This window comes from Pseudomonas sp. Y39-6 (assembly GCF_023651955.1).
GTDB lineage: Bacteria > Pseudomonadota > Gammaproteobacteria > Pseudomonadales > Pseudomonadaceae > Aquipseudomonas > Aquipseudomonas veronii.
Window position 1 is genome coordinate 2,613,918 of the sequence record NZ_CP069594.1, and the last position, 115,343, is coordinate 2,729,260.

Consider the following 115,343-nt stretch of genomic DNA (forward strand, 5'->3'; position numbering starts at 1 on the left):
GACCGTTCGGCAAGCCCGAATCACCGGCAATGACTACACGCTAGGCGACACGGATGGGCTTGCGCTCAACGTGACGGCCCGCGGCGGGAAAATCTGGCGTTTCAATACTGCTGGGCGGGCGTACAGAAGCGTATGTCTCTCGGTAGTTATCCGCAAATCAGCCTCAAAGAAGCCCGTGCGCGACGTGATGAGGCGCGCCTTGGTCGCCCAAGGCATCAATCCCTATGAGCACCGTAAACAGCAGCGTCGTGCTGTTCGTTTTGCGGCAGAGCAGGCCTTCGAGGCCGTGTTCAATCAATGGGTGGAGTTCCGCAGGCTAAGCCTGAAGGAAGGGCGCCAGAGCACGCTCTCGCAAATCTTGAGAATCTTCAACAAAGACGTGCTGCCCACACTGGGCGGGCGGTCTATCTACGATATCAATCGTCACGATCTGCTGGATTTGCTGAGCAGGATCGAACAGCGCAAGGCCTTAACGACAGCTGAAAAGTGTCGGGCCTGGTTAAATCAATTGTTCCGCTATGCGTTGGTAAAAATCGAGCATAGGCTGGAGATGTCTACGATGCTGGGGGCAGTCCAATGAGCTTGCAAAGTGTCTAGAGAGTCCGTGGCGATTCACATCGGTCAAACTTTGAAGTGACTGACAAGTTGCTGTAACTGTACCCCCAGGCGCGCGAGTTCGATACTGGAGGCCGCTGTCTCCTCACTAGCTGAGGCGGTCTGCTCAGACACGTCGCGTACACTCAAAATGCTGCGGCTTATTTCCTCCGCCACCGAACTTTGTTGTACTGCGGCGGCAGCAATCTGTTGGTTCATGGCTTGAATCCCGGAAACCGTCTGAGTGATGCTAGCTAAAGATGCGCCTGCTTTACCTGCCAACGCCACAGTGCTATCGGTTAGTTCGCGGCTGCTCTGCATAATACTGGACACCTGACGTGTTCCACCTTGCAAGCCTGCCACCAAGCTTTCTATTTCCTCAGTGGACTGCTGAGTACGCTGAGCCAGTCCTCGTACTTCGTCTGCGACCACTGCAAAACCGCGCCCTGCCTCACCTGCGCGAGCGGCCTCAATGGCCGCGTTAAGGGCCAATAAATTAGTTTGCTCAGCCACCGCCTTGATCACGTCCATGATCTTGACGATGCGCCCACTTTCTTGTTCAAGCTTATTCATAGCTTCCGCTGAACGCCCGACTTCGCTGGACAAACGCTCAATCTGGGCGATGGCTTCCGCGACTACTTTGTCACCAGCGCGCGCCTGAGCATCGGCCTCTGATGCGGCAACGGAAGCTTGTTCCGCATTCCGCGCAACTTCATGCACAGTGGCCGACATTTCGTGCATCGCAGTAGCCACTTGGTCGGTCTCGGTTTTCTGGCTATTGACCCCAGCGCTGGTCTGCTCAGTGACAGCTGAAAGCTCTTCCGCTGCACTGGCGATCTGGGTGACTCCATCGCGGATACCACCGATCAGATCGCGCAAGGTACGACCCATGCGCTGAATACCTTGTTGCAGCACACCCAGTTCGTCTCTACGGGTCACGACCATGTTTTGCGTGAGATCGCCCGCTGCAATGCAATCGACCACAGCCAGAGTCTCCTGCAATGGGCGGGTAATCTGGCGGGTGATTATCAGAGCTGCAAGAAGCCCCAATAACATTGCCAAAGCAGTGCAACTCAACTGCAGCGTGCGGGCCTGAGCACTATCTGTTTCAAGGGCGGCCAGCTGTCTGGCATACATTTCATCAGTCAGACGGGTGATGGCCTCTCCGAAATTGACAGTGTCCTGCACGGAGTGGTCGATAGCCCCATTACTGGCTGTAAAATCCTGCACTGAGCGGCGGTAAGCCATCAGAGCGGTTTCCAGTTGCCTGATAGGATCGGCATAGGCGGCACCAAAGGTGTTGTTGAGGGTTTCAATGCCCTTGAGCGCACTATCAAGCTGGCGGGCGGCGGCTTGTTCCGTAGTGCTGTTGGGATTGCCGGTGTAGCCACGAACTTCATAACGCACCAGCGCGACATCCTCTTTGGCCTTGAGGATGACTTTGTATAACTCATAACGGCGCTGATCAGAGACTGGCATTGCTTCTACGTCATTGATGAGCTTGGCAATCAGCGCGGCGCCTTTGACCGCATTGGTGGCCATTTCCTTACGGGTGGCCGCACTATTGCGATAGGCCTCGCGCATCGTATTAATTGCCATTTGATACTGAGTGGTGGCTTGGTTGATCAGCGCAAGACTTTGCAAGTTTTCAGGTAGCTGCAGTTCTTTTGCGAGGCTTTTTTGCTTGGCGACAAACAGTTCCAGCGCATCCTGGATCAATGCACCTTGTTGCTCGTCACCCTTGTCCACCTGATACTGAAAACGGGCCCTCCGTAGATGATCAAGACGGTTGCCGAGTTCGGTGATGCCGGCCATTCGATTACTACGGTCAATCATTTTTCCCAAGCTGAACCAGCTGGTCGCGGCAAGGATGGCGGTTAGAAGGAGTACAACAGCAAAGCCCAAGGCCAGCTTGAGCATGACGCTGATATTCGCGAGCCAAGAGTTCATAGCGTTCCTTTGGTAATCAGCCGTGACCGATGAAAACTGGCGCGGTCATCTGAGAAGGGGGGGTAGGTATAATCAATATTGATATGGATGATTGGATGAATATAGCACAGTGATGGCGCGGTGCCATCACGAGCTTTTAATGATTTCGACGATACGTGTCAGAATGGCGACAGCTAGAAAAATGAATCGCCCAGGATTCTCTAGACACCTTGCAAAAAGTTATACAAGGTGCTCGATTTCGTAAAAGGGTGGTGGCCGGCCTATGCAAGTCGGCATGCAATCCTACCGATCAATCACTACGCTCCACCCTGAAGCCTCTCTAGGTGGTTTTGACATCTGCCGCACTCAGGAGAAAGTCCGGTTAGCGCATTGCTTTCAAGACAGGACGGTTGCAGAGGTCGCATACGCCGTCATGAACAGTGAGAGGCAACTATTGTGGGTGGGTTTTTCCAACATTGAGGTCTGAATGACGAACCTTGCAAGCCGTGAAGAGCTAATCACATGGCGAACCTTAAGGTCTTCTCATGCACAGTTATGCGCGCTTAGATATCCAGACAAATTTTGCCGAAATGCTTGTTGGTTTCCTGATACTTGAACGCTTCGACAATCTCGTTCAAAGGGAAATGACGATCAATAATCGGACGCATACCATTAGCATTGATGGCTCGGATCATGTCTTGCTGCTGGCTGCGGCTGCCCACCAATACACCCTGCAGACGTACTTGCTTGATCAGTGCGGGTACAAAATTCATTGCACCGCTTACGCCACTCAGTATCCCGATGATGGAGATGTGACCAGCAACCCGAGTTGCAACCATCGATTGCTCGAGAGTCGCGGGGCCGCCGACTTCTATGATGTGATCAACACCACGGCCACCCGTTAGAGCGCGTGCAGTTTCACCCCAGTTAAGGTCTTTGCGGTAATTGATCACATGATCAGCGCCTAGTCCTTTCAGACGTTCAAGTTTTTCGTCGCTTGAAGAGGTAGCAATGACGGTAGCGCCGGCCAATTTAGCGAACTGCAGAGCGAAAATTGAAACGCCGCCAGTGCCTTGGACGAGCACGGTGTCGCCCGGCTTGAGTGAGTCATCGGCCATCAGGGCGCGCCATGCAGTAAGGCCGGCAGTGGTGAGCGTGGACGCTTCAGCATGGCTGTATCCGATAGGCGCGAGAGTGAACGATGTGGCTTTGGCCGTCACTTGCTCACGAGCGTAGCCGTCAATGCCATCACCTGGCACGCTAACAAAACCCTCAACCAGTGGCGCACCATTGATCCACTCAGGGAAGAATGTACTAACGACCGAGTCACCCACCTTGAATTCAGTGACATCTTCGCCGACAGCAATGACTTCACCTGCGCCGTCGGCCATGGGGATGCGTTTTTCACTAGGCCCCCACATACCGCTGACCACCGCGAAGTCGTGGTAGTTGAGCGAGTTGGCGTGAAGGCGCACTGTGATTTCGCCGCGCGCTGCGGCCCGTACTTCGCTACTGCCAACCACAACCTTTTCATAACCGCCACCGGGTTGGACGAAGATAGTTTTACTGCTCATAGGGGATTCCTTGTGTTTTCTAATTACGCGAAATTACGACCGTTCGGCAAGCCTGAATCACCGGCAATGACTACACGATAGGCGACACGGATGGGCTTGCGCTCAACGTGACGGCCCGCGGCGGGAAAATCTGGCGTTTCAATACTGCTGGGCGGGCGTGCAGAAGCGTATGTCTCTCGGTAGTTATCCGCAAATCGGCCTCAAAGAAGCCCGTGCGCGACGTGATGAGGCGCGCGCCTTGGTCGCCCAAGGCATCAATCCCTATGAGCACCGTAAACAGCAGCGTCGTGCTGTTCGTTTTGCGGCAGAGCAGGCCTTCGAGGCCGTGTTCAATCAATGGGTGGAGTTCCGCAGGCTGAGCCTGAAGGAGGGGCGCCAGAGCACGCTCTCGCAAATCTTGAGAATCTTCAATAAAAACGTCCTGCCCATACTGGGTGGATGGTCTATCTACGACATCAATCGTCGCGATCTGCTGGATTTGCTGAGCAGGATCGAACAGCGCAAGGCCTTATCGACAGCTGAAAAGTGTCGGACCTGGTTTAATCAATTGTTCCGCTATGCGTTGGTAAAAATCGAGGGGTTAGAACACAATCCGGCTTCAGGCCTGGATGTGGTTGCACTTCGCAAACCTCCTGTTACTCACAATCCATTTCTCCGTATGGAGGAGTTCCCGGCCTTGATGGCTGCTCTTCGAAACTACGGTGGCGCCAACCAAACTCGGCTTGGCCTTCGGTTGTTGCTGCTGACCGGTGTCCGCACGGGCGAGTTGCGGCTGGCGACACCCGACCAGTTCGATTTGGAGAAGCGCTTGTGGATCATACCGGCGGAAGTGGTGAAACAACTCCAGCTAGCGATGTGCAAGCCAGGTAAGCAGATCCAAAACGTACCGCCTTATATCGTGCCACTGTCGGTGCAGGCGCTGGAGATAGTGCGCCATTTGTTGGACCAGGTTGTCCCCGCGCAGCGCTACTTATTTGCGCATCGAAGCGACCTGAGCAAGCGCATCAGTGAGAACACTCTGAATGGCGCTACTGTGTCGATGCGAATGTGCTGGAGACGTCGGGTACTCGGATCGGCATGCCGATCGCTGTTGGACTGGTCAGCGACGCGGGTTGCGATCCGGTCGAGACGGGCAATTTGGCCTCGGTCATGCCTTTTCAGCAGGATGGGCCGTGTTGGCGAGCGCACCTTACTGCTCCCCAATTGCGTCGTCGTCTGAGTCTGTCTGACGCATAACCCATCACCATTTTGCCGAGTGTCTCGACGTGTGGTGATGGGCGATCAGGTGACCGGAACTGCCACGTGACCTAGCGAAAAAGCTCGCAGGTTCCCCTGCGCGCTTCATTTCCTGATTAGTAAGCCTAGGTAAGTGTCCTTCGACGGCCGACACAGGGTTCTGGATATCCTCGGTAGGCGTTCTAACTTACTCCGTCTACGACAAACCCTCGATAGACTGCACCCTTGAGCCTGTGTCCAACGATGGACTGATACGCGTCGCCGTGATACCAGGCCTTGGCTTCGTCGAATGTCGGGAAGGAGAAAAGTACAACGCCTTCTGGTAATTCCCCTTCAAACGCCTCAATCCGTTGATAGGCTGAAAGCATCGTGGACTGCAGGCCGGCAAGAGCAATGGTGGCTTTTTGTGCATAGATATCAAGCTCATGCTGATCGAGCGTTTTCTCTCGGATGAAGATTACATAAGCAGTCATGATCTGTCCCGTTAGCTATCGTTGACTGGGTCATCACATCAGTGGCTGATAACGACCTTGCCAAAGACGTCACGTGTCATGAGTTTTTCATACGCCCGCTTGGCGTCCCCAAACTCAAAACGACTGTCGATTACAGGGCTGATTCCATGTGCGGCGATGCCTGCGATCAAATCTTCCAGATCTTGTCGACTGCCCAGGGCGATAGGCTGGTATCGCGCCTGGCTCATGAACATGGACATGAAGTCGACGCTGCCTTCCAAGCCCGCGAGTACCCCAACCATCGAAACCTGGCCACCCACCGCAATGGCTTTGACCGACTCCTGGAAAGTGCCTGAGCCACCCACCTCAACGATGCGATTGACGCCATTGCCGTTGGTAAGCGCCCGGACCTGCTGCGACCATGCGGGATGGGTTTTGTAGTTGATGATGTCGGCTACGCCCAACAGCTTGAGCTGTTCGGACTTCTCATCGCTGGATGTCGTGGCAATGACGCGCGCGCCCAGCGCTTTTGCAAACTGGATGGCGAACAACGAGACGCCTCCCGTTCCCTGTGTCAGTACCGTGTCGCCTGCGCTTACTCCTTTGACCGCAGACCACGCAGTGACCGCAGCACAAGGTAGGGTAGCGGCCTCTTCAAAGCTCAGACTGCCAGGAATGTGGGCCAGAGCGTTTTCTGATGTGACGCGGTAATCTGCCAGCCAGCCGTCGACATCATATGAATACTGGGAATACTTTCCGGTGAACGGCCCGTCAATCCATTCAGGGAAGAATGAGTTCACGACTCGATCCCCAGTGACGAAGCGAGTCACTCCCTCGCCAACGGCGATCACCTCACCTGCACCATCGGAAAGAGGGATGGTGCCCGATGGTACGGGCGCTGTGTAGTGTCCTTGCAGAATGAGGATGTCTCGGAAATTCAACGAGGAGGCGCGTACGCGGACGACGACTTCGCCTGAGGCCGGAGTCGGAATCGCTATGGCACCGTTGACAAGGCCATCGAGCCCGCCAAATTTTTCGAGGTGATAGGCGCGGTTTTGTTTGGTTTCAGCATTCATGAAGCAGTCCTTTCTAGGGGTTGATACATTATTTTCCCCTTGAATGCCGTGGTTGATAATCCACTGCCACCTACTCATACTGTTTAGATGAACTACACAATCGGACGCGGTGAGTTAGATGGGGTTCTCGTGTTCTTGGCGGTCGCCGAGGCGCGCGGCTTCCGGGCGGCTGCGCGCCGCCTTGGCATTACGCCATCAGCTGTTAGTCAGGCGATACGCACATTCGAACAGCGAGTGGGAGTGCCACTGCTGGCACGAACTACCAGAAGCGTCGGACTGACTGAGGCTGGAGCAAGACTGCTGCTTCAAGTGCGGCCTGCTGCTCAGCAGGTACTTCTGGGAATTGAGTCCGCGCGTAACTTCGGTGAGTCTGTAACCGGGCTGCTTCGAATCAGTGTTCCCAGGCCAAGTGTTCCTATGCTGACAGAACGCTTCGTGCCTGGGTTCCTTAGCGCGAACCCGGGAATACAGCTTGAATTTGTCGGTGATGATCACCTGGTGGACATCATTGATGAAGGTTGCGATGCCGGAGTACGACCGCGTTCATATGTACACGCTGATATGGTTGCGGTACCTCTGACCGCTGAGGAACCCAGCATTGTTGTCGGCTCACCGTCCCTGATCGCGCGCTATGCGCGGCCTCTGCTACCTGATGATATCTTGGGCCTGCCGTGCATCACCTATCGGCAGGCGGGTATTGTGCTGGACAGCTGGACATTCAGCGTCTCGGGCGAAAGACACGTAGTGCGCGTCCGTGGTCCGTTGATACTGGATGATGTGGCCGCTTGTATTCACGCCGCGGAGCGAGGGGTCGGATTGTTCATGCTTCCGCGATCTCTCGTTGCGCGCCATATCCACGCTGGAACACTTGAAGTCTTACTCGAAAGCTTCTCGGTGACCTTTCCCGGATTGGCGCTTTATTATCCCAGTCGGCGAAATGTGCTGCCCAAACTTCGTGCATTCATCGACTATGTTTTAGTCAGCAGACCTTGATAAGGGCATTGCAGTTTGAATCGCTCCGGGTTTTCTAGACACTCCCCAAGCTCGCCGTGCAGCGCTTTTCAAACTCTACCGGGACAGTTAATTGTTGAAACCATGACGCATTTTTCATGCTCGCAGCGGGAGCGATTTGGCTCGGCATAACGCCGAGCCTATAGAAAAGGCCTAAGCGATTTTCACATTCATCGTGATTCTGGCAGTGAAAACTTTCACGCCACCCTCGTCGAAGATATCAACCGGAACAAACTTGTCGCCGCCGGTTTTCCAGTCAATACCGCTGCCATCAGCTACAGCTCGAATGCTCGATTTTGCTTTCGCGAGATATTCAACGGTCATGCCTTTCGGAATCCATTTGGCGCCTGAAGGAATCGAAGCGTCAGTCATCATTCCGCCCGCGAGCTCGGCTGCGTTGCACAGGGCTATCGCGTGCACAGATGCCAGATGGTTGGTGATTTCCTTGCGAAACGGCACGTTAACGACTGCATGGCCTGGGCTGAGCTCTGAAATCTCAGGGGCGATCGTGCTGAAGTAAGGTGCCATTTGGCAGGCCATATTGCTGAACGCGGCGGGGCCTACGCTATTGAACATACTTAGAGCTTGACTCATGAGATACCCTCGCGGTTGGTTGCAGAATAATATTCTGTAGCGGAATAATGTTCTGTATTTCTGGAGGCTGTCAAGCCAAGCTTTCTTTACGGTGCGTTCACCCTATAGACTCCGCTTCATTTGGCGTTTCCCCTCATGCATTCAACTGATCTGATCGAGCGTATCTATCCGGGAAGGCGTAGCGAGCTCAAGCGCACAATCCTGCGCCGAGCACTTGCCTGCTTTAACGAGGTAGGCATCGAAGCCACAAACATCGAAACCATTCGGGCTCAATGCGAAACGAGCGTAGGCGCTATCTATCATCACTTCGGCAGTAAAGAGGGACTGGTGGCCGCTCTTTTTTTCGCTGCGCTAGAAGATCAGGCAGCGCTCCGAGATAGCTATTTGCAAAAAGCACAGACGGCTCAAGCGGGTGTAGCAGCTCTGATCTATAGCTACGCTGAATGGGTCGATGAACAACCGGACTGGGCTCGCTTTGTTTTCCAAAGTCGCTACGCCGTCTCAAGTGGGCCTTTCAACGGTGAATTGCTTGAACGCAATAAACAACGCAATAGGCAGTTGCTGGACTGGATGAGTGTCGAGGGCCGCAAGGAACAGTTCAGTCATCTTCCTGTAGAACTCTTACCGTCACTCATCATCGGCGCGACAGAAAGCTATTCGCGTGCCTGGCTTTCCGGGAGGGTCGAAAAAAGCCCGAAGCAGTATCAGGACTTTCTCGCGAAGGCTGCTTGGAATTCGATTACGCAAATTGACTAGATAGCTAACTGACTTTTGAGTAAGCGTTGGAGGTTCTGAATCAGCTGGCTTTCAAGGCGCAGGAGGCACGTCGCACATCACCTCGGCTGCAGTGAATCGCTCAGGTTTAAACCGCCCCATCACCTTTGCGGGTGCTGTTAGCTTTTCGGCCACGTGGATTTGGATTTACGGGGACGCTTTTCCCGTACTCGCTCCACCAGGTGGCGAGTGCCGCCATCGTCGGCCCGAGCGCACTCGCCTTGGCTGTCATCTCATATTCGACGCGCGGTGGTACTTCCGCGAAGACTGTTCGCGAGATACGGCCATCGTTTTCAAGCTCTCGGAGTTGCGCCGTCAGCATGTGTTGTGTGATACCGCTAATCGCAAACGCACAAGCGGAGTTGGGCTATTCAGCCTCCCACCTTGTGCCTTTGATGATCGTGGTCAAAGTACTGGGTCCTGCCACGATTCTCTGGCGCTTTAACGTGGCGCTCAGTGATCTGGCTTATGTCGGCATGTTTTATCATCTGCTGCTCTCCGCCCTAGCACACCTGGGTGTTCGCAAACCCAAAGGTTTTCTCCCGGCAGTCGTAGCACTCATCCTCTTGGCCGCCTCCTTCATGACACAAAACGCTGTTCGCGATAAAAGACGCCTTGGCGTGTCTTGTGTTTTTTATGCGATGTTCACCGATGCAACCGGCTCCCGCGTGGCAGAGCGTGCAGCCAGGAAGGCAAGCACAGCCGCCACGCCCAGCAATGCGGCGCTCAACTCGAAGGTTGCGCGATAGCCGCTCAAGTCAAACACCAGCCCGCCAACGGTTGCACCCGAGGCAATGGCCAGTTGAATGATCGCCACCATTAAGCCGCCTCCCGCTTCAGCAGCCTCTGGCAATGTTCTGGCCAGCCATGTCCACCATCCCACTGGAGCTGCCGTTGCAACCAGTCCCCAGAGACCCAACAAGACAGTGGTGGTGGCCGCCGAACTGCCGAATGAAACGAGCGCCAGTGCGATCACCGCCATCAATATCGGAATGACGATGAGGGTGCGATGCAGGCCATTTTTCAAGAAGGCTTCAATCAGGAAGGTTCCCGCGAGCCCAGCCAGACCCAAGACGAGCAACATCAGCGATAGCGTGGAAACACTGACGTGCGTGACCGTTTCAAGGAACGGGCGCAGGTAGGTAAACAGCATAAACTGCCCCATGAAAAAGACACTGACCGCCACCATGCCTAACGCGACCGGTAGGCTTTTCATCAACTTGAAGACATTCCCAGTGCCCGAACCACTTTGTGACTTCATCGCCGGAAGGCTAAATAGAAGCCAGGCAGAGGCGATCACCGCGACCGGAATAACGCACAAAAATGCACCGCGCCAGCCGATCAACGCGCCAAGGAAACTGCCCAGCGGCGCTGCAATCACTGTTGCCAGAGCGTTGCCGCCGTTGACGATTGCCATGGCGCGAGTGATCTGGTCTTCAGGCACCAGGCGCATGGCGGTTGCGGCCGACAGCGACCAGAAGCCGCCTATCGCTACCCCGATCAACGCGCGACCGATCATGAACACCCAGTAATTCGGCGCGAAAGCGACCACTGTTCCCGAAATGATCATCAGCACAGTCAGTGACAACAGCAGAGGTTTGCGGTCGACCCGCGCCGCCACCGAAGCGATCAGAAGGCTGGCGAACAGTGCAAACAGTCCAGAGACAGAAATACCCTGACCTGCTTGCCCCTCGGTGATATGCAAGTCGGCGGCAATCGGCGTCAGCAGGCTGACGGGCATGAATTCCGATGCCACCAGCACGAAGGCTGCAAGCGACATGGCGAATACGGCGCCCCACGATTGTTCAGCTTTCCGGGGGGCGTGGAGGGAGTGGTTGCTCATTGATTGAATCCTGTCATGCGCGAAGCGTTGCGGCCCCGTAAATGAGGCCGCGAGAGAGAACCGGTGCCCGGCCAGGGGCACCGGCCATTTACTTCAGGTTGCTTTTGAAGAACGAAGTCAACTTAGCGAATGGAATGAGGTTGACCCGGTCGTAAAGATCCACATGTCCGGCATCTGGAATGATCAGCAGTTCTTTGGGTTCGGCAGCGCGTTTGTAGGCGTCTTCACTGAACTCGAGCGAGTGTGCCTTGGCGCCAGCAATGAACAGCAGTGGGCGAGGGGAGATCGAATCTATGTCGTTAAACGGATAGAAGTTCATGAACTTCACGTTGCTGGTCAGTGTAGGCATGGTGGTGGTCTGCGCCGATGCGCCGGCAGGCGTAACCTCGCCACGCGGGGTGCGGTAGAAATCGTAGAACTCGTCACCCACGGCGTTACCGGTCAGCTTCAGCGGCGTGCCGCTGGTATAACGAATTTGACCACCCTGAAACTCTATATCACGCTGCTGCGCCGCCTCGCGAATGATCTGCTGACGTTGTTCCGCCGTTACGCCATGCTTGAGGCCATTACGATTGGCTGCGCCCATGTCGTACATGCTGACGGTGGCGATCGCCTTGAGGCGCGGATCAATCTTGGCCGCGCTGATGGCGAAGCTGCCGCTGCCACAGATGCCAATGACACCAATACGCTCGTGATCAACAAGGGGTTGAGTGCCGAGAAAGTCCACGGCGGCACTGAAGTCTTCGGCATAGATATCAGGCGAGACCGCTTGGCGAGGTGTGCCCGCACTTTCGCCCCAGAAGGACAAGTCCAGCGACAGCGTGACAAATCCCTGCTCGGCCATTTTGGTGGCGTAGAGGTTTGCGCTTTGCTCCTTTACCGCGCCCATGGGGTGGCCAACGATGATGGCGGCGTTTTTCGTTTTCGGGTCGAGATCTTTCGGGGTGAACAAGTTGCCCGCGACTTTCATTCCGTATTGATTGTTGAAGGTGACCTTTTCCACCGTCACTTTGTCGCTTTTGTAGAAGTTGTCTGCACCGTTTGACATATCGGCTCCCATCGAAGAAAAAGAGGTAACAAGTAGCCCGAGGGCGAGAAAAATACCTTTCACTGGATCATCCTTTCGGTTGAGTCGTTACCGGCTGGAGTCTTTCGACTAGCCAACCAATGTGGCGTTGTCGATCACAAAGCGATACTTGACGTCACCCTTGAGCATCCGTTCGTAGGCGTTGTTGATCTGATCGGCTCGAACCAGTTCGATGTCGGCGACGATGTTGTGCTCGGCACAGAAATCCAGCATCTCCTGTGTTTCAGGGATGCCGCCGATCATCGAGCCGGCAATGGTTCGGCGCTTCATGATCAGGTTGAACACGTTGGGTGATGGATGCGGGGAGGCGGGGGCACCGACCAGCGTCAGCGCTCCGTCGCGCTTGAGCAACACCAGAAACGCATCCAGATCGTGGGGCGCTGCGACGGTATTGAGGATGAAGTCGAAGCTCTTGGTATGCGCGGCCATCTCCTCAGCGTTGCGCGATACCACCACTTCGTCCGCGCCCAATTCCTTTGCCGCTTCGCGCTTGGATTCCGATGTGGTGAATGCCACGACATGGGCGCCCATCGCATGGGCCAGTTTGATGCCCATGTGGCCTAGCCCACCAATACCGACCACGCCGACTTTCTTACCCGGCCCGACGTTCCAGTGGCGCAGCGGCGAATACGTGGTGATGCCCGCGCACAGCAGCGGTGCGACGGCGGCCAGTTGTTGCTCGGGATGGCGGATGCGCAGGACGTAACGCTCATGCACCACAACGTTTTGTGAGTAGCCGCCGAGCGTCCAGCCAGGAGCGTCTGGGGTAGGAAAGTTGTAGGTTCCGATCATGCCGTCGCAATAGTTTTCCAGGCCGGTTTCGCAGTCGTCACACTGTTTGCAACTGTCGACAATACAACCGACACCAACAAGATCGCCGACTTTGAAGTCTGCAACATGCGCGCCGACCGCTGATACCCGCCCGACAATTTCGTGCCCCGGTACGCAAGGAAATTGAGTGCCTGCCCATTCGGCACGCACCTGATGCAAGTCCGAATGGCAGATTCCGCAGAAGGCGATATCAATCTGAACGTCATGGGCGGTGGGGGAGCGGCGACTGATCTGCAAAGGCTCAAGGGGTTTGTCGCCCGCATAAGCACCATAGGCATGTATAAGCATGGGAGAGTCTTCCTCGAGGGTGTGTCGAGTAAGCATTTTCCCCCGTTGAGCAGACTCTCTATAGTGCATTTCGCTGGATTACTTGCCTGATTCTATGGGTTTGCGTTTTTTGGCAAGACGGTTAAGTGCGAGCGGGTTAGAGTTCAACCAAGAGGTACGAGATGAACATGACAGCTCAATACGACATCGCCACATCGCGGCAGCAAGCGCTTGCTCAGGTCATTGGCTCGCAGGTCTCGAAGCCCGGTGACTATGGAACCCTCATTGAGGGCCTCGGTTTCTTTCGGCGTGAGCATCCCTCCGCTCCCATCGTCTGCATGGTCGAGCCAAGCATCATTCTTGTCGCTCAGGGCAAAAAACAGTTGTGGCTAGGCGGTGAGGGTTATCCGTATGACACATCGCGCTTTCTGGTTACATCACTGAATTTACCTGCCAACTCGGAAGTCCTCGCGGCGAGCCCGGAACATCCGTGCCTGGGGCTGACGTTTAAACTCGATTTGCGCATGCTGGCCGAACTGATAGCGCAGACTGACTTGCCGCGCACCCGTGAACGCTCAATCGCGAAAGGCGTAGGTATCGGTTCGGTAACCGCAGACATGCTGGCGTCGTTCGAACGCTTATTGGCGTTGCTTGATGAACCGGAAGCCATTCCTGTTCTCGCCCCCTTGATCCAGCGTGAAATTCACTACCGTCTCTTGAAAAGTGATCAGGCTGGCCGGCTTCGACAGATAACTTCTGTCGATGGTCAAGGTTATCGGATCGCGAAAGCCATCGATTGGTTGAAGTTGAATTACACTTCGGCGCTTAGAGTCGATGAGCTAGCGGCCCGTGTACAGATGAGCACGCCAACCTTCCACCACCACTTCCGCCAACTCACCGCAATGAGCCCCTTGCAGTATCAAAAATGGCTGAGGCTGAACGAGGCAAGGCGATTGATGCTCAATGAACACCAAGACGTATCCAGTGCGGCTTTCAAGGTTGGATATGAAAGCCCCTCCCAGTTCAGCCGCGAATACAGTCGATTCTTTGGTGTTGCGCCTAAACGAGATATCGCAGTGTTACGAAAGGGCAGGCTAGCGACATTGTGAGGTCTTCTTGGCGAATCAGATCGGAGCAAGGGTCCGATTCACCAGCCGCTGCTCGGGTGGCGATAGGGTACGTCCCGCCAGTTGCACGATGGCGCACTCGATACACATGTCCGATGGCGAAAGTTCGGGATGTAACAGGCGCGCAAGTTTACTAGGCCGCCATTACGGGCGTCATGCTCCAGCCAAGAGTTTCAGGTGAACAGGAGGTTGTCGCCACACAACGTCAGGTCGCGTAGCAACGACGGGTTGTCAAAGGTCAGTTCCCACCAGTATCGCCTGATTCTGTTTCATGATGAACATCGCGCGCAGGCGCGGGGCGAGAGACTTGTCGAGCATCACGAAGGACCAGGCATAGCCCGGCACCTGCGTCGGTGAACGGGGGGAGTCTGCTGGAGTAGTGGATGTTCCGGCCGGCGGTAGAGGGCGGCGGGCCGGGCCAGCAGAACCAATTGGGTGTATACCCGTTACTGGCTGCCTCCTTGCAGCCAGTAACAAAGGGTTGTTACTACGTATTGTTCAAGAGGGTTCCCGAGCAAAGTCGCAGTAAGTTAGGTGGGATATATCGATCCTATCCGCAACGAGTTTTTCATCGAGCTCAAACTCGCTGCCTCAAAGCCCTGGGTAGCGATTACTTGAGCGTAACGTCGAGCATCGGCGGGATGTAACCGTAGTCGTACTCGGCAACCACGAACGTCTGCTGCCCTTTGATCTTGATCCCCACCGTCGGTGCTTCGGTGCCGCCGATACGAATCTGCGTGCCGGTTTCGTCGGTCGGTACGCTGTCGATAAATGAGGTCACCAGGCCGTTGGGCATCACGCAGTGCGAGTAGGTCTGGAACGGCTGGGAAGACGGATTTCCCAGTACCAGGCCGGAACCGTTCAAGGGTACGTAAGGACCGAACAGCGAATCTGCGACAAAGCCGTACACACCGTCTGGCCCGGTCACCCCATCGGCATAGGTAAAGGTGTGGCTGATGGTGAACAGGTAGTACTTGCCGTCCTGGAACACGAAGTGCGGGCGTTCGGTCTGATCGTTGACGCCTACCGCGGTCAGCAGCGGCGGCAGCATTTCCCAGTCGTCGCCGTCTTCGTCACGGGCCACTGCGATGCCGACACAGGCGGTCTGGAAGCGCGAGTTGCCGACGTCTTCATAACCCGGCGGCACATCACCGACTTCTGCTTCACCGACCTTGTGCGAGCCGCGCTCGCCGGCCACGTTGCCCTCGAACAGCATGTACAGCTTGCCATCCTTCGGGTCGCGGAACGGCCATGGATCACGGAAACCCCAGAAGGCGTTTTGCGCTTCGGTCTGGTACATCTTGCCGTCGGCCTCGAACAGCGGCTTGACCTTCTCGAAGCCGACCAGGCTGACGCCATGCTCGGTGGTCACCACACGGCCACGCACCTTGACGATGGTCGCGCCCGGCGTGACCGCGGTGTAGTACAGGTCCACTTCGCCTTGCTCGTTCAACAGAATCGGCGTGCCGGCCCATTCGCGAACGGTCGGCGAAACCCCTTCAGCCATCACTCGGCCGCCGAGTTCCCAGTTCTTGCCGGTGCGGGAGAACCAGTAGTACATCTTTGCCCGACCATGGCGATCGTTCCAGTCGCGGGTGATGTCGTAGTTACCGTTCTGGTCGAGGTATTGCGGGTCGTTCGGGTGACGATCCGCAGTCAGGGTGAAGATCACTGACCAGCCATCGACAGAGGTGATGTTGCCGTCGATATCACGCAGCGGCATGGTGTCCCAGATAAACACCTCGTCGCTCAGTACCGGGAAGTTCGCACTGACCAGTGGCTGGGTGGTAGTGGGGTCGTCCGCGCGGACTTTCAGCGCATCGGCTCGGGTCCACAGGCTGGGTTGATGGGGTGTTTTGCCAAATTTCTCAGTGTTGCTTTTCATAGGGAAAAACCTCGTCCATGAATGGATTCAAATAAATACTGTATTTATATACAGTCATTTAACTGTAAAAGACTCCTCCCTTCGGGTCAAGGGAAAAAATGCATTTATGCATAATTGAGTTTTTTGTTGAAGCTGATACGTTTCAGCTTGTGATGTTTCTAGAGGTTTGTTCTCGGACCGATCAGCGACCTTACCTGCATGATGCTGGGTAGACGCAGGTGGTCAAATCGATCAACGCTGTCGAACCTGGCAAAGAGTTTTGGTGCGATGGCATGCACGTAGCCCTGCGTCTTCAACGCCAGCATCACTATCAGTAGGAGTCAGGCAATGAACGGTGCAATCGATGCGTGGGCACGTCACCGAGAGGCTCAACCGGCATTAATACTTGCAAGTTAGGGGCTGCGGATTGTGGGTTAAGTCAGTCGAATTAATTTCGCAGCTGTTTCGAAAGCCGACAGCAACGATGCTACCGAGCCAATCAAGCTGATCAGGTTGCCTGGGATCGGGTACATCACTCCAAGGGGTTAGTACCGATACAAAGTCGACTCACCGGAGGTACGGACGAAAACTTGGATGAACTGATGGCGATCTCATCCCAGGCCTAGGTCTGTGAAAGCTACCAAAGCGGAGCTGGTCGGCCGGTCCGTGGCGCCGAGCGTTCTCCACCGCTCAAGCCCGGTGACTCGGCGAAGCCCTGAACGCTTCCACCGTCAGCGGGCTGCGCCGTGTCGTACCACTTCTATACAAAAGGTCTGTTCGTAGGGCGGTACGTTGCATTCGACAATATCAGTGGCGGCGACTTGCAGGTGTATACCGACAATGTCGGCCCGGATCGGCTGCTGACGGACATGCCGGTCGACCAGTACCGCCGTATGGACCCGACGAGCCCCCAGTTGTGCCAGATATGCACAAGTGCGCAGGAGGGAATGGCCTTCGAAGAGCACATCATCGACCACCAGAAACGTGGTATTGGCCAGATCCAACCTGCCCAGGGCCGGGTTTTCGGTCAATTGCGTGTAGGTATGCAGCACTTGCAGGTCGTCGGCGTAGCGCTTGACCTGCAGCGGGTAAACAGGGAGTTCCGGCCGGCCGGTCTGACGCGCAATGTACTCGCGCAACCTTTGAGCCAGGGGCTGGCCCCTGCGTTCGATGCCTATCAGTGCCGCATGCATCGGTGGCGCCAGAGGTGTGGGCACAAGCTGCCGCGAGTGAATGTATTGCGTGCCCGGGCACTTGATATAAATCAACTCCAAGGCCGCATCGACGGAGGATTCTGAGTTCATAAAGAAGGTGCTCGGTTCGGCGGTGAACACGACAGTTGTCCGCCATTGCGGGCAATGACAAACGTGCAAGCCCATGGAGTCCGATCATGAGCCAGTATCAACGGTTATTGCTGATCATCAACCCGGCGTTGCGCGGGTCTCAAGCCATGAACCATGCTGCCGCTCTGGCCAAGGTCAGCGGTGCGAGCCTGCACATTGCTGCCTTGATCCCTACCTGGAACCTGTTGTCGCTGCTCGAAGAGGGTGACCGGGAAAAAGCTCGCGAAAATTATCTGCAAGATCATCGCGATTGGCTCAAATACCAGGCAGCTCATCTGCGTGATAGTAATAAAGGTATCGAAGTGACGGCTGAAGCGAAGTGGGCCGACGACCTGCAGCAGGAGATTCTCGATTACGTCGCAGAAATGCAGCCAGACCTGCTGATCAAGCAGGTGCAGCGCGAACCGGCACTCAAGCGTGCATTCATCACCCCGCTGGATTGGCGTTTACTGCGTCACTGTCCGATACCGGTCTATCTGCTCAGCGAAGACGACCTGCCCTTGCCGCGCAAGATCGTGGCGGCGGTCGATGCCTCCAATACCCTTGCCCAGGACAACGAGCTCAATGAACGGATCATCCAGCAGGCTTCCAGTCTCGCCATCCAGTGTCAGGCCGAGTTGCACTTGCTGTATGCCTGCGACATTTCCATGGTGTACCTGGGCGATATGGGCGGCGGGGGCCTGACAATTTCGGACCTTGGCAGGCAGTTGCGCAAAGGTCATGAAAAGTCATTCCTCGAACTGGCCGACCGTTATGGCGTGCCTGCCGACCGGCGGCATTTCATTGAAGGACAGCCTGTCGCGGTGCTCCATGCGTTCACCGATGAGCAGCATATGGATGTGATTGTGATGGGCAAGGTCCAGTCCCACGGACTGGACAAGCTGCTGGGCAGCACCACCGAACATCTCCTGTATCAGGTGTCCTGCAGCATTCTGGCTATCTAGCGCGGCGAGGGCCGCCTATTCCGAAATCACAGGCGTGATCGTCGGAGGAGGTCCTCGTAATCCTTAGTCCCTCATTGCAAACCCTCTTGCCAAACCGCGTCGAGGCCGGTCGACGACTGGTGGAACCCTTGCTCAAATACGCCAACGGGTCTGACGTCATCATTCTCGCGTTGCCCCGGGGCGTTGAACGGAACGCCGATTTGCGTTTGCCGACCAACACCCGCGCCTTGGTCGTTTTCGTACACGGCAGCGGTAGTGGCCGTTTGAGCCCGCGTAATCAATACATGGCCGATGTACTGACCCATCGGGGCTTGGGTTCGCTGTTGTTTGACCTGCTCACGGAAACGGAGCAGCGCCTGGATAACTTGAGGCGTATCAGGATTCTGACGCACGCTCGTTTTATCAATCTCTTCAAGCGTGTATGCCGATGAAGAAATTTTATTCCCGGCGATCACTTCCTCGCGATTTTCCAAGCAAGCGCCGCTTTTGTTTTTCCAGGAAGAACATCACCTCGAGCTTCAGATTATCGGGGTCGAGGAAATAAACCGCATAGTAGCCCTCGCCATAATCCGGATAGTCAGCGGGTGCGTCGACAATCGTAACCGCCTGATCCAGCAGGAACGCGTAGAGCGCATCGACGTCCTCGCGCGCGGCAACCTCGAACGCATAGTGGTGATAGCCCACATCGCCGGTCCGGTGCTTGTGTTTGCGCCCCTGGGCATCGGCTTCGGTGATCCAGAACAGGGTTTCGCCATTGGTCCAACCAATAACCCGGTCGAACTCCCACTCTATGGTGAATCCCAAGAAACCGAGTACCTGATCGTAGAACGCCCTGGAGCGGTCCAGATCACTGACACGAATAGCCAAGTGGTCTATCCCGATGACGTTCATCCTGTCAGGTCTCCTCGGTTTCTTGGGACAAAGAGCGCTGTTGAACTCAGAACGGGGCGTCGATATCGACCACGACAATGAGCTTGTGGTTGACGAACTCCTTGAGCCCGAGACCGATCAGCTCGCGGCCGTACCCCGAGCGGCGCACGCCACCGAAAGGCAGATCGGCTTCGACCTTGGTCGGATGGTTGACGAACACCATGCCGGTGGAGATTTTCTTCGCGACTTCTGCGCCATGCGCCGTGTCCGAGGTGAATACCGAACCGCCGAGGCCGAACGGCGAGTCGTTGGCGATACGCACTGCATCGTCTTCATCCTTGGCGCGGAACACCATGGACACCGGGCCAAAGAACTCCCAGTAGCGAGCGGGGTTGTCTTCGGCGACATCGGTCAGGATCGTCGGCTGCACGAATGCCCCATCGACAGGCACGGGCGGCCCGACTTCTTCGGCCTTGGCGCCAAGCTTCACGGCTTCGAGGATCTTTTGTTTGACCTCATTGGCCGCGCTTTGCGAGGAGAGCGGTGCCAGGGTCGTTTTCGCATCGAAGGGATCGCCGGCCACCAACTCCGCGACGCCCTTGCGATAGAGCGCGAGGAAGTCGTCATAGACCGCATCGACCACGATCATGCGCTTGGAGGACACGCAGACCTGCCCGGCATTCCAATGCCGGCCGAACACCGCCCATTTGCTCGTTTTCGCCAGGTCCGCGTCGGCCAGCACGACGAAGGCGTCGGCGCCGCCGAGTTCCAGGGTGGATTTTTTCAGCGCTTTACCCGCTTGCGACGCAACCACCGCACCGGCGCCTTCCGAGCCGGTCAAGGCAACGCCCTGCACGCGGGCATCGTTGATGATCAGCTCGATCTGCGAACGCGTGGCGTACAGATTACGGAAGGCGCCGTCAGGCAGGCCGGCATCCTTCATCAACTTTTGAAAGCCAGCGGCGCTTTGCGGCACATTCGCTGCGTGTTTGAGAAGCACGGTATTACCGGCAGAAAGCTGCGGCGCCAGAATGCGGGCGATCTGGTAATAAGGGAAGTTCCACGGCTCGATCGCCAGCAGCACGCCGAGCGGTTCGCAGACGAGAACCGCCTCGCCCTCGGCAGGGTCGAGGACCGGGAGTTTCTCCGGCTTGAGCAAGGTTTCGGCATTGCGCACATAGTATTCGAAGATTTTTGCCGACAGCTCGACCTCGGCTTTCGCCTCGGCAAACAGCTTGCCCATCTCCAGCGTCAGTACCCTGGCAAAGGCGTCGCTGTCCTTGCGCAGGATATCGGCCGCATTCTGCAGGATGCGCGCACGTTCGGCGAAAGATGTGTCCTTCCACGCCAGGAAAGCCTCATGGGCCTTGCCGATGGCCGCGGTGACTTCTGCATCGGTCGCATCGGGAAAGGTTTGCAGTGTCTCGCCCGTATAGGGATTGATTGTTGCGTATGCCATGTAAAAGCTACTCCAGAACCGTTTCGACTAAATGGCCAACCCGCCGCTGAGTGCATATGCCGGGCCTGCCGAAGGTACACGAGGAACAGGTTTCAAACATGGAGCCAAAGGTCGCAGGCCCACCCAGACCCGAGAGATCGGGGAGCTCACTTGACGTTCAGGGCGGCGGCGACGGTCACTGAAAGCGGCCACGATGATCTGCCGATCAGCGTCTCCTGTTGATCTTTGTCATAGAAAGGCAAAGAAGAGGCGTCCTTGCGCGGCTTGCCTGACTAATAGGCATCCCCCTTTTGCGCGACTTGTGCCATAAGACCGGTAGCGTTGGCGACCCGACGGCGCAGCAATAGCATCCATTGACTCCCCGACCCTGGGGCCGGGTGGCGGGCATTGCGCCAGACTTCGGAGCGCTGGAAGGGTGGTGCTGTACTGCTTTGGCATTTGTTGGGCCCGCTGTAACGCAAGCTCACTCACGGATACAAGGAGATAAGCATGAAAGCTGCTGTTGTTGCCCAAGGGCAACGCGTGAATGTGATCGAAAAAACATTACGGCCTCTGAAACATGGTGAGGCTCTCCTTAAAATGCAGTGCTGCGGGGTCTGCCATACCGACCTGCACGTCAAGAACGGCGATTTCGGTGATAAAACCGGGGTGATCCTAGGCCATGAAGGCATCGGTATCGTGCAGCAGGTAGGACCAGGCGTCACCTCTCTGAAGCCCGGTGACCGTGCCAGCGTAGCCTGGTTCTTCCAGGGCTGTGGGCACTGTGAATACTGCAACAGCGGCAACGAGACACTCTGCCGCAACGTAAAAAACTCCGGTTACACCGTGGATGGCGCAATGGCCGAAGAGTGCATTGTCGTCGCCGACTACTCGGTGAAAGTGCCTGATGGGCTTGATTCTGCGGCGGCGAGCAGCGTGACCTGTGCTGGCGTAACGACCTATAAAGCCGTGAAGGTTTCCAATATCCGCCCTGGGCAATGGATTGCGATCTACGGGCTGGGCGGCCTGGGGAATCTGGCGTTGCAGTACGCAAAAAATGTATTCAACGCCCGAGTGATCGCCGTGGACATCAACGATGATCAACTGCAGTTCGCCAGGGAAATGGGCGCTGACCTGGTCATCAACTCCCGCAACGAGGATGCCGCAAAAGTTATCCAGGAGAAGGTCGGCGGAGCTCACGCGGCTGTCGTGACGGCCGTCGCCAAGGTCGCGTTCAACTCTGCGGTGGATGCCCTGCGTGCCGGTGGACGCCTGGTCGCAGTTGGGCTTCCGCCTGAAGCCATGAGCCTCGATATTCCTCGGTTGGTGCTTGACGGGATCGAGGTGGTCGGCTCACTGGTCGGTACTCGACAAGACCTCGTAGAAGCCTTCGAGTTTGCCGCGCAAGGCAAGGTGGTGCCGAAGGTGACATTGCGTCCGATCGAAGATATCAATGAGATCTTCGATGAAATGCAGCAAGGGAAAATCAAAGGCCGCATGGTGATTGATTTGAGTCATTGACGGGCCATTGGCAGTCGCTCGGGCGGCTGCCAATACCGTTGGCTCCTCGCGACGAGAAGCGCAGCCGATCGCTTTTGCCGATAGTTTCTGGATGGTTTTCTCACTTGCATCGCTAGATATTGAGGCGAGGTTGATGATAGGTTTTGCGTCCAAAACCATCCTGCGCGGGAGATAACCGATGTTTGGCGTGACCGACTATGGCGCTTTCATCATCGCCTTCATCATCGTCCTGGCCATTCCTGGCCCCGGCAATTTTGCCCTCATCACGGCGACCGGCAAAGGCGGGATAAAAGCGGGTTTGGCTGCGACGTGCGGAGTGATACTCGGTGACCAGGTGCTCTTATGGCTGGCGGTCGCTGGCGTCGCAACCCTGCTGGCCGCGTATCCGGCAGCGTTCCATCTCATTCAATGGTTGGGTGCGTCGTACTTGGCGTGGCTGGGCCTGCGAATGTTGTTTAGTCAGGCTGGGGCCGCGCCGCGCAAGAGCCGGATGGATAACGGCCATTTCCTGCGTCAGACCATGATGATCACGTTGCTCAACCCCAAGGCGATCATCTTCTACATGGCCTTTTTCCCGTTGTTTGTCGATCCGGTGAAGCATCAGGGCATAGTAACATTCGCGTTCATGGCCGCGACCGTAGCGGTGGTGACGTTCCTCTATGGTTTGATAGCCGTCCTATTGACCCACAAGCTCGCTCAGCGCATGCGGGCCAACCCGCGCATCGCCAATCTGCTGGAGCGCTTGGCCGGCGTTTGCCTGCTGGGGTTCGGCGTCAAGCTGGTCGCCATGCGCTGAATACGAGCCGTTGGTTTACCCTGGCAGTGATGCCGACGTTGCCCGCTGGGTGCTACGGTGATGGCTTTCTAGCAACCCATTCGAGATGTCCCTATGAAACCCAATCCGACAATCGATAACGTATTACGCGTCGCGTTGGTTACAGGGTCCACTTCCGGTATCGGCGCAGCCATTGCACGTGCACTAAGCCGGGCAGGCTATGCAGTGGTGCTCCATTCGCGAAACTCTGCGGATACGGGACGCGCTATGGTTGCCGAAATGAAGCAGGCTATTTACGTGCAAGCTGATCTTGCTTTTGAAGCTGACAGGGTCAGGCTTGTTAATGAGGCGATCGCCGCGTGGGGGCAGCTCGACGTATTGGTCAATAACGCTGGTATTAGCAGAGTCATTCCGCACGGCGACCTTGCCTCGGCCAACTCGACGGTGTGGCACGAACTTAACGAGGTTAATGTCGTGGCGCCGTTCCACCTAGTCGCATTGGCCGAGTCGGCATTGCGCGATGCCGCCTGTTACCGTCGAGCAGGTTGCGTCGTAAACATCAGTTCGCATGCCGGTATCCGTCCTAAGGGCGCGTCTATTCCCTATGCGGTAAGCAAAGCTGCGCTTAATCACATGACCCGCTTGCTCGCGGTATCGCTGGGGCCAGAAATTCGCGTAAACGCTGTGGCGCCTGGCTTGGTCGACACGCCGCTGACCGCAGAGTGGACAGAGGCCCAAGAGTTGTGGCGAACTCGCGCCCCTATGCGCAGGGCCGCTAGCCCAGACGACATCGCAAACGCTGTTGTAATGCTGGTCGAGTCGGACTACTTGACCGGCGAGATACTCCTCTCAGACGGCGGGTTGAATCTGACCTAGGTTTAGCGTGCTCCGGTATCTGGAGATGGTTGCAGGCGTTCCGCTTGTGCCTCGTTGACGGTGCCGATGTGTGTTATTCCGAGGTATCAGGCCTCGGAAAGCTGAAACCGATAACCGACCCCATACAACGATTCGATGGGCGTTTCCCCTGGGCACGCCTGCTCCAGCTTGCGCCGCAGGTTGCGGATATGGCTGTCCACCGTGCGGTCGGTGACCACGCGGTGGTCGGAGTAGATCTTGTCGAGCAGTTGGTCACGGGAAAATACCCGCCCGGCGGAACGTGCAAAGGTGCTGAGCAGTCGCAGTTCCAGGGGGGTGAGGTCCAGGGCGATGCCGTCTATCGAGGCGCGATACTGCGCTTCGTCGATCAGCAGGCGCGGCGCCGAGCTGACCAGCAGTTGGGGCCCGCGGCGCAGGATGGCCTTGACCCGGGCCACCACCTCCCGGGGGCTGAAAGGCTTGCAGATGTAGTCGTCGGCTCCCAGGTCCAGGCCCATCAGGCGGTCCACCTCTTCGACGCGGGCGGTGATCATGATGATCGGCACGGCGCTGAAACCGCGCAGGTCCTGGCAGATTTGCATGCCGTCGCGCCCGGGCAGCATCAGGTCGAGCAGGATCAGGCGCGGTGTTTGCGCACGCACGGTCGGCACCACCTGCAAGCCGTTGTCCAGGCACACGGTCGAGTAGCCTGCCGCGACCAGATAATCCTGCATCAAGGCGGCCAGCTTCGGTTCATCTTCGACAATCAGGATCGGGCTTTTGTCGGTCATGGTTCAGATATCCCGTGGCAAGCGCAGGGTCAGCCAAAGGCCGCCGAGAGGCGAGTGAGCGGCGCTGAGGCTGCCGCCGTGGGCGAGGGCGATGTTGTGACAAATCGCCAAGCCCAGACCGGCTCCGCCACTGGCACGGTTGCGCGATGATTCGCCGCGATAGAAGCGCTCGAACAGGCGCGGCAGTTGCTCGGCCGAAACCCCTGGGCCGGAGTCGATGAAGTCGATGCACACATTCGCGCGATCGACGACGGCGCGGATGCGGATGAGCCCGTTCGGGTCGGTGTAGCGCACGGCATTTTCCAGCAGGTTGGAAAACAATTGCTGCAGGCGGCTGGCGTCGGCCAACAATTCCAGGGGCTGCGACGGCAGCTCCAGTTCGACGCGCAGATGCCGGTCGTTCAAGCGTTCCTGAAACATCGACACGCTGGCTTGCAGCAGTTGATCGAGTCTGCACGCGCTCTTGCGGTAGGTCAGTGCGCCCACATCCGCCAGGGACAGTTCATACAGGTCATCCACCAGTTTGCTGAGCATGCTGACCTCACCTTGCAAGGACTTCATCGACCCTTGGTTCAGGGTGCGAACGCCATCCTCGATGGCCTCCAGCTCACCGCGCAACACCGACAGCGGGGTGCGCAACTCGTGGGAGACATCGGCCATGAACTCGCGCCGCATCTGTTCATTGCGCTCCAGGGTGTAGGCGAGTTGGTTGAAGTCCCGCGCCAATTGGCCCACTTCGTCATTGGAGGCCACGGCCACCCGGCTGCCGTAGTCGCCGCTTGCCAGGCGGTGGGTCGCCGCCGCCACCTTTTTCACCGGCTCCAACAGCGTGCGGGCGATCCACCAGGCAATCAGCATCGCCAGCAACAGCGAAAAGGCGCCCATCACCAGGCTGGTGCGTAACTGGTATTGCTGGAACCGTTCGCCGCCGGCTTCGGTCACGCTCTGGAACGGGGTCACGGCCAGCCAGCCAACGGTTTTATCGGCCACCACAATCGCGCGCAACAACGCATCGTTGCCGATATCCGGGTAGCCGTTCACGCGTTTTTTGTGTTCATCCAGCAAGGCGATGCGAAACAGCGCGCCTGTCAGGTCCGATGCCATGGGCGTGCGCAAATCGTTCTTCGCCGGATCTTCGCCGACCTCGGGCCGCATGATGTCGAACCAGCGATCCGACCGGTTGCGCAGGAACTCCCAATTGCCTTCGCGCGCATAGGCGCTGGCCAGGCGCGGCAGCACGGGGGCCATGCGCTCCAGCGCCTGCTCATTGAGATAGCCGAGAAAGCCCCGCCCGAAACTCCAGCTCGTCGCCACCCCCATGCTCAGGATGACCAGCAGCACGCCGGCCAGTACCGCAATAAACAGTTTGGTGGAGATACTCAACTTCATGGAGGTGGGCCGTTAAGAATGGATTGGGCCATTTAGGCCCTGGTGAAGAAAAGATTCAACCCGGCCGGGCAATCTTCAATTTTCCTGCACATTTGCCTTGCACGATGGCGCTGACTCAAGCCATTCCGTCTTGTAGAGGCCGCTATGTCGACGAAAATCTTCGCCAAATACCTGGTAACCGCCGCGGTTTGCCTGTCCTTGTTCATTCTGGTCCTGCTGGGCGGTTGCTCCGGCGGCGAGCCGGCACCTCAAGCGATCACTCCGAAAGTCTCGGTGATCAGCATAAAACCCCAGAGCCAAGTGCTGACCACCGAGTTGGCGGGGCGTACCCAAGCCTTCATGGTGGCGCAGATTCGCCCGCAAGTCGGCGGTATCGTCCAGCGGCGGCTGTTTGTCGAGGGGGCGGATGTCAAGGCCGGCCAAGCGCTCTACCAATTGGATGCGGCGTCCTATACCGCCGCCCTGGCGCAGTCCGAGGCGAGCCTGGCCAAGTACCGCGCCACCCTTAAATCGGCGCAGGCCACCGCCAGGCGCGACGCCGAACTGGTGAAGATCAATGCCATCAGTCAGCAAACTAACGAAGACGCTCAGGCCACCTTGCTGACGGCCGCCGCCGATGTGCAAGTCGCCGAGGCTGAAGTCCAAACCGCCCGCATCAACCTGGCTTACACGCGCATCACCTCGCCGGTCAGCGGGCGCATTGAAACATCCACGGTGACCCCGGGCGCGCTGGTGGTGGCCAATCAGGACAGCGCATTGACCACCGTGCAGCAACTCGATCCGATCTACGTGGACGTTACCCAATCGACCACCGAACTGCTGCGCCTCAAGCGTGACCTGGCCAGCGGCGTGTTGCAGTCCAATGGCAACGGCGAGGCGCGCATCAGCCTGAAGCTGGACGACGGCACCACCTACAACCAGCAAGGGCGGCTCAAGGTCAGCGGGGTGAGTGTCAACGAGGGCACGGGCACCGTCACCCTGCGTGCCGAATTCGCCAACCCGGACCACCTGCTGCTGCCGGGCATGTATGTCCGCGCGGTGCTGGAACAGGCGCGCGATGACCAGGCCATTCTGATCCCGCAAAAAGCGGTGAACCGCAGCGCCAGCGGGGTGACCACTGCGTTGCTGGTGGTCGACGGCAAGGTTGAACAGCGTGAGCTGACCATCGATCGCGCGGTGGGCAATCAGTGGTGGATCACCGCGGGCCTGAAGGCGGGTGATCAGTTGGTCGTCGAAGGCGGACAAAAAGTCCGTGCCGGCGCCGCCGTCCAGGTGCAGGACGCCAATGCTCAGGCGGCCACGCCGTCCACCCCTGTGAAGGAGGGTTAAGCGTGGCGCAGTTTTTTATTGATCGACCGATTTTCGCCTGGGTCATCGCCATCGTGATCATGCTCGGCGGCAGCCTGTCCATCAGCCAGTTGCCGTTGGAGCAATACCCCGACATCGCGCCGCCCACGGTGAAGATTTCCGCGACCTACACCGGGGCCTCGGCCAAGACCGTGGAAGACTCGGTGACCCAGGTCATCGAACAGCAGATGAAAGGCCTGGATAACCTGACCTACATGTCGGCCAACAGCAGTTCGGCGGGCAGCGCCAGCATCAGCTTGACCTTTACCGCCGGCACCGACCCGGATGTGGCCCAGATGCAGGTGCAGAACAAGCTGCAACAAGCCGAGTCGCGACTGCCGCAATCGGTACAAAGCGAAGGCCTGACCGTGACCAAGGGCGGCTCGGACTTCCTGATGATTGTCGCCCTGGCATCGGATGACCCCAGCGTTACCGGGACTCAGATCGGCGACTACATTTCCACCACCTTGCTCGACTCCATCAGCCGCATAGACGGCGTCGGCGATGTGCAGACTCTGGGATCAGGCTATGCCATGCGTATCTGGCTGGACCCGGCCCTGTTGGAAAAGTACGCGCTGATGCCTTCGGACGTCAGCAGTGCCCTGGAGGCGCAGAACACCGAAGTCTCCGCCGGGCAACTGGGTGCTTTGCCGGCGATCAAGGGGCAGCAGTTGAACGCCACGATCAGCGCCCGCAGCAAACTGCAGACCGTCGAAGAGTTTCGCAACGTGGTGGTCAAGTCCAGCAGCGACGGTGCCGTGGTGTTGCTGGGCGATATCGCGACCTTGGAGCTGGGCAGCGAAAGCTACGACATCAGCAGCGCCCTCAACGGCAAGCCCGCCGCGGCCATGGGCGTGCAACTGGCGGCAGGTGCGAATGCGCTGAGCGTCGGCAAGGCGGTCAAGGCCAAGCTCAAAGAGATGGAGCCGTTCTACCCGACTGAAATGCAGCTTAAAAACGTGATTGCCTACGACACCACGCCGTTTGTCAGCCTGTCCATCGAGGAAGTGGTCAAGGCCTTGGGCGAGGCCATCGTGCTGGTGGTGTTGATCATGTTCCTGTTCCTGCAAAACCTGCGCGCGACGCTGATCCCGGCGATTACCGTACCGGTGGTGCTGCTGGGCACGTTCGGCGTGTTGGCGATGTTTGGCTATTCGATCAACACCTTGACGATGTTTGCCATGGTCCTGGCGATCGGCTTGCTGGTGGACGATGCCATCGTGGTGGTGGAGAACGTTGAGCGGCTGATGGGCGAGGGGCTATCGCCCGTGGCGGCCACGCGTCAATCGATGCGTGAAATCAGCAGCGCACTGGTCGGCATCACGCTGGTGCTGAGCGCGGTGTTTATCCCCATGGCGTTTTTCGGCGGTTCCACCGGGATTATCTATCGGCAGTTCTCGGTGACCATTGTTTCGGCGATGGTCCTGTCGGTGCTGGTGGCGATGACCCTGACCCCGGCGCTCTGCGCTTCGTTGCTCAAAACGCGTGATGGCCGCGGGCATGGTGCTCAGCACGGGTTCTTCGGCTGGTTCAACCGCACCTTTGAACGTGCCAGCGCCGGTTACGAGCGCTGGGTGGGTGTGGTGCTGAGGCGTTGGGGGCGCAGCCTGTTGCTCTATGGCGCGGTGCTGGTGGTCATGGCGGTGGGGTACATGAGCCTGCCCACGTCGTTTCTGCCGGACGAAGATCAAGGGATCCTCATGGCACAGATCCAGTTGCCAGTCGGGGCGACGGACAGCCGCACGCAAGCTGTGATCAAGCAGTTCGAGGACTACATCCTGAAACAGCCCGAAGTCGAAGCGATGATCAGCATCAGCGGGCTGGGCATGGGGGGTAACAGCCAGAACACCGCGCGCGCGTTTATCCGCCTCAAGGACTGGGACGAACGCGGTGGGCCCGGCCAGGGGGCGGCGGCCATTGCCCAACGGGCGACCATGGCGCTCTCCAGCATCGGCGATGCCGACGCTTTCGTCATGCAACCACCGACGGTGCGCGGCCTGGGCCAGAGCTCGGGGTTCGACCTGCAACTCAAGGACCTCGCCGGCCTGGGCCATGATGCGCTGGTGGCGGCCCGCGAACAGTTTCTTGAGCTGGCCAGAAAAGACCCGCGCTTGCTGGGCGTTCGCAGCAACGGTCTGGACGATGCGCCGCAGCTCAAGGTCAGCATCGACGACCGCAAGGCCGGAGCGCTGAGCCTGAGTACCAGCGACATCAACACCACCTTGTCGACGGCGTTGGGCGGTACGTATGTGAATGACTTTCTCAACCAGGGCCGGGTGAAAAAAGTCTACGTGCAGGGCCAGGCATCCGCGCGCATGCAGGCCGCGGACCTTGATCATTGGTTCGTGCGCAACAGCAGCAATGAAATGGTGCCGTTCTCATCGTTTGCCAGCAGCACCTGGAGTTACGGCTCGCCCTTGCTGGAACGCTATAACGGGAACGCCTCCCTGGAAATCGTCGGCGACCCCGCGCCAGGCGTGAGCTCCGGCGACGCGATGGACGCGGTGGAAGCCATCGTCCGGCAATTGCCCCAGGGCATCGGCTACGAATGGACCGGGCAGTCCTATCAGTTGCGGCTATCCGGCTCCCAGGCTCCGTTGCTCTATGCACTCTCCGTATTGTTTGTGTTCCTGTGCCTGGCCGCGCTCTACGAGAGTTGGTCGGTGCCGTTTTCGGTGATTCTGGTGGTCCCCCTGGGGGTGATCGGTGCAGTGCTGGCGACCCGTGTCGCCGGGTTGAGCAACGACGTGTATTTCCAGGTGGGGCTGTTGACCACCGTGGGCCTGGCCGCGAAAAACGCGATCCTGATCGTGGAGTTCGCCAAGCACCTGCAAGAGCAGGGCAACAGCCTGATCGATGCGACGCTGATCGCGGTGCGCCAACGCTTGCGGCCGATTCTGATGACGTCCCTGGCCTTCATGTTCGGCGTGTTGCCGTTGGCCTTGAGTAGCGGCGCAGGCTCCGCCGGGCGTCAGGCCATCGGTACGGGCGTGCTGGGCGGTATGTTCAGCGCCACGGTGCTGGGGATCTTCTTTGTACCGCTGTTTTTTGTGCTGATCCGCCGCCGTTTCGGCAGCGAGCGCAGTACTCGTCAATCTGCCCCGACAGGTGATGCATGATCAAGTCACATTGGCCTTTGCTGGCCGCCATGGTCCTGGGTGGCTGCGTCAACCTGGCACCCCAGTATGAGCGGCCGGAAGCGCCTGTTTCCGCGCAATGGCTGCCGACGGCCAGCCTGCCGAAAGGGCAGGCGGGGGCCGATGTCAAATGGCAGCAGTTCTTTACCGACAGCCGCCTGGCACAGTTGCAGGCGTTGGCGCTGGCCAATAACCGCGACTTGCGCCTGGCCAGCCTGAATGTCGAAAAGGCCCAGGTGCAGTACCGCATCAAGCGCGCGGACCTGTTTCCCACCATCGATGCCAGCGTCAGCGGCACCCACAGCCGCACGCCAGGGTCGTTGTCCAGCACCGGCACGGCGGCCACCACTCACGATTACAGTGCGCAATTGGGCTTGAGCAGTTATGAACTGGACGTGTTTGGCCGGCTACGCAACCTGCGGGATGAGGCGCTGGAAGACTACCTGGCGCTGACGGAAACCCGACGCAGTACGCAGATCAGCCTGGTGGCCGAAGTGGCCACCGCCTGGCTGACCCTGGCCGCCGACAACGAACGGCTGCTGCTGGCCCAGGAAACCCTGACCAGCCAGTTGGCCACCTACGACCTGACCCAGCGCAGCTATGCCCTGGGCGGCTCCTCCGCGCTGTCCGTGGCGCAAGCCCAGACCACGGTCGAGTCGGCGCGCGGCGATGTGGCGTCCTACGAGAGCCAGATTCTGCAGGACCGCAATGCCTTGCGCTTGTTGGTCGGCAGCGACCTTCCCGAGGCACTCTTGCCGGGCACGCACCTGGCGTCGGCGGCGGTGCTGGTGGACATACCGGCGGGCCTGCCGTCGAGCCTCTTGCAACAACGCCCGGATGTGCTGTCGGCGGAACACACGCTCAAGTCGGCGAACATCGACATCGGCGCGGCCCGTGCGGCGTTTTACCCCAGCATCAGCCTGACCGCCAACGCCGGCTCGTCCAGCTCGGCATTGGCCGGCCTGTTCAAATCCGGCAGCGGTGCCTGGACCTTTGCCCCGAGCATCAGCGTGCCGATTTTCGACGCCGGGAGTAACCGCGCGACCCTGGATTCGGCCAAGGTCGAGCGCGACATCCAGATACAGACTTATCAGCAGACCCTGCAGACCGCGTTCCGCGAAGTGGCCGACGCGCTGGCCGTGCGCAGCACCCTGGATCGCCGGATCGCCGCGCAACAGGCGCTGACCGACGCCAGCCGCAAGAGCTTCGAACTCTCGGACGCCTTGTACCGGGGCGGGTCGCAAAGCTACCTGGAAGCCCTGGATGCACAACGCTCGCTCTACAGCGCCCAGCAGGACCTGATCACCCTGCGTCTGACCGAGCAGAGTAACCGCATCACGTTGTACAAAGTGTTGGGAGGCGGTTGGAATTAATGGCCCTGTCTCTTGCACACACAATCGCCGCGATGGAACGGCTGGCGCGCGTCAAATCGGCTGACTTCATTCAATGGGAAATCAACATGCGTGCATCTCGTTCCACTTTAAGCCGTTGCGCTCAGGTACTGACCTGCGCCAGTTTCATAACGCTTTCAGCCCTTTGCCAGGCGGATTCCGACAAGGACCCGTGGGAGCGTATCAACCGACCCATTTTCTCATTCAATGACACGCTGGATACCTACGCACTGAAACCCCTTGCCCAGGGTTATCAATTTGTCACCCCGCGCATTGCGCAAGACGGCGTGCATAATTTTTTCAACAATCTGGGGGAGGTCAAGAACCTGGCGAACAACTTACTTCAAGCCAAGTTCTATAGCGCCGGGGTTGATACGAGCCGCTTCTTACTCAACAGCACCATTGGCCTGGCAGGATTGGTCGATGTCGCGACGCCCATGGGACTGCAGCGCAATGACGAAGATTTCGGTCAAACCCTCGGTTACTGGGGGGTAGGTAGTGGTCCTTATCTTGTGCTGCCACTCTTGGGGCCCAGCACACTTCGCGATGCGCCGGCCATCTTTCCCGATATCTACGCCAACCCGGTTCGTTACATCGGCGACGTTCCGACGCGTAATAGCCTGTACGGCCTGGGCATGATCGACGGACGCGCTCAATATATAAAATCTGAAAAGCTCATCACCGGGGATAAATACAACTTCATTCGAAGCGTTTATCTGCAACACCGGGAGTTCAAGATCAACGATGGCAACGTAAAGGACGACTTTTGATCAGCGCGGTTCGACCTCGGGATCAAGTTACCCGTTGACACTATCCGGATGCGCCGCCCATCGAAGCCCAGGCACTGATGGCCGGCGCGGCCGTGGAATACAGGCTGGAGTGCTCGCGGCCCTCAAACAATATCGTCGATCAGGATATGAGGCTGCCCGCGACTGCACTGTTCAATGCGCGCCTGGACCTTGTACACAGTGCGCAGCATCTGTTCTGTAATGACCTCACGGCTCGCGCCACTGCCTTGTGCGGTACCGTCGGCAATCACCAGCACCTGATCGGCAAAACGTAACGCCTGGTTCAGGTCATGGATGGCGATGAACACAATGACCCGACGCCGGCGGGCCAATGCCTGCATGAAGTCCAACACCTGGACCTGGCGGTGCATGTCGAGGGCGCTGGTGGGTTCGTCCATCAACAGGATCTCCGGCTCGCGCACCAAGGTCTGCGCGATGGACACGAGCTGTTGCTGCCCGCCGCTGAGTTCGCCGAGGTTGCGAAAGGACAGGCCGGTGATCCCCAGCGCCTGCAATATCTCGTCGACCAGCGTCAGCTCATCATCGTGGACGACCCAGCCGGGCGACAGTTGTTTACGTGCCAGAAGCACCGATTCGTACACCGTCAATCGAGCGCTGCCGTTCAAGCCCTGCGGCATGTAGCTGATGCCCCGCACGCCCTTTTTCGAGCCCTGCAGAATCACCCGGCCGGGGCCGTCGATCAAGCCTGCCATGCGCTTGAACAGGGTGGACTTGCCGGCGGCATTGGGGCCGACCACCGCGACCACTTGGCCACCCATAAATGCGCCGGTCGTGACACCGCTGATGATCGTGCGCTGACCGTAGCGGGCACCAAGGTTCTCCAGCTGGATCGTCACCATGAGTTTTTCTTCCCGCTGAGAATCAGAGATATGAAGAACGGCACGCCGATCAACGATGTGACCACGCCGATCGGAAAGATCGCGCCCGGAATCAGGGTCTTACTGACCACCGAACTGACGGACAGAATCAGTGCGCCGGTCAGCAGCGACGCCGGCAGGAAGAACCGCTGGTCTTCACCAATCAACATCCGCGCAATGTGCGGGCCGACCAGCCCGATAAAGCCGATGGTGCCGACGAAGGCCACGGGAAACGCGGCGAGCAGGCTGACCATGATCAACGTCTGAAAGCGCAGGCTGCGCACGTTGATACCGAAACTGGCGGCCTTGTCATCGCCCAGCCTCAGGGCTGTGAGGGCCCAGGCGCGCCTGGCGAAAATCGGCAGGGTGACCACGATCACCAGGCAGATCACACCGAGTTTGGGCCAGGTGGCTTTGGTCAGGCTGCCCATGGTCCAGAACACCACGGCCGCCACGGCTTGCTCGGTGGCAAAAAACTGCACCAGGGCCAACAACGCGTTGAACGTGAACACCAGGGCAATGCCCAGCAGCACGATGGTTTCAGCGGTGACGCTGCGGCGCATGCTCAGGAAGTGGATCAGCAAGGCAGAGAGCATGGCCATGACGAACGCGTTCACCGGCACCATGTACTGTGCCGCCAATGGGAACAGGGCCACGCCAAACGCCAGGCCCATGGCCGCGCCGAAGCTGGCGGCGGCAGAAATGCCCAGGGTGAAGGGGCTGGCCAGCGGGTTGTTGAGGATGGTCTGCATCTGCGCACCCGCCAGTGATAATGCCGCGCCCACGGCAACCGCCATCAGGGCGACAGGCAGGCGGATATCCCACATCACCACGCGTACCTGCGCCGAAGCGTCGTCCGGTGAAAACAGTGCGCCGAGTACTTCGCGCAGGCTGTAACTCGCCGGGCCCAGGGCCAGGTCAAGCAGGACACTGCAGAGCAGCAGCGTCATCAGTCCGGCGAGGATCAGCCGCTTGCGCAGCACCAGGCGACGGTAGGTCTCGCGCTGCACCACCAGGGTGTCGCTCGGTGCGCTCATGGCTTGACCTCGGGGGTGCGCAAGCTGACGAAATAGCCCGGCTCGTAAGGTACCGGCAGAAACCGCTCGTGCAGCTCGCGAAAGGAGGCCTCGGGGTCCAGGTCGGCAAACAGCGTGGGATGAAACCATTTGGCCAGTTGCTGGATGGCCACGAACTGGTAAGGGCTGTTGTAGAACTGATGCCAGATCGCATGAAAGGCCTGGTTGTCCTGCGCCTTGATCCCTGCGTAGGCTGGCCGTTGGGTGTACCAGGCCAGTTTGTGCCGGGCTTGCGTCATGTCGGCGCCCGGGCCGACGCCGACCCAATGGCCGCCAGGGGCGAACGCCTCCCAGTTGGCGCTGGTGACTACCACGTGCGCCGGGTTGGCGACGATGACCTGTTCGGGATTCAACTGGCCGAAGGTGCTGGGGATAATGCCTCTGGCGATATTGTCGCCACCGGCCATGTCGACAAAAAGCCCGAAGTTTTCGTTGCCGAAGCTCAGGCAGCAATCGTCCGTGTAACCGCCGATGCGTTCGATAAACACCGCGGGGCGCACAGGCTGCTGCGCCGCGATCACGTCGGTCACCCGGCGGATCTGCCGGTTGCGAAAATCAATGAAAGCCTCGGCACGCGCTTCTTTGCCCAACAGTCGGCCGAACAGGCGCATGGTCAGCTCGGTGTTCTGCATCGGTTGATTGCGAAAGTCGACGTACACCACCGGTATGCCCAGGGCATCGAGCTTCTCGATATAGCGCGCATCCTCGGTGGCATGCTGCGCCTCGATGTTGAGGATGATCACGTCGGGGTGCTGGGCGATCGCTTGTTCGATGTCGAAGGTCCCGTCTTCAAAACCGCCAAAGGTGGGAATCCTGGCAATGGCGGGAAATTTGCGCAGGTAGGCTCCGTAGGTGTCCGGGTCCGACTGGATCAGATCCTTGCGCCAGCCGACGATGCGTTCGATGGGGTTTTGCGTATCCAGGGCGGCGACCAGGTACAACTGGCGACCCTCCCCGAGAATCATCCGCCTGACCGGCAGATGGACCTTGACCTCGCGGCCGAGCAGGTCGGTGACGGTACTGCGCGCGGCATCCGCCTCGGCGGCGGGGGCGGGCAGTGAAGCCCCGAGCAAGCCAGCCACTAACAGCGCCGCGAAGGCGTGGCTGCGTCGAACGATGGTAACCATGGTTAAAGCCTTTGCAGGTGTCAGAAGTCGACCGTGGCCGAGAGTAAAAGCGTGCGTGGCGAGCCCTGGGAAAACGCTCCATAAGAGGCGACACCCGACCAGTACTCGCGATCGAACAGGTTTTGCACCGTGGCGCGGAACGTTGTCGGCCGCTGTGCGATACGCGTGGTGTAACGTGCGCCGAGGTCGATGCGGGTCCAGGGATCCAGTTGTTGGCTGTTGGCCTGGTTGACGTACTGGCGGGCGGTATAGATCGCGCCACTGGTGAACGTCAGCCCCTCGACCCAGGGGATGTCCCATTCGGCCCAGAGGTTGGCTTGTACATCCGGCACGCCGACCGGAGTGTTGCCCCGGTTGGCGGCAATGCCGGTTTTGGTCAACTGTGCATCCAGCAGCGTCACTCCCCCGAGCAGGCGCGCGCCTGGGGCGACCTCGCCAAACAGGTTCAGCTCGATGCCCCGATTGCGCTGTTCGCCTTGCACCGAAAACGTCCCGCCCGACAACTCGCCGCTGGGCTTCTTGATCTGGAACAGCGCCAGGGTCGCCATGAACGTGCCGTAGTCGAGCTTGACCCCGATCTCCTGCTGCCGGGAAACGTAAGGGGCGAAGATCTGGCCTGCATTGGCGGCGTTGGCCGGGGCGACGTCGCCCTTGCTCAGGCCCTCAAGGTAGTTGTAGTAGAGCGACACATGGTCCCAGGGTTTGACCACCACCCCGAACAGCGGCGTGGTCTTGCCTCCGTCATACGCCGTGCTCACCGTACCGGAGGCGTTGTAGTTGCTCGACTCAATATGCTGTCTGCGCAGGCCGAAGGTGACCTGCAGGCGTTGCTCGAGCACCGACAGGGTGTCGGCGATGGCGATGCCGGATAATTGCGTCGCGGAGACCTTTGGCGTATCCGGCTCGGCAATCGAAGGCTTGGGCTGATCGATCGGGTGGTAGATGTTCGACAGGATGACCGCGCCGGATGTGATGCCACGGGACAACTCGTCGCGATAACGCGAGACTTGCAGGGCCGTGACGTGGCCGACCGGCCCGGTGTCGAAGCGTAGGCGCGTGCCCGCATCGACGGTGTAGCGCTGCACGTTGAACTTGTAATAGCCGGGTGTCGAGGCGGTGTCGCCGGCGGCGTTGAGGAGGGTTGGGGTCTGGTCGGACATGCGCGCGACAGCCGACCTGCCGCCACCGGCATGGGCGAAGACGGTCAAGGCGTCGGTGAGGTCGTATTCACCGCTGAGCAACGCGGATTTATCACGGGTTTCGGACCAGCCCCAGTCTTGGCTCACATTGGTCCGCCCATTGGCGGCGGAAGGCATCTCCACGCCCGTGTCGATCAGGAACGGTCGAGATGCCGCGTCGAACTTTTCTTGCTGGGAGATCAGGTCCAGGCTGCCTCGCAGGCGATCGGACCGGTAGTCCAGGGACACGGCGCCGAGCCCGACGGCGCGCGATTGGTCGTCGATCACGGTGTTGCCTTGCTGGACACTGGCGTTGACCCGCACCCCCCATCGGCGTTCCTCGCCAAAGCGCCGGCTGATGTCGATATGGTTCCCCAGTTGCGCATCCTGGGCGTAACTGGCGGTGAACCGCGTCAAGTCTTCATCCAGGGAGCGCTTGGGCACCACATTGATCACCCCGCCGACGGCACTGTTGGGCGACATGCCGTAGAGCAGTGCGCTCGGGCCTTTGACGACCTCGATGCGTTCGGCGTATTCGGTGAACACCCGATAGTTGGAGGCCACGCCATAGACACCGTCGAAGGCCAGCTCACCGAGGTTGCCTTCGCCGACCGGAAACCCACGGATAAAAAAAGAATCGACAATCCCGCCGGTCTGCCCGGTGGCGCGGACCGACGAATCGCGCTCCAGCACGTCGCCCACGGTCGTTGCCTGTTGGTCCTTGATCAGCGACGAGGTGTAAGTGCTGACGCTGAAGGGCGCGTCCATTACATCGGTATTACCCAGCATGCCCAGGCGTCCTCCCGCGGCCACCTGGCCCCCCGGGTACACCGGGGGCAAGGTCTCGGCCGGCTGGTCGTGGCCACTGATCGTGGTCTGCGCCAGGGTGACCCTGCGGAGCGCCAAGGTGTAGCTGCCGTCGTTGCGCAGCAGCATGTCCAGGCCACTGCCGGCCAGCAAATGCGCGACTGCCGCCTGGGTCGAGTAATTTCCAGAAAGCCTTGGGCTGATCAACCCTTCAGTGATCGACGGCTCGAAGGACAAGGCAATGCCGGCTTCCACGGCAAAGCTCGACAAGGTTGCGCCGAGCGGTCCGGGGGCAAGGTTGTACGCGCGCACGGTCACTGAATCCAGCTGCACCGGCGCGTCCGCCCGGGCCAAAGGGCAGGCCGCACCGATCAGGGTCAGGCTGAGCAACGCGCTGCGAATGACCGGCATCAATGGGGGGCCCTGTGGCGAGAGGAAGTGGCTGTTCCTTCATTGCCAGTTGAGATCAAAAAAAGTATCAGCCTGGCAATGCTTTTTTTTGCGAGGTTTGCCTTCGCGGCGTCAGGCGGGCGACAGCGTGACCCAATACCCGTTCAAATGGCCGGTGGCGAGCACCGGGTAGGTTTGCACCAGCATGTTCAAGGTGCGTTGGGTATCGCTGATCGGGAAGGCACCGGAGACGCGCAGGTCGGCAACGGCCGGATCACAGCGCACAAAACCACGACGATAACGCGCCAGCTCGGCAACGAAATCCGCCAGGCGCATCTTGTCCGCCATCAGCATGCCCTGGGCCCAGGCACCGACGTAGCGACCGGCGGCAGTCAGCGCTCCAAAGGTCTGTGAGGAAAAGTCGGTGCGCTGCCCGGCGTTGACGATCAGCGGCGCGGTTTGGCGGTTTTCGGCCAGTTCCACTTTCACTGCGCCTTCCAGTACGGCGAGCTGGGTACGCGGGCCCAGTTCACGCACGGTAAAGCGCGTGCCCAGGGCCTGCATGCGGCCCTGTCGGGTGATGACGAGGAAGGGGCGGGGGACGGAAGCGGTATCCGGTGCGGTCTGCACCAGTATTTCGCCTTCGCGCAGATGGATCAGCCGCTGTTGGCCATCAAACAGCACATCCATGGCAGTGTCGGTATTCAACGTGATGCGTGAGCCATCGGCCAGGGTCAATTCGCGCCGTTGGCCCACGGCCGTGCGGTAGTCGGACGACCATCGGCCTGACTCCACCAGCTTCCAGCTGCCCCAACCCGCCGGTATCACCGCCAGCAGCAGGGCCAATTTACCCAGGGCCGCACGCCGCTCCAGATTGCTTGGCCGATCCAGCGCCGACATCGCCAGGGAAGACGGCAAGCCGCCCAGCTTGCTTTGCAGCAATTGCGCCCGCGACCACGCGCGATCGCGCTCGGGGCTGCTGACCTTCCAGCGCTCCCACTCGGCACGTTCGTTGTCGCTCAACCCGTTGTCGCTCAAACGCATCAGCCATTCGGCGGCTTCTTCAAGCACGTCGGGATTCAGCGGTGGCTCTCTGCGCAGCGCGCGCATCTATTCGACCATCATCATGCAGTGCAGGAACGCTTGCTTCATGTAGCGTTTGACGGTGATCAGCGAGACGTCCAGTTGCTTGGCGATGTCGTCGTATTTCAGCCCGTTGATCTGCGACAGCAGGAACGCCCGCTTCACCAGCGGCGGCAGGGCATCGAGCATGGCGTCGATTTCGTGCAGGGTTTCCAGCACCATGAAGTGCGATTCAGGCGACGGCACATCCTGTGCGGGCGCGTTGGCGAGTGCCTCCAGGTAGGCACGCTCCAGCGCCTTGCGCTGGTACCAGTTGATCAGGATGCCCTTGGCCACGCAGCTCAAGTAGGCGCGAGGCTGCTCGATTACCGTGACCTGTGAAGCCAGGATGCGAGTGAAGGTGTCCTGCGCCAGATCCGCCGCATCCATGGCGTTGCCCAGTTTTCTTTTCAGCGTCGCGTACAGCCAGCTGTGATGCCCGCTGTACAGGGCCTCAATCGCGCGCAGGTGACTCGGGTGGTTCGCGGAGTGGGTTTGGCTCATGGCGCGGGCGTGCATCTAATTGAGAAGTATTCCCAATGCTAGTTGACAAGATGCTTGAAAAGCAAGGGGGGATCAGTGCCCCGCGATCGGTGCGATCCCCTGTGCTGGCGTGTCCTTCATCGCCATGCACCCGGTTCAATCCCGACCCGCGACTCGGTGAGGTTGCTTGTCCGCGGGCCAGTAACGCAGGGCGACGATCAGCACCAGCGCCAGCGCATACGCCAGGCAAACGAACAGATACGTGTAGGGCAGGCCATACGCTTGGCTGAGCAAGCCGCCGATGCAGATACCGGCAATCGAGGCAAACTGCGCGGTGCTTTGCGCGATACCCAGTACATAGCCCTGTCGGGCACTCTCGGCGGTGGTCGAGATCAGGGCCATCAGCACTGGCGTCGTGGCACCCAGCAGTACTCCCCAGACGAAGTAGGCCAGGATAAACACCACGGGGTTGCGGGTAATGCCCGCCACGGCGGTCAGCGCGATGCAACCGATCACCACGTAAGTGATGCGCTGCAGCGTCTGGCGTAGAGAGCGCTGCTCGAAGTAGCGCGACCATGCCGTCGCCGAAAGAATGAAGCCCAGGGCCAATAGCCCGTAGCACAGGCCGACCACTGAGTGGCTGACATCGAATGTGGAACTGACGTAAAGCGAGAACGAAGTCTGGGGCAGCATTCGCGCCAACAGCAGAATCCCCATGATGCCCAACAGCGACAGCAGGGGCGAGCCACGCCAGCCGGCAGCGCTGGCCTGGGCGGGGGCGCAGGTGTTTACCGGCGCGGTTTTTTTCACGGGGGGGACGTCCGGCAGTGTCATGGCGGCGATCACCGTGCAGGCGGCGCATAACACCGAGGCCACGATATTGATCCAGAAAAACGTCGCGTAATCGAGAATCAGGCCGCCGAGCACGGCGCCCAGCAACGAGCCGACGTTGGTCGATATCTGCAGAATCGCGAACAGCCGGGCCCGGCGCGACGGGCTTTCGATACTCACGCCGTAGGCCTGCGCCGGGGCAATGTAGCCCGCGAAGGCACCCTGCAGGAAACGCAGGGCCAGGATCGCCCAGATGTCGCTGAAAAACGCCAGGCCGAGCTGGGTCAAGGACAACCCGGCGAGCGCGCGGATCATCATCAACTTGTGCCCGTATCGATCGCCGATACGGCCCCAGAACGCACTGGTCAGCATGATGCCCAGCATCGGTCCCACGTACACAGCGATGCTGGCGAAACTGAAAAGCGCCTCCGAAGAGGCCAGCTCGCGCAGGTGTACGGGCCAGAATGGCCCGCTCATTTCCATCGCGCCCATGGAGACCAGTTGGATCGCGAACAAAAGATAAACAAGGGTCCTGACACTTGAACCCTGAATGACACCTGCATGGGACATGGGACGGCCTCGGCGGATGAACCCGGTAAAAAAACAGGGAGGGATGATACTTTTTCGCAAGTCGGCTGGCATTAGGAGTGATTCCCATTTTCCTACGTTGAAAGGATCCTCTCGTCATGCCCGTTATCTGTCGTCCCTATGGTGAACGCGTGTTAACCCTCGCGATTCGGAGCGCCATGCTGAATGTCGTCTTGGTCGCATGCAGCGCCAATGCCTCGGCGGCTACGCCACAGCCCGCAGCGGGCGACGCGTCAACGCCTGACAGCGCGCAGAGCCTGATCCTCGACACCACCACCATCGACGCCCGCGAGGCTGGCCCCACGGCATTGCCGCCGGTACTGGCCGGCGGGCAGGTCGCCCGTGGCGCGCGCCTGGGGATGATGGGCAACAAGGATGTGATGGACGCCCCGTTCAGTGTGACCAGCTACACCGCCAAAACCCTGGCCGACCTGCAAACAGTGACGGCGGCCGACGCCCTGGAACGCGATCCTTCGGTGCGGTCCACGGGGCAGACGGGCGGTATCGTCGATTCGTTTTTCATCCGTGGGTTTGCCATCGGCGAAGGCAACCTTGGCGAGTTGGCCTATGACGGCGTGTACGGTGTGGCGCCGAACTACCGGACGTTCACCGACTACGCCGAACGCATCGAGGTGCTCAAGGGGCCCGGTGCGCTGATGTACGGTGTCTCGCCGAACAGTGGCGTTGGCGGCGTCATCAACATCGTGCCGAAGCGGGCGCTGGATGAAGACCTGACGCGCTTTACCGGCAGTTACGCATCGGACTCCCAAGTGGGCGGCCACTTGGACATCAGCCGGCGCTTTGGTGAAGAAAACCAGTTTGGCCTGCGCTTCAACGGCAGCCTCCAGGGCGGCGACACCGCCGTCGATAATCAGAAGCGCGAGGTGGATATCGGGGCCATTGCCTTGGATTATCGCGGCGAGCGGTTGCGCCTGAACCTTGACTACATCAGCCAGAAAGAAAACTTTGACGGCGCCTCGCGCCCCTTCACCGTCGCAACGGGCGTCGACGTGCCATCTGCCGCCAATGGCCGCACCAGCCTGCCGCAAAAATGGGGTTGGTCGGACACCAAGGAACAGTCGGCACTGCTCGGCGGCGAGTATGACTTGAGCGATGCGCTGACCGTGTTCGCCCATGCCGGCGGGGGCAAGTCGGATGTGAAGCGCCTGTCCGACCAGGTGCCCAGGATCCTCAACGATGCCGGCGATACCAGCAATATCCCGGGTTATTACAAGTTCAACGTCGACCGTTCGACCGCCGATGCGGGCCTTCGCGGGCTGTTCGCCACCGGGCCGGTGACGCACATGACCACGCTGATGGCGACCCGTTACCGGGACGAACTGTCCCGAGGCATCACCAATGGTAAGGAGATCCGCTCCAACATCTATCACCCGGTGGATACGCCCAAGCAATACCTCGACGCCCCCAAAGTGCTGCGCATTTCGGAAACGGAACTGTCCGGCGTCGCACTGACGGACACCCTGGGCGTGCTGGACGACCGCCTCCAACTGACCCTGGGCCTGCGCCGGCAAGCGATCGAGTCGCGTAACTACAATGCCGCCGGGGCTGTCAGCTCCCGCAACAAAGACACTGCCACGACGCCGTTGCTGGGCGTCGTGGTCAAGCCCTGGGATGACGTGTCTTTGTATTACAACTATGTCGAAGGCTTGAGCAAGGGCGATACCGCCCCAGGCACCGCGAACAACGGCGGCCAGACATTCGCCCCTTATGTGTCCAAACAGCACGAGCTCGGCGTGAAGTATGAACACCACACGTTCATCACGAGCGTGGCGTTGTTCCAGATCGAAAAGCCCAGCGGCGAGCTGGGTGCCAACAATGTGTATTCCGTGCAATCGGAGCAACGCAACCGTGGCGTGGAAGTGAGCCTGTACGGGGAAGTCGCGCCGGGCACGCGCTTGATGGGGGGCGTGACGTTCCTCGACGGCGAGTTGACGAAGTCCGCCACCGCAGCCAACCGGGGCAACAAACCGGTCGGCGTACCCGACATCCAGGCCAACCTCTGGGCCGAATGGGATACCCCATGGCTGGAAGGCTTTACCTTGACCGGCGGCGCGATCTACACCGACAGCCAATACGTCAACCAGGCCAACACCCAGGAACTGGACGCCTGGACTCGCATCGATGCGGGCGCGCGTTATGCCACGAAGATAGAAGGGCGACCTACGACGTTCCGCGCCACCGTGCAGAACGTATTCGACCGTGAGTACTGGTCGGGCGTCGCCTCCTACGGCGCCTTTTCCCCGGGATCTCCGCGCACCTTGCAGTTGTCGGCCACGGTTGATTTCTGAGGTCGGTGTGGAGTGTGCTTTTCATGACGGCGAATGTGCCGCGCACCGCCGGCGACCGGCTCGATGCAGCGATAGCGGAGTGAGTGTTATCGAGTAAAAAGTTTTATTGACTAAAGATAAATATCGGGTAATGATTTCTGCGCATCTGCTCTCATGCAGAGTCATCTCCAGGGTCATCTCCCGATGAGTCATAAAAACCCGTCTTTTCTTGCGACGCTTTACGTCGAGGCCACTGAATCGTCGTCGGCCACTTGCGCGGCCCCTTTGCTGATGCATGGCTTTCCCGCCGAGCCGGAACACCGAGTCACGTGGCACAACTGGATGCGTCCGCCCTTCAGCCAGTGGGGGTTCCGCAACCTGGCGCGCTTGCGCCCCACCATTGACGTACCGGCGGGTCCAGGGTCGGTCGGTACGCTCAAGCAGGCTCCCAAAGCGCTGGACCAGCTGTGTTTCGACAGTGAGTGTGGGCTGAGCATCAGCGTTATCGACCACCTCGAGGCCAGCCAGACCGACGCCTTTTTGGTGATGCAGGGCGACACGGTATTGTTCGAGCGCTACTTCAACGGTCAGCAGGCCTGCGACCGGCACATCATGTTTTCGGTGACCAAGTCGCTGATCGGCACCCTTGGCGAACAGCTGGTTTCCAGTGGCGTGCTCGAGCCTGGGTTACCCGTCGCGTACTACGTGCCCGAACTGGTGGGCAGCGCGTTTGGCGATGCGACGGTGCGCCAGTTGTTCGATATGGCGGTGGGCATCGACTACAGCGAGGTGTACGACGATCCCAACTCGGAGAGCTCGCAGTACGGTTACGCCTGCGGGTTTCAACCGGCACCGGCGCAATACGCTCAATTCGAGTCGTTGTACCAGTACCTGCCATCCCTCAAAAAGCGCGCCAGCCACGGTGGCTTTTTCCATTATGTGACCGCGACCACCGAAGCCTTGGCTTGGGTCATGGAGCGCGCCTCGGGCAAGGCCTGCAGTCAGTTGTTGGCAGAAATCTGGAGCCGGCTGGGCTGTGATCGCGACGGCTATTTCATGGCTGATCCCTGGGGACGTAACGTCGCCGGGGCGGGTTTCAGTGCGACGTTAAGAGACATGGCGCGCTTCGGTCGTCTGCTGGCCAACGATGGTTGTCACGAGGGGGTTGAGCTGCTGTCGCCCGAGACCGTGGCACGTATCGCCGCCGGCGGGGATCCGGCGATCTACGCGCAAAATGCCGAGTTCTCCGGCTGGACACCGGGTGCGTCCTATCGAAGCCAGTGGTACGTGTTCAACGATCACAGCCAGGCCCTGATGGCCGGTGGCATCCACGGCCAGTACCTGTTCATCGACAAGCCCTCCGGCGTGGTGATCGTCAAGCAATCGTCGCTGACCGATGCGGTCGGCCCGTTCGATGCCGATAGCGTGCGAATGCTGCGCGCTATCAGCGCTCACCTGAGTCACTGACACACCCCGAAAAATAAGAGTCTTGCGTTCTATTCACCTGGCTTTGCCATGTGTTGGCGGCGCTTTGCGTCGCCATTGACTGCCCTGTAACAACAATAATCACACAGGAGCTTCTTATGGTTTTCATCAAGCGTTTCTCTCGAGCGCTCATAGCGGTCGGCTTACCCTTGACCACCCACGTCGCGTTGGCGGGCTACACCTTTGAGGACGGCGATCTCAAGGGCGAAGTCAACCTCACCGCGGGGGGCGCGACGCTATCAACCCGCGGCGTCAACTTCGGCAGCGGCCGGGTCGATGCGCGCAACGGTAAAAATGGCGGCACCAAGATCGACTGGCAAGAGTTCTACGTAAAACCCGGGGTCAAACTCGAGTATGCGTTGCAACCCGATTTCAGCTTGCTGGCCGGCGGTTCCCTGGTCGCGGCAAGCACGTTCGGCGACGGCGACGCGGGCGGCTTTACCCGCAGTTCCGACGGCAAGGTTGCCGCTGAAGAACTGTACGGCGGGTTCCGCGCCGGTGAGTGGAAGTTCACGGCTGGCCGCCAGAACTACATGGTCGGTACGGGCTTCATCGTCATGGACGGCAACCTGGACCAGCTCAAGGACGGCGCCTACTGGCTGGGCCCTCGAACCGCCTTCAAGGATTCGGCGATCCTGGCCTGGGAACATGGCGCCTTGAAGTCTCAGGCATTCACCCTGCGCACCGACGATGACCTGGGTGATTTCCGCATGACCGGCGTCAACCTCGATTACAACCTCGACGACCAAGTGACCCTGGGCGCCATGGCCATGCGGGTCAACGCCCTGGGGCCCAAAGGCAGCACGCTGCCTCGTCGTCGCGACGGCATGCAGGTGTACAACCTGCGGGCGCTCAATGCCAAGGTGCCCGGCGTACCGGCGCTGACTCTGAATGCGGAGTACGCGTTGGAGCGCGGTAGCGGCGAGGGGGTCGATTACGATGCCAACGCCTGGTACGGCCAGGCCGACTATGCCTTCAGCACGTTGCCGTTGACGCCTGTCATCGGTTATCGCTACGCGAGCTTTTCCGGTGATGACAACCTCAGCGATAACCGCCAGAAAGCCTGGGACCCGTTGAGCAAGGGCTTCGTCGACTGGAGTACGTGGCTCGTCGGCGACGTGGTCGGCAACTACCTGCTGTTCAACAGCAACGAAAATGTCCAACAGTTCTCGCTCAAGACCCACCTCAACGAGACCCTGACCCTCGGCGCCATTCACTACCAGTTCTGGCTCGATGAGAAAAACTACATGGGTGCGGCGGTCCGCGATCGGCGCTTTGCCGATGAGAGCGTGATATTCCTCGACTGGACGCCCACGCCGTCGTTCTATACGTCGCTGTCCTATAACTGGGTCAAACCACTGGCCGCCGCCAAGCAGGTGTTCGGTGACGACCAGACCTTCAGTGCGTTGGAACTGTATTTCACCTATCGCTATTAAGTGCCGCGAGCCTTTGCGGCCGCGCTGGAGTGTTTTTATCATGAACAGTTTTTTGCGTAATACCCTGCTGGGCACAGTCGCTTCGTTGTTGATCAGCGGTTTTTGCCTGGCCGAAGAACGAACCGTAAGGATCTACAACTGGATCGAATACCTGCCGCCGGAAGTGCTCAAGAGCTTCCAGGAAGAGACCGGAATCCACCCGATCTACGATGTATTCGACAGCGCCGAAACCATGGAGTCCAAGCTGCTGACGGGAAACTCCGGGTATGACGTGGTATTCCCGGGCACCGCCAACCTGGGGCACCTGATCACCGCCGGTGCCGTCCAACCGTTGGACCGCGCGCAGTTGCCGAACTGGCAGCACCTGGACCCCGAGTTCATGAAATCCCTGGAAGCGGTGGGGGACACCGGCAACCGCTACGCCGTGCCTTACCTATGGGGCACCACATTGATCGGCTACAACGTCGACAAGGTGCGTAAAGCCTTGGGCGCCGACGTGCAGATGAACAGCTGGGACATCATCTTCAAGGAAGAAAACCTCGCCAAGCTCGCCAGTTGTGGCGTGGGTTTCCTCGACGCCGGCAACGAGATCCTGCCGATTGCCTTGCACTACAAGGGCCTCGACCCCAATAGCCAGAAGCGTGAGGACTATGTGCAAGCCCAGGCCGTGATGATGAAGATTCGCCCTTACGTCACTTACTTCAACTCGTCGCGCTACGGCATGGACCTGGCCAACGGTGATATCTGTGTGGGCGTGGGCTGGTCCGGCGGTGTCGCATTGGCCACGCGACTGGCAGATGCCGCCGGCAAGGGCGTCAAGGTCGAGATGGCACTGCCCAAGGAAGGCGCGCCGATGTGGGCGGACGTGATGATGATCCCGGCCAATGCGCCCGATACTGCAGAGGCCCATGCGTTCATCAATTACATCCTGCGCCCGGACGTGATTGCGCGCATCAGCAACAAGATCGGCTACCCCAACCCGAACAAGGACGCCACTGCGCTGGTGGACGCCAGCATCCGCAACGACCCCAACATGTATGTGCCGGAGGAAGCGCGCAAGACCCTGTTCGCCCTGGAGCCGATCCCGGCCGCCGTGGAGCGCATCCGTACCCGCACCTGGACCGCCATCAAGAGCAACCGCTGATCAGGATGGCCTGACCCCGCAATGGGTCAGGCCTGCATACCGTAAAACAGCAACTCGGTGATACGCCTGACCTGGGTAGAGTGCGCGTCGATATCCGGGTGTTCCTGGTTCACCAGTCGGAACAGTTGCAGGTGCGAATAGTCGTTCAACAGGAACGCGGCCAATTCCACATCGAGCTGCGGGCGCAGCTTGCCGGCCCGTTGCAATTCCCGCAGCAATTCGCTGATTTCGGCCCTGAGCGCATCGTTCATGGCCCGATAGCCTGCCGGCAGTTCATTGTTGCCACCGAAGAGAATCAGCGGCAGCAGTTCACGCCACAGGCTGGGGTGCATGACTTCCAACGCATAGCCGGTAAGCAGGCGTTCCAGGTGGCAGAGCGCCTCGACCGGGTCGTCTATTTCGTGGATCCGGCTGCGGGTGTCGGTGATCGCGCGTTGATCGGCGTGGTGCAGGATTTCCAGGATGATTTCCTGCTTGTTGCCGAAGTACTTGAACACCGTCGGCGGCGACACCCCGGCCTGGCTGGCGATCTGTTCGATGGTGGTGTTCTGGAAACCCTGGCGCTCAAACAGTTCGATCGCGGCCTTGCTGATGGCTTGCCGGCGTTCGGCTTTCTGACGTTCACGCAGTCCGCTCACAGGAGATCCTTGTCACGAGTAAAAAGAGGGGCGCTTGTCGCCCCCGTATCCCTGCAAAATACTTAATTGGGTAAAGCTTTTAAAGCACTAATTGCCATTCAAGGGGTTTGCCGCTGATGCTTCTTCAGTCGGTAGGCAAATTGAGCGCGGCTGAGCCCCACGAGCCTGGCGGCGGCGGCCAGGTTGCCGGCGTTTTGTTGCAGCGCTTCATTGATCAGGCGCGATTCAAGGCCGTCGATGGAAAACCCCTGGTCCAGCTGGCCAAGGGTGTCCAGCAGTGCAGGGCGGGGCGCTGTGGTGGTTAGCTGCGGCCCGCTATTTGACAGGCTGCCGTGGTCGTCCAGGCCATAGGGATCGGCGGGCATCGGCTCGTTGCGAAACAGGTGCACCAGGTCAATCGCTTGGCCTTCGTCGCTGGCGATCAGGCCGCGTTCGATCAGGTTTTGCAGCTCGCGCACATTGCCCGCGAAGTCATAGCGCAGCAAAACCTTCAGGGCGCGCATGGTCAGGCCCGCCGGCGTTCGCGCGTATTCCTGGCAGAAGCGCGTGAGGAATGCGTTGATCAGCAGCGGGATGTCGTCCCTGCGTTCGCGTAGCGGTGGCAGGGCGATGGGGTAGACATTCAGCCGGTAGAACAGGTCTTCACGAAACGTACCGTCAGCCACGGCTTTACGCAGGTCGATATTGGTGGCGGCGACCACGCGCACGTCCACCTTGATACCGCGCACGCCGCCGACCCGTTCGATTTCCCGCTCCTGCAAGGCCCGCAGCAACTTGCTCTGCCCGCCCAGGCTGAGGCTGGTGATTTCATCCAGGAACAGCGTGCCGCCCTGGGCCCGTTCGAAACGTCCAGGGCGCGAGTGCGTCGCGCCGGTATAGGCACCGCGTTCGACACCGAAGAGTTCGGCCTCGATCAGGTTATCCGGAATGGCGGCGCAATTGAGCGCCACGAACGGGCCGTCATGGCGGTGACTGAGCTGGTGCAACTGGCGCGCAAACATCTCCTTGCCCACCCCGGACTCACCGCTGATCAACACCGTTGCCGGGGTCAGCGCGACGCGTTGCAGGGCTTGTGTCGCGGCGTTGAACGCCGCGCTGGCGCCCACCAGCGTTTGCGGCGGGTTGGCCCTGGCGCTGTGGCTCACCGGGTGCTCGGGCGTGGGCGCGAGCGTGGTGCTGGTGACGGCTTGGGACACATTCAGGTAGCGCAGGTCTTGCTCGACGTCACCCCATTGCTCGGCCGTCTTGCCGATCACCCGACAGCTGCGGTGGCCCATGCCACGGCATTCCACTTCGCGGAAAATCACCATTTGCCCGAACAGGCCACTGACGAAACCGATGGCATAGCCGGTTTCAGTCCAGCACACCGGGTCCTGGCCGATGCCGTAGGCGCGCACATGCTCATCGGCCTCGCAGGAGTGGTGCCAGAGGAACTCACCTTCATAGAACCCCGAATCGGCATCGAACTTGAAGTGCAGCGGCTCAACCTTGGTCATGCCCTCCAGGGTGTGCAGGTGTGTCCCGGCGCGAAACACCGCGGCGGCATCGGCCTGTGGCCAGCGCTCGCGTATCAACCGCGCATCCCGCGCGCCGGAGGCATAACCGGTGCGGGTGAACAGGCCGCGCGCCTGCTCCAGGCCCAGGCGCTCGATGACCTCCCCGCGCAGGGCGCCGAACGACGAACTGTGCAGCAACAACATGCGTTGATCGTTGAGCCAGATACGCCCGTCTTCGGGAGAAAAAAACAGGCAGTCGGTCAGTTCCGCCGGCGTGGGCGAGCTGCCGGCACTGAGTTGGCGGCTGTCGCCGCGCGGATGGAAGGCCGCATTGGCCACCCGGTCGTCGGGCAGCGCACTGGGGGGATTAGTCATTGTTATGCCCCTGCAAAGCGAGTGAACGATATGAGTAACTGCTCAGATAGTTATTAAACATAACCTTATCAATTGAACAAGTGGCAGGGCCCCGGTTCTTGCAGGCAACCGCTCGGTGGGGTGTGAGCGCAGCGCGGCGGGCCTCGACCCAGAGCCCTCGACGCGTTACGTCAGCAGCTTTGCGCGTAAGCGGCACAGCCTTTGCTCAAGGCTTGATGCGGCGTTTGCACCCTGTGCAGGCGATGACAATTACAAGAACTCGGAGTTGCCATGTCAGTGTCTGAAACCACTCACTTTCTACAGCGGGCCATTGCGTCCGAATGCCTGTTCAACGGCGATTGGATACCCGCCTCGGGGTCCGTGATCCCAGTGATCGAACCCGCCACCGGCGAACCCCTGATGCGCTGCGCCATGGCCACCCCGGCCGACATCGCCATCGCCTGCCGCAACGCGGCCCTGGCGCAGCCGGCATGGGCTGCATTCGGTCCACGGGAGCGCGCCGAGGTGTTTCGCAAGGCGGCGGACCTGGCTCAGCAGTCCTTCGCGGAACTGGCGCTGTATGTCGCGCGGGAAACCGGCGGCGCCTTGTTCAAGGGTGAACACGAAGTGCGCGAAGCGATAGTGCTGCTGCATCAGGCGGCGGGGCTGTTGTCCCAACCGCACGGGGTGGTGCTGCCCAGTGAAGCCGGGCGCCTGTCCTATGCGCGGCGTCAGCCCCATGGCGTGGTCGGGGTGATTTCGCCGTTCAATTTTCCGCTGATCCTGTCGCTGCGCTCGGTGGCGCCGGCGCTGGCGGCGGGCAATGCGGTGGTGCTCAAGCCCGACCCGCAGACGCCGGTCAGCGGTGGTTTTCTCATCGCCCGGCTGTTCGAGGAGGCGGGCTTGCCCAAGGGCCTGCTGCAGGTGTTGCCCGGCGCTGCGCCGGAGGGGGAGGCGCTGTGCCGCGATCCGAATGTGCGGATGATTGCGTTCACCGGATCCACCGCGGCGGGGCGCAAAGTCGCCGAAGTGGCGGGGCGACACCTGAAAAAAGTCGCGCTGGAACTGGGCGGCAAAAACCCGCTGATCATTCTCGAAGACGCCGACCTCGACCTGGCCGCGAGCAATGCCGCCTGGGGCGCCTGGATGCACCAGGGGCAGATCTGCATGGCGACCGGCTTGATTCTCGCCCACGAATCCATCGCCGAACGCCTCACGCGCAAGCTGGTGGACAAGGCCCGGGCGTTGACGGTGGGCAATGCCGCCCGCGGTGAGGCCGCGCTCGGCCCATTGATCAACCAACGGCAATTGCAGCGCGTACACGCAATCGTCAGCGACAGCCTGCAAGCGGGCGCGCGGTTGGAGGCGGGCGGCGAATATGACCGGTTGTTCTACCAGCCCACCGTGCTCAGTGGCGTGCGTCCGGGTATGCGCGCGTTTGAGGATGAAATCTTCGGCCCGGTGGCCACGGTGGTCAGCTTCGCCACGGACGAGGAGGCCATCGAACTGGCCAACCGCACCGAGTACGGCCTGTCGGCCGCCATCATCTCGCCGTCGGTCGGGCGCGCCATGGCCATCGGCGAGCGGCTTGACTGCGGCCTGCTGCATATCAACGACCAGACCGTGGCCGACGAATGCATCAACCCGTTCGGCGGGCGCGGCGCCTCCGGTAATGGCGGCAGCGTGGGCGGGCCGGCCGACTGGGACGAGTACAGCCAGTGGCAGTGGGTCACGCTGAAAAATACACCGCCTGCCTATCCGTTCTGAGCCCTGGCTCATCGGTTTGATCCACCCATGCCTATACAAAAACAAGAGGGCTTGAACATGAACCTGCAGAACAAAACCTTGATCGTCACTGGCGTCGCTTCCGGCATTGGCGCCGAGCTGGCGCGGCTTGCGCGCTTCCAGGGGGCCACGGTGATCGGCGTTGATCGCCATGCACCGCAACTGACCCTGGATAGCTTCGTCCAGGCTGACCTGGGCGACCCTGCCAGCATCGATGCGCTGGTGGCACGCCTGCCGGCGCGCATCGATGGGCTGTGCAACATTGCCGGCGTGCCCGGTACGGCGCCCTTGCAAGCGGTGGCCACGGTCAATTACCTGGGGCTGCGGCACCTGACTCAATCGCTGCTGCCACGCATGCCGGCGGGCGGCAGCATCGTCAATGTCGCCTCGGTCCTCGGCGCGCAATGGCCGCAACGGCTGGAGCGGCACAAGGCCCTGGCCGCGACGCCAAGCTTCGAGGCAGGGCAGCAGTGGCTGGCGGCCAACCCGGTGGAGCAGGACAACTGTTATCAGTACTTCAAGGAAGCGCTGATCGTGTGGAGCTTCCAGCAATCCCAGGGCTGGTTTCGCGATCACTCGGTACGCATCAACTGCGTCGCGCCGGGGCCGGTGTTTACCCCGATTCTCGGCGATTTCGTCAGCATGCTCGGGCCGGAGCGGGTGGCCGCAGACAGCCAGCGCATGACCCGGCCAGCCCTGGCCGATGAGGTGGCGGCGGTGATTGCCTTCCTCTGCTCGGACGCTGCGCGCTGGGTCAACGGGGTCAATCTGCCGGTGGATGGTGGCTTGGCCGCGACCTACGTGTAGCGCTTGCAACGGCGCTAAACCCCGGCGCGGCGCCTTCGCGCCGGGGGTCTTGAACAACAACAAAAATACAGGACATCCAAGATGCTCAAGCCTATCTTGCGGACGGTTGCGGCCATGCCTTTTGTCGCACTGTCATCGATTGCACACGCTTACGACCTGCCCGGGCTCAACCTCGGCAGCACCAGTTTCTACGACGGCTCACCGGCCCCGGCCGGCCCTGGCTGGTACCTGGAGGAATACCTGACGTACTCCCGAGCCAGCCGCTTCAATGACGCCAACGGTCACAAGCTGGCGTTGCCCAAGCAGGACCTGGACGTGGTGGCGCCCACCACGCAGATCATCTACCTCGGGCAACCCCTGGCCAATGGTGCGATGCCGGGACTCACCCTGATCAACACCTCCCTGGTCCACGCAGATGTCGACGATGGCTTGAACAATGCGGCGCTGAGTTCTCGCGCCGGGTTTGGTGATGTGACTGTGGGGCCCTTCCTGCAACTGCCGACCCTGAGCCGCGCGGATGGCAGCCCGTTGTTGACCCAACGTGTCGAAGCCGATATCTCGGTGCCGGTGGGGGCCTATGACCGCAAGCGCTCGATCAACCCAGGCAGCAACTTCTGGTCATTCAACCCGTATTACGCGGCAACGTACTGGTTCAGCCCGAAGTGGTCGGCGAGCGGGCGTTTCATGTACCTGTGGAATGGCAAGAATGATGAGCCGCAGGCCGGCTTTGGGGATGTTTCCGATACCCAGGCCGGCCAGGCGTTGCATGCCAACCTGACCGTGCAATATGCCTTGAGCCAGCAACTGAGCGTGGGGGTGAACGGCTACTGGTTGAAGCAGATCACCGACACCCAGGTGGACGGGCACGCCGTGAGCGGGCGCCGGGAGAAGGTCTGGGCCATGGGCCCAGGCCTGTTATACGCCTTCAACAAGGAGAACGTGCTATCGGTGAACGCCTACTTTGAACAGCAGGCTGAGAACCGCACCGAGGGCAACAAACTGGTGCTCAATTGGCTGCACAAGTTCTAGGCTTTGGTGTGCCCGGCCGCTTCCGGGGTGGACAGGTTCAGTGGCGCCTTACGCACCATGACGGTGATGATAGCCAGCGCCGCGATCGCCAACCCGGGGGAGGTCGCCAGCAGGACGCCTGTGGTGCCCGCACCTGCGGCGAGCAGTTGTCCCGCCGCCAGCGGTCCGGCCACCGAGCCCAGCCGGCCGATGGCCACGGCCGCACCGACGCCGGTGGCGCGCACCGCCGTTGGATAGGAGGGCGGTGCCGATGCATAGAGCACCAACTGCGCGGCCATGACGAACAAGCCCGCGGCGAAACCGGCGATGGCCATGGGCACGATGCCCACCGACAGCCCGACCCCGGCCAGGGCCGCGAGCAGCCCGGCATACACGAACAGCACCACTCTGAGGGCATTGCAGCGGTCCAGCAGGACACCGCCGAGCAGCGAGCCAAGGGCGCCGCCGATGTTGAACAGCATCTGCACCATGCCCGCCTGGGGTTTGCTGAAGCCTTGTTCGAGCAACAACGACGGCAGCCAGTTGAGCAGCATGTACATCACAGTCAGGGTGAAGAAGTAGCTGAGCCACAAGGCCAGCGTGGTGCCTGCGCGCCCTTCGCCGAACAGCGCCTGGCGAGTGGAGGGGCGGGCACTGAGGGTATTGTCGAGCTGTTGGCGAAAGGCGTTGGACTCGGGCAGCAGCAGGATCATCAACGGCACGGCCAGCAAGGGCGCCAGGCCGCCGATGATAAAGGTGGTCTGCCAGTGTTCACTGGAAAACATCGCCACCACCGCCGCCAATGCGCCGCCCAACGGCACGCCGCAGTACATCACACTGATGGCGGTGCCCCGGCTGCGTTCGCTGACCGCTTCGGCGCACAGCGCGATCAGGTTGGGCAGCGCGGCACCCAGCCCGAGGCCGGTCAGAAAGCGCACCAACAGCAGGCTCGAGTAGCTTTCGACAAACGCGGTGCAAAGCGAGAACAGCCCGAACAGCAGCACGGCGATCACCAGGATTTTCTTGCGCCCGATTCGGTCGGCGACCCAGCCACCGAAAAACGCCCCCGGCAGCAGGCCAATGATCCCGACGCTGAACACCCAACCGAGCATCTTCGGGTCCAGGGCAAAACTCTGGCGCAACCCCGCGGCGGCGGTTCCGGCGGCTTGCAGATCGAACCCTTCGATCAGCGCAACGATAAAGCACAACGCGATAGTCAGCGTCGAACGACGCGATGGACTGTCCATGGGCAAACCTCATTGTTGTTGTTTTTGTTGTGGTGGCGAGCGCAAGTGGCTGCTGCTGATTAAGATAACAAAGATAACTAAAAAATGAATGGCGTATTAAAAATGCTAAAAACAGTAAATAAGTGCTTTAAATTCATGATGTTGTGATGCGTGTCAGTGTTCATCATAAAAATAGATAGCTTTATTAATGTTCGATTATCGGTCAGTTGCTGTTGACGAGTGCCGTCGGCTGTTTCCATTCTCTATTGGCGAAGCCGAACGGGCCGAGCGTGTGCCACCCCCAAAAACAACAACAAAAAATGGACAACGAACATGCCAAAACTCCCGATGGAGGACGCCGTTGCAGTGGCGTCCGTCTCCTGTGTGTCGAACCGCAAGCCAGGCCTGGTTATGGCGTTGCTGGCCTTGAGCGTGTTGCCCTCCCAGCTGTGGGCGGCCGGCTTTATCGACGACAGCCACGGCACCTTGACCCTGCGCAATTACTATCTGGATCGCGACTACAAGGACGACGGTGCAAAGACCGCTGCGCGAGAATGGGCCCAGGCGTTCATCCTCAACCTGGAATCGGGGTACACCCCGGGCCCGCTGGGCTTTGGCCTGGATGTGCGCGGGTTGATGGGGGTCAAGCTCGATTCTTCGCCGGACCGCAGCGGCACCGAGTTGTTGCCGGTGTCGGCCAGCGACAAGCGTGCCGCCGATGAGTACTCGCGCCTGGCGCCGACCGCCAAGATGCGGTTTGCCCAAACCACCGTGAAGACCGGTGACGTGTCGATCTTCCTGCCGTTCGCCTTTGCCAGCCCGTCGCGCCTGCTGCCGCAAACCTTTCGCGGCACCACCTTGAGCTCCAAGGATATCGACGGCCTGACCTTCAATACCGGCTATATCGACCGCATCAACAAACGCGACTCCACCAGCTACCAGGCCATGACCATCGCCTCGCCCAACCGGCGTTTCAACGCCACCGCCACCACTTCGCACCTGGCTTACGTCGGCGGTGACTACCAGGTCAACAAAGACCTCAGCCTGCGCGCCTATCACTCGCAGATAGCCGACCTCTACCAGCAGGACACCCTGGCGTTGCTGCACAATCTGCCCGTGGGCGATGGCGTGCTCACCAGCGACTTGCGCAGTTTCTTCAGTCGCGAGGACGGCAGCGCCAAGGCGGGGAACGTGGATAACCGCAACCTCTCGGCGTTGTTTGGCTACCGCCTGGGCGGTCACAAATTCAGCCTGGGCTACATGCATTCCAGTGGGGAGACGGCCACGCCCTATATCTCCGGGACGGAGCTGATGGGCATGAGCGAACTGACCATGAGTTCGGACTTTCTCAACGCCAAGGAGCGCACCTGGCAGGCGATCTATGACTATGACTTCGCGGCTTCCGGTTTACCGGGCCTGAAGGGCCGGCTGCGTTACGTGCGCGGCGATAACATCGAGCTGGCGGCATTCAACGCCGAGGATCGCAAGGAGCGCGAGTTCCAGATGGAGCTGGGCTACGTGATCCAGAGCGGCCCGCTGAAGAATGTCGGGCTGCTGGCGCGCAAGTCGATCTATCGCAATGACTTCCCGGCTGGCGCGGCATTTCGCGATGAAAACCAGACCCGTTTCCTGGTGCTCTACACCGTGGCGCTCTGGTAAGCCGTCAGTCCTGATACACCTTCTTCAGCAAGCGCAGCAGCTCTGCACGTTCCTCACCGTCCAGGGCTGCGGTGGAGTCCAGGTCACTCTGGACGGCGATCTCTTTGAGCGCCTTGAGCAGGGTTTCGCCGGTCTTGCTGAGGAAGATCCCATAGGAGCGCTTGTCTGGTTTGCAGCGCACACGCACGGCGAGGGCGCGGCTTTCCAGCTTGTTCAGCAACGGCACCACCTGGGGCGGCTCAATCGCCAGCGCGCGAGCCAGGTCGGTCTGCATCAGGCCGGGATTCTGCTCGATGATCGCCAGGGCCGAGAACTGAGCGGGGCGCAGGTCGTGCTCGGCAAGCCGACCGATCAGGTTCTGGAACAGCTTGAGCTGCGCACGCCGTATGGCGTAGCCGATCAGGTCGTCCAGGGCCGAATCCAGCGGCGCACGCCCCTCGGTGGTGTCGGGCAGGGCCAGGTTGGCGTCGGCGATGTTGGAAGGCTTGGCCATTGACAGTGCAATCCTCAGAAGGTGGAGGTTAAGAAAGCTATCTAGTTTGCCGAGGTTCGCGAGCCATGGCTATGCCGGCTTTTCATAACGCCCGAGCGGCTTAGGTTTTACAAGGGGAAAATATTGGTTATTAAGGTTAATAGTTAATTGACATAACTATATTTGCAGTTTAATTTCGAATCATCTTCCAACCAAGAACAAGAGCGTACCGTCATGAGCAATTACGAAGGCCGTTGGACCACCGTCAAGGTTGAAATCGAGGAAGGCATTGCCTGGGTCATTCTCAATCGCCCGGAAAAACGCAACGCCATGAGCCCGACCCTGAACCGCGAAATGATCGACGTCCTGGAAACCCTGGAGCAGGACCCCGACGCCGGCGTGCTGGTACTGACCGGTGCCGGTGAAGCCTGGACCGCCGGCATGGACCTCAAGGAATACTTTCGCGAAGTGGATGCCGGCCCGGAAATCCTCCAGGAGAAAATCCGCCGCGAAGCCTCGCAATGGCAATGGAAACTGCTGCGCATGTACGCCAAGCCCACCATCGCCATGGTCAATGGCTGGTGCTTCGGCGGCGGCTTCAGCCCATTGGTGGCGTGCGACCTGGCGATCTGCGCCGACGAAGCCACCTTCGGCCTCTCGGAAATCAACTGGGGCATCCCACCGGGCAACCTGGTGAGCAAGGCCATGGCCGACACCGTGGGCCATCGTCAATCGCTGTACTACATCATGACCGGCAAGACCTTCGGCGGGCAGAAGGCCGCCGAGATGGGCCTGGTCAACGAAAGCGTACCGCTGGCGCAACTGCGCGAAGTGACCATCGAACTGGCGCGCAACCTGCTGGAGAAAAACCCGGTGGTGCTGCGGGCGGCCAAGCATGGCTTCAAGCGTTGCCGCGAACTGACCTGGGAGCAGAACGAGGATTACCTCTACGCCAAGCTCGATCAGTCGCGCCTGCTCGACACCGAAGGCGGCCGCGAGCAGGGCATGAAGCAGTTCCTCGACGACAAGAGCATCAAGCCCGGCCTGCAGACGTACAAACGCTGAGGCTGGCCGGCGAATGGCGGGCGCATCCCGCTGTTCGCCGCCTCACCCTGGCGCTACTGTGACATCGCTTGAATGCATTCCCCATAAAGACAATAAAGAGGAATCACCATGCTGGACGTGCCCCTGTTGATCGGCGGCCGGTCGTGCCCCGCCCGTGACGGTCGAACCTTCGAGCGTCGCAACCCGGTGACCGGTGAAGTGGTTTCGCGGGTTGCCGCCGCGACCCTGGACGATGCCGACGCCGCCGTGGCCGCAGCCCAGGCGGCGTTCCCCGGCTGGGCCGCGCTGGCGCCGAACGAACGCCGCACCCGGTTGCTCAAGGCGGCCGAGCACTTGCAGGCGCGCAGCGCCGAATTCATTGCCGCCGCTGGCGAAACCGGCGCCATGGCCAACTGGTATGGCTTCAACGTGCGCCTGGCGGCCAACATGCTGCGTGAAGCGGCGTCGATGACCACCCAGATCACCGGTGAAGTGATTCCCTCCGATGTCCCCGGCAGTTTCGCCATGGCTCTGCGTCAGCCGTGCGGCGTGGTGCTGGGGATTGCGCCGTGGAATGCCCCGGTCATCCTCGCCACGCGCGCTATCGCCATGCCGCTGGCCTGCGGCAATACCGTGGTGCTCAAGGCTTCGGAGTTAAGCCCGGCAGTGCATCGCCTGATTGGCCAGGTCTTGCAGGATGCCGGGCTGGGCGATGGCGTGGTCAACGTCATCAGCAACGCACCGGCCGATGCCGCCGCGATTGTCGAACGGCTGATCGCCAACCCGGCGGTGCGCCGGGTCAACTTCACCGGCTCGACCCATGTCGGGCGGATTGTCGGCGAACTCTCGGCGCGTCACCTCAAGCCTGCCTTGCTGGAGTTGGGCGGCAAGGCGCCGCTCCTGGTGCTCGACGACGCCGACCTGGATGCGGCGGTTGCCGCGGCAGCGTTTGGTGCCTACTTCAACCAGGGGCAGATTTGCATGTCCACTGAGCGCCTGATTGTCGATGCCAAGGTCGCCGATGCGTTTATCGCCAAGCTGACCGCCAAGGTCGCCAGCCTGCGCGCCGGTGACCCCGCGGCGGCGGATTCGGTCTTGGGTTCCCTGGTGGATGCCAGCGCCGGCACACGCATCAAGGCCCTGATCGACGATGCGCTGGACAAGGGCGCGCGGCTGGTCGCGGGCGGCCAGTTGGAGGGCAGCATCCTGCAGCCGACCCTGATCGATGGCGTCACCGAGAACATGCGCTTGTACCGCGAAGAATCCTTCGGCCCGGTGGCGGTGTTGCTGCGCGGTGACGGTGATGAAGCACTGCTGCGCCTGGCCAACGACTCCGAGTTCGGCCTGTCGGCGGCGATCTTCAGCCGCGACACCGGGCGTGCGCTGGCGCTGGCGCAGCGGGTGGAGTCGGGCATTTGCCACATCAACGGGCCGACCGTGCATGACGAGGCGCAGATGCCCTTTGGCGGGGTCAAGTCCAGCGGTTACGGCAGCTTTGGCGGCAAGGCGTCGATTGAACACTTCACGCAATTGCGCTGGGTGACCTTGCAGAACGGGCCGCGGCATTACCCGATCTGAGCAGGCGTCGCGACATAACAATAACAAGGCGGCTGTGATCCGCCTTGCTGGAGGACACCCTTGTGAGTTCCGAATTCAGACCGCAACCCCAGCCCGCACCGCGCTACCGCGAGGTCTCCATCGGCCACGCCCCGGTGGCGGTCACTGAAGAGCAGGGCGTGCTGCATATGCGTTCCCTGGAGCCATTGGCCGAGTTGCCGGCACGCTTGCTCGATCGTCTGGTGCATTGGGCCCGGGTGCGTCCCGAGCAGACCTTCATTGCCGCACGCCAGGCCGATGGTGACTGGCGTCGCGTCAGCTACGCGCAGATGCTTGAGAGCGTGCGGGCGATTGCCCAGGCCTTGCTGAGTTACGGCCTGTCGGCAGACAAGCCGCTGGCGTTGCTGTCGGGCAACGACATCGAGCATCTGCAACTGGCCCTCGGCGCGATGTACGCCGGTATCCCTTACTGCCCGGTGTCGCCGGCGTATTCGTTGTTGTCCCAGGACTTCGCCAAGCTGCGGCATGTATGCGACCTGCTGCAGCCGGGGCTGGTGTTCGTCAGCGATGCGGCGGCCTACCAGCGCGCGATCGACGCGGTATTGCCGGCCGAGACGCCGCTGATCTGCGTGCGCGGCCATGTGCCGGGACGCACCCAGGTCAGCTTCGCGAGCCTGCTGCAAACCCCGGGCGGCAGTGCGGCCGATCAGGCGTTCAATGCCACCGGCCCGGACAGCATCGCCAAGTTTCTTTTCACCTCGGGCTCGACCAAATTGCCCAAGGCGGTGATCACCACGCAACGCATGCTCTGCGCCAACCAGCAGATGCTGTTGCAGACGTTTCCGGTGTTCGGCGAAGAGCCGCCGGTGCTGGTGGACTGGTTGCCGTGGAATCACACCTTCGGCGGCAGCCACAACGTCGGCATCGTGCTCTACAACGGCGGCACCTTTTACCTCGACGCTGGCAAGCCCACGGCCCAGGGGTTTGCCGAGACCCTGCGCAACCTCAAGGAGGTGTCGCCCACGGCCTATCTGACGGTGCCCAAGGGTTGGGAAGAGTTGGTCAGCGCCCTGGAGCAGGATGCCGAGTTGCGCGAGTGCTTTTTTGCGCGAATGAAATTGTTTTTCTTCGCCGCCGCGGGCCTGTCGCAAAGTGTCTGGGACCGCCTCGACCGGGTGGCCGAACAGCACTGCGGAGAACGCATCCGCATGATGGCCGGGCTGGGCATGACCGAAGCCGCGCCATCCTGCACCTTCACCACCGGGCCGTTGTCCATGGCCGGCTATATCGGTTTGCCCGCGCCGGGCTGCGAGGTGCGCCTGGTGCCGGTGGACGGCAAGTTCGAAGGGCGCTTTCGCGGGCCGCACATCATGCCGGGGTACTGGCGGGCGCCGGAACAAACCGCCGAGGTGTTCGACCCGCACGGCTTCTATTGTTCGGGGGACGCGATCAAGCTCGCCGACCCGAATCGGCCGCAACTGGGGCTGATGTTCGACGGGCGCATCGCCGAGGATTTCAAACTGTCCTCCGGGGTGTTTGTCAGCGTCGGGCCGTTGCGTAATCGCGCGGTGCTGGAAGGCTCGCCGTATGTGCAGGACCTGGTGATTGCCGCGCCGGACCGCGAATGCCTGGGCGCCCTGGTCTTCCCCAGGCTCTACGAATGCCGCCGGCTGGCGGGCTTGAACGCCGACGCGAGCGACGCCGACGTACTCGCCAGCGCGCCGGTGCGCCGGTGGTTCGGCGACTGGTTGCAGCGCCTCAATCGCGACGCCACCGGCAATGCCAGCCGTTTGGAATGGATTGCCTTGCTCGACGAGCCGGCGTCTATCGACCGTGGGGAAATTACCGACAAGGGGTCGATCAACCAGCGTGCGGTACTGCAATGGCGCGCGGCCAAGGTCGAGGCGCTGTATCGCGGTGAAGATGCTGCGATCCTGCGTGCCGAGCCCAAGCCTTGAGCGGCGTGGGGCAGTATTCGGCGTTTGCCGACGTGGCGATTTACGAGGCGCTACGCACGCCGTGGGTCGACCTCGGTGGCGCCTTGTCCCTGGTCTCGCCCATCGACCTAGGGATCAAGGTCGGCCGTGAAGTCCTGGCCCGTGCCGGTATCGACCCGCTGGCGGTGGACAGCGTGCTGGCCGGCTCCATGGCCCAGGCCAGCTTCGATGCCTATTTGCTGCCGCGGCATGTCGGGTTGTACAGCGGCGTGGCGCAATCGGTCCCGGCGCTGGGGGTGCAGCGCATCTGCGCCACGGGTTTCGAGCTGTTGCGCCAGGCCGCTGAGCAACTGCGCGACGAGGTGCAACTGGCCTTGTGCGTGGCCAGTGAGTCGATGTCCCGCAACCCGATTGCGGCCTACACCCACCGGGATGGGTTTCGTCTCGGTGGCGAAGTGCAATTCAAGGATTTTCTCTGGGAAGCCCTATACGACCCGGCCCCGGGGCTGGACATGATCGCCACCGCCGACCACCTGGCGCGCCGCCATGGCCTGAGCCGCGAGGCCGTGGACCGTTACGCCTGCGCGAGCCATCAGCGTGCGTTGCAGGCGCAGCGTGACGGCGCGTGGGCTGAAGAGATCGTGACGGTCGATAACCAAGTGTTCGAGCTGGAGGGGTATCAGCCGCGTGGCATCAGCCTGGCGCGCCGCGCCGCTGCCGTCACCCAGGACAGCCACCCACGGCCCACCGACCTTGCGGCCCTGGCACGCTTGCGCGCCGTGCATGCCAATGGCGTGCAAACCGCTGGCAACAGCTGCGCGGTGGTCGATGGTGCGGCGGCAGCCCTGGTCGGGCGCGCCTCGGCCTGCCCGCGTGTGCCCCTGGCCCGGCTGCTGGCCAGCGCGGTGGTCGGTGTGGCGCCGGAGTTCATGGGCATCGGTCCGGCGCCGGCGATCCGCTTGCTGCTGCATCGCAGCGGGTTGAGCCTGGATGACATCGGCCGTTTCGAGATCAACGAAGCGCAGGCGGCCCAGGTATTGGCGGTGGCCCAGGAACTGGAGCTGGACAGCACCCGGCTCAACGTCCAGGGCGGTTCGCTGGCGGTGGGGCATCCACTGGCCGCCACCGGCCTGCGCTTGGTCATGACGCTGGCCGGGCAATTACGCCGGCACAACCTGCGCTACGGGATTGCCGCTGCGTGCGTCGGCGGTGGGCAGGGCATGGCGTTGTTGATCGAGAACCCGGCCTATCGCGGTTGAGCGTTCAACGGTGTAACTCCTTTTTATTCGATGAGGTTTGCCATGTGGAGCTATCAGGCGCCGCTGCGCGATATGCAATTTGTGCTTGAACATTGGCTGCAAGCCCCCCAGGCGTGGAGCCATGTTCCGGCGTTCGAAGCGTTGGACATGTCTCTCGCCGTTCAAGTGTTGGAGGAAGCGGCGCGCTTCAGCCAGGGGGTGCTGGCGCCCCTGAACAGTAGCGGCGATCGTCAAGGCTGTCGCTGGAACGCCGGCCAGGTCAGCACGCCGGACGGTTTCGCCGAGGCCTATCGCGCCTATGTCGACGGTGGCTGGCCGGCCTTGGCGTGCGCTGAAGGGCAGGGCGGCCAGGGGTTGCCGCAACTGCTCGACGCGGCGCTGCAAGAGATGCTCTACGCCTGCAACCACGCGTGGGCCATGTACACCGGGATCGCCCACGGCGCCTACCTCTGCCTCAAGACCCACGCCGCGCCCTGGTTGCAGGCGCGTTACTTGCCCGAGATCATCAGTGGGCATGCCTTGCCCACCATGTGCCTGACCGAGCCCCAGGCCGGCAGCGATGTCGGGTTGCTGCGCTGTCGCGCGACCCCCGAGGGCGATGGCCGTTATCGCCTGCAGGGCAACAAGTTGTTTATCTCCGGCGGCGAGCACGACCTCACGCCCAATATCCTGCACCTGGTACTGGCGCGCCTGCCCGATGCGCCGCCGGGCAGTCGCGGCCTTTCACTGTTCCTGGTGCCCAAGCGACTGGACGACGGCCAGGCCAACGCTGTGCATTGCGACGGCATTGAACACAAGATGGGCATCAAGGGCAGCGCCACGTGCTCGCTGGTGTTCGACGGCGCCCTAGGCTGGCTGATCGGCGATGCCAACCGCGGCCTGGCGGCGATGTTCGTGATGATGAACTCGGCGCGCCTGCATGTCGGCCTGCAAGGCCTGGGGCATGTCGAGGCGGCTTGGCAGAACGCTGCGCAGTACGCCGCCGAGCGCGTGCAAATGCGTGCGCCGTCGAGGCCGCAAGGGGTATCGGCCCAAGCGGCTGACCCTATCCGTTATCACCCGGCGATGCGCCGCGTGTTGCTGGAGTTGCGCACGGCCAGCGAGGGGATGCGGGCCATCGGTTATTGGGCCGCGCATTTGCTCGATCAGGCCGAGCATGACCCGGACCCGCAAGCACGAGCGTGCGCCGGTCAACTGGCGCAGTTGCTGACGCCGATCATCAAGGCGTTTTTCACCGAGCAGGGTTTCCGTCAGGCGAGCAATGCCTTGCAGGTCTTCGGCGGTTACGGCTACGTCGCCGAGTTCGCCATCGAGCAAACGCTGCGCGACAGTCGCATCGCGATGATCTATGAGGGCAGCAACGAGATCCAGGCCAATGACCTGCTGCTGCGCAAGGTGCTGGGCGACGAGGGGCGGGCCTTCGACTTGCTGCTGGCAGTGCTGCGCACCGAGGCCGGGCAGGGCGGCCAATGCGCCGCGTGTGCAGGTTTCGCCGACGCGCTGGGCAGCCTGTGTGACGCGCTGGCCCGTGTGGTCGAGGCCATACGTGAACGGGCGCTGGAAGACAGCGAGTACCCCTATCGGGCCGCGCCGGACTTTCTCCAGTTATGCGGCGTGGCCCTGCTGGCCCTGGCATGGGCGCGGGCCGCTCGGGTTTCCCGGGCATTGCCCGAGGACGATCCGTTGCGCGCCGCCAAGCTGCAAAGCGCCGGGTTCTTTTTCGATTACCTGCCGTCCCGGTTGGCGCAGCACCTGGGCGCGATAGACGCGGCACGCGCGGCGTTGGCGTTCGTCTGACGCGGTCGGATGCTTACGGTACTACTTGCGGTACTACTAGCGGTACTATGGCGACCCACGTTTTCTGGAAGTTGCCTGGATGAGTAAACCCGGTCAATTGGTGCTGGTTGCACTGCGCAAGATGATCGCCAGCGGCGAGTTGGCGGCGGGCGAGCGGCTGATGGAGATTCCCACGGCGCAACTGTTCGGTGTGTCACGCATGCCCGTGCGTATGGCGTTCCGTACCCTCGAGCAGGAAGGGCTGCTGGTGCCGTTTGGCGGGCGTGGGTATCAGGTGCGTTCGGTCAGCCCGGATGACATTGCCGGCGCCGTCGAAGTGCGTGGCGTGCTCGAGGGCCTGGCTGCGCGTCAAACCGCCGAGCGCGGGTTGTCCGACGTGGCGCGTGCCACCCTCGAGCGCTGCCTGGTGGAAGGCGATCAACTGTTCGACAAAGGGTACGTGACCGAGGACGACCTTGAGGTCTATCACGACCTGAACATGCGCTTTCACCGCGTCATTGTGGAAGGCAGCCACAACCCGGCGATCGCCGACGCACTGGCACGCAATGATCACCTGCCGTTCGCATCGGTCACCGCGCTGGCGGTGGATCGCGACGACATGGTCCGCGAATACCGGCGTTTCAACTATGCCCACATGCAACATCACTCGGTCTTCGATGCCCTGGTCAATCGCCAGGGCGCGCGGGCCGAAGCGATCATGCGCGAGCACGCCAACGCGACCTTGCGCTATGCCGAGATCTTCGGTTCCGCGACCGCCAACGCGCGGATGAAGGTCATTTTGCCCACGGCGTGACGCCTTTCAGAGATCGAGCACCAGCAGCGGGGTTTTCGCGCGCGAGCAGCAGGGGGTGAACTGGTCGTTCAGCGCTTGTTCCTGCTCGGTGAGGAACAGGTCGCGGTGCTCCGGTATGCCTTCGAGCACGCGGGTCAGGCAGGTTCCGCAAATCCCTTGTTCGCACGACACGGCAATCTCGATACCGTGGCTTTCCAGGACCTGGACCACGCTCCGGTCGGCGGGTACGTCGAAGACCTGGCCGCTGCTGGCGAGCTTCACCGAAAACCCTGCGTCGAGGCTGCTGTCCAGCGGCGCCGCAGCGAAGTATTCGCGGTGCAGGCATTCCTCCTGCCAGCCCTGGGCCCGAGCGCTGTCGAGCACATGCTGCATGAAACCGCCGGGGCCGCACACATACAGGTGGACGTTGGCGTCGGGCGCCGCCAGCACCTGGGCGGTGTTCATTGCCGTATGGGGCTGCTCGTCGAAATGCAGGAACACGCGTTCGGCGAACGATGAGTCCTTGAGGCGTTGCACAAAGGCGGCGCGTTCACTGGCGCGGGCGCAATAATGCAGTTCGAAGTCAGCTCCGACATGGGCCAGGCGCTCGGCCATGCACAGGATCGGGGTGATGCCGATGCCGCCGGCGAACAGCAGGCTGCGTCGGGCTTCGTGCGCCAGCGGGAACAGGTTGCGCGGTTCGCTGATCTGCAGGCGGGCGCCCTTCTGTATGTGTTCGTGCAGGCAACGGGAGCCGCCACGGGAGGCCGGGTCGTTGAGCACGCCGATCAGGTAGCGATGCCGTTCTTCCGGGTGATTGCACAGGGAATATTGACGGACCACGCCGTCGGGCAGGTGCACGTCGATATGCGCGCCAGCGCTGAAGGCCGGCAGCGCCTGGCCATCGACGCGGGCCAATTCAAAGCTGCAAATGTCCTGGGCTTCGTTGTTGCGGGATACCACCACCACATCGATCATGTTCAGTCCTCGTAGCGTTAGCGCGCGGTTCAGGCGCGGGTCGTGGTGATCAGTTGCGGTGCGAGGGCGCGCTCCTTGGCGATCAGCCGTTCGAGGACCTTGCGTGACTGCACGCCACCGGCATCGATATTGAGCTTGAGCAGATTGCGCGTCGGGTGGGCCAGCAGGTTCTGTTGCTGGCGTTCAAGCATCTCCAGGTCTTCGCTGAAAATCTTGCCCTGGCCTTCGCGAATGCTGGCGGTCAGTGCCTGGTCCTGAGGGTTGAAGTTGCGCGCCATGCCCCAGAAGTACCAGATCGATGTCTCGGTTTGCGGGGTGATGAAGTCCACCACGATGCTCGCGGCCTTGTGCTCGGGCGCGGCGTGGTAGCCGCCCTTGCCGGCGTGGGCCACGCCGACTTCGATCAGCACATGGCTGGGCGGGGTGAAGCGGCAGATCTGCCAGCGGTCCACCGGCACGTCATCGGCGAGGTTATTGCCACGCAGGGCCATGCGCCAGAACGGCGGGGCCATGATGTTTTCCATGTGGCGGGCGGTGACGACTTCATCGCCTTCGACCGTGGTCACGGGCGGCGCTTCGTCGATTTCCTTCTGGCCGATGCTGGAGGCGTGGACGTAGGTTTCGTGGGTCAGGTCCATCAGGTTGTCGATCATCAGGCGGTAGTCGCACTGGATGTCAAACAGACCGCCGCCATAGGCCCACTGGTCGCTCACGGCCCATTCCAAGTGGTGGATCAACGCCGGGTCGGCCAGGGCCTGATCGCCGGGCCACACCCAGATGAAACCGTAGCGTTCCACCGCGGCGAAGGTCTTGTTGCAGGGAAACCCGCGCACCCGCTGCCCGGGCATTTCGACGGTCTTGCCGTCGTCCCCCATGACCAGGCCATGGTAGCCGCAGACCAGCTTGCCGTTCTCCACATAGCCCAACGAGAGCGGCGCGCCGCGGTGCGGACAGAAGTCCTCGACAGCCACGACGGCGCCTTCCAGCCCGCGATAAAACACCATTTTTTCCCCGCATATCTGCCGACCCAGCGGCTTTTGCGCGATTTCATCGGGGGTGCAGGCGACATACCACGTGTTCTTGGGGTACATGGTGACTCTCCAGGCGAGTGATTGTTCTTATTTAATGGATCCATTAAATGAAGTGCGTCACTTGGAGTCAACCTGTGGTTCGGCAATGTCGAGATTTATTTGGGCGATTATCGATCACTTTTTATTTACTGGATCCATAATGCGCGCTTGCCTGGCTGCCACGCCGTGCGGCCCGAGCACCTCGCCGCTCACGCTGGACAACGCCGGCGTGACGGCGCGGAGCGTTTGCAGGGCCCTGGGCGCAGGCTTACTCGGTGTTTGTCGCCATCAGAAAGTTGCGTACTTCACCGGTGATATGGCTTTTGCTGCCTTGTTCGAGGATGCCGACCGTTCGCTGCTCCACCGCACCCGGTAACGCCAAGACACGCAGCTGTGGGTCGTGTTGCCAGTCGAAGTTTCTGAGCAGCGGAATAATCGCGATGCCGACGCGTTGTCGGACTAGTTCCGCGATGCCGATGATTGAGTTCAGTTCAAGGATCTGCTTGGGCTCGATCGCTTCCCGTCGGAAAAAACGCTCCACTTTTCGGCCCACGGCGGTGGTTCTGTCATAGCGAATGAACGGCTGTGTCCTGAGCAGTTCAATGGCATCGTCGGTGCCCTGCGAGTGGGTTGCGCTGACCAACAACACCAACGGTTCTTCGTACAACCTTGTCCAGCTCAAGCCTTTGAAGTCCTGGCGTGTGGCCTCGATCAAGAGCGCGGCATCCAGTTCTCCGGTGAGAACCCGGTGCGCCAGTTCGTCCGAGCGCGCGGTCACCAGGGTGACGGACACCTTGGGATAAACCTCCTTGAGCCTGACCAGGCAGTTGGCGAGCAAGCCCATTGCCGAGGTGATCCCGCCGATCGTCACATCGCCTTCCATCGTGAGGTCAGTATCGTCGCCGGCGACCATGGCCGCGTAATCGTCGACCAGCTTCTTGGCTTTGGGCAGCAACAGCAGGCCTTCACGGTTGAGCTTGACCTGACGCTGGCTGCGATCGAACAGAGGGCGCCGGATCTCATCCTCGAGCGCACGCATTTGTTGCCCGACGGCGGCATTGGTCAGGGACACTCGATCTGCCGCGGCAGCAAAACTGCCGTATTGCGCGACGGCAATGAAGGTTTTCAGAAAACGGATGGTACTCATTGGGTGTTTCCGACGGGTTCAGTTCCAGGGATGGTAAAGGGTTTGTTTATATTGGATAAAGGTAATTTAGATTTTCTTTCGTCTGGCGCGGCAGAATACTGGACGCTGTTCTGGAAGCAGCGATGACCCTATGAAAAGCCAGTCGAATGAAGCAATCAATCCCGCCGCCGATGCAGTGGCGAGCCAAGCCGCCAAGAGTGTTTATCACCTCGGTGCCACGACGGTGTACTCGCACACTGCCGATAGCCGTTTTGCCTACACGCTGTATGTACCCGCCTCGATTGAGGACCCTGAGCGCCCGGTCGACCTCGTGGTGTCGTTGCACGGCTCAACCCGGGCCATGGAAATCTACCGCAATGGCTTCGCCGAATTTGGTCGTTGGAACGATTGTGTGATTCTGTCGCCACTGTTTCCGGTGGGGGTGCTGGGAGATGGCAACGGCGACGGTTACAAGCAATTGGTGGAAGGCGATATCCGTTACGACCAAGTCCTGCTGGACATGGTCGCCAGCGTCGGCCAGAAGTACAACCGCCGCTTCGATACGTTCGCCCTGTTTGGTTACTCCGGTGGCGGACAGTTCAGCCACCGGTTTTGTTACCTGCACCCCGAGAAGCTGTGGGCCGCCTCGATCGGTGCGCCAGGCTCGGTGACCTTGCTGGACCCCAAGCAGAATTGGTGGGTCGGTGTGCGCGACTTCGAGACCCGGTTTGCCAAGCCACTGGACCTCGACGCCCTGCGTCAGGTGCCGATTCATATGGTGGTGGGCGAGGCCGACCTCGAAACCTGGGAAATCACTCACCGCGAAGGCGGCAAACATTACATGCCCGGCGCCAATAGCGCCGGTTGCACGCGGCCTGAACGGCTGGCGGCACTCAAGGCGAGTTTCGAGGCTCAGGGGGTCAAGGTGCGTTTCGATGTGCTGCCCAATGTGGCTCATCAGGGGATCAAGGCGATGCCGGCCGCCCAGGACTTTTTCGCCGAGGTGCTGCGAGTTCGTCGCGGCCGGCGTTGATCGATACCGCTGTAAAGAGGTGCAAGGGGCGCAATTGACGTCCCTGATGATTGCGTTGGTATCTGACAAAAGTACGCGCGATCGGTTGCTATAAAAATAATCACGACCTACCCATTCCGCTCCCGGCCCTGCCCATGGCTTAGTCCATCGACCGGAAAATTTTGTTCAAGGAGTCTTTCTCCCATGCATCACTACGTCAAAAAAGCCCTGTATTTCGGCGTGCCGACCCTCAGCCTGTGCCTTGCCGCCCTTACTCTGCAAGCCGGCGAACCGAGCCTGATCAAGGTTGGCTTCAACGGTGATATCCGCAGCACTGAACCTGGGGTCAATCGCGATGAAAACTCCGATGCGTTCATCATGCACATCGTCGAAGGTTTGGTGGCCTACCGCGAAGATGCGTCAGTCGGGCCGATGCTGGCTAAAGACGTCACGATCTCGGACGACGGGCTCACCTATACCTTCACCCTGCGTGAAGGGGTCAAGTTCCAGAACGGCAAGCCCCTGACCGCCGAGGACGTAAAGTGGACCTGGCAGCACTACCTCGACCCGAAAACCCAATGGCGCTGCCTGCCGGAGTTTGATGGGCGCGGGGTCTCGAAAATCCTCGACATCTCGGTTCCGGAACCACTCAAGGTGGTGTTCCGCATCGATAAGCCCAACGGCGTGCTGCTGGCAACCATGTCCCGGCCCGACTGTGGCGGCAGCGGCATCGTGCATCCCGATTCGGTCGCGGCCGATGGCACCTGGATCGCGCCGATTGGCACCGGTCCGTTCACCCTCGGTCAGTGGAAGCAAGGCCAGTACGTCGAGTTGAACCGCTTCAAGGACTACACCCCGCGCGCCGAAGCGAAGCCGGACGGCTTTACCGGGAACAAGCAAGCGTTCGTTGACCGCGTGCGGTTTGTGGTCATCCCGGACGCCGCCTCGGCCAAGGCCGCACTGCTTTCCGGCGGTGTCGACGTACTGCCGGACGTGACCGCAATGGATGAGGCGGAGTTGAAAAATGTCCCCGGCATGCAGGTACGCACCAGCCCGGTGATGACGCTCGGCGGGCTGCTGTTCCAGACCCGTGACCCGTTGCTCGGCGACGTGCGTATTCGCCGCGCCGTGGCGCTGTCGCTGGACTATTCGCAGATGGTCGCAACGCTTTCCAATGGCCTGTCCACCGTCAACAACTCGATCATTCCGACCACCAGCGCGTATTACGACGCGACGGCGCATACGGGTTACCCCTACGACCTCGACGAGGCCCGGCGCCTGCTCAAAGCGGCGGGTTACCACGGCCAGCCGATCAAGCTGATCGTCAACAAGCGCTACCCGCAGATGTTCGACATGGGCGTCTTGAGCCAGGCAATGCTCCAGGCTGTCGGGGTGAATATCGTGCTCGAAACCCTGGAGTGGGGCGCCCAACTGGAGCGTTATCAGAGCGGCAACTTCCAGATGATGGCGTTCTCGTATTCGCCACGCTTTGACGCGGCGCTGAGCTATGAGTCGGTGACGGGGAACAAAGACAAGGAACCGCGCAAAGTCTGGGACAACCCCAAGGCACTGGTGTTGTTGCGTGAAGCCCAGAGCGAGTCCGTCGCGCCAAAACGTCAAGCGCTGTTCGATCAATTGCACACGCTGATGCTGGCCGATGTGCCAATGGTGATGATTTACAACGGCACCAGTATCGGTGTCGTAAAAGCCGGCATCGAGGGCTATCGCTCCTGGCCGATCTCTAAACCGCGCCTGTGGGGCGTGTCGCTGGCGGCAACATCAAAGTAGGGCGTTCCCATGTTTCGATTCATATTGCATCGGCTGGGGATGGCTGTGCCCACCCTGTTGCTGATATCGGTGATGGTGTTTGCACTGATCCGCTTCATCCCCGGTGACCCTGCATTGTTGATGCTGGGCGACATGGCGGATGCCCAGAGCCTGGCACAAATGCGCAGTTCGCTGGGGCTGGATCACTCGGTGGTGACCCAATACCTGATCTGGATAAAGTCAGTGCTCAGCGGTGACTTGGGGTTCTCCATCAGCACGCGACAAGCTGTATTGCCGCTGTTGCTCGAGCGCTTCAGTGTCAGCGCGACGATTGTACTGGTAGCGGTTGCGTTGGCCACGCTGATTGCCGTGCCGGTGGGCCTGTTTGCCGCCTGGAAGCAGAACAGCGCGATGGACCTGGGGCTGGTGGCCGGCGCGACGTTGTTGTTGTCGATTCCCAGTTTCTGGCTCGGCCTGCTGCTGCTGTACGCCTTCGGGATCAAGCTGGGCTGGCTGCCGGTGGTGGGTTATGTGACGTTTGCGGATGATCCGCTCAAGGCGATCACCTATCTGGTGCTGCCGATTGTCACCCTGACCCTGGTGGAGTTTGGCGCCATCGCCCGCATGGCCAGGGCCAGCACGATTGAAGTGCTGCGCCTGGACTATATCGCCCATGCCCGCGCCAAAGGCTTGTCCGAAGGTGCGGTGCTGTGGCGCCATGCCTTGCGCAACGCCTTTGCGCCCACCTGGACGTTGGTGGGCTTGATCCTGGGCAACCTGCTCGGCGGCATTGCGGTGCTGGAAACGGTGTTCACATTGCCGGGTGTCGGGCGCCTGATGGTGGACTCGATCTTCGCCCGGGACTATCCGGTGTTGCAGGGCTGCTTGCTGCTGATTACCTGTATCTACGTGCTCGTCAACCTGTGTGTCGACCTGCTGTATCCGCTCTTCGACCCGAGGGTGAAGTTATGAGTGCCAAGCGAACGCTGCCAGCTGAGCCGGCGCGGAGTGTCGAGGCGCCGGCCCGACGCGCCTGGCGTTACCCGCCACTCAACGCCCTGATCGGCGGGGGCTTGTTACTGATCCTGATCGGCATGGCCTTGCTCGGCCTGGTCTGGACGCCCTACGAACCGTTGCGCCTGGATTTGCTCGCGCGGTTCCAGGCGCCGAGTGCGGCGCACTGGCTGGGCACCGATGAGTTCGGTCGCGATGCCTTGAGCCGGATGATGATGGGGGCGCGCACCAGCCTGTGGATCAGCCTGCTGTCGGTGAGTTTCGCAGTGGTGGCCGGAACGCTGATCGGCATGCTGGCCGGTTACCTGCGCGGCTGGACCGACCGGGTGCTGATGATGCTCAACGACGCCTTGCTGGCATTCCCCGGGATCCTCATGGCCCTGGGGATCATGGCGATCATCGGCGCCAGCCAGTACGGCATCGTTCTGGCCTTGGGGATCGCCTATACGCCGTCGGTGGTGCGGGTGGTGCGCGGCAGTGTGTTGTCGCTGCGCGAACTGGAGTTTGTCGAAGCCTCGCGGGTGATCGGCAACTCCGAGTTCTACACCATGCTGCGGCACATTGCGCCCAACTGCCTGGCACCGTTGTGTGTGTTGGCCACCAGTATGTTCGGTTGGGCCTTGCTCTCGGAAAGCGCCTTGAGCTTCCTCGGGCTGGGTGTACCGCCACCGGCGGCCACTTGGGGCAGCATGTTGGCGGCCAGCCGGCCTTATATCGCATCGGCTGCCTGGCTCGGGATCTTCCCCGGCCTCTTCATCAGCCTGGCACTGCTTGCCATCAACCTGTTCGGCGATGCCCTGCGCGATCGTCTCGACCCGCGCATGAGGAAATGATCATGACTGTTCCTACTGCCTTGCTGTCTGTGCAGCACCTGAAAATCCGTGCGGGCGTGCAAGGCCAACTGGCCGTCGACGACCTGAGCTTCACAATGGCCCCGGGCGAAATCGTCGCCCTGGTGGGCGAGTCGGGCAGCGGTAAAACCATGGCCGCACGCGCAGCGATTGGCTTGCTGCCGGCCCCGATGCAGGTGTGTGGCGGACGTATCGAGTTCAAAGGCGTAGCGCTCGACAGCCGCGACGCTCCCGCGATGCGGCGGGTGCGTGGCGCGCAGATCGGCATGGTCTTCCAGGAGCCGATGGTCTCGCTCAACCCGTCGTTGACCATCGGCCGGCAAATGAGTGAGGCCCTCAAGCTGCACACCGACCTGGACGCGGCCGAAATCCGTCGGCGTTGCCTGCAGATGCTGCAACGCATCGGCATCAAGGACGCCGAGCGCTGCCTGGCGTCATACCCGCACCAGTTTTCCGGCGGTATGCGCCAGCGCATCATGCTGGCCTCGGTGATGCTGCTGCGTCCTGCGTTGTTGATCGCCGATGAGCCAACCACGGCCCTGGACTGTCTGGCGCAGTTGGACGTCATCGAGCTGATGCTGGAGCTGACCCGCGAGCAGGGCACGGCGATTCTGTTCATCAGCCATGACTTGTCGCTGGTTGCGCGTTATGCCCACAAGGTAGTGGTCATGCGCAACGGCAAAGCGGTCGAGCAGGGCGGCATCCAGGAGATTCTGCTGGCACCGCGCGCCGACTACACCCGTCAGTTGCTGGAGGCCTTGCCCAGTCGTGGCGTGCTGGCGCCATTGCCGCCCGCCAACGGGCCGTTGCTCGAAGTCCGAGGCGTGTGCATCGAGCACCCGGGGCCGCGTTCGTTCTGGGGCAAAAGCCTTCCAAAACGCGTGGTGCATGGGGTGGACCTGAGCATCGCGCCTGGCGAAACCCTGGCCCTGGTTGGCGGCAGCGGGTCTGGCAAGACTACCTTGGGGCGGGCGGTGGTGGGGTTGGTCAACCCCTGCGCCGGGGCTATCCGCTTCAAGGGCGTGGACATCCTCAAGGCCGCGAACCGCGTACACCGGTTGCAGTGCCAGATGATTTTCCAGGACCCGTATTCCTCCCTCGATCCGCGCATGAAAATTGGCCAGATTCTGGCTGAACCCCTGCGCCACGAGCCGGGCATGAGCCCCGCGCAACGTCGGCAGCGTGTCGCCGAAACGCTGGTGGATGTCGGGCTTGCCGAACATTTCGTCGAACGCTTTGCCCACCAATTATCCGGTGGGCAGCGTCAGCGCGTGGCAATCGGGCGGGCACTGGTGCGACGTCCGCAGTTGGTGATTGCCGACGAGCCGATTTCGGCACTGGACATGACCATTCAGAAACAGATTCTGGAGCTGTTCGAACGCTTGCAGAAACAGTACGGCTTTGCCTGCCTGTTCATTTCCCATGACCTGGCGGCGGTAGAGCGTATCGCCCATCGCGTTGCCGTGATGAACCAGGGCGAAGTGGTCGAGATCGGCGACCGCGACGCGATTTTCGACACGCCGCAACACCCTTACACCCAGCAGTTGTTGGCTGCCGCCAGCCCGCTGGAACGACTGGCTGGCGGAGGCTATCGCATCCGCACGCGCTAGGCATTGCTTCACCCAGGACCTGAACGCTGTCCCGCCTCGCGTCAATCGCCGATTGACGTGACGGGCAACGCCATGCCCGAAGAAAACAAAAACATCACCCAACCCCCGTACTGCCAGGAGCCAGCACCATGAAAAACACCATCACCCATGTCGTCACCGGAGCAGGTCTGATCGGCGCCGGTTTACTGCCTGCGTTCGCTCAGGCGGATTTTATCAAGGACAGTCGTGCGTCACTGGAACTGAAAAACTACTACTTCAACCGCGACTACCGCGAAGGCACGGGCCAGTCCCAGCGCGCGGAATGGGCGCAGGGCTTTCTGCTTAACCTGCAGTCTGGTTTCACCGAAGGCACCGTCGGTTTTGGCCTCGACGCCGTCGGCATGCTCGGCTTGAAACTCGACTCGAGCCCCGACCGTTCCGGTTCAGGCCTGCTGTCGCGCAACAGTGAGCCAGAACCGGGCAAACCCAGCTACGCCCGGCGCGCGCACGACGAGTATTCCAAGTTTGGCGTGACCGGCAAGGCGCGCTTTGCCCAGAGCGAGTTGCGGGTCGGCTATATGGTCCCGGACCTGCCGACATTGCAACCCAACCTCAGTCGCTTGTTCCCGCAAAGCTTCAGCGGTACCGCGTTGACCTCCAAAGACCTCAGCGGGCTGACGATCAGTCTCGGCCAGTTGGACAAGGTCAAGCAGCGTGACTCGACCGACTACGAGGACATGGGCCTGACCAGCCAGTCCGGGGCCTACAAAAGTTCGGCCAAAAGTGACCGGTTTCGTTACGCCGGCGCGGATTACAAGCTCGGCGCGAACACTTTGGCCAGCTACCAGTGGGCGCAACTTGATGGCCTGTACAAACAGCAATACCTGGGTCTGAAAAACAGCTTCGGCCTCGGGCCCGGGACGGTGAAAACCGACATCCGTTACTTTGATGCCAGCCAGGATGGCGCGGGGTTGGCGGGCAAGGTGGATAACCAGGCGCTGAGCACGCGCATCGGCTACAGCCTGGAGGGCCACAGCCTCAGTGGCGGCTATCAGGCGCAATACGGCACGACGCCGTTCACTTACGTCGACGGCACTAACACCTACCTGTTCACCGAATACCAATTGAGTAACTTCTCCCAGACCGGGGAGCGCACCTGGCATGCCCGCTATGACTACGACTTCGCCGCGCTGGGGGTGCCCGGGCTTCTGTTTTCGACGCGCTATGCCAATGGTGACAACGCCAAAGTCAAAGGCTTCCAGGGCGAGGGCCGGGAGTGGGAACGCGACTTCAGCCTCGGCTATGTGGTGCAGAGCGGGCGCCTGAAAAACGTCTCGCTGCGTTGGCAGAACGCGAGTGCGAAAAGCAACTACACCCGTGACACCAACGAAAACCGCCTGATCCTGGGCTACACCCTGGCGCTCTGGTAGGCGTCGATGCCATGCACTGCCGTAGGCGCCGGCTTGCCGGTGCCTACAACCGATCTGCGTTGTGCTGTGCGGATTGAGGTTTTTTCATCACCGATCATCAAGGAGCGCCCATGAGCGATCTTTCCGGCAACACCCCTACGCCCCAGGCCGCCTCGGCGTTTTGGGCGCCGTTCACACCGATGCGCCAGTTTCAAAAGCAGCCGATGATGTTCGCCAGCGCCGAGGGCATGCATTACACCACCACCGATGGCCGCCGCATTCTGGATGCCATGGCCGGTCTGTGGTGTGTGAATGCCGGCCACGGCCAGGCCCGAATTGTCGAGGCGATTCGCGAATCGGCCGGGCGCCTGGACTTCGTGTCCTCATTCAAAATGAGCCATCCCCACGCGCTGGAAATGGCTGAGCGCTTGATCGCCATTGCCCCGGCCGGCATCGAGCAGGTGTTCTTCACCAACTCCGGTTCCGAAGCGGTCGACACCGCGCTGAAGATTGCCCGGGCCTACCATCAGGCGCGTGGCGATTGCCGCAGGACCAAGTTCATCGGGCGTGCCAAGGGCTATCACGGCATGGGGTTCGGCGGCCTTTCGGTGTCTGGGCTGGGGCGTCAGAAGCGCGATTTCGGGCCATTGCTGGGGGAGGTCTCGCACCTGCCCTTGCCGTATGACGCGAGCATGCGCTTTACCGCGGGCCAACCGGCCACTGGCGTCGAATACGCCGATGCGCTGACGCAGCTGTTGGAAGTGCAAGACCCGAGCACGGTGGCGGCGGTGATCGTCGAGCCGGTCACCGGTTCCGGCGGTGTCTATCCGCCGCCACAGGGGTATTTGCAGCGGCTGCGCGACATCTGTACTCGGCACGGCGTGCTGCTGATCTTCGACGAAGTGATCACCGGGTTCGGTCGTGTCGGCGCAAGCTTCGCCGCGCAGGCGTTCGGCGTCACTCCGGACCTGATCACCACCGCCAAGGGCCTCACCAACGGCGCGGTGCCGATGGGCGGCGTGCTCGTCAGCGGGCGGGTCTATGAAGCCTTTATGGCCGGCCCGGAGAACGCTATCGAATTGATGCACGGCTACACCTATTCCGCCCATCCGCTGGCCTGCGCGGCCGGCCTGGCGACGCTGCGGGTGCATGAGGAATTGGGGATCAACCAGCACGTGCTGGCGGTCAGCGATCTCTGGCAAGCGGCCGCGTTGTCGCTCAAAGGCGTCGGGCCGGTGGTGGATGTCCGCGCGATTGGCTTGCTGTGTGCTGTCGAGCTGCAAGCGTTGCCAGCCGCGCCGGGTGTCAGGGGCGCGCAAGTGGCGCAGTGGTGTTTCGATCACGGCGTGCTGGTACGGGGCTCGGGTGACACCATCGTGATCTCGCCGCCGCTGATTATTTCCCCGGAGCACATCGCGCAGGTATTCGAAACCTTGCGCGAGGCGTTATGCCAGGTTGCGTGATTGAGTCGAGGAGCGGTTATGACGGATCTATTGGATTTTTACATCGACGGGGCCTGGGTCAGGCCCGATAGCCAGGTGATCGAAGCCGTGATCGATCCGTCCAGCGAGCAGGTGGTTGCGCGGATCATCCTGGGCAACGAACGCGACGTGAACCGTGCGGTGGCGGCGGCCAAAGCGGCATTCGCGAGTTTCTCCGCGACCACGCCCGAGCAGCGTATCGAACTGCTCGAGAGGATCATCGACGGCTATCAGCGGCGCAGTGAGGCGTTGGCTCTTGCGGTGCATCAGGAAATGGGCGCGCCGCTGTCACTCGCCAGAACGGCCCATGTGCCGGCGGGGCTGGGCCATCTGGTGCGGGCCCTGGAGGTGTTGAAGCGCTACCCGTTCGAAACAATGCTGGGAAGCTCGCGGGTGATGCGTGAGCCGATTGGCGTGTGTGGCCTGATCACCCCCTGGAATTGGCCGCTCAACCAGCTCACCTGCAAAGTCGCCCCGGCGCTGGCCGTCGGCTGCACGGTGGTGCTCAAGCCCAGTGAGCGCGCGCCGCTGTCGGCGCTGATTTTTGCCGAGATTCTGCACGAGGCCGGCGTGCCCCAGGGGGTGTTCAACGTGGTCAATGGCGACGGTCCGGGTGTCGGCACGGCGCTGTCGCAGCATGCCGATATCGACATGATCTCGTTCACCGGCTCGACGCGGGCGGGTATCGCGGTGGCCAAGGCGGCGGCGGATACGGTCAAGCGAGTCGCCCAGGAACTGGGCGGCAAGTCGGCCAATATCCTGCTCGACGATGCCGATCTGCCCAGCGCGGTGCGCCATGGGGTGTTGGGTTGCATGCGCAACAGCGGCCAGTCGTGCAATGCACCGACCCGCATGCTGGTGCCGCGGGCGTTGCATGCCCAGGCGGTCGCAATCGCCTGCGAGGTGGCGGCCCAGGTGTGTTTCGATGATAGCCGGCCTGCCACGGCCATCGGGCCGGTGGCCAACGTCATGCAGTTCAATCGGGTCCAGCAGTTGATCGAGCAGGCGCTGTGCGAAGGCGCGTTGCTGGTGGCCGGTGGAACAGGGCGCCCAGACGGCGTGACGACAGGGTTCTACGTCAAACCGACGATTTTTGCCGATGTCGAGCCGCACATGAGCATCGCTCGCGAAGAAGTGTTCGGCCCGGTCCTGGCGATCATTCCGTATGACAGCGAGGAGCAGGCGGTGCGGATCGCCAACGACAGCGTGTACGGGCTGTCGGGGTACGTCACCTCGTCGGACCGCGAACGCGCCAGGGCTATCGCTCGACAGTTGCGTACCGGCATGGTCCATCTCAATGGTTGCAAGGCCGACCAGGACGCGCCTTTTGGCGGCTACAAACAGTCCGGAAACGGGCGGGAATGGGGGGTGTTCGGGTTTGAGGAGTACCTGGAAACAAAGTCAGTGTTTGGCTATTAGAAAGGAACAGGTTGGGGCGCCCCGATGAGCACCTGGCCGCGACGCGGGGTAACCCGGCCCGAGGCCGGGTTTGTGTTGCTCCAGAAGGCCTATGCGACGGCCACATTTGAACGATCCGCCCAGCCCAGGTGAATCACTGGGCGGTCATTCACCATAGCTTCCAGGTGTAATCGACATTCACCCGTAGCTCATTGTCGTCCCGATGGCTGGCCTGGGCGGCGAAATCATTACGGTACCATGCGTTGCGCACGCGCAGATTCAGGCCTTTAAGGGGTGTGCTCTGAAGCACATAGTTCAGTTCGATATCTTTTTCGCTTTCCTTCAGGTTGCTGCCGCCCAGTTTGGGTAACTCAATGTTGTCGCCGCTGACGTAACGCAGCATGCCATTGAGCCCGGGCAAGCCCAGCGCGGCAAAGTTGTAGTCATAGCGCACCTGCCAACTGCGCTCCTTGGGGTTGAGGAACTCCGAGCTCAGCGTGCCTTCGGTGATGACCAACGGCTCGGTGCCGAACAGGTAAGGCATGGCGGTCTTGCCGGTCAGTTGCATGTAGCCGGCGCCGAATTTGTGCGCGCCCAGGCTGTACGTCAGCATCAGGGCGGCGTTGCGATTGTCCACGGGGCCGGCCTTGGCGGCACCGTTTTCACCGGTGACGAACAGGCGCACGTCGCTTTTCAGGCGGCCGGGGCCCATCGGGCGATTGTCGACGAAACCGTAGAAATCCTTGCGATAAAGGTCAGCCAGTTCGGCGTGGTAGTACTTGAGCGTCAGTTGCGGCGACCAGGCATAGTCGCCGCCGAGGAAGGTAAAACGGTCGGATTCGGCGGCGCCATTGAAGCGGCCGTTGGGCGAGGCTACCGACATTTTCTGGTAGTGGGTGGAGTCGCGCAGGTTGATGCGGTCGAGCCAGCCGACGTGCAGGGTCAGGTTGTCGATTTCCTGGGACTTGAGGTACGTGCCGCGGAAGGTCTGCGGCAGCAGGCGGGTAGGGCTGGCGAAGGCGATTGGCAGAAACGTGCTGATGGTCCCCAGTTGCAACTCGCTCTTCGAGGCCCGGGCCTTGGCGGTCAGGCCCAGCTCCGAATATTCGCTGGCCGGTTCACGGGTCTGGTGGTTGTACGGTAGCAGGCCGGTGCCCGTGCGTGCGGGCGAGGAGTCCAGACGTGCGCCCAGCAAACCCTGGGCGTCCAGGCCGAAGCCGACAGGCCCTTCGGTATAGCCCGAGCGCATGTTGAGAATGAAGCCCTGCGCCCATTCGCGGGCAGCCGCCTGCGGCGTGGCGTTCACGTAATTGCGATCGAAGTAATAGTTGCGTATCACCAGATCGGCCTGGCTGTCGTCGACAAAACCGGCGGCGCAGGCCTGGTCTACGAAAAAAACGCAGGTGCAGGCGCTGACGCCCCGAAAGAAGTTCCTGAGCATGGCAGTGTTCACTTTTATTGTTGTAGGGGTAAGCCCCGCGCCATCGTGGCGCGGAAGGCGAGTACGGATTGGCGCTCAGTCAGCCGGGCAGCGGTTGCGGCGCAGCGACAGGTAAAACATCGCCAGCGCGGCGATGACAATGCCGGGTGCCGAGGCCATCATCACGCCCGTGGTGCCCGTGCCCAGTGCGAGCATCTTGCCGGCCACCAACGGGCCGCTCATCGCACCCAACCGGCCAATGGCGACGGCGCTGCCGACGCCCGTGGCGCGAATTGACGGACGATAGAAATGCGGGGCCAAGGCATACAGCACACATTGCCCGCCCGTGGCGAAGAACCCGGCGACGAAGCCGGCCGCCAGCATGCTGTGCCATTGGGTGGCCATGCCCAGCGCAGTCAGTGCCGCGAGGATGCCGAGGTAAATCAGCGCCGACAACGCCCAGGCCGGCAGGCGATCCATGACCCAGCCCAGCAACAACGTGCCGGCCGCCGCGCCAAATTGCAGCGCGAGCATCACCCAGCTGGCCTGAGAACCGCTGAAGCCTTGGCCGACCAACAGGCTCGGCAGCCAGTTGATCAGGATGTAAACCACCATGAGCGTAAAGAAGTAGCTGACCCAGATCATCACGGTCGGCCATGCCGCGCCCCCGCGGAACAGCCCGCTGGCCACACTGATCGGCGCGGCGTCGCGCACGCTGCGAAACGCCGCGGATTCCGGCAGATAAACCCCCAACAGCGGCACGATCAGCAACGGCACGATACCGCCGACGTAGAACACCACTTGCCAGCCGCCGGCCAGTTGCGCGATGCCAATGCTGGCCGCCAGCGCCGCGCCCAGGGGCACGCCGCAATACATCAGGCTCACGGCGCTGCCACGCAGGCGCGGGCCAGCCACTTCACTGGTCAGCGCGATCAGGTTAGGCAGTGCCGCGCCCAGGCCGACGCCTGTGAGGCAGCGCGCAACCAGCAGGCTGTTGAAGTCCCAGGCCATGGTCGTGACCAGCGAGAACAATCCGAATAGGGCCACCGAGGCCATCAACACCCGTTTGCGGCCAATGCGATCAGCCAGCAAACCGCCGAGAAACGCTCCGGGCAGCAGGCCGAAAATGCCGGCGCTGAAGACCCAGCCCATGTGTAGTTTGTCCAGTTGGAACGCTGCCGCCATGCCTTGGGCGGCGATGCCCGAGGCTTGCAGGTCGAGGCCTTCCATCAGGGCGACGAGGAAGCACAGACCAATGGTCCGCGCCATGTACAACGGTGTCAGCACGTTTAGCGATGTCATGGGAAATACCCGTTTTATTGTTGTAATGGGCACAGCAAAACCGTCCGGCCGCTGCGTGGGCGACCGGACGGGGGGATGCACGGTTCAGCGTTTGAGCAGGTCCAGCGCGACGTCGACGATCATGTCTTCCTGACCACCGACCATGCGGCGTTTGCCCAGCTCGACGAGGATGTCCACGGTCTTCAAACCGTACTTGGCCGCAGCGATTTCGGCATGGCGCAGGAAGCTCGAATAGACCCCGGCATACCCCAGCGCCAGGGATTCGCGGTCGACCCGCACCGGCCGATCCTGCAACGGCCGCACGATGTCGTCCGCTGCGTCCATCAAGGTGTAGAGGTCGGTGCCGTGGTTCCAGCCCAGGCGTTCGGCGGCGGCGATGAACACTTCCAGCGGCGCGTTGCCGGCCCCGGCGCCCATGCCGGCAAGGCTGGCGTCGATGCGGTCGCAGCCTTCCTCGACCGCAGTGATCGAGTTGGCCACGCCGAGCGAGAGGTTGTGGTGGGCGTGCATGCCGGTTTCGGTGTCCGGCTTGAGCACGGCCTTGAACGCACGGAAGCGATCACGGATGTCCTGCATGTTCATCGCGCCGCCGGAGTCGGCCATGTACACGCAGGTGGCGCCGTAGCTTTCCATCAGCTTGGCCTGGGCGGCGAGCTGCTCGGCCGGGATCATGTGGCTCATCATCAGGAAGCCGACGGTGTCCATGCCCAGTTCGCGGGCGTATTCGATGTGCTGTCTGGAGACGTCGGCCTCGGTGCAATGGGTGGCGATCCGCACCACGCGGGCACCAGCGTTGTAGGCCGCCTTGAGGTCATGCACGGTGCCGATGCCGGGCAGCAACAGCGTGGTGATCTTGGCGTGGCTGATCACATCGGCGGCGGCTTCGATCCATTCCAGGTCGGTGTGCGCGGCGAAGCCGTAGTTGAAGCTCGAACCTTGCAGGCCGTCGCCGTGGGCGACTTCGATCGAGTCGACTTTCGCTTTGTCCAGGGCACGGGCGATGTCCTGCACGTTCTGCAGCGAATACTGATGACGCACCGCATGGCTGCCGTCGCGCAGGGTCACGTCGGAGATGTAGATTTTCTTACCGTTCATGTCGCTCTCCTCAGGCCTGTTGCATCGACTGCGCCATGCGCTCGGCGGTAGCCAAGGCTGCGGAGGTCATGATGTCGAGGTTGCCAGCGTAGGCCGGCAGGTAATGGGCGGCGCCTTCGACTTCGAGGAACACCGAGGTTTTCAGGCCGGAGAATTTGCCCAGGCCGGGGATGTTCAGCGGCGCGTCTGCCGGGATCACGTCGAACTGCACGTTTTGCTTGAGGCGATAGCCCGGCACATAGGCCTGCACGGCCGCCGCCATCTCGACGATGGAGGCTTCGACCAGCGCCTGATCCGCCGCTTCGGACAGCACAAACACCGTGTCGCGCATGATCAACGGCGGCTCGGCCGGGTTCATCACGATGATCGCCTTGCCCTTGGCCGCACCGCCGATGACTTCGATGGCCTTGGACGTGGTTTCGGTGAATTCGTCGATGTTGGCGCGGGTGCCGGGCCCGGCGGATTTACTCGCGATCGAGGCGACGATCTCGGCGTAATGCACCTTGGCCACGCGCGACACCGCGGCGACCATCGGAATGGTCGCCTGGCCGCCGCAGGTGACCATGTTGACGTTGAGCTGATCGAGGTTCTGCTCCAGGTTCACCACCGGCACGCAGTACGGGCCGATGGCTGCCGGCGTCAGGTCGATCAGGCGGATGCCGGGCTTGATCCTGCGCAGGAACGCATCGTTCTGCACATGCGCGCCGGCCGAGGTGGCATCGAAGACGAAATCGATGTGCTGGAACACGTCCATGCGGGTCAGGCCTTCGACGCCTTCGTGGGTGGTAGCCACGCCCATGCGCTGGGCGCGGGCGAGGCCGTCGGAGGCCGGGTCGATGCCGACCATGACCGCCATTTCCAGGTGTTTGGCGTTGCGCAGGATCTTGATCATCAGGTCGGTGCCGATGTTGCCGGAACCGATGATGGCGACTTTGAGTTTATTCATTGTTATTGCCTCATATGCACGCAAGTCGCCGATTACTCGGCGCGACTGTCTACCGAGAAGTTCACGCCGACCCGGCCGATGCCGTCGATCTCGGCCTCGAACCGATCACCGGCAGCGACCGCCACCATCGGCCCCAGCGCGCCGGTGAGAATGATGTCGCCGGCGCGCAGCGGATCGCCCAGGCGCGCCATGGCGCAGGCCAGCCAGACCGCCGCATTGAGCGGGTGACCAAGGCATTCGGCGCCACTGCCGCTGGACACTTCTTCGGCGTTGCGGGTCATCCGCATGCTGGCCTGGCGCAGGTCGAGCCCATCGAGACGTCGAGCCGGGCCACCGAGTATGAAGCAGCCGCTGGACGCGTTGTCAGCCACGGTATCGACGAAGCGGATGTTCCAGCCCTGGATGCGACTGCCGACGATTTCCAGGGCCGGCACGACCCAGCCGGTGGCCGCCATCACGTCGGCGAATGTGGTGTCGGCGCGGGGCAGGTCGCGTTCGAGGATCAGCGCGATTTCAGCCTCGATCTTCGGTTGCAGTACGCGGCCGCTCGGCACGGTGGCGTTGTCGCCGTAGCACATGTCGGCAAACAGGGTGCCGAAGTCCGGCTGGTCCACGCCCAGCTGGGCCTGGACCTTGGGGTTGGTCAGGCCGATCTTGCGCCCGACTACGCGGCGCCCGTTGGCCACGCCGTGGTCGACGTTGAGGCGCTGGATGGCATACGCGGCGGCGGCGTTGTCTGCACCGATCCGCTCGCGCAGCGGCCCGATGGCTTCGCCGTGGTCTTCGGCCTGGCGCAGGTCGGCGGCGAGTTGTTGCAGGGTGTCTTGAGTCAGCGTCATGTCAGCCTCGATGATCAGTGGGTCAGGAAGTCCAGGACCATGCGGTTGAACTTCTCGGCGTGTTCCCACTGCGCCCAGTGGCCGCAACGGTTGAACACGTGCAACTGCGCCCGGGGCAGGCCGGCCAGCAGGCGCAAGCCGGTGTCCATCGGCACGAAGCGGTCCTCGCGGCCCCAGACGAGCAGGGTGTCGGCGCTGATTTCGTGCAGGCGGTGGCTGAAATCCGGAAATTGCTTGGGGTTGAGCGTGCTGCTCTTGACGAAGTTGTCCAGGTGATCGCGGCGCGACAGGATGTTGTCCAGGCGGGTCTGGAATAGTTCGTCGGTGAGGCCGCTGGCGTCGAAAACGAAGACATTCATCATCTTCTTCAGGTTCTCGATGGTCGGGTCGCGGTACAGCGCGCCGATCAGCTTGATGCCTTCGGTGGGCTGCGGCACGAAGGCACTCGGGCCGCCGGTGCCGCCGCCCATCAGGATCAGCTTGCCGATCCGCTCAGGGTATTCCAGGGCGAAGGCGACGGTGCTGTGGGCCCCCATCGAATTGCCGATGATGTGCACGCGCTCCAGCCCCAGCACATCGAGCAGGCCCTTGAGCGCTTGGGCATTGAGGTTCGAGCGCGAGCCTTCGCTGACGATCGTGTCGCTTTTGCTCCAGCCGGGGCAATCCATCAGGATCACGCGAAAACCGGCATTCACCAGCGGCTCGATATTGCGATTGAAGTTGGCCCAGCCGCTCGCGCCCGGCCCGGAGCCGTGCAGCATGACCACGGTGTCGGCGCCTTCGCCAAGGTCGTTGTAGTGCAGTTGCAGGTCCAGGTCGCCTTCCTTGATACGGGCAAAGCGGCTGGTGGAGGCTTCACTGAAAGCAGTGGCAGTCATGGCAGTGTTCCTTGAATTCATGGGTGAGGGGGCAGCGGCTGTGCGCCAAGCGCACCGAAACCTGCGATCCACTCGGTAATCGGGCGGTAGTAGCGGCCTTCGGTCTGATACGGGCCGAAGGCACTCAGGGCCGCGAAGGCGGCGACCCAGGTTTTGACTTCATGGGTCGACTTGCCGGCCAGCGCCGACAACGCGTCATTGCCCAAGCTGTCGAGGTCGCGCATGCGGCCCTGTTCGAGGCTGTCGAGAAACTGCTGATCCCAGGCCGGGTTCAGCGGGTGCAGGCTGTTCGGGTCTTCGACGAAAGCGCGGGCGGCTTGAATCACCCGGTTCTGGCGGGCCTGTCGTTCATCGGCGGGGAGCTGACGCCCGCTGCCCATCAGACGGTCAGCCATGCGTGCGTCGACCTTGGCCAGTTCCGGTACCGGTGGCTGATGGGACAAGCCACCGGAGGCCAGGAACAGCACACGTTTATCCAGCGCTTTGGCCCATTGGCCGATCGCTTCACCCAACAGTCGGGCGCGTTTGAAACTCGGCAGCGGCACCGCCACCGAGTTGATAAACACCGGAATCACCGGGCAGCGCTGCAAGCCGCCGAGCAACAGTTCCAACGGTTGCGCGAACCCATGGTCGACCTGCATGCGATACGACACCGCGGCATCGACACCGGCATCCAGCACCGCCTGGGCGCAGGATTCGGCCAGCGCTTTGGGCACGTCGAGCGGGCCGGCGGCGGTGTCGAAATCGCCAATCGCGTGGGCCGCCATGCCGATGCAAAAGGCCGGCATCACGTCGTAGAAAAAGCCGTTGTAATGGTCGGGAGCGAACAGCACCACCAGCTGCGGGTCGAAGCGGGCGATGCGCTCGCGCGCGGCGTCGATCACGCCGTCGACTTCAGCCAATACCTGCGGCGCCGGATCGACGTAGCCCACCAACGGCGTATGAGACAAACAATGCACAAAGGCGCTCATGTCACGCGACCTTGCTGACAACAGCGTTCGCCGAGGTCGGTGGCACGGCTTTGAGCGCCCGGGCCAGGTCATTGCAGGCCTGGCCGACGGTTTGCGGGATGGCCAGGCCGGCGAGGAAGCGGTCCGGACGCACCAGGGCGATGGACGAGGTGCCGAGCGCGAACCATTCTTTCAAGCGCCCGCTGCTGTCACCCACGCGGATCACATCTTGGCCGGCATCGCTCGGGACTCGCAGCTGGACGTCCGGCAACACTTGGATGAAGCGCGTGCCCAGGGCTTTCCAATGGGCGATTTGCGTGGCCGACAGGCCCCAGGTCGGATCGCAGCCCCAGGCGATGATCGCAAAGTTGTCGCCAATCACTTCGTCCAGCAGCACGGTGGTGCCGGCGTCGGTCAAGACCTTTGGCTGAATGAACATCTTGCCCACCGGCGAGCCTTTTGCAGTCGGCACGATCAACGCGCCCCGGGTGTATTGCGGCATCGGTTTGAAGCGCATTTCGACGAAGTAACGCTTGACCGGCGGCAGGTAGTTGAGCAGCCACGACACCCCATCGCGCAGGGTGCCTTGCCAGCGTTTCGGCGGCGCCAATACGTGGCCGGCGAGTACGGAGAGGTTGATCATCGCCTTGGCGTGGTCGCGGCGTTCCTGTTCGTAGCTGTCGAGCAGGCTGTCGGCGGCCAGGCCCTTGATCACCAGCGCGAGTTTCCACGCCAGGTTCAAGGCATCGCGCATGCCGCTGTTGTAACCCTGGCCTTGCCATACCGGCATGATGTGCGCGGCATCGCCGGCCAGCAGTACCCGGCCCTGGCGGAACCGCCCGGCCAGACGCGCGTTATGGGTATAGACGCGGCTGCGGATCAGCTCGATGCGGTCGGGGTTGGGCAAGACTTTGCTCAGCAGCTTGCGCAGGTTCTCGGGCTTGCTCAGCTCGGTCTCGGTTTCGCCGGGCATCACCATGAACTCGAAACGACGCACGCCGTGGGGCAGGGCGGCGGACACGTAAGGACGCACCGGGTCGCAGCACAGATAGACATGGGGCGTGGCCAGCGGGTCGTTGGCGATGTCGACCACGATCCACTGATTGGGCGCGGTCTTGCCTTCGAAACTGATGTCCAGGCTGCGCCGCACCAGGCTGTTGCCACCGTCGCAACCGATCAGGTAACGGGCATTCAGGCGTTCGCTGCGGCCATGCTGATCCTTGAGGTTGAGCACCACCGCGCTGTCGCTTTGTTCAAAGCTGTCTAGCTCGCGACTGAACAGCACCTTGACGTTGCTGAAGCGCTGCAGGCCGTCGAACAGCACGCGGTCGGCCAAAGGTTGAATGAACGCGTTGCGGCGGGACCAGCCGAACTCGTCGGTTTTCGGTTGGATATCGGCAAAGCAGCGACCCTTGGGCGTCAGGAAACGCATGGCGTGCCAGGGCGTGGTATGCGGCAGCACCTTGTCCGCCAGACCGACGGCCTGGAACGTGCGCAGGCTTTCATCGTCCAGGCCGATGGCGCGGGGGTAGTCGATCAGGGTGTCGAGCTTTTCCACCAAGGTGACGTTTACGCCACGTTGCCCCAGGTAATTGGCGATCATCAAGCCGACAGGGCCGGCGCCGACGATGGCAACGTCGGCGGTCAGCTCCAATGTGGAAGGAGCGGGTGCAAGACTCATGGGTATCTCCGTACAGCGTTTTTGGATTTCTTGTGGGGCGCAGTATGGAAATCACGAGGCTGGTGGACAACGAAAACCCCTGCTAGTGTGCACTAGGTGCACAGCGTTGATTTGAAACGATAATGGAGCGTCCATGAGCGAAACAGAATACAAAACCGTTCGTGGGTTGATGCGGGGTTTGGCCCTGATCAATGGCTTGAATCGTTTCGACGGCGGGGCCAGCACGGCGCAGTTGGCCGAGCAAAGCGGGCTGCACCGGACCACGGTTCGCCGGCTGCTGGAGACCTTGCAGGCCGAGGGTTATGTGCGCCGCAGCGAGTCGGATGACAGCTATCGCCTGACGCTGAAAGTCCGTGAACTGAGCGAGGGATTTCGCGACGAGCAATGGATTTCGTCGATTGCCGCACCGCTGCTCGGCGAGTTGCTGCAACAAGTGGTCTGGCCCACCGACCTGTGTACGCTGGACGGCGACGCCATGGTGATACGCGAGACCACGCATCGCTTCAGTCGCCTGTCGTTTCACCGCTCCATGGTCGGCCGGCGTTTACCCTTGCTCATGACCGCCATCGGGCGCGCGTACTTCGCGTTCTGCCCGCCGGCCGAGCGCGAAGAGCTGATCGAGTTGTTGATCAGCCGCGACGATGAACAGTCGGCGCTGGCGGCGGATCGCGGCTTTGTCGATCGGTTGGTCGAGCACACCCTCGGCAAGGGCTACGGCGAAAACAATTCCCACTGGGGCCTTGAGCGTAAAATCGCTGCGATTGCGATTCCGATCAGGCACGAGGAGCGGGTGATGGGCTGCCTGAATCTGGTCTACATCGCCAAGGCGATGTCAGTTGAGGAAGCCGCCCGCCGCTATCTGCCGGCCATGCAGGGCGTGGTGGAAAAAATCAGAACGCAATTGGCGGAGTGCTGATGCTTGGTTGTGTGGCGCTCTAATCGGCCGGCGAGGCTTTTTCCGCCGCCTCATTGATCAGCACCATACTCTGCGGCGATGACAGCGCCACGCCGAGTTCGCGCAGGCGCCCGAGGACGGTGAACAGCAGGTCGCTGCGGGCTGTTCCCACCGAGCGCGGGCTGTTGACGTAACCGCTGACGCCGATGACCAATCCGTTGGCGGTCAGGTCCTTGAACGTCACCGACGGCGCCGGCGTGTCCAGCACGTCTTCGTGTTCGGTGAATGCCGTCAACAGCAGTTCGCGGATCTGCAGCACATCGGTTTCCAGCGGCAGGGTCAGGGTGATGCCGACCACGCCCAGCGCATTGCCCATGGTCACGTTGCGCACGTTCTGGGTGATGAACTGCGAGTTGGGCACGATCACCGTTGAGCGATCGGACATCTGGATTTCCGTGGCGCGCACGTTGATGCGGCGGATATCGCCTTCGACGCCCGCGAGGCTGACCCAATCGCCGACTTTGACCGGGCGTTCGGTGAGCAGGATCAGGCCGGAGATGAAGTTCTGCACGATCGCCTGCAGGCCGAAACCGATGCCCACCGACAGCGCACTGACCACCCAGGTCAAGTTGGTCAGGCTGATATTCAGCGTGGACATCACCACCACCGCGACCAGCACGAAGCCGATGTAACCCACCAGGGTCACCAGCGAGGCGCGCATGCCGGCGTCCATGTTGGTTTCCGGCAGCAGCCGTTCGCCGAGCCAGTTCTTGAGCACGCGCACGCCGAACAGGCCGATCGCGAGCAGGACAAGGGCCAGCAGAATATCGCCGGGCGCGATGTTCAGGTTGCCCAGCGGCTTGCTGCCCAGGTCGAGTTGCGTCAGCCCCGCCAGCAGCTCGCCCGGGCTGGAGCCGGAGGGCAGGAACGCCAACAGCACCGCGGTGAACATCAGCAGGGTGCGGCCCACGCCCGCGAGTATCGTGCTGGCCTGTGCCTGGTGGCGTTCGGACAGGCCCAGGGCCGAGCCGAGCGCCAGGCCGCCAGGCTGTTTCGGCGAGAGCAGGGTCTCGCAGAGGTCGCCGAAGCAGGCGATCAGCAGATAAGCCGTCGCCGCGACCACGCTCATCCACAGCAGTTTGACGGTGAGGAAGTAAGCCAGGGTCAGGTAGCCGCTCAACAGCGCCAGCAGGGCGATCCCGATCCAGGTCCCGGCGACAAACGGAATCAGCCCGGCGATGCCGCTCATGCGTTCAAGCGCGTATCGGCGGCGGGTGCGGCGGTAACGCAGCAGGCCGAAGAAGAACACCAGCGCGATGGCCAGCGCGGTCAGGCCGTTCACCGCCGCGGTCAGTGCCAGGCTGCTGGCGATGACGCTGTTGATGCGTTCCTGGGTGCCGATCAGCATCAAGGCCAGGCCCATCAGCACGGGGAAGGGACCCAGGGCGACGGCGATCTGGTCGGGGATCTGGGGCAGGCGCCAGGACGGATGCGCGCGCATCAACAGGGCGCGACCGAGGCCGACAATGAAGGCGCAGAACACCACCAGGGTCTGCAATTGATCGAGCAGCGTGAGCATGTCGGCGCTGGGCACGGTGTCGCGTAGCACGCCCCAGCGCAGCAGCGTGGCGGCCAGGCTGATGGTCAGCACGGTGGCCAGCCCCACCGCCAGCGCCAGGGCACTGCGACGCAGGCGGCCTTCGGGGATCCAGCGCACCGTCAGGCGGACCAGCGTGTGCTCCAACGCCCGTCGTCCCGTCACCCAGACCAACAGCGCACTGAACAGCATGCTCACGAAAAACCAGCGGTTTCCCGGCGCCACGGCGGTGTCCGTCACGCTGCGTACATCGGCGTACAGGCCGCGTAAACGGCTGAGATCGTCGTCGGTCGGGCGGATGATGTTGGACCAGAACACCACGCTGATCGGGCTCGCCGAGCGGGTGCTGATCTGTGAGTCGAAGAGGCTGCGGCGCAGGCTGAAGATCTGCGCGGCCATGTCGCTGGCGGATTGGCTCAGGCTGCTGGCCTGGCGCTGCTCGTTGAGCAGGGTGTTCTTCTGCCGGGTCAATGCGCTGCGTTGTTGGGTCAGGCTGGGAGGCTCATTGACCTGTACCGGGCCAAGCACGTTGAGCTGGTCATCCAGGTGTTCAAGATCGAGGATTTGTTTGGCGGCCAGGGTGTCGGCCTGTTTTTGCACCTGCAAGGCGGCCTGGCGCAAGGTCGAGAGCAGGTCGTCGTTGGCGCTGCCTGTGACTTTCTGGCGGATCAGGTCGAGTTGGTCGTTGAGGTCTTGCACACTGGCGTCTTCAGCCAGCAGCGGCACACTGCGCGGGTCGCTGATCGGCGAAGGCGCAGCCTGCGCGAGGCTGGGCAACGTAGCGCACAGCATCAGCAGGGCGAACAGCCCGGTGAAAAAACGGCTCGTGGTGACTCGATGCATGCGCCTTGCCCTTTGACGGTTACCCAAATACCTAAGCGTCACCACTCTATGAGGCGAAGGCAAGCCATTCGTGCGAATTTTTTGGGGAGGCACGGCGGCAACGATGCGCGTGGTCAGGCGGCGGCACAAGATTGTTTAAACCTTCTGCCTCAGCGCTATGTCGATAGCTGGACATACTTCGCCAGTTGAGGCAACGCCAATGATAGGAGTCGTGATACCCGCCCATAATGAAGAGCGGCAGATCAGCGAGTGCCTCGCTTCTGTGCGGCTCGCCAGTGAACATCCCGCGCTTGACGGCCGCCCGGTTGAGATACTCGTGGTTCTGGATGACTGTTCCGACCGCACCGACACGTTGGCGGCGGCCCACGGTGCGGCGACACTCGACGTGCGTTTTCAGAATGTGGGCAAGGCCAGAGCCGTCGGCGCCGAGACGTTGCTCAAGCGCGGCGTGCAGTGGCTTGCCTTCACGGATGCAGACACGCGGGTTCCCCAGGATTGGCTGGTGCGCCAGCTCGGGTTTGGCGCTGACGCGGTGTGCGGCACCGTCGAGGTCGACAGCTGGAACGAGCACGGCGAACGGGTGCGTGCGCAATACCTGGAGCGCTACCGATTCATCGAAAACCATCGCCACATCCATGGGGCAAACCTTGGGTTGAGTGCCGAGGCCTATCGCACCGCCGGTGGGTTTCAGCACCTGGCCGCCGATGAAGACGTCCGCCTGGTGGCCGACCTTGAACGGACCGGCGCGCGGATCGCCTGGACGGCCACCATTCCGGTGATTACCAGCGCGCGTCGGGACTACAAGTGCCAGGGCGGGTTTGGCGAATACCTGGCTTCGCTGATCCCGCCATCCGCTCACGCCGAAGCCGATTCCCCCTGCACCTGAGCCCCGTGCGTGGATTGCCTGGAAGCGATTGACGGAAAATACGCTAAAGTCCATTATGGATTTATAAGTACAAAAAACCTGCCTGACTTTTTCTTCAATCTTGCCAAATCGACAATAACTTGCGAGACCACGACCATGAAGAAACGCTCCCTCATCACCGCCCTGGCCCTGAGCCTGTTCGCTTGCGGCCACGCCCTGGCCGCCGAGAAAACCCTGCGCATCGGCATCGAGGCGGCTTACCCGCCGTTCGCATCGAAGACCCAGGAAGGCACAATCGTCGGGTTCGACTATGACATCGGCAACGCTTTGTGCGCGCAGATGAAAGTCAAGTGTGTGTGGGTCGAAGGCGAGTTCGATGGGCTGATTCCTTCGCTGAAAGTGAAGAAAATCGACATAGCCTTGTCGTCCATGACCATCAACGAAGACCGCAAGAAGTCGGTGGATTTCACCCACAAGTATTACTTCACCTCATCGCGCCTGGTGATGAAGGACGGCGCGGTGGTGGACGACCAGTACGCCAGCCTCAAAGGCAAGACCGTCGGCGTGCAGCGGGCCACGACTACCGATCGGTATGCCACCGAGGTGTTCGAACCCAAGGGCATCAACGTCAAGCGCTACAGCAATAACGAAGAAATCTACATGGACCTGGCGGCGGGGCGCCTGGATGCGATCTTTGCCGACACCATCCCCCTGAGTGACTTCCTGTCGCTGCCGCGAGGCCAGGGTTATGCGTTTGTCGGGCCGGAACTCAAAGACCCGAAATACGTGGGCGAGGGCGCCGGCATTGCGGTGCGCAAGGGCAATAGCGCGTTGGTCAGTGAGTTGAATGCGGCCATCGACGGCATCCGTGCCAATGGCGAGTACCAGAAGATTTCCGCGCAGTACTTCAAGTCCGATATCTACGGCGACTGATGCTGAATACGCACTTGAAAACGCTGTAGGTCAGTGTGAGAGCTGTCGAGCCCTGGCAAGCCCGCTCTCACATTCGATCGCGGCTGCCGGCTTCAGCCCTTCAGTTCCTTCAAGTGCTTGTAGACCGTTGCCCGCCCCATGCCCAACACATTGGCCACGTAGTTCGAGGCGCTCTTGCCCTTGAACGCGCCTTCGGCGTGCAGCGCCAGCACCAGCTCGCGCTTGTGGTCGCGGGTCAGCAGGTTCAGGCTCAACTGGCGTTCGCGCAGCCAGGCGTGCAAGAAGGTGTTGATCCGTTCCTGCCAGTCATCGCGAAACAGTGAGTCCGGTTGCGGGATCAGCTTGCTGGGTGACAGAAACAGGTCCAGCGCCGCCTTGGCGTTTTCGAACAGCGAGATATTCAGGTTGATGCACAGCACGGCCAGCGGGCGACCCTTGTGGTCGCGCAGCACGGTGCTCAGGCTGCGGATTTTCTGGCCGTCCCAGTTGAGCTTTTCGTAGGGGCCGATATTCACTTCGCGGATGTCGTCGCTCAGCATGTCTTCCAGCGCCGAATCGTCACCGATGGCCCGTTTCGACAGGTTGTTGGCGATGTAGTCGACCTTTTGCGTGCGCAGGTCGTGCAGCACCACTTCGGCGTGGGGGAAGAACAACGTGGCGATCGCATCGGCGATCGCACGGAAGTTCTGCAGGACCTTGTCTTGTTCAGCGGTGTTCATCAATGCGGCTCCAGGCGTTCAGGGGAGAGCATACCAGCGTCCAGGCCGAACCGCGTCAGTGGCTCCGGTAGCGCCGCGCCGCGCACCAAGGCCGCGCTGGCCTGGCCCATCGCGGGCGAGGTCTGGATGCCGTACCCGCCCTGTGCCGCCACCCAGAACAGCCCGGCCACCCGCGGATCGAAGCCGGACAGCAAATCACCGTCGTGGACAAAACTGCGCAGGCCGGCCCAGGTGCGGGTCGGGCGGCGGATGGTCAGGGTGGTGGCTTCTTCGATCTGGTGGATCCCCATGGCGATGTCCAGTTCTTCGGGCTGGATGTCCTGGGGTTCCACCGGGTCGGCGTTGGCCGGTGAACCGAGGAACATGCCGGCATCGGGTTTCATGTAGAACGCTTCGTCGAGGGCCACCAGCATCGGCCAGGCGTGGCTGTCCACGCCTTCGGGGCCGGCGAAGATGAACGCCGAACGACGCTTGGGTTGCAGGCCGACGGACGCGGCGCCGGCCAGCCCGCCGATATGGTCGGCCCACGCGCCGGCAGCGTTGATGATGATCGGCGCGGTGCAGGTTTCATGCTGGGTTTGTACGTGCCACAGGCCGTCGGCAGTGCGGCTCAGGCCCAGCACGTGGCTGTCGGTCCGCACTTCGCCGTGGTTGCGGCGGATGCCGCGCAGGTAGCCTTGGTGCAGGGCGTCGGTGTCGATGTCGCTGGCGGTCGGGTCGTAGATCGCCCCGTGGACTTTGTCACGCCGCAGGATCGGCAAGCGTGCACAGGCTTCGTCAGCACTCAGTCGTTCGACCTGCGACACGGTGGCCTTGGCGCTGAGGTATTGCTTGTCCAGTTCGGCCGGGTCGCCGCTGAAGTCCACAGTCATCTCGCCCCGGGGCGTGAGCAGCGGGTGTTCGCAGAAACCGGCGGGCGGGTTGTCGAAAAACGCCCGGCTGGCCAGGGTCAGTGCGCGCACTTGCGGGGTGCCGTAGGCGGCGCTGTAGAGCGCGGCCGAACGCCCGGTCGAGTGATAGCCGGGGTGGGCCTCACGCTCCAGCACCAGTACCTTGCCGTGGGGCGACAGCCAGAAACCCGTGGACGCGCCGGCAATCCCGCCGCCGATGATGATGAAGTCTGCGTGGCTCATGAACATCTCCTGAAGGTGGGGTTAGCGCTGCAGCTGGTACAGCGCGTTAGCCAGCGCAATGTCTTCCAGACCCAGCCCGATGGACCGGAAAAACACCGGGCACTGGTAGTCCGGGCGCTGCGCCATGTCACTGAGTAGCTCGGGCAGGTCGCCCATCACCGCGCGTTTGTCCCAGCCGTGCTGTTCGCTGGCGATCAGCATTTCGCCGGCCGCGTCCGGAGTGGTCTGGCGATAGTCGCAGAATACCTGCATCGCGTTAAGGCTGTGGGGCGGCACTTCATGGGCGCGGGGCGCATTGGTGCTGATCGAAGTGATCAGCGCCGGTTTGCTCAGGTGCGCCGGGTCGAGCACCGGGCCGGCCGACGAGGTACACAGCATGATCACGTCGGCATCCGCCACGGCCGCCGCGCAGCTGTCGGCGATGCTCAGGCGTGGGTCGAGGCCGGTGAGCTGCGCGAGGGTGGCGGGGCTGGCGCTGGCCAGGCTCGGTGAAAACAGGCTGATGTGCTGCCAGTCCCGCAGGTTTTGCACGTAGCGCAAGTGCGCCTGGGCGACCTTGCCGCTGCCGATGATCGCCAGGCGCCGGGCGGCCAATGGCGCCAGGGCGTCCACCGCGAGGGCCGTGGTGGCGGCGGTGCGTGCGGTGGTCAGTTCATGGGCATCGCACAGCAGCAACGGTTGGCCGCTGTGCATCGACATCAACAGCGTCCAGGCCGTCACCAATGGCCCTTGCTCCCCTACGATGTACGGCGAAGTCTTGACCCCGTACACGCCGTCCTCGGCCAGCACGCCCAGGTAGTTGATGAAGTCGCCGGCGCCCTTCGGAAACGCCACTAACTGTTGCGCCGGTTGCACCGCCAGCCCGGCGGCGAGGTCGCGGAACAGCTTGTGCAGGATCTGGGGCACGTCGATCTGAGCGAGTAACTCGCGCGCTTGGGCCTGCTGGATGACATGGGGCGTGCTGGACATGGGGAACTCCGCTGTAAACTAATTTGTCCATTATGGACTTTTAGTCGTTGCGAGCAATATCCCGGCGAAAAAAATGCGCTCAAGCCGGCAGCCCCCACATCTATGTAGGTCACCTGTTCGCCACGCCTCAAGTACGTTTCGGCACCACCCCTGTTGCCACCCGGACGTTCGACCATGCTGACCCGCTGCATCTTCCCCCTCGTGTTACTGCTGTTGCCTTGCCTTACCGGCCACACCCACGCCAGAGACCTGGCCGAGGGACTGAACGATGACAGCGCCTCCCTGGCGCTGCAGAACCACGACCAGCGTTACGCGCTGTGGTCCGGTATCGGTTTGTTGAAAAATGCGATCGGCCAAACCTGCAACGCGGTGCTGCTGGACACCCGCAACCGCCAGAGCAAGGCCGTCGGCCCGGCGTATGTCTTGACCAGTGGGCATTGCGTGTACTTCAGCTTCGGCACGGCCCATGTCAACCAAGCCATCGAGGCGAGCATCACGTTCAATTATTTCCACGACACGCCGGCGCAACAGCGCACGTTTCGCATTAAAACGGCGCACTGGACCAGCATGGTCGGCACTGATCTGGCAGTGCTCGAACTGGATACCTCACTTGCCGGGCTGATCACCGACGGCATCATGCCGCTCAAGCTCGCCACCCATCAAAGTACCGGGGAACGTGAGGTCGTGAATGTCGGTTCGCCGAGCGGGTTTCGCCAGAAGGGCTTGCGTATGAGTGCCTGCAAGGAAACCGCGACCAACAGCTTTGTCGAGCATCCCGGGGTGTTTCCCGGCGCCCTGAAAAACCGCTGCAATGACCTGCAGTACGGCAGTTCCGGCAGCCCGATGCTGGACCGGCATACCAATGAAGTCACCGGCATTGTCAGCAAAGTCGCGGCGGTCATTAAAAAAGACATCCTCAACAACTGCCAGAACGTCTCGGCGTGTGAAGCGGCCAAGTTCAACTACAGCTATCCCGCCAACGACCTGCACCGTTGTTTTGTCGAGGGCCAATTCTCGAACGAGACGCCTGCTTGCCAGCTCAAAGCCGTCGATATCCACCTTGAGGAACCCTGGAAGCTCAACCCCTATGTGCATATGCAACTGGGCGAATTCGGGCAGAGTGTGCAGCCCACCTGGAACATCAGGTTCTCGATCCAAGACCCGTTCTATCGCTTCAAGGCTGTGCGCAACGTCAATGAATGCAGGCTGCCCAATGGCTATCAACGTGCCATTGCGTCAACCCAGGGCTACATCAATCAGGCCATCGGCCCGGCGCTGGGGGCGTATGTGCTGTGCATCATCGGCGTTCAAACTCCCGGCGAGCCGTTGACGCCGGCCTTGCTGCACAATGCGTTCACCCACTCGGTGTTCTTGACCGACCCGGCGCCGGTCCCGCGCATCGGCCTGAACTACAGCGTCAACTGGGACGACCCGCAAACCGCCTTCAGCCACCATTACTTCTATGTGGACACCTCGGCGGAAGCTGCCTGCCGTGACAATGACGACGTCCGCTACATCCTCGCCACGGGCGGAACGAGTTACCCGCTCTCGCAACTGCCCGTCACCCTGTGCAGCTTTGCGCGTAACCCGGCGGGGCAACCTTCGGCGGTACGCACGGATGTGATCGAGCGATCCGCCTACCTGCCGCCCACCCAAACGCGCCAGCCGGCAGCGGCTCAGCGATGAAGCGGTCAACCCGTGACACGAAAGCCTCCGGAGAGTTTTTCCTTCAGATAACCCACCAATGCACTCACGGACTTGGGTACATGGGGCGAGTAGGGCCGTATCAAGTAAATCTCATCGGCAAACGCGCCCTTGAGCGTCCAGCCCTTGAGCACCTGCACCAGCGTGCCGCCGGCCAGCGCCGCATGGGCGCTGAAATCCGGGAGCAGGGCGATGCCCAGGTGATTGAGCGCCGAGTCGCGCAAGGCTTCGCTGTTGTTGGTCGAGAAGCTTCCGGCGATCGGCACGGTGACCCGTTCGAGGGTTTTGCCGCCGCGCTCGAAGGTCCAGGCGGGCTGCTCGGTGCCGCGCGGGTAGTAGAGGCAGTTATGCGCGCTGAGCTCGCCGGGGCTGCGCGGTTCGCCGTGGCGTTGCAGGTAGTCGCGGGTGGCGACCAGCACCGAGGTGGTGTCGCACAGCTTCCATGCGACGTGGGTTTCCGGCACCTGAAAACCGTGGCGCACCGCCAGGTCGTAGCCTTCGGCGGCCAGTGAACTCAAGGCATCCGACACCTCCAGCTGGACCCGCACCTGCGGGTACAGTTGCAGGAAGGCCGACAGGTGCGGCACCAGTTGCTGCCGGGCGAACGCGACCGGCGCGGTCAAGCGCACCAGGCCGCGGATTTCCCCGGCGGCGTCGCGCACCGAAGAAAAACTGCGGGCGATCTGTTCGTAGGCGCTGCGCACGTCCCGCGTCAGTGACTGCCCGGCGTCGGTCAGGCGCACGCTACGGGTGGTGCGGGTGACCAGGCGCGTGCCGGTGGCTTTTTCCAGGTCGCTGATGCGCTGGCTGACCGCCGACTTGCTCACCCCCAGGCGCGCCGCGGCGGCGGTGTAGGTGCCGTGTTCTTCCAGCACCGAGAGCCAGTGAATGTGGGTCCACAGCCCTTCGATCTCAGACTTTTCCATGAGATTATTGTTCGCCTATAAGGACAATCAGTTCTGGATTCTGCTCTGGTTCGGAACAAATCGAAAGCCTATCGTGTGTCCCAACGCTACCCACCTGGGACCTACTGCCATGACCAGCACCATCGAGCACTACATCAACGACCAGCGCGTGAGCCGCGATGATCGCTATCAGGACGTCTACAACCCGGCCACCGGCGCCGTGACCGGGCGCGTCGCCCTGGCCAGCCGCCAGACCGTCGGCGAAGCCGTCGCCGCTGCCCAAGCCGCCTTCGCCAGTTGGGCCGATACCCCGCCGATCCGCCGCGCCCGCGTATTGTTCGAATACCTGCACCTGCTGCGCGCACGCAAGGACGACCTGGCGCGCATCATCGTCGCCGAACACGGCAAGGTGTTTACCGATGCCCAGGGCGAAGTCGACCGTGGCATCGACATCCTCGAATTCGCCTGCGGCATTCCCAACCTGCTCAAGGGCGAACACTCCGACCAGGTCTCGCGAGGCATGGACAACTGGACGATGCGCCAGCCCCTGGGCGTGGTCGCTGGCGTCACGCCGTTCAACTTCCCGGTGATGGTGCCGATGTGGATGTACCCGATCGCCATCGCGGCGGGCAACACCTTCATCCTCAAGCCCAGCCCGACCGACCCGAGCGCCGCGCTGTTCATGGCTGAGCTTTTGCGTGAAGCCGGTTTGCCCAGCGGCGTGTTCAACGTGGTGCAGGGCGACAAGGAAGCGGTGGACGCGCTGATCGAACACCCGGACGTCAAGGCCGTGAGCTTTGTCGGCTCCACGCCGATCGCCCAATACATCTACGAAACCGGCGCGCGCCACGGCAAGCGCGTGCAAGGCCTGGGCGGCGCGAAAAACCACATGGTGGTGATGCCCGACGCCGACATCGAACGCACCGTCGACGCGCTGATGGGCGCCGCCTATGGCAGTGCCGGCGAACGCTGCATGGCCATCTCCGTGGCGGTGCTGGTGGGCGATGTGGGTGACAAAGTCATCGCCGCCCTGACCGAGCGGGCCAAGCAGCTGCGCATCACCGATGGCCGCGACCTCAAGGCCGAAATGGGCCCGATCGTCTCGCGCACCGCACTGGAGCGCATCAGCGGCTATATCGAACAAGGCGTCCAGGCCGGCGCGCAACTGCTGCTCGACGGCCGCGATTACGTGCCGACCGAACCCGGCCTGGAAAACGGCTTCTGGCTCGGCGCGACCTTGTTCGACCATGTGACTCAAGAGATGAGTATCTACCGCGAAGAAATCTTCGGCCCGGTGCTGGCCTGCGTGCGCGTGAATGATTTTGCCGAAGCGGTGAAACTGGTCAACGACCACGAATTCGGCAACGGCGTCAGCTGCTTCACCCGCGACGGCAACATCGCCCGCGAATTCGCACGGCGTATCGAAGTGGGCATGGTCGGCATCAACGTACCGATCCCGGTGCCGATGGCCTGGCACGGCTTTGGCGGCTGGAAGAAAAGCCTGTTCGGCGATATGCATGCCTACGGCACCGAGGGCGTGCGCTTCTACACCAAGCAGAAGTCGATCATGCAGCGTTGGTCGGAGAGCATTGAGCAAGGTGCGGAGTTTGCGATGCCCGTCTCCAAATGACAGCCTAAGGAACACAGAGAAACCCATGTGGCAGGGGGCTTGCCCCCGATGGCGGAGTGGCAGTCACTGCATGAGTGCCTGAACCACCGCTATCGGGAGCAAGCTCCCTCCCACATTTTTTGTGCGTGGTCAGGCAGTGGTCTTCGTGGGCCTGAGGCATTCGATGGAGCGGTCAACCGTGGTTTTGGCGATTTCCAGCAAATGCCACACCGCGAGGATCTTCGCCCGCTCCGGTTTCTCCAGCAGCTCCCCGCAATCCAGCGCCGTCGCCGAAGCGCTGTCCAGCAGACTGGCGGTGTAGAGCAGGGCGTCTTCGAAGCTCAGGTCTTCGTTGACGGCGTGGAAACCTTGGGTGGGCAGGTAATGGTCGATGGCGCGGTTGAAGGCAGCGCGGTCTTTGGTGGGATCGATGGGGGGGGCGGGTAGGGCTTTGGTCATGGTGAAACTCCTGTCTGATCAAGGAGACGGCACTCTTCGCGACTAAACGAAGGTGGCGGCTGTACGCAGGTTAGTCGACCGGTCAGAACAGGAACCCGGCGCGCCCGAAGGCGCCCTGCGCACAGCCACCATTGAGCGTCATGGGACCATGCGCCTGTTCTGAATCCGGGCGACTAAACCCGATCACTGATTTGGCAGTGACGGACCGCAGACTAGCCATCGATTCCAACAGGCACAAGGCGGCGCAGATTGTCTAGGAAACGTCCTGCAATTTAAAGCGACCCGGCTTGCTGGCCCTTTAAAAACCATGACCAGATGCCACTAACTCCAATGAAATGCGGTCCATGTGGGAGGGGGCTTGCCCCCGATGACGGAGTGGCAATCACTGCATGAGTGCCTGAACCACCGCTATCGGGAGCAAGCTCCCTCCCACTTTTTTTGTCCGTGGTCAGGCAGTGGTCTTCGTGGGCCTGAGGCATTCGATGGAGCGGTCAACCGTGGTTTTGGCGATTTCCAGCAAATGCCACACCGCGAGGATCTTCGCCCGCTCCGGTTTCTCCAGCAGCTCCCCGCAATCCAGCGCCGTCGCCGAAGCGCTGTCCAGCAGACTGGCGGTGTAGAGCAGGGCGTCTTCGAAGCTCAGGTCTTCGTTGACGGCGTGGAAACCTTGGGTGGGCAGGTAATGGTCGATGGCGCGGTTGAAGGCAGCGCGGTCTTTGGTGGGATCGATGGGTGGGTCGGGTAGGGCTTTGGTCATGGTGTAATTCCGTGATGGATTGAGATTCGCCACCCCGCCGCGACTAAACGTAGGGTGGCGGCTGTACGCAGGTTAGTCGACCGGTCATCACGAAAATCCGGCGCACCCGAAGGCGCCCTGCGCACAGCCACCATAAAAACTGATGGAAGACCGTGCACGTGATGAGAGGTCGGGCGACTAAACCCGATCACTGATTTGGCAGTGACGGACCGCAGACTAGCCATCGATTCCAACAGGCACAAGGCGGCGCAGATTGTCTAGGAAACGTCCTGCAATTTAAAGCGACCCGACTTGCTGGCCCTTTAAAAACCATGACCAGATGCCACTAACTCCAATGAAATGCGGTCCATGTGGGAGGGGGCTTGCCCCCGATGACGGAGTGGCAGTCACTGCATGAGTGCCTGAACCACCGCTATCGGGAGCAAGCTCCCTCCCACATTTTTTGTGCGTGGTCAGGCAGTGGTCTTCGTGGGCCTGAGGCATTCGATGGAGCGGTCAACCGTGGTTTTGGCGATTTCCAGCAAATGCCACACCGCGAGGATCTTCGCCCGCTCCGGTTTCTCCAGCAGCTCCCCGCAATCCAGCGCCGTCGCCGAAGCGCTGTCCAGCAGACTGGCGGTGTAGAGCAGGGCGTCTTCGAAGCTCAGGTCCTCGTTGACGGCGTGGAAACCTTGGGTGGGCAGGTAATGGTCGATGGCGCGGTTGAAGGCAGCGCGGTCTTTGGTGGGATCGATGGGTGGGTCGGGTAGGACTTTATTCATGGTGTAACTCCGAATTTTGAGTAAGGAGCCGAACCGGTCGCGACTAAACGAAGGTGGCGGCTGTACGCAGGTTAGTCGACCGGCCAAAATCGGAAACTCCGGCGCACCCAAAGGCGCCCTGCGCACAGCCACCATAAACTGCATGGACCATTGCGCCGAATTTGGAGTCCGGGCGACTAAACCCGATCACTGATTTGGCAGTGACGGACCGCAGACTAGCCATCGATTCCAACAGGCACAAGGCGGCGCAGATTGTCTAGGAAACGTCCTGCAATTTAAAGCGACCCGACTTGCTGGCCCTTTAAAAACCATGACCAAATGCCACTAACGAACACGTGATGGTTTCTATCTGTAGGAAAGATCTGCCATGACGGAACTTGATGGCAGCGCTGACGACTTTTCGCTTTTTCAGGGTGTAGTGGGCCGAGTTAAATATCGACGCCAACTAACCTCCGTAAAGGATTGCGATGAACATAAACGTCAGTAATTTTCGCCAAGCAGTATCTAAGATCAGGCTCTCAAACGCAGCATTTGAAGAGTTGCTGAGTGCCAGCGCGATGTTGGGTGCAGAAACAAAAACCGGTCGATTCGATATAAAACACGCTTGCATTGATCCGTTTTATTCGCAGTCCCTTGGCGAGGCGTTGCGCAATATACGAAACATTATTGAACATGAAAGTCATGTCTTGATCCTTGATGGATTTAGGACGGATAACCTTGCAAGTTTCAAATCACTGGTGTGGACATTTGGATCTTTGCTTGGTACGCCAATGGTGCAAAATCATCTTGGTCATAAGGTTATTGAGGTTTACGACCGAGGCGGTAAAAGCATTGAAGAGGGTGCGAGGTACCATCAGACCCGTCAGGGCGCCTACGTACATAACGATGGCGTCAGCGACCCTCTCCCTATCGACTATTTGATTCTGGCTTGTGGACAGAAAGCGCTTCTGGGAGGCGAGAGCATTCTTATTGATGCAAGCGCGGTATATGCGGAGCTGATGGCATTTCCGGAAGTTCTCGAGGAGCTTAAATGCGATTTCTATTTTGAAAATAGAGGCATGTCAGAGGACGAGTGCCTATTTAAAGCGCCCATCCTGAGTTTTTCCAATGAAGGTATTCCCTTGATAAGGTACTTTCGCGTCTACATTGAATCGGCTCACCTTAAAGCGAAAATGCCGTTGACGTTGGCGCAGGTTCAAGCATTGGATTTTCTGGATACAGTTCTCGATCAATCATCTGTTCAGCATCGTGTATTGCTTGAGCCTGGTCAGGTGCTTATTTCCGCGGACAACAAGTTTCTCCATACCCGAACGCATTTCATCGATATGCATTCTCCACGCTCGGAAATTGATGATGCAGAGCCTTTAAACGCCTTGAATCGCTACATGTTGCGGATGTGGTTACGCAAGCAATGATGCCCATGCCACGCATGGCGCGCGACCTTTATACCCACTCAAAAGCCGAGCCCTCATGGACAACGCCAACATAGCCATCACCCTGGTCTTGATCTCCGCCTTCATGCACGCCACTTGGAATGCCGTTGTCCGTGCCGGCAGCAGCCGTTTCATGACCTTGGCCATGGTCGATGGCACCGCATTAGTGATCTGCCTGGCGGCGCTGCCGTTGGTCAACGTACCGAGCCTGGAGGTGTGGGGCTATGTGCTGATTTCTGTGATGCTCAATACGGTCTATCGATTGTTCCTAATCAAGGCTTATGAAACAGGCGACTTCGGCCAGGTCTACCCGGTGATGCGTGGCGTGCCGCCGGTGTTGGTTGCGGTGTTTTCCTACTTCCTTTTGCATGAACAGCTGTCGTCCCCGTCGATGGCGGGAGTGCTGCTGATTTGCGCGGGGATCATCAGCCTGACGTTTGTGCGCAGGATGACCGCGCAGATGTTCAAACCAATTCTGATGGCCGTGTGTGCGGGGGTGTTCATCGCGTCCTACACGGTGGTGGATGCCAAAGGTGTAAGAGCCAGTGAGACGGTGCTGCAGTACATCATCTACCTCACGCTGTTCCAGAGCATTCCGATTCCGATGCTGGCGTTTTTCAAGACGCGATCAGCACTCACCCAGGCTGTGCGCGACCACTGGCGGGTAGGTGCAATGGGCGGTGTTTTTTACTTGGCGTCCTACGGTTTGGTCCTGTTTGCGTTGTCGCTGGACGCAGTGGCCAAGGTCTCAGCCCTGCGGGAAACCAGTGTTATTATCGGCGCCATCATTGCTGCGCTGTTCTTCCGGGAGCAGTTCGGCTGGCGACGGATGCTTTCGGCATTCGTCATTGTCTGTGGGATCATCCTGATCAAAGTGAGCACCTGATGGCCCAGCGCCCGCCACCCACTCCCATGCTTCAAGCCTTCGTCAGCGCCGCGCAAACGGGCAGTTTTGCGCGTGCTGCGTTCGAGTTGAACCTCACCGCCAGTGCCATCAGCCATCAAATTGCGGGCCTGGAAGAATGGTGGGGGGTGCAGTTGTTCGAGCGGCATTCGCGGGGGGTCAAACTCACGACAGCGGGGCAGGCCTTGTTGCCAGTGACCGATGGTTTTTTCAAAGAACTGGATACGGTGCTGCATTCGCTCAACCCGAGTAGATCCCAGCCACTTTACCTTTCATGCACCTCCTCTCTTTGTGCAACCTGGCTGATTCCCAGAATGCATGGTGCTCACGCCGAAGCGGCATTCAACCTTGATCTGGTGTTGACCAGCGCGGACATAAGCAGCGCCAGCTTAAGTGCTCACCCGTTCGATGTCGCGGTGGTGATGGGGTATGGCGACTACCCGGATCATCATGCCGAACTGCTGATGCGCGATGCGGTGTTCCCTGTGTGCTCGCCGGAATTCAAACGTGTGAATGGTGATATTGCGCTGGAGGAAATAGCGCGGTACCCGCTGATTCATCGCGTCGACGATCAGGTATGCCCAGGGTGGGAGAGCTGGTTTGCATTTCAAGGGCTAGAGGCACCGCCGTATCACCATGGGCCGCGCTTTCCAGATTCCAGCCTGGCCATCAGTTTGGCAGTGAAAGGCGGCGGGATTGCGCTGGGCAGGACGGCACTGGTGTATGACCAATTGAAAGACGGTGAATTGGTTGCGTTGGAGGCCCCCTTAATGATGTCGCCTGCTGCGTACTACATCATTTGTCGAAACGGACGACAATCAGAGCCCGATATCGCCCGTTTGCTTGATTGGCTCAAGGCCCAAGCGCATCAGTTTATGGGGGAGGTGCAGCGTTCCGGTAAATGACTCACCGGCGACCTGCCCGCGTACTCGCATCCACCCACACCGCCGCTCAAACAATGGAATGCGGTCAATGTGGGAGGGGCGGTGCGACGGTTCGACTTGCTCCCGATGGCGGTGGTTCAGGCACTCATGCAGTGACTGACCCACCGCCATCGGGGGCAAGCCCCCTCCCACATGGGAGAGTGGGGTTTATCGGCGACCCGCCCGCGTACTCACATCCACCCACACCGCCAGCACCAAAATGCTGCCCTTCACAATCATCTGCCAGTAACTGTCCACATCCAGCATCGACATGCCGTTATCCAGGCTGGTAATCACCAGCGCCCCGAGCAGCGCGCCATACACCGTGCCCGAGCCGCCGCGCATGGAGGTGCCGCCGATAAAGCAGGCGGCGATGGCGTCGAGTTCGCCCATGTTGCCTGCCGACGGTGAACCGGCGGCGAGGCGTGCGGTGTTGACCAGGCCGGCGAGGGCGCACATCACGCCCATGATGCCGAAGATCCACAGTTTGACGGCCTGCACGTTGATGCCCGACAGGCGCGTGGCTTCCATGTTGCTGCCCACCGCATACACGCGGCGGCCGAATACGGTCTGGCTGGTGACGTAGCTGAACACGCCGAGCAGCACCAGCAACAGCAGCACCGGCACCGGGATGCCGTCGTAGCTGTTGAGGGTGGTGACGAACCCGGCCAGCACCGCGCCGATCACCGCCACGCGCAGCACGTCGCGCATCAATGAGTGTGCGGCCAAGCCATGCAGTGCGCGGTTGCGCCGTTGTTTCCAGGTCAAAAACAGGGTCAGGGCAAACAGCAAAATCCCGAGGCCGATGCCCACCGCATGCGGCAGATAGCCCTGGCCCACGTACACCAGCGACGGCGACACCGGCGCGATGGTGGTGCCGCCGGTGATGCCCAGCAGAATCCCGCGAAACGCCAGCATGCCGCCCAAACCGACGATAAACGACGGGATGCGCAGGTACGCGGTCATGTAGCCGTTGGCCAAACCGATCATCAACCCGCACAGCGCCACCAGGCTCAGGTTGGCCAGCAGCGGCAGGTGATAGACCACGTCCAGAATCGCCGCGAGCCCGCCCAACAAGCCGAGCATCGAGCCCACCGACAAATCGATCTCGCCGCTGATGATCACCAGCACCATGCCGCAGGCCAGAATCCCGGTGATCGACATCTGCCGCAGCAGGTTGGACAGGTTGCGCGGGGTGAGGAAGCCGCCCTCGGTCTGCCAACTGAAAAACAGCCAGATGAACGCCACGGCGATCACCAACGCGAGCATTTTGTAGCGGGTAAACAGCTGTTTGAGCTGATTCATCTAAGCGGTCTTCCGATCATTATTATTTTGGCTGAGCGCAGCGGCGAGGACCTGTTCCTGGGTGAGGCCTTCGTTGATGAAATCCCCACGCAACTGGCCGTCGCCGATCACCAGCACGCGGTTGGACACGCCGAGCACTTCGGCCAGTTCCGAGGAGACCATGATGATCGCCACGCCTTCGGCCGCCAGCGCGCCCATCAGTTTGTAGATCTCATACTTGGCGCCCACATCCACCCCGCGCGTGGGCTCGTCGAGGATCAGCACCTTGGGCTTGGCCATGAGCATTTTCGCCAGCACGGCCTTTTGCTGATTGCCGCCGGACAGGCTGGTGATCGGCAAAAACGGGCTGGCGGTCTTGAGATGCATGCGCGCGATCTGCCGGTCGATGCTGCCCAGTTCGGCCTCGGCGTCGATGCGCGTCAGGTGCGCGTAGGTGTCGAGTACCGCCAGGGTGATGTTCTGGCCCACGCCCAGGTCGGGAATGATGCCCTGGCGCTTGCGGTCCTCGGGCACCATGCACAGCCCGGCGCGGATCGATTTGAGCGGCGTGCGCGTGTCGATCAGTTGGCCATCGAGCCAGACTTCGGCGCTGTAGCGGCCGGGGTAGGCGCCGAACAAGGCCGAGACCAGCTCCGTGCGCCCGGCGCCGACCAGCCCGGCAATGCCGAGGATTTCCCCGCGCCTGAGTACGAAGGAGATGTCGTCCACGCGTTTGCGCTTGGGGTTGTCGACGTCGTAGCAGGTGACATGGCGCGCTTCGAACATCACCTCACCGATCTCATGCGGCTCGGTGGGGTAGAGGTTGCTCATTTCGCGCCCGACCATCTGCGTGATGATCCGGGGGATATCCATGTCGGCCATGGCGCTGGTCGCGATGTGCTGGCCGTCGCGGATCACCGTGATGGTGTCGCACACCGCCGCCACTTCATCGAGCTTGTGGGAGATGTACACGCAGGCCACGCCCTTGGCCTTGAGGCCCTTGATGATCTCCAGCAGTACCTCGATTTCCGAGCGGGTCAGGGCCGAGGAAGGCTCGTCGAGGATCAGCAGGCGCGCCTGTTTATTCAGGGCCTTGGCGATTTCCACCAGTTGCTGGTAGCCACCACCATACTGCGACACCGGCAGCGCGACGTTCATGTCCGGCACCTTCAGCTCGCGCATCAACGCTTCGGCGCGGTGCAGCATCGCCGGGTAGTTCATGCGCCCGCCGGGCAGGGTCAGTTCGTGGCCCATGAAGATGTTCTCGGCCACCGACAGGTCCGGCACCAGGGTCAGTTCCTGGTGAATGATGACGATGCCGGCCGCCTCGGTTTCGCTGATCGACTGGGCCTTGAGCGGCTGCCCGTCCCAGAGGATTTCGCCGTCCCAGGTGCCATGGGGATAAACCGCCGACAGCACCTTCATCAAGGTGGATTTACCGGCTCCGTTCTCGCCGCACAGGCCGACACATTCCCCCGGCCGCACCTTGATATCGATGCCGTTGAGCGCGTTGACACCGCCAAAGCGTTTGACGATGCCGTTCATTTGCAGCAGGTAGTGCGACATGGCGATGGCTCACACAAAAGGCCGAAGAAACGCGGTTTCCCGTAGGAGCGAGCTTGCTCGCGAAGAACCCCCAGGCAACGCGCACATCCAGGATGCCCGCGTCATCGTTGACGTTTTTCGCGGGCAAGCCCGCTCCTACAGGCCGATCTGCTCTTTGGTGTAGAAGCCGTCCTTCTCCAACAGGTCGATATTGGCCTTGGTCAGCGGGGTCGGGGTGAGCAGGATGGTGTCGACTTTCTTGCTGCCGTTGTCGTATTGCGAGCTGTAGGTGGGCTTCTCGTTGCGCGCCAGTTGCACCGAGAGCTTGGCGGCTTCGGTGGCGATCAGTTTGAGCGGCTTGTACACGGTCATGGTCTGGGTGCCGTCGATCACGCGCTTGACGGCGGCGAGGTCGGCGTCTTGCCCGGAGATCGGCACCTTGCCCGCCAGCTTCTGCGCGGCCAGGGCCTGGATCGCACCGCCGGCGGTGGCGTCGTTGGAGGCGACGATGGCGTCGATCTTATTGTTGTTCCGGGTCAGGGCGTTTTCGACGATGCTCAGGGCTTCGGTCGGGTTCCATTCCTTGACCCACTGCTGGCCGACAATCTTGATGTCGCCCTTGTCGATGGCCGGTTGCAGCACCTTCATCTGGCCTTCGCGCAGGACCTTGGCATTGTTGTCGGTGGGCGCACCGCCGAGCAGGAAATAGTTGCCCTTGGGCGCCGCCTGCAGCACGCCATTGGCCTGCATCTCGCCGACCTTTTCGTTATCGAAGGAGATGTAGGCGTCGATATCCGCGTTGAGGATCAGGCGGTCATACGACACCACCTTGATCCCGGCCTTCTTGGCTTCGGCGATGGCGTTGGTCAGCACGGTGGCGTTGAACGGCACGATCACGATCACGTCGACGCCGCGGGAGATCAGGTTTTCGATCTGGGAAATCTGCTTTTGCTCGTTGGCATCGGCCGACTGCACAAACACCTTGGCATCGAGTTTTTCCGCCGCCGCGACGAAGTAGTCACGATCGCGGGACCAGCGTTCCAGGCGCAGGTCGTCGATGGAAAAACCGATTTTCGGATGGGCCGGATCGGCCATGACCGGCAGGGCGAGCAGGGCCAGGGCAGAGGCGAGCAGGGTGCGTTTAAATGACTTCATGGTGGTGCGTCCTTTTATTGTTGTTGGAAAGACACAGCGTGATGCGGGTAGAACTGTAGAGCGTCCCTCGACGCTCTGTGCGTAGATTTGTCGCGCAAATGTCACCGCCGCCCCCTGTGTAGGAGCGAGCTTGCTCGCGAAAATCGCGAACTCGACACGTTTATCCAGGCATCACGCGTCATCGTTGACGTTTTTCGCGAGCAAGCTCGCTCCTACACAGAGGGCTGCGTGATCAGGTGTAGATAAATCGATTCACGATGCCCTCCAGCATCTCCTGCCGACCACTCACGGCCTGCGGGTTGAGTTCGTGGGCAAACGCATGTTCGGCCAGGGATTCCAGGCTGAATTCGCCGGCCAGTACCGCCTGGCCCAACGGTTGCTGCCAGCCGGCATAGCGCTGGTCCTTGAACTGCTGCAACCGATCGTTCTGCACCATCGCCGCCGCGCGTTCCAGCGCCAGGGCGAGCACATCCATGGCGGCGACGTGGCCGTGGAACAGGTCGATCTCGTCCAGGCTCTGGCGGCGCACCTTGGAATCGAAGTTGTAGCCGCCATTCTTGAAGCCGCCGGCCTTGAGGATTTCATACGTCGCGAGGGTCATCTCCTCGACGCTGTTGGGGAACTGGTCGGTGTCCCAGCCGTTCTGCGGGTCGCCGCGGTTGGCGTCGATGCTGCCGAAGATCCCGAGGGACACCGCGGTGGCGATCTCATGATGAAAGCTGTGCCCGGCCAGGGTCGCGTGGTTGGCCTCGATATTCACCTTGATCTCGTGTTCCAGGCCGTACTCATGCAGGAAGCCGAACACCGTGGCGCTGTCGTAATCGTATTGGTGCTTGGTCGGCTCCTGGGGCTTGGGTTCGATCAGCAGGTCGCCCTTGAAGCCGATCTTGTGCTTGTGCTCCACCACCATGTGCATAAAGCGCCCGAGCTGTTCGCGCTCGCGCTTGAGGTCGGTATTGAGCAGGGTTTCGTAACCTTCGCGGCCGCCCCACAGCACATAATTGGCGCCCTTGAGCCGCAGCGTGGCGTTCATCGCGCTGCACACCTGGGCGGCGGCGTAGGCGAACACCTCCGGGTCCGGGTTACTCGCGGCGCCGGCGGCAAAGCGCGGGTTGCTGAAGCAATTGGCGGTGCCCCACAGCAGTTTGACGCCGGTCTGTTCCTGGTGGCGTTCGAGGTGATCGACCATCTGCGCGAAGTGGTTGCGGTACTCCTTGAGCGAACTGCCTTCCGGCGCCACGTCAGTGTCGTGAAAGCTGTAGTAGTCGATGCCCAGCTTGGAGAAAAACTCAAAGGCCGCCTCGGCCTTGCCGATCGCCACTTCCATCGGCTCGCCGCTGCGCTGCCACGGGCGCTTGAAGGTGCCCATGCCAAACATATCCGCGCCGGGCCAGACGAAGGTGTGCCAATAACAGGCGGCCATGCGCAGGTGTTCGCGCATCGGTTTGCCGAGGATCAGTTTGTTGGCGTCGTAGTGGCGAAAGGCGAGGGGGGCGTCGCTGGCGGGGCCTTCGAAGCGAACCTTCTCGACACCGGGGAAGTACGTCATGGCGTGTTCCTTATTGTTCTTGGCGGTGTCTGGATACTAGCAACGGCACTGGGCCCGGCGATTATGAAAATCGTCAAGGTGTAGTGCGATTTTGAGTGGCGGGGTCTAACCTGTGGCGACCGGCCTCAGGACAAAAACAATGAAAACCCTACCGCCCGTCCACCGCATCGCCTTGCTGTTCAACGGCAGCAAAATCTATGACCGCGGCATCATCACCGGCATCGGCAATTACCTGAGCAGCACCCGCGCGTCCTGGGATTTGTTCCTGGAGGAAGATTTTTTGTGCCGCCTCAAAGGCATCGAGCGCTGGCAGGGCGACGGCATCATTGCCGACTTCGACGACCCGCTGATCGGCGAGGCACTGGCCGATATCAAGCTGCCGGTGGTGGCGGTGGGCGGTTCCTACGAGGATGCGCGTGCCTACCCCAGGGGCATCCCCTACGTGGCCACCGACAACCATGCGCTGATGAAGCTGGCGTATGAGCATTTGATCGAGGCCGGACTGACCCGGTTTGCCTGTTTCAGCCTGCCGCCAGCCCAGGCCAATCGCTGGGCCCAGGAGCGCGAAAAGGCCTTCAAGCGCCTGCTGCAACGCGATGGTTTGCCGGTGGAGGTGTACCGCGGCCTGGGCACCAGCGCGCCGTTGTGGGACAGCGCGGTGGAGCAGCAGATCGCCTGGCTGCAAAGCCTGCCCAAGCCCATCGGCATCATCGCCGTCACCGACGCCCGCGCCCGGCAATTGCTGCAGGCCTGCCTCACTGCCGGTATCGCCGTGCCGGAGGAGGTGGCGTTGATCGGCATCGACAACGACCCGCTGACCCGCACCCTCACGCGGGTGCCGCTGAGTTCGGTGATCCAGGGCACGGAAACCATGGGCCGCACGGCCGCCGCGCTGCTGCATCAGATGCTGCACGGCAAACCCTGCACCGGCACGCAGATCCTGGTGCCACCGGATGCAATCAATGTGCAGGCTTCCAGCTTGCATCAGCCGTTGGGCAATCCGTATGTGATGCAGGCGCTGCTGTTCATCCGCCAGTACGCCTGCCAGGGCATCAAGACCGCCCAGGTCGCGGCGTATGTCGGTGTATCGCGTTCATCCCTGGAATCGCACTTTCGCAAGACACGCGGGTGCAGCGTGCATGACGAGATCCTGCGCTTCAAACTCGCCGCCGCCGCCAAGGGCCTGGAAAACCACGCCCTGGCGATTGCCGATGTGGCGCAGCAGTGTGGCTTCAAGTCGGCGCAGTACCTGCATACGGTGTTTCGCCGTGAGTTTGGCTGTACGCCGCGGGAATACCAGCAAGGCGCGGCCTAGAAAAAAGCCGCCTGCTCCGTGAAGAGGCAAGCGGCTTGGTCATTCACCGATCAACGAAACGCTGGCACGACCTGCTCGATAAACAGCGCCAGGGACTTTTTCTTCTCGGCATGGGGCAGGCTGTTGTCGCACCAGAAGCTGAACTCATCCACGCCCAGTTCCTGGTAGTACTTGATGCGCGGGATGATTTCTGCGGCGGTGCCGATCATCGCGGTCTTGTGCAGGCTGTCCAGCTCGAACTCCGGGCGGCCGGCGAATTTTTCTTCCGGGCTTGGCGCCAGGAAGCCATTGACCGGCACTTCCTTGTTGCCGAACCAGGCATCGAAGGTGCGATAGAACTTGGAGATCGCCTTGGCCCCGACTTTCCAGCCTTCCGGGTCGTCGGCGGCGTGTACGTGGGTGTGGCGCAGCACCATCAATTGCGGGCGCGGCACGCCGGGGTTGTTGTCGAGGGCGGTCTGGAATTTGTTTTTCAGGTCCAGGACTTCTTCGTCGCCCTTCATCAGCGGCGTGACCATCACGTTGCAGCCGTTGGCCACCGCGAAGTTGTGGGAGTCCGGGTCGCGGGCGGCGATCCACATCGGCGGGTTGGGCTTCTGTACGGGCTTGGGCACGCTGGTGGAGGTGGGGAATTTCCAGATGTCGCCGTCGTGGGCGTAGTCGCCTTGCCACAACGCGCGCACCACCGGGACCATTTCGCGCAGCGCCTGGCCGCCGCTGGAAGCGGGCATGCCGCCGGCCATGCGGTCGAACTCGACCTGGTAGGCGCCACGGGCCAGGCCGACTTCCATGCGGCCGTTGCTGATCACGTCAAGCAAGGCGCATTCACCCGCCACCCGCAGCGGGTGCCAGAACGGCGCGATGATGGTGCCGGCGCCCAGGTGAATGGTGGTGGTCTTGGCCGCGAGGTAAGCCAGCAACGGCATCGGGCTTGGCGAGATGGTGTATTCCATGGCGTGGTGTTCGCCAATCCAGACGGTGCTGAAGCCACCGGCTTCGGCCATCAGGGTCAATTCGGTCAAGTCTTCGAACAACTGGCGGTGGCTGATGCTCTCGTCCCAACGTTCCATGTGTACGAACAGGGAAAACTTCATGACGCGTACCTCGGATCTATTGTGATCGGCCTGTCGACCGCGGGCCCTTAAGTGCTCTCGCCGTTGTAACGCTTGCCGGGGATAACGGCTGTTCGGCGGATTGATTGTTGGTATACCATAATATGGAATATCCACAAAACTTTTCTCTCCAACGGTTACACCCTCACCTCACAAGGAAGGCGAGCCCGATGAACATAAAACAAAAACTGATCCTGGCCTTTGCGGTGATTGCCAGCCTACCGGTGATTCTGGTGGCTGTGCTGATCATCCTCAACGTGCATGAGGTTCTTCACCGAGCCGACCATGATCGCGTGGTCTCACGCCACTGGGAGGGGCTGACACCCCGCAATCAAACTGTGGGAGGGGGCTTGCCCCCGATGGCGGAGGAACAGCCAGCTTATCTGTAGCTGACCCACCGCTATCGGGGGCAAGCCCCCTCCCACAAAGTTTTGTGTGTGGCTTAAGCCGGCATGGGCAATGCGCCCATCTTGCCGTGGCAATACACCAGTGGTCCGGCGTTCTGCTGGGGCACGATGAGGTTCTTCACCGAGCCGACCATGATCGCGTGGTCGCCGCCTTCGTACTCGCGCCACAGCTCGCATTCGATCACCGCCGTGGCATTCGCCAGGATCGGATTGCCCCGCTCGCTGAGCGTCCATTCGAGGCCTTGGGCCTTGTCTTTGCCCTTGCGCGCAAAGGCATACGCTTCGGTTTGCTGCCCGCCGGAAAGCACGTGGATGGCAAAGCGTTTGTTCTTGATCAACACCGGGTACGAGTCGGAGCTGTAGTTGGGGCAGAACAGCACCAGCGCCGGGTCCATCGATAATGAACTGAAAGCACTGGCGGTCAGCCCGACGATTTGCCCGTCGTCATCGAGCGTGGTGATCACGGTGACCCCGGACGGAAACGAACCCATCACTTGTTTGTAGATAGCGGCATCGATCATGGGACGGTCCTCGGCGGTGGAGCGGTTTTTATAGATTTGTAGGTATTATGGTATACCGTAATACAAAGCATGCAACTGCTTTTTCAAGCGCCCGATGAACGTCAATTATTGGTCTTGTAACCAATAAATACTGGGGTAAAGGCGAGAAATGGCTATTGGCCATGTGGCACATTAGCCGATCAGATTAGCGCCAGAGCTACGGATCAGTCGTGTAAAAAACTGGGGGGCGTGTGGCGCTGTCGAGCGTGATCCTCATCGATTGCTGCCTGGCGACGCGTCAGTACACGCAGGCGGTCAGGGCGGGGCGGTTGGGGTATACCAACTGAACAGGTTTTTCTGGCGAGAGCGCGGCGTTAATCCTGGCTTACCGCGTCATCGTTAACGATCCTCGCGGGCAAGCTCCGCTCCTACGGTGACGGGGTCATCTGTAGGAGCGAGCTTGCTCGCGAAAAACCCGAGAGCGCTGCGTTAATCCTGGCTTACCGCGTCATCGTTAACGACCCTCGCGGGCAAGCTCCGCTCCTACGGTGACGGAGTCATCTGTAGGAGCGAGCTTGCTCGCGAAAAACCCGAGAGCGCCACGTTGATCCTGGCTTACCGCGTCATCGTTAACGACCCTCGCGGGCAAGCTCCGCTCCTACGGTGACGGGGTCATCTGTAGGAGCGAGCTTGCTCGCGAAAAACCCGAGAGCGCCACGTTGACCCTGGCTTACCGCGTCATCGTTAACGACCCTCGCGGGCAAGCTCC

94 protein-coding genes and 3 pseudogenes (1 of these 97 only partly in view) are annotated in these 115,343 nt (G+C 61.2%); 46 read left to right on the forward strand and 51 right to left on the reverse strand.

All coding sequences use genetic code 11. From position 1 onward, the window contains the following. A protein-coding gene (locus JN756_RS12105; RefSeq protein WP_442962251.1) for a tyrosine-type recombinase/integrase crosses the window boundary here: on the forward strand, positions 1–580 show its 3' portion. The gene continues 17 nt to the left of window position 1, outside the view; the window shows 580 of its 597 coding nt (coding positions 18–597); its start codon lies off the left edge, out of view; its stop codon occupies positions 578–580. A gap of 41 nt (positions 581–621) precedes the next feature. Here JN756_RS12105 and JN756_RS12110 read toward each other — a convergent pair whose 3' ends face one another. Together JN756_RS12110 and JN756_RS12115 are read right to left on the reverse strand one after the other, a co-directional pair. Further along, positions 622–2,544, reverse strand: a complete 1,923-nt coding sequence (locus JN756_RS12110; protein WP_057005552.1) for a methyl-accepting chemotaxis protein — start codon at positions 2,542–2,544, stop codon at positions 622–624. Between the two features lie 542 nt (positions 2,545–3,086). Continuing rightward, a complete protein-coding gene (locus JN756_RS12115) occupies positions 3,087–4,097 on the reverse strand; it encodes a zinc-dependent alcohol dehydrogenase family protein (RefSeq protein ID WP_046383999.1) in 1,011 nt (336 codons plus the stop codon). Positions 4,098–4,153: 56 nt separating this feature from the next. On the opposite strand from JN756_RS12115, the pseudogene JN756_RS12120 reads away from it, so the two are divergent. Then, positions 4,154–5,137, forward strand: a pseudogene (locus JN756_RS12120) (tyrosine-type recombinase/integrase); the annotation flags it as partial. A gap of 378 nt (positions 5,138–5,515) precedes the next feature. Here JN756_RS12120 and JN756_RS12125 read toward each other — a convergent pair. Next, on the reverse strand, positions 5,516–5,806 hold the full coding sequence (locus tag JN756_RS12125; protein WP_046383998.1) for a DUF1330 domain-containing protein: 291 nt from the start codon (positions 5,804–5,806) through the stop codon (positions 5,516–5,518). A 38-nt stretch (positions 5,807–5,844) separates the two neighbouring features. Then, positions 5,845–6,861 (reverse strand): zinc-dependent alcohol dehydrogenase family protein, encoded by a 1,017-nt coding sequence (locus tag JN756_RS12130; RefSeq protein ID WP_057005554.1) that lies wholly within the window; start codon positions 6,859–6,861, stop codon positions 5,845–5,847. Between the two features lie 87 nt (positions 6,862–6,948). On the opposite strand from JN756_RS12130, the gene JN756_RS32100 reads away from it, so the two are divergent. Continuing rightward, a complete protein-coding gene (locus JN756_RS32100; protein ID WP_079443481.1) occupies positions 6,949–7,854 on the forward strand; it encodes a LysR family transcriptional regulator in 906 nt (301 codons plus the stop codon). Positions 7,855–8,025: 171 nt separating this feature from the next. Here JN756_RS32100 and JN756_RS12140 read toward each other — a convergent pair whose 3' ends face one another. Then, complete coding sequence (locus JN756_RS12140; protein WP_057005557.1) at positions 8,026–8,466, reverse strand: hotdog fold domain-containing protein; 441 nt, start codon at positions 8,464–8,466, stop codon at positions 8,026–8,028. 135 nt (positions 8,467–8,601) lie between these two features. Between JN756_RS12140 and JN756_RS12145 the strand changes: the two genes are divergently transcribed. After that, a complete protein-coding gene (locus tag JN756_RS12145) occupies positions 8,602–9,222 on the forward strand; it encodes a TetR/AcrR family transcriptional regulator (protein WP_046383995.1) in 621 nt (206 codons plus the stop codon). A gap of 106 nt (positions 9,223–9,328) precedes the next feature. On the opposite strand, the pseudogene JN756_RS12150 reads toward JN756_RS12145, so the two are convergent. From JN756_RS12150 to JN756_RS12165, 4 genes and pseudogenes are all read right to left on the reverse strand, one after another. Beyond that, positions 9,329–9,586 (reverse strand): annotated as a pseudogene (locus tag JN756_RS12150) (winged helix-turn-helix transcriptional regulator); the annotation flags it as partial. A gap of 288 nt (positions 9,587–9,874) precedes the next feature. Continuing rightward, positions 9,875–11,083, reverse strand: a complete 1,209-nt coding sequence (locus JN756_RS12155) for an MFS transporter (RefSeq protein WP_057005560.1) — start codon at positions 11,081–11,083, stop codon at positions 9,875–9,877. A gap of 88 nt (positions 11,084–11,171) precedes the next feature. Then, positions 11,172–12,194 carry an alpha/beta hydrolase gene (locus JN756_RS12160; RefSeq protein ID WP_108525624.1) on the reverse strand — a complete coding sequence of 341 codons (1,023 nt, stop codon included), beginning with the start codon at positions 12,192–12,194 and terminating at the stop codon, positions 11,172–11,174. Between the two features lie 45 nt (positions 12,195–12,239). Then, positions 12,240–13,289, reverse strand: a complete 1,050-nt coding sequence (locus JN756_RS12165) for an NAD(P)-dependent alcohol dehydrogenase (protein WP_108525622.1) — start codon at positions 13,287–13,289, stop codon at positions 12,240–12,242. A gap of 161 nt (positions 13,290–13,450) precedes the next feature. Between JN756_RS12165 and JN756_RS12170 the strand changes: the two genes are divergently transcribed. Then, positions 13,451–14,377 carry an AraC family transcriptional regulator gene (locus tag JN756_RS12170; RefSeq protein ID WP_390896595.1) on the forward strand — a complete coding sequence of 309 codons (927 nt, stop codon included), beginning with the start codon at positions 13,451–13,453 and terminating at the stop codon, positions 14,375–14,377. 628 nt (positions 14,378–15,005) lie between these two features. Here JN756_RS12170 and JN756_RS12175 read toward each other — a convergent pair. After that, complete coding sequence (locus JN756_RS12175) at positions 15,006–16,280, reverse strand: glycoside hydrolase family 68 protein (RefSeq protein ID WP_046383990.1); 1,275 nt, start codon at positions 16,278–16,280, stop codon at positions 15,006–15,008. A gap of 710 nt (positions 16,281–16,990) precedes the next feature. Next, on the reverse strand, positions 16,991–17,563 hold the full coding sequence (locus JN756_RS12180; RefSeq protein ID WP_232566477.1) for a phosphoribosyltransferase family protein: 573 nt from the start codon (positions 17,561–17,563) through the stop codon (positions 16,991–16,993). Positions 17,564–17,649: 86 nt separating this feature from the next. Here JN756_RS12180 and JN756_RS12185 point away from each other — a divergent pair, with 86 nt between their 5' ends. Next, on the forward strand, positions 17,650–18,546 hold the full coding sequence (locus JN756_RS12185; RefSeq protein WP_201022116.1) for a universal stress protein: 897 nt from the start codon (positions 17,650–17,652) through the stop codon (positions 18,544–18,546). 158 nt (positions 18,547–18,704) lie between these two features. Next, a pseudogene (locus JN756_RS12190) lies at positions 18,705–18,914 on the forward strand (alpha/beta hydrolase); the annotation flags it as partial. Positions 18,915–18,984: 70 nt separating this feature from the next. On the opposite strand, the gene JN756_RS12195 reads toward JN756_RS12190, so the two are convergent. Together JN756_RS12195 and JN756_RS12200 are read right to left on the reverse strand one after the other, a co-directional pair. Continuing rightward, entirely contained in the window at positions 18,985–19,437 is a 453-nt protein-coding gene (locus JN756_RS12195; protein WP_017847958.1) for a VOC family protein, read from the reverse strand. Positions 19,438–19,483: 46 nt separating this feature from the next. Continuing rightward, entirely contained in the window at positions 19,484–20,875 is a 1,392-nt protein-coding gene (locus JN756_RS12200) for an NAD-dependent succinate-semialdehyde dehydrogenase (protein WP_046383987.1), read from the reverse strand. A 489-nt stretch (positions 20,876–21,364) separates the two neighbouring features. Here JN756_RS12200 and adhP point away from each other — a divergent pair, with 489 nt between their 5' ends. The 3 genes from adhP to JN756_RS12215 all read left to right on the forward strand — a co-directional run bounded on the left by adhP (position 21,365) and on the right by JN756_RS12215 (position 24,026). Continuing rightward, on the forward strand, positions 21,365–22,375 hold the full coding sequence (gene adhP, locus JN756_RS12205; RefSeq protein WP_017847956.1) for an alcohol dehydrogenase AdhP: 1,011 nt from the start codon (positions 21,365–21,367) through the stop codon (positions 22,373–22,375). A gap of 178 nt (positions 22,376–22,553) precedes the next feature. Beyond that, positions 22,554–23,171: a LysE family transporter gene (locus tag JN756_RS12210; RefSeq protein WP_046383985.1), complete on the forward strand. Its 618-nt coding sequence runs from the start codon at positions 22,554–22,556 to the stop codon at positions 23,169–23,171. A gap of 93 nt (positions 23,172–23,264) precedes the next feature. Continuing rightward, positions 23,265–24,026: an SDR family NAD(P)-dependent oxidoreductase gene (locus tag JN756_RS12215; protein ID WP_079443487.1), complete on the forward strand. Its 762-nt coding sequence runs from the start codon at positions 23,265–23,267 to the stop codon at positions 24,024–24,026. Between the two features lie 86 nt (positions 24,027–24,112). Here the strand turns inward: JN756_RS12215 and JN756_RS12220 are convergent, their stop codons facing one another. Next, entirely contained in the window at positions 24,113–24,796 is a 684-nt protein-coding gene (locus JN756_RS12220; protein WP_201022117.1) for a response regulator, read from the reverse strand. Positions 24,797–24,799: 3 nt separating this feature from the next. After that, positions 24,800–26,185, reverse strand: coding sequence for a sensor histidine kinase efflux regulator BaeS (gene baeS / locus JN756_RS12225; protein WP_046383982.1), 1,386 nt, complete (start codon positions 26,183–26,185; stop codon positions 24,800–24,802). A 144-nt stretch (positions 26,186–26,329) separates the two neighbouring features. On the opposite strand from baeS, the gene JN756_RS12230 reads away from it, so the two are divergent. The 4 genes from JN756_RS12230 to JN756_RS12245 all read left to right on the forward strand — a co-directional run bounded on the left by JN756_RS12230 (position 26,330) and on the right by JN756_RS12245 (position 32,830). Continuing rightward, positions 26,330–27,514 (forward strand): efflux RND transporter periplasmic adaptor subunit, encoded by a 1,185-nt coding sequence (locus JN756_RS12230; protein ID WP_046383981.1) that lies wholly within the window; start codon positions 26,330–26,332, stop codon positions 27,512–27,514. A 2-nt stretch (positions 27,515–27,516) separates the two neighbouring features. Then, on the forward strand, positions 27,517–30,651 hold the full coding sequence (locus JN756_RS12235) for an efflux RND transporter permease subunit (protein WP_057005567.1): 3,135 nt from the start codon (positions 27,517–27,519) through the stop codon (positions 30,649–30,651). Next, positions 30,648–32,042: an efflux transporter outer membrane subunit gene (locus tag JN756_RS12240; RefSeq protein ID WP_201022118.1), complete on the forward strand. Its 1,395-nt coding sequence runs from the start codon at positions 30,648–30,650 to the stop codon at positions 32,040–32,042. Before JN756_RS12235 ends, JN756_RS12240 begins: the two co-directional genes overlap by 4 nt. A gap of 86 nt (positions 32,043–32,128) precedes the next feature. Further along, positions 32,129–32,830, forward strand: coding sequence for an MlaA family lipoprotein (locus JN756_RS12245; protein ID WP_046385321.1), 702 nt, complete (start codon positions 32,129–32,131; stop codon positions 32,828–32,830). Positions 32,831–32,952: 122 nt separating this feature from the next. Here the strand turns inward: JN756_RS12245 and JN756_RS12250 are convergent, their stop codons facing one another. The 7 genes from JN756_RS12250 to JN756_RS12280 all read right to left on the reverse strand — a co-directional run bounded on the left by JN756_RS12250 (position 32,953) and on the right by JN756_RS12280 (position 41,310). Further along, entirely contained in the window at positions 32,953–33,708 is a 756-nt protein-coding gene (locus tag JN756_RS12250) for an ABC transporter ATP-binding protein (RefSeq protein WP_017847952.1), read from the reverse strand. Then, positions 33,702–34,763 (reverse strand): FecCD family ABC transporter permease, encoded by a 1,062-nt coding sequence (locus JN756_RS12255; protein ID WP_201022119.1) that lies wholly within the window; start codon positions 34,761–34,763, stop codon positions 33,702–33,704. The genes JN756_RS12250 and JN756_RS12255 overlap by 7 nt, the downstream gene beginning before the upstream one ends. Further along, a complete protein-coding gene (locus JN756_RS12260) occupies positions 34,760–35,929 on the reverse strand; it encodes an ABC transporter substrate-binding protein (protein ID WP_057005570.1) in 1,170 nt (389 codons plus the stop codon). The genes JN756_RS12255 and JN756_RS12260 overlap by 4 nt, the downstream gene beginning before the upstream one ends. A gap of 20 nt (positions 35,930–35,949) precedes the next feature. After that, positions 35,950–38,325 carry a TonB-dependent receptor gene (locus JN756_RS12265; protein ID WP_169881427.1) on the reverse strand — a complete coding sequence of 792 codons (2,376 nt, stop codon included), beginning with the start codon at positions 38,323–38,325 and terminating at the stop codon, positions 35,950–35,952. Between the two features lie 111 nt (positions 38,326–38,436). Continuing rightward, positions 38,437–39,414 carry a FecR domain-containing protein gene (locus JN756_RS12270; protein ID WP_201022120.1) on the reverse strand — a complete coding sequence of 326 codons (978 nt, stop codon included), beginning with the start codon at positions 39,412–39,414 and terminating at the stop codon, positions 38,437–38,439. Next, positions 39,415–39,930 carry a sigma-70 family RNA polymerase sigma factor gene (locus tag JN756_RS12275; RefSeq protein ID WP_026140148.1) on the reverse strand — a complete coding sequence of 172 codons (516 nt, stop codon included), beginning with the start codon at positions 39,928–39,930 and terminating at the stop codon, positions 39,415–39,417. 135 nt (positions 39,931–40,065) lie between these two features. Further along, the gene (locus JN756_RS12280) at positions 40,066–41,310 is read right to left on the reverse strand and encodes an MFS transporter (RefSeq protein ID WP_201022121.1); all 1,245 of its coding nucleotides are present in this window, start codon (positions 41,308–41,310) and stop codon (positions 40,066–40,068) included. Between the two features lie 116 nt (positions 41,311–41,426). Between JN756_RS12280 and JN756_RS12285 the strand changes: the two genes are divergently transcribed. From JN756_RS12285 to JN756_RS12300, 4 genes are all read left to right on the forward strand, one after another. Then, positions 41,427–43,637, forward strand: a complete 2,211-nt coding sequence (locus JN756_RS12285; RefSeq protein ID WP_201022122.1) for a TonB-dependent receptor — start codon at positions 41,427–41,429, stop codon at positions 43,635–43,637. A 183-nt stretch (positions 43,638–43,820) separates the two neighbouring features. Continuing rightward, a complete protein-coding gene (locus tag JN756_RS12290; RefSeq protein WP_169865855.1) occupies positions 43,821–45,083 on the forward strand; it encodes a serine hydrolase domain-containing protein in 1,263 nt (420 codons plus the stop codon). A 116-nt stretch (positions 45,084–45,199) separates the two neighbouring features. After that, on the forward strand, positions 45,200–46,537 hold the full coding sequence (locus JN756_RS12295) for an alginate export family protein (RefSeq protein ID WP_046383971.1): 1,338 nt from the start codon (positions 45,200–45,202) through the stop codon (positions 46,535–46,537). A 40-nt stretch (positions 46,538–46,577) separates the two neighbouring features. Further along, positions 46,578–47,681: a polyamine ABC transporter substrate-binding protein gene (locus JN756_RS12300; RefSeq protein ID WP_201022123.1), complete on the forward strand. Its 1,104-nt coding sequence runs from the start codon at positions 46,578–46,580 to the stop codon at positions 47,679–47,681. Between the two features lie 26 nt (positions 47,682–47,707). Here JN756_RS12300 and JN756_RS12305 read toward each other — a convergent pair whose 3' ends face one another. Next, positions 47,708–48,319 carry a TetR/AcrR family transcriptional regulator gene (locus tag JN756_RS12305; protein ID WP_046383969.1) on the reverse strand — a complete coding sequence of 204 codons (612 nt, stop codon included), beginning with the start codon at positions 48,317–48,319 and terminating at the stop codon, positions 47,708–47,710. Positions 48,320–48,417: 98 nt separating this feature from the next. Then, entirely contained in the window at positions 48,418–50,190 is a 1,773-nt protein-coding gene (locus JN756_RS12310; RefSeq protein ID WP_201022124.1) for a sigma-54-dependent Fis family transcriptional regulator, read from the reverse strand. A gap of 270 nt (positions 50,191–50,460) precedes the next feature. On the opposite strand from JN756_RS12310, the gene JN756_RS12315 reads away from it, so the two are divergent. The 3 genes from JN756_RS12315 (at position 50,461) to JN756_RS12325 (ending at position 53,790) form a co-directional block, all read left to right on the forward strand. Next, positions 50,461–51,936: a benzaldehyde dehydrogenase gene (locus JN756_RS12315; protein ID WP_046483790.1), complete on the forward strand. Its 1,476-nt coding sequence runs from the start codon at positions 50,461–50,463 to the stop codon at positions 51,934–51,936. Positions 51,937–51,993: 57 nt separating this feature from the next. Then, complete coding sequence (locus JN756_RS12320) at positions 51,994–52,761, forward strand: coniferyl-alcohol dehydrogenase (protein ID WP_057005578.1); 768 nt, start codon at positions 51,994–51,996, stop codon at positions 52,759–52,761. 81 nt (positions 52,762–52,842) lie between these two features. Further along, complete coding sequence (locus tag JN756_RS12325; RefSeq protein WP_057005579.1) at positions 52,843–53,790, forward strand: SphA family protein; 948 nt, start codon at positions 52,843–52,845, stop codon at positions 53,788–53,790. Here JN756_RS12325 and mhpT (JN756_RS12330) read toward each other — a convergent pair. Beyond that, a complete protein-coding gene (gene mhpT / locus JN756_RS12330) occupies positions 53,787–55,016 on the reverse strand; it encodes a 3-(3-hydroxy-phenyl)propionate transporter MhpT (protein WP_017847936.1) in 1,230 nt (409 codons plus the stop codon). The genes JN756_RS12325 and mhpT (JN756_RS12330) overlap by 4 nt on opposite strands. Before the next feature lie 312 nt (positions 55,017–55,328). Between mhpT (JN756_RS12330) and JN756_RS12335 the strand changes: the two genes are divergently transcribed. Then, positions 55,329–56,654 carry an OprD family porin gene (locus JN756_RS12335; RefSeq protein ID WP_057005581.1) on the forward strand — a complete coding sequence of 442 codons (1,326 nt, stop codon included), beginning with the start codon at positions 55,329–55,331 and terminating at the stop codon, positions 56,652–56,654. Between the two features lie 4 nt (positions 56,655–56,658). On the opposite strand, the gene JN756_RS12340 is transcribed toward JN756_RS12335, so the two are convergent. Then, the gene (locus JN756_RS12340) at positions 56,659–57,147 is read right to left on the reverse strand and encodes a MarR family winged helix-turn-helix transcriptional regulator (protein WP_046483785.1); all 489 of its coding nucleotides are present in this window, start codon (positions 57,145–57,147) and stop codon (positions 56,659–56,661) included. 213 nt (positions 57,148–57,360) lie between these two features. On the opposite strand from JN756_RS12340, the gene JN756_RS12345 reads away from it, so the two are divergent. The 6 genes from JN756_RS12345 (at position 57,361) to JN756_RS12370 (ending at position 65,513) form a co-directional block, all read left to right on the forward strand. Continuing rightward, positions 57,361–58,191 (forward strand): p-hydroxycinnamoyl CoA hydratase/lyase, encoded by an 831-nt coding sequence (locus tag JN756_RS12345; protein ID WP_017847933.1) that lies wholly within the window; start codon positions 57,361–57,363, stop codon positions 58,189–58,191. A 108-nt stretch (positions 58,192–58,299) separates the two neighbouring features. Continuing rightward, entirely contained in the window at positions 58,300–59,748 is a 1,449-nt protein-coding gene (locus tag JN756_RS12350) for an aldehyde dehydrogenase (RefSeq protein ID WP_046383962.1), read from the forward strand. Positions 59,749–59,810: 62 nt separating this feature from the next. Then, positions 59,811–61,685: a feruloyl-CoA synthase gene (locus JN756_RS12355; protein WP_201022125.1), complete on the forward strand. Its 1,875-nt coding sequence runs from the start codon at positions 59,811–59,813 to the stop codon at positions 61,683–61,685. Then, positions 61,682–62,923, forward strand: coding sequence for a thiolase family protein (locus JN756_RS12360; RefSeq protein ID WP_079443500.1), 1,242 nt, complete (start codon positions 61,682–61,684; stop codon positions 62,921–62,923). The genes JN756_RS12355 and JN756_RS12360 overlap by 4 nt, the downstream gene beginning before the upstream one ends. Before the next feature lie 42 nt (positions 62,924–62,965). Then, positions 62,966–64,720: an acyl-CoA dehydrogenase family protein gene (locus JN756_RS12365; RefSeq protein ID WP_201022126.1), complete on the forward strand. Its 1,755-nt coding sequence runs from the start codon at positions 62,966–62,968 to the stop codon at positions 64,718–64,720. Positions 64,721–64,799: 79 nt separating this feature from the next. Beyond that, entirely contained in the window at positions 64,800–65,513 is a 714-nt protein-coding gene (locus JN756_RS12370; RefSeq protein WP_057005584.1) for a GntR family transcriptional regulator, read from the forward strand. A 6-nt stretch (positions 65,514–65,519) separates the two neighbouring features. On the opposite strand, the gene JN756_RS12375 is transcribed toward JN756_RS12370, so the two are convergent. The 3 genes from JN756_RS12375 to JN756_RS12385 form a co-directional block, all read right to left on the reverse strand. Continuing rightward, complete coding sequence (locus JN756_RS12375) at positions 65,520–66,470, reverse strand: PDR/VanB family oxidoreductase (protein WP_046383957.1); 951 nt, start codon at positions 66,468–66,470, stop codon at positions 65,520–65,522. A gap of 29 nt (positions 66,471–66,499) precedes the next feature. Continuing rightward, a complete protein-coding gene (locus JN756_RS12380) occupies positions 66,500–67,561 on the reverse strand; it encodes a Rieske 2Fe-2S domain-containing protein (protein WP_046483772.1) in 1,062 nt (353 codons plus the stop codon). 247 nt (positions 67,562–67,808) lie between these two features. Then, entirely contained in the window at positions 67,809–68,687 is an 879-nt protein-coding gene (locus JN756_RS12385; protein WP_079443503.1) for a LysR family transcriptional regulator, read from the reverse strand. Between the two features lie 130 nt (positions 68,688–68,817). Between JN756_RS12385 and JN756_RS12390 the strand changes: the two genes are divergently transcribed. The 8 genes from JN756_RS12390 to JN756_RS12425 all read left to right on the forward strand — a co-directional run bounded on the left by JN756_RS12390 (position 68,818) and on the right by JN756_RS12425 (position 79,208). Beyond that, positions 68,818–69,699: an alpha/beta hydrolase family protein gene (locus JN756_RS12390; RefSeq protein ID WP_046383954.1), complete on the forward strand. Its 882-nt coding sequence runs from the start codon at positions 68,818–68,820 to the stop codon at positions 69,697–69,699. Between the two features lie 183 nt (positions 69,700–69,882). Further along, positions 69,883–71,466 carry an ABC transporter substrate-binding protein gene (locus JN756_RS12395; protein ID WP_046383953.1) on the forward strand — a complete coding sequence of 528 codons (1,584 nt, stop codon included), beginning with the start codon at positions 69,883–69,885 and terminating at the stop codon, positions 71,464–71,466. A gap of 9 nt (positions 71,467–71,475) precedes the next feature. Then, positions 71,476–72,417, forward strand: a complete 942-nt coding sequence (locus tag JN756_RS12400) for an ABC transporter permease (RefSeq protein WP_046383952.1) — start codon at positions 71,476–71,478, stop codon at positions 72,415–72,417. Next, positions 72,414–73,292, forward strand: coding sequence for an ABC transporter permease (locus JN756_RS12405; protein WP_169881419.1), 879 nt, complete (start codon positions 72,414–72,416; stop codon positions 73,290–73,292). The genes JN756_RS12400 and JN756_RS12405 overlap by 4 nt, the downstream gene beginning before the upstream one ends. Before the next feature lie 2 nt (positions 73,293–73,294). Beyond that, complete coding sequence (locus JN756_RS12410; protein WP_079443504.1) at positions 73,295–74,920, forward strand: ABC transporter ATP-binding protein; 1,626 nt, start codon at positions 73,295–73,297, stop codon at positions 74,918–74,920. A 128-nt stretch (positions 74,921–75,048) separates the two neighbouring features. Further along, entirely contained in the window at positions 75,049–76,329 is a 1,281-nt protein-coding gene (locus tag JN756_RS12415; RefSeq protein WP_201022127.1) for an OprD family porin, read from the forward strand. A 110-nt stretch (positions 76,330–76,439) separates the two neighbouring features. After that, a complete protein-coding gene (aptA, locus tag JN756_RS12420; RefSeq protein ID WP_046383948.1) occupies positions 76,440–77,771 on the forward strand; it encodes an omega-aminotransferase AptA in 1,332 nt (443 codons plus the stop codon). Positions 77,772–77,789: 18 nt separating this feature from the next. Then, positions 77,790–79,208, forward strand: a complete 1,419-nt coding sequence (locus JN756_RS12425; protein WP_057005588.1) for an aldehyde dehydrogenase family protein — start codon at positions 77,790–77,792, stop codon at positions 79,206–79,208. Between the two features lie 148 nt (positions 79,209–79,356). On the opposite strand, the gene JN756_RS12430 is transcribed toward JN756_RS12425, so the two are convergent. The 8 genes from JN756_RS12430 to JN756_RS12465 all read right to left on the reverse strand — a co-directional run bounded on the left by JN756_RS12430 (position 79,357) and on the right by JN756_RS12465 (position 88,298). Further along, positions 79,357–80,628 (reverse strand): OprD family porin, encoded by a 1,272-nt coding sequence (locus JN756_RS12430; RefSeq protein ID WP_046383946.1) that lies wholly within the window; start codon positions 80,626–80,628, stop codon positions 79,357–79,359. A gap of 75 nt (positions 80,629–80,703) precedes the next feature. Continuing rightward, complete coding sequence (gene mhpT, locus JN756_RS12435) at positions 80,704–81,909, reverse strand: 3-(3-hydroxy-phenyl)propionate transporter MhpT (protein WP_201022128.1); 1,206 nt, start codon at positions 81,907–81,909, stop codon at positions 80,704–80,706. Positions 81,910–81,993: 84 nt separating this feature from the next. Continuing rightward, on the reverse strand, positions 81,994–83,004 hold the full coding sequence (gene dmpG, locus JN756_RS12440) for a 4-hydroxy-2-oxovalerate aldolase (RefSeq protein ID WP_250690874.1): 1,011 nt from the start codon (positions 83,002–83,004) through the stop codon (positions 81,994–81,996). A 10-nt stretch (positions 83,005–83,014) separates the two neighbouring features. Beyond that, entirely contained in the window at positions 83,015–83,950 is a 936-nt protein-coding gene (locus JN756_RS12445) for an acetaldehyde dehydrogenase (acetylating) (RefSeq protein ID WP_250690875.1), read from the reverse strand. 32 nt (positions 83,951–83,982) lie between these two features. Beyond that, on the reverse strand, positions 83,983–84,789 hold the full coding sequence (gene mhpD, locus JN756_RS12450; protein WP_201022131.1) for a 2-keto-4-pentenoate hydratase: 807 nt from the start codon (positions 84,787–84,789) through the stop codon (positions 83,983–83,985). A 14-nt stretch (positions 84,790–84,803) separates the two neighbouring features. Beyond that, positions 84,804–85,667 (reverse strand): alpha/beta fold hydrolase, encoded by an 864-nt coding sequence (locus JN756_RS12455; protein ID WP_017847920.1) that lies wholly within the window; start codon positions 85,665–85,667, stop codon positions 84,804–84,806. Positions 85,668–85,684: 17 nt separating this feature from the next. After that, complete coding sequence (mhpB, locus tag JN756_RS12460; RefSeq protein WP_201022132.1) at positions 85,685–86,638, reverse strand: 3-carboxyethylcatechol 2,3-dioxygenase; 954 nt, start codon at positions 86,636–86,638, stop codon at positions 85,685–85,687. Between the two features lies 1 nt (position 86,639). After that, entirely contained in the window at positions 86,640–88,298 is a 1,659-nt protein-coding gene (locus tag JN756_RS12465; RefSeq protein WP_250690876.1) for a bifunctional 3-(3-hydroxy-phenyl)propionate/3-hydroxycinnamic acid hydroxylase, read from the reverse strand. Positions 88,299–88,431: 133 nt separating this feature from the next. On the opposite strand from JN756_RS12465, the gene JN756_RS12470 reads away from it, so the two are divergent. Then, positions 88,432–89,214 carry a DNA-binding transcriptional regulator gene (locus JN756_RS12470; RefSeq protein ID WP_017847917.1) on the forward strand — a complete coding sequence of 261 codons (783 nt, stop codon included), beginning with the start codon at positions 88,432–88,434 and terminating at the stop codon, positions 89,212–89,214. Between the two features lie 19 nt (positions 89,215–89,233). On the opposite strand, the gene JN756_RS12475 is transcribed toward JN756_RS12470, so the two are convergent. Continuing rightward, positions 89,234–91,633 (reverse strand): DUF3772 domain-containing protein, encoded by a 2,400-nt coding sequence (locus tag JN756_RS12475; protein WP_201022133.1) that lies wholly within the window; start codon positions 91,631–91,633, stop codon positions 89,234–89,236. A 199-nt stretch (positions 91,634–91,832) separates the two neighbouring features. On the opposite strand from JN756_RS12475, the gene JN756_RS12480 reads away from it, so the two are divergent. After that, complete coding sequence (locus JN756_RS12480; protein ID WP_108525590.1) at positions 91,833–92,519, forward strand: glycosyltransferase family 2 protein; 687 nt, start codon at positions 91,833–91,835, stop codon at positions 92,517–92,519. A 135-nt stretch (positions 92,520–92,654) separates the two neighbouring features. Then, positions 92,655–93,431 carry an L-arginine-binding protein AotJ gene (aotJ, locus tag JN756_RS12485; protein WP_201022134.1) on the forward strand — a complete coding sequence of 259 codons (777 nt, stop codon included), beginning with the start codon at positions 92,655–92,657 and terminating at the stop codon, positions 93,429–93,431. 92 nt (positions 93,432–93,523) lie between these two features. Here the strand turns inward: aotJ and JN756_RS12490 are convergent, their stop codons facing one another. From JN756_RS12490 to JN756_RS12500, 3 genes are read right to left on the reverse strand one after another with little or no spacing between them, the layout of a single operon-like run. Then, entirely contained in the window at positions 93,524–94,150 is a 627-nt protein-coding gene (locus JN756_RS12490) for a helix-turn-helix transcriptional regulator (RefSeq protein ID WP_017847913.1), read from the reverse strand. Continuing rightward, positions 94,150–95,283, reverse strand: a complete 1,134-nt coding sequence (locus JN756_RS12495) for an NAD(P)/FAD-dependent oxidoreductase (RefSeq protein ID WP_057005924.1) — start codon at positions 95,281–95,283, stop codon at positions 94,150–94,152. Before JN756_RS12495 ends, JN756_RS12490 begins: the two co-directional genes overlap by 1 nt. Positions 95,284–95,304: 21 nt before the next feature. Beyond that, a complete protein-coding gene (locus tag JN756_RS12500; RefSeq protein WP_128191994.1) occupies positions 95,305–96,252 on the reverse strand; it encodes an ornithine cyclodeaminase family protein in 948 nt (315 codons plus the stop codon). A gap of 174 nt (positions 96,253–96,426) precedes the next feature. On the opposite strand from JN756_RS12500, the gene JN756_RS12505 reads away from it, so the two are divergent. After that, positions 96,427–97,938 carry a trypsin-like serine peptidase gene (locus JN756_RS12505; RefSeq protein WP_201022135.1) on the forward strand — a complete coding sequence of 504 codons (1,512 nt, stop codon included), beginning with the start codon at positions 96,427–96,429 and terminating at the stop codon, positions 97,936–97,938. Positions 97,939–97,943: 5 nt separating this feature from the next. Here JN756_RS12505 and JN756_RS12510 read toward each other — a convergent pair whose 3' ends face one another. Beyond that, positions 97,944–98,882: a LysR family transcriptional regulator gene (locus JN756_RS12510; RefSeq protein ID WP_079443515.1), complete on the reverse strand. Its 939-nt coding sequence runs from the start codon at positions 98,880–98,882 to the stop codon at positions 97,944–97,946. Between the two features lie 109 nt (positions 98,883–98,991). On the opposite strand from JN756_RS12510, the gene JN756_RS12515 reads away from it, so the two are divergent. Beyond that, positions 98,992–100,491 (forward strand): CoA-acylating methylmalonate-semialdehyde dehydrogenase, encoded by a 1,500-nt coding sequence (locus tag JN756_RS12515; RefSeq protein WP_046484042.1) that lies wholly within the window; start codon positions 98,992–98,994, stop codon positions 100,489–100,491. A 129-nt stretch (positions 100,492–100,620) separates the two neighbouring features. Here JN756_RS12515 and JN756_RS12520 read toward each other — a convergent pair whose 3' ends face one another. From JN756_RS12520 to JN756_RS12530, 3 genes are all read right to left on the reverse strand, one after another. After that, positions 100,621–100,929 carry a DUF6124 family protein gene (locus JN756_RS12520; RefSeq protein ID WP_250690877.1) on the reverse strand — a complete coding sequence of 103 codons (309 nt, stop codon included), beginning with the start codon at positions 100,927–100,929 and terminating at the stop codon, positions 100,621–100,623. A gap of 448 nt (positions 100,930–101,377) precedes the next feature. After that, on the reverse strand, positions 101,378–101,686 hold the full coding sequence (locus JN756_RS12525; protein ID WP_017847906.1) for a DUF6124 family protein: 309 nt from the start codon (positions 101,684–101,686) through the stop codon (positions 101,378–101,380). Between the two features lie 452 nt (positions 101,687–102,138). Next, positions 102,139–102,447, reverse strand: a complete 309-nt coding sequence (locus tag JN756_RS12530) for a DUF6124 family protein (RefSeq protein WP_079443517.1) — start codon at positions 102,445–102,447, stop codon at positions 102,139–102,141. 467 nt (positions 102,448–102,914) lie between these two features. Between JN756_RS12530 and JN756_RS12535 the strand changes: the two genes are divergently transcribed. From JN756_RS12535 to JN756_RS12545, 3 genes are read left to right on the forward strand one after another with little or no spacing between them, the layout of a single operon-like run. Next, positions 102,915–103,862, forward strand: coding sequence for a TauD/TfdA family dioxygenase (locus tag JN756_RS12535; RefSeq protein WP_126589340.1), 948 nt, complete (start codon positions 102,915–102,917; stop codon positions 103,860–103,862). A gap of 55 nt (positions 103,863–103,917) precedes the next feature. After that, positions 103,918–104,766 carry an EamA family transporter gene (locus tag JN756_RS12540; protein WP_046383932.1) on the forward strand — a complete coding sequence of 283 codons (849 nt, stop codon included), beginning with the start codon at positions 103,918–103,920 and terminating at the stop codon, positions 104,764–104,766. Then, entirely contained in the window at positions 104,766–105,689 is a 924-nt protein-coding gene (locus JN756_RS12545; protein ID WP_017847903.1) for a LysR substrate-binding domain-containing protein, read from the forward strand. The genes JN756_RS12540 and JN756_RS12545 overlap by 1 nt, the downstream gene beginning before the upstream one ends. A 186-nt stretch (positions 105,690–105,875) precedes the next feature. Here JN756_RS12545 and JN756_RS12550 read toward each other — a convergent pair whose 3' ends face one another. The 4 genes from JN756_RS12550 to xylA all read right to left on the reverse strand — a co-directional run bounded on the left by JN756_RS12550 (position 105,876) and on the right by xylA (position 111,240). Beyond that, on the reverse strand, positions 105,876–107,012 hold the full coding sequence (locus JN756_RS12550; protein ID WP_201022136.1) for a sugar ABC transporter permease: 1,137 nt from the start codon (positions 107,010–107,012) through the stop codon (positions 105,876–105,878). Continuing rightward, positions 107,013–108,557, reverse strand: a complete 1,545-nt coding sequence (xylG, locus tag JN756_RS12555) for a D-xylose ABC transporter ATP-binding protein (protein WP_169865995.1) — start codon at positions 108,555–108,557, stop codon at positions 107,013–107,015. Positions 108,558–108,692: 135 nt separating this feature from the next. Continuing rightward, a complete protein-coding gene (gene xylF / locus JN756_RS12560) occupies positions 108,693–109,691 on the reverse strand; it encodes a D-xylose ABC transporter substrate-binding protein (protein WP_017847900.1) in 999 nt (332 codons plus the stop codon). Between the two features lie 232 nt (positions 109,692–109,923). Beyond that, positions 109,924–111,240 carry a xylose isomerase gene (gene xylA, locus JN756_RS12565; protein WP_017847899.1) on the reverse strand — a complete coding sequence of 439 codons (1,317 nt, stop codon included), beginning with the start codon at positions 111,238–111,240 and terminating at the stop codon, positions 109,924–109,926. A 139-nt stretch (positions 111,241–111,379) separates the two neighbouring features. On the opposite strand from xylA, the gene JN756_RS12570 reads away from it, so the two are divergent. Further along, the gene (locus JN756_RS12570) at positions 111,380–112,555 is read left to right on the forward strand and encodes a XylR family transcriptional regulator (RefSeq protein WP_046383927.1); all 1,176 of its coding nucleotides are present in this window, start codon (positions 111,380–111,382) and stop codon (positions 112,553–112,555) included. 50 nt (positions 112,556–112,605) lie between these two features. Here JN756_RS12570 and JN756_RS12575 read toward each other — a convergent pair whose 3' ends face one another. Beyond that, positions 112,606–113,649, reverse strand: coding sequence for an LLM class flavin-dependent oxidoreductase (locus JN756_RS12575; RefSeq protein WP_046383926.1), 1,044 nt, complete (start codon positions 113,647–113,649; stop codon positions 112,606–112,608). A gap of 188 nt (positions 113,650–113,837) precedes the next feature. Here JN756_RS12575 and JN756_RS12580 point away from each other — a divergent pair, with 188 nt between their 5' ends. Next, the gene (locus JN756_RS12580; protein ID WP_046383925.1) at positions 113,838–114,056 is read left to right on the forward strand and encodes a hypothetical protein; all 219 of its coding nucleotides are present in this window, start codon (positions 113,838–113,840) and stop codon (positions 114,054–114,056) included. Positions 114,057–114,109: 53 nt separating this feature from the next. On the opposite strand, the gene JN756_RS12585 is transcribed toward JN756_RS12580, so the two are convergent. After that, positions 114,110–114,595, reverse strand: a complete 486-nt coding sequence (locus JN756_RS12585) for a flavin reductase family protein (protein WP_046383924.1) — start codon at positions 114,593–114,595, stop codon at positions 114,110–114,112. Between the last annotated feature and the right edge of the window lie 748 nt (positions 114,596–115,343).

Excerpts from the sequence above, each read along its gene's own strand:
- JN756_RS12340 (WP_046483785.1), bottom strand. The coding sequence starts at position 57,147 with ATGGCCAAGCCTTCCAACATCGCCGACGCCAACCTGGCCCTGCCCGAC.
- JN756_RS12275 (WP_026140148.1), bottom strand. The coding sequence starts at position 39,930 with ATGAGCCAAACCCACTCCGCGAACCACCCGAGTCACCTGCGCGCGATT.
- JN756_RS12425 (WP_057005588.1), top strand. The coding sequence starts at position 77,790 with ATGACGGATCTATTGGATTTTTACATCGACGGGGCCTGGGTCAGGCCC.
- JN756_RS12455 (WP_017847920.1), bottom strand. The coding sequence starts at position 85,667 with ATGACTGCCACTGCTTTCAGTGAAGCCTCCACCAGCCGCTTTGCCCGT.
- JN756_RS12115 (WP_046383999.1), bottom strand. The coding sequence starts at position 4,097 with ATGAGCAGTAAAACTATCTTCGTCCAACCCGGTGGCGGTTATGAAAAG.
- JN756_RS12300 (WP_201022123.1), top strand. The coding sequence starts at position 46,578 with ATGAACAGTTTTTTGCGTAATACCCTGCTGGGCACAGTCGCTTCGTTG.
- JN756_RS12390 (WP_046383954.1), top strand. The coding sequence starts at position 68,818 with ATGAAAAGCCAGTCGAATGAAGCAATCAATCCCGCCGCCGATGCAGTG.
- JN756_RS12260 (WP_057005570.1), bottom strand. The coding sequence starts at position 35,929 with ATGGTTACCATCGTTCGACGCAGCCACGCCTTCGCGGCGCTGTTAGTG.
- xylF (WP_017847900.1), bottom strand. The coding sequence starts at position 109,691 with ATGAAGTCATTTAAACGCACCCTGCTCGCCTCTGCCCTGGCCCTGCTC.
- JN756_RS12145 (WP_046383995.1), top strand. The coding sequence starts at position 8,602 with ATGCATTCAACTGATCTGATCGAGCGTATCTATCCGGGAAGGCGTAGC.
- JN756_RS12580 (WP_046383925.1), top strand. The coding sequence starts at position 113,838 with ATGAACATAAAACAAAAACTGATCCTGGCCTTTGCGGTGATTGCCAGC.
- JN756_RS12530 (WP_079443517.1), bottom strand. The coding sequence starts at position 102,447 with ATGAATAAAGTCCTACCCGACCCACCCATCGATCCCACCAAAGACCGC.
- JN756_RS12200 (WP_046383987.1), bottom strand. The coding sequence starts at position 20,875 with ATGGCATACGCAACAATCAATCCCTATACGGGCGAGACACTGCAAACC.
- JN756_RS12210 (WP_046383985.1), top strand. The coding sequence starts at position 22,554 with ATGTTTGGCGTGACCGACTATGGCGCTTTCATCATCGCCTTCATCATC.
- JN756_RS12365 (WP_201022126.1), top strand. The coding sequence starts at position 62,966 with ATGTGGAGCTATCAGGCGCCGCTGCGCGATATGCAATTTGTGCTTGAA.
- JN756_RS12395 (WP_046383953.1), top strand. The coding sequence starts at position 69,883 with ATGCATCACTACGTCAAAAAAGCCCTGTATTTCGGCGTGCCGACCCTC.
- JN756_RS12175 (WP_046383990.1), bottom strand. The coding sequence starts at position 16,280 with ATGAAAAGCAACACTGAGAAATTTGGCAAAACACCCCATCAACCCAGC.
- aptA (WP_046383948.1), top strand. The coding sequence starts at position 76,440 with ATGAGCGATCTTTCCGGCAACACCCCTACGCCCCAGGCCGCCTCGGCG.
- JN756_RS12250 (WP_017847952.1), bottom strand. The coding sequence starts at position 33,708 with ATGGTGACGATCCAGCTGGAGAACCTTGGTGCCCGCTACGGTCAGCGC.
- JN756_RS12325 (WP_057005579.1), top strand. The coding sequence starts at position 52,843 with ATGCTCAAGCCTATCTTGCGGACGGTTGCGGCCATGCCTTTTGTCGCA.
- JN756_RS12110 (WP_057005552.1), bottom strand. The coding sequence starts at position 2,544 with ATGAACTCTTGGCTCGCGAATATCAGCGTCATGCTCAAGCTGGCCTTG.
- JN756_RS12125 (WP_046383998.1), bottom strand. The coding sequence starts at position 5,806 with ATGACTGCTTATGTAATCTTCATCCGAGAGAAAACGCTCGATCAGCAT.
- mhpD (WP_201022131.1), bottom strand. The coding sequence starts at position 84,789 with ATGACGCTGACTCAAGACACCCTGCAACAACTCGCCGCCGACCTGCGC.
- JN756_RS12155 (WP_057005560.1), bottom strand. The coding sequence starts at position 11,083 with ATGAGCAACCACTCCCTCCACGCCCCCCGGAAAGCTGAACAATCGTGG.
- JN756_RS12240 (WP_201022118.1), top strand. The coding sequence starts at position 30,648 with ATGATCAAGTCACATTGGCCTTTGCTGGCCGCCATGGTCCTGGGTGGC.
- JN756_RS12405 (WP_169881419.1), top strand. The coding sequence starts at position 72,414 with ATGAGTGCCAAGCGAACGCTGCCAGCTGAGCCGGCGCGGAGTGTCGAG.
- JN756_RS12230 (WP_046383981.1), top strand. The coding sequence starts at position 26,330 with ATGTCGACGAAAATCTTCGCCAAATACCTGGTAACCGCCGCGGTTTGC.
- JN756_RS12445 (WP_250690875.1), bottom strand. The coding sequence starts at position 83,950 with ATGAATAAACTCAAAGTCGCCATCATCGGTTCCGGCAACATCGGCACC.
- JN756_RS12310 (WP_201022124.1), bottom strand. The coding sequence starts at position 50,190 with ATGACTAATCCCCCCAGTGCGCTGCCCGACGACCGGGTGGCCAATGCG.
- JN756_RS12540 (WP_046383932.1), top strand. The coding sequence starts at position 103,918 with ATGGACAACGCCAACATAGCCATCACCCTGGTCTTGATCTCCGCCTTC.
- JN756_RS12500 (WP_128191994.1), bottom strand. The coding sequence starts at position 96,252 with ATGTCCAGCACGCCCCATGTCATCCAGCAGGCCCAAGCGCGCGAGTTA.
- mhpT (WP_017847936.1), bottom strand. The coding sequence starts at position 55,016 with ATGGACAGTCCATCGCGTCGTTCGACGCTGACTATCGCGTTGTGCTTT.
- JN756_RS12495 (WP_057005924.1), bottom strand. The coding sequence starts at position 95,283 with ATGAGCCACGCAGACTTCATCATCATCGGCGGCGGGATTGCCGGCGCG.
- JN756_RS12380 (WP_046483772.1), bottom strand. The coding sequence starts at position 67,561 with ATGTACCCCAAGAACACGTGGTATGTCGCCTGCACCCCCGATGAAATC.
- JN756_RS12130 (WP_057005554.1), bottom strand. The coding sequence starts at position 6,861 with ATGAATGCTGAAACCAAACAAAACCGCGCCTATCACCTCGAAAAATTT.
- JN756_RS12545 (WP_017847903.1), top strand. The coding sequence starts at position 104,766 with ATGGCCCAGCGCCCGCCACCCACTCCCATGCTTCAAGCCTTCGTCAGC.
- JN756_RS12265 (WP_169881427.1), bottom strand. The coding sequence starts at position 38,325 with ATGCCGGTCATTCGCAGCGCGTTGCTCAGCCTGACCCTGATCGGTGCG.
- JN756_RS12385 (WP_079443503.1), bottom strand. The coding sequence starts at position 68,687 with ATGAGTACCATCCGTTTTCTGAAAACCTTCATTGCCGTCGCGCAATAC.
- JN756_RS12480 (WP_108525590.1), top strand. The coding sequence starts at position 91,833 with ATGATAGGAGTCGTGATACCCGCCCATAATGAAGAGCGGCAGATCAGC.
- JN756_RS12375 (WP_046383957.1), bottom strand. The coding sequence starts at position 66,470 with ATGATCGATGTGGTGGTGGTATCCCGCAACAACGAAGCCCAGGACATT.
- JN756_RS12400 (WP_046383952.1), top strand. The coding sequence starts at position 71,476 with ATGTTTCGATTCATATTGCATCGGCTGGGGATGGCTGTGCCCACCCTG.
- JN756_RS12520 (WP_250690877.1), bottom strand. The coding sequence starts at position 100,929 with ATGACCAAAGCCCTACCCGCCCCCCCCATCGATCCCACCAAAGACCGC.
- JN756_RS32100 (WP_079443481.1), top strand. The coding sequence starts at position 6,949 with ATGAACTACACAATCGGACGCGGTGAGTTAGATGGGGTTCTCGTGTTC.
- JN756_RS12140 (WP_057005557.1), bottom strand. The coding sequence starts at position 8,466 with ATGAGTCAAGCTCTAAGTATGTTCAATAGCGTAGGCCCCGCCGCGTTC.
- JN756_RS12215 (WP_079443487.1), top strand. The coding sequence starts at position 23,265 with ATGAAACCCAATCCGACAATCGATAACGTATTACGCGTCGCGTTGGTT.
- JN756_RS12295 (WP_046383971.1), top strand. The coding sequence starts at position 45,200 with ATGGTTTTCATCAAGCGTTTCTCTCGAGCGCTCATAGCGGTCGGCTTA.
- JN756_RS12465 (WP_250690876.1), bottom strand. The coding sequence starts at position 88,298 with ATGAGTCTTGCACCCGCTCCTTCCACATTGGAGCTGACCGCCGACGTT.
- JN756_RS12470 (WP_017847917.1), top strand. The coding sequence starts at position 88,432 with ATGAGCGAAACAGAATACAAAACCGTTCGTGGGTTGATGCGGGGTTTG.
- baeS (WP_046383982.1), bottom strand. The coding sequence starts at position 26,185 with ATGAAGTTGAGTATCTCCACCAAACTGTTTATTGCGGTACTGGCCGGC.
- JN756_RS12510 (WP_079443515.1), bottom strand. The coding sequence starts at position 98,882 with ATGGAAAAGTCTGAGATCGAAGGGCTGTGGACCCACATTCACTGGCTC.
- mhpB (WP_201022132.1), bottom strand. The coding sequence starts at position 86,638 with ATGAGCGCCTTTGTGCATTGTTTGTCTCATACGCCGTTGGTGGGCTAC.
- JN756_RS12180 (WP_232566477.1), bottom strand. The coding sequence starts at position 17,563 with ATGAACTCAGAATCCTCCGTCGATGCGGCCTTGGAGTTGATTTATATC.
- JN756_RS12430 (WP_046383946.1), bottom strand. The coding sequence starts at position 80,628 with ATGCTCAGGAACTTCTTTCGGGGCGTCAGCGCCTGCACCTGCGTTTTT.
- JN756_RS12280 (WP_201022121.1), bottom strand. The coding sequence starts at position 41,310 with ATGTCCCATGCAGGTGTCATTCAGGGTTCAAGTGTCAGGACCCTTGTT.
- dmpG (WP_250690874.1), bottom strand. The coding sequence starts at position 83,004 with ATGAACGGTAAGAAAATCTACATCTCCGACGTGACCCTGCGCGACGGC.
- JN756_RS12410 (WP_079443504.1), top strand. The coding sequence starts at position 73,295 with ATGACTGTTCCTACTGCCTTGCTGTCTGTGCAGCACCTGAAAATCCGT.
- JN756_RS12475 (WP_201022133.1), bottom strand. The coding sequence starts at position 91,633 with ATGCATCGAGTCACCACGAGCCGTTTTTTCACCGGGCTGTTCGCCCTG.
- JN756_RS12185 (WP_201022116.1), top strand. The coding sequence starts at position 17,650 with ATGAGCCAGTATCAACGGTTATTGCTGATCATCAACCCGGCGTTGCGC.
- xylG (WP_169865995.1), bottom strand. The coding sequence starts at position 108,557 with ATGTCGCACTACCTGCTGCAAATGAACGGCATCGTCAAACGCTTTGGC.
- JN756_RS12490 (WP_017847913.1), bottom strand. The coding sequence starts at position 94,150 with ATGAACACCGCTGAACAAGACAAGGTCCTGCAGAACTTCCGTGCGATC.
- adhP (WP_017847956.1), top strand. The coding sequence starts at position 21,365 with ATGAAAGCTGCTGTTGTTGCCCAAGGGCAACGCGTGAATGTGATCGAA.
- JN756_RS12320 (WP_057005578.1), top strand. The coding sequence starts at position 51,994 with ATGAACCTGCAGAACAAAACCTTGATCGTCACTGGCGTCGCTTCCGGC.
- mhpT (WP_201022128.1), bottom strand. The coding sequence starts at position 81,909 with ATGACATCGCTAAACGTGCTGACACCGTTGTACATGGCGCGGACCATT.
- JN756_RS12505 (WP_201022135.1), top strand. The coding sequence starts at position 96,427 with ATGCTGACCCGCTGCATCTTCCCCCTCGTGTTACTGCTGTTGCCTTGC.
- JN756_RS12570 (WP_046383927.1), top strand. The coding sequence starts at position 111,380 with ATGAAAACCCTACCGCCCGTCCACCGCATCGCCTTGCTGTTCAACGGC.
- JN756_RS12350 (WP_046383962.1), top strand. The coding sequence starts at position 58,300 with ATGCTGGACGTGCCCCTGTTGATCGGCGGCCGGTCGTGCCCCGCCCGT.
- JN756_RS12335 (WP_057005581.1), top strand. The coding sequence starts at position 55,329 with ATGCCAAAACTCCCGATGGAGGACGCCGTTGCAGTGGCGTCCGTCTCC.
- JN756_RS12585 (WP_046383924.1), bottom strand. The coding sequence starts at position 114,595 with ATGATCGATGCCGCTATCTACAAACAAGTGATGGGTTCGTTTCCGTCC.
- JN756_RS12285 (WP_201022122.1), top strand. The coding sequence starts at position 41,427 with ATGCCCGTTATCTGTCGTCCCTATGGTGAACGCGTGTTAACCCTCGCG.
- JN756_RS12415 (WP_201022127.1), top strand. The coding sequence starts at position 75,049 with ATGAAAAACACCATCACCCATGTCGTCACCGGAGCAGGTCTGATCGGC.
- aotJ (WP_201022134.1), top strand. The coding sequence starts at position 92,655 with ATGAAGAAACGCTCCCTCATCACCGCCCTGGCCCTGAGCCTGTTCGCT.
- JN756_RS12345 (WP_017847933.1), top strand. The coding sequence starts at position 57,361 with ATGAGCAATTACGAAGGCCGTTGGACCACCGTCAAGGTTGAAATCGAG.
- JN756_RS12220 (WP_201022117.1), bottom strand. The coding sequence starts at position 24,796 with ATGACCGACAAAAGCCCGATCCTGATTGTCGAAGATGAACCGAAGCTG.
- JN756_RS12165 (WP_108525622.1), bottom strand. The coding sequence starts at position 13,289 with ATGCTTATACATGCCTATGGTGCTTATGCGGGCGACAAACCCCTTGAG.
- JN756_RS12515 (WP_046484042.1), top strand. The coding sequence starts at position 98,992 with ATGACCAGCACCATCGAGCACTACATCAACGACCAGCGCGTGAGCCGC.
- JN756_RS12195 (WP_017847958.1), bottom strand. The coding sequence starts at position 19,437 with ATGAACGTCATCGGGATAGACCACTTGGCTATTCGTGTCAGTGATCTG.
- JN756_RS12245 (WP_046385321.1), top strand. The coding sequence starts at position 32,129 with ATGCGTGCATCTCGTTCCACTTTAAGCCGTTGCGCTCAGGTACTGACC.
- JN756_RS12170 (WP_390896595.1), top strand. The coding sequence starts at position 13,451 with ATGAACATGACAGCTCAATACGACATCGCCACATCGCGGCAGCAAGCG.
- JN756_RS12255 (WP_201022119.1), bottom strand. The coding sequence starts at position 34,763 with ATGAGCGCACCGAGCGACACCCTGGTGGTGCAGCGCGAGACCTACCGT.
- JN756_RS12315 (WP_046483790.1), top strand. The coding sequence starts at position 50,461 with ATGTCAGTGTCTGAAACCACTCACTTTCTACAGCGGGCCATTGCGTCC.
- JN756_RS12525 (WP_017847906.1), bottom strand. The coding sequence starts at position 101,686 with ATGACCAAAGCCCTACCCGACCCACCCATCGATCCCACCAAAGACCGC.
- JN756_RS12290 (WP_169865855.1), top strand. The coding sequence starts at position 43,821 with ATGAGTCATAAAAACCCGTCTTTTCTTGCGACGCTTTACGTCGAGGCC.
- JN756_RS12270 (WP_201022120.1), bottom strand. The coding sequence starts at position 39,414 with ATGCGCGCGCTGCGCAGAGAGCCACCGCTGAATCCCGACGTGCTTGAA.
- JN756_RS12550 (WP_201022136.1), bottom strand. The coding sequence starts at position 107,012 with ATGAATCAGCTCAAACAGCTGTTTACCCGCTACAAAATGCTCGCGTTG.
- xylA (WP_017847899.1), bottom strand. The coding sequence starts at position 111,240 with ATGACGTACTTCCCCGGTGTCGAGAAGGTTCGCTTCGAAGGCCCCGCC.
- JN756_RS12535 (WP_126589340.1), top strand. The coding sequence starts at position 102,915 with ATGAACATAAACGTCAGTAATTTTCGCCAAGCAGTATCTAAGATCAGG.
- JN756_RS12575 (WP_046383926.1), bottom strand. The coding sequence starts at position 113,649 with ATGAAGTTTTCCCTGTTCGTACACATGGAACGTTGGGACGAGAGCATC.
- JN756_RS12370 (WP_057005584.1), top strand. The coding sequence starts at position 64,800 with ATGAGTAAACCCGGTCAATTGGTGCTGGTTGCACTGCGCAAGATGATC.